Raw genomic sequence first — 110,821 nt, forward strand, 5'->3', positions numbered from 1 at the left:
TATCTGCGGAGATTGACGAGCACCAAGCGGCCGGAGCACCGCGAGGACTGCCCCTTCTTCCGCGACCAGGTCACGCACCGCATCACCGAGATCCGCTCTCGCGAGACGCCTGCTGATCCACCCACCGGCTATTTCGAGGTGCTGCGCCCAGCCCCGGAGAAACTGGCGCAGAGGCCCGAGGAAGATGCCAGCGACGATCGCACCCGCCATGCCTCCGTTCCGCGCCTAGCGCGGCTCCTGTGGCGCCTGATCGACGCTGCCGGCACCAACAAGGTGGCCCCCGTCGCGCACGAATACGAAACCGCCTCGATCAAGCTGGAGTTCGAGGCGCTCGGCAGAGCCTCGACCAAGATCGAGATCGCGCCGGGCATCGAGCTCGGCCGAGCGTTCTGGACCCACGCAAATGCGCTTCACAGCCGTAGAGCCTACGCCATGCTGCGCCAGCTCGCGAAATCGTGGCCGAGCGGACACGCGCCACAGGGCTTCATGGCGCTGTTCTCGCCACACGTCCGGGGCCACGTCGTCGACGTCCCCGGGGCCGAGGCGATCCACGTCGCCAACCGCGTGCAGTCGCCCTCCGTGCGCGGCAACCTCATCAAGGGGCCGTTCTTGGTGATGATCGTCGCGGGCGAGTATCCCGAGGCGCACGGCTACGCACCGCTTCGCGCCTACGCTCAACCAATCTTCTCCGGTCAGCGCTTCATCCCGGTCGACTCCGAGTTCGAACGGTCGGTCCTTCGCGAGCTGTTCAAGGCCCGCCGGCTACTGGACGCCGGGGGAGTGGATCTCGCGATCGAGAAGCCCGTCTTTGACCGCCTCACGACCCAGGGCTCATGCCGACCCGACTTCCTCCTCGAGGCACGCTCGCGCCTGACTGGCGAGATCAAACAGCTCGTGGTCGAAGCGATGGGCTTCAGCGACGACGACTACCTGACGTCCAAGGCGACGACGCATCCGCGTATGCGGCTCCTTGGACCACTCCTGACGATCGAGCCCACGGATGTCGAGAAGGACCGCGTGGGCGATCTGATCGCGAGTGCTCTCGATCTCTGAGGCTCAGTTCCAGCTCAGGCTCATGCCGAACGAGACCACGATCCCGAGCGTCACAGGGGTCGACAGAAGGTAGAGCTTCTGCCAGCGCCACCAGGTCTTCGGCAGGAACAGCACGGCGCCACGCACGGACCGCATCTCCTCCCAGGACCGCTCGCGATACAGACGGATTCCGGCGACCGAGACGGAGAGGACCATCGCGATCGCGCAGCACAGCCCCGTGGCGGTGTAGAGTGCTATCCAGTTGATCAACTCGACTTGGGTCAGGTGCGCCATGATCAGCCTCGTAGCCCGCCTCGGGTGATTAATGTCTCCGACCCTTGGCCGGTTCCGAACGGACCCTATCTGTTTACAACAGCATGGTGAGGATATGCTTAACCCCCCACCGCAACGAAAGTGACGCAAGTTCCTCGCATACCGCAAGCTAATGGTCGATAAACGGCTTCGCACGTCCTGCCGATCGGATCGCCGACCCACGTCCGCACGCCGAGCTGCCGAGGCGGTTTGTTGATGAACCCCGGCGTCGTCGTCCTCGTCATCATCTTCGAGGGCGTTCGGAAGGTCACGCTCCACGCGACCGAAGCGCAGGCGTGGCGGCAGCTGATGGAGTTCGTAGACCGACGCTGGGAACGCCGGTTCGGCCGAGCCCCCTCCCCTATCGAGCCCGAGGCGCGCGCGGACCAGTTCTTCCGCAACAACAGCGACGATCTCTACGCCATCATCGACGCCGACCTTTCCGAGCTGCAGGAGGCGCTCAGCTGACGCCGTTCTTCGCTTGGCCTGACGCACCATCCCGTCGTACAATCTAGGCGAGCGGGAGCCTCCTATGTTCGAGTGCCTTATCTTGGGCGACAGCACCGGCGTCGGTGCCGGTCAGGCGATCAACCGGCGCTATGCCCAGCAATGCGACGTGCAGGCCGTCGAGCGTGCTACAGCGGCGCAGATCCTCACCTGGAGGAAAACGGGCAAAGACTATGGCGCCTGTGTTTTCGCCATGGGATCAAACGACCCGGCCGGCGCCGCCCTCGCGACCAAACTCACGAAGATCCGCACCAGCCTCTGCTTTCGCCGAGTCATTTGGCTGCTGCCTTATGCAAGACCCCAGGCTTATACTGTCAGCTCGGTTGCCGCTCGCTTCGGGGACGAGACGGTCGACTTGAACCGTTTTGAGACGCGGGACCGGATACATCCGCGCAACTATTCGCAAGTAGCATCGGTTCTTCTGCGCTGAGCGCAGAATCATAAAAGAGGTGAGAGGGATCGAGAGGATCGGGCAAGCGGGAGTTGCGTCCCGCGGCCCCTGCCCTCACCCGCCGAGGCTCCGGTCCCGGCGCAGCTCGCAGGAGCTTGCGATGTCGCTACACCTCTTGATGATCACCTTCGGCGACAAAGACGAACTGTCGGTCCACCCGGACCACGGCTCCGCATGGGCGGCGCTGCTGGGGTTCGTGGACGATCGCTGGTCAGCCTTGCTCGGAAGCACAGAGGCACCCGATGACGAGAACGCGCGCGTCGACGCCTTCTTCGCACTTCCGGACGCCTTCTACCTGATCGGCGAAGTGGTGGCGTCGCTGCCCGCCGCCTAGCGTTCCTCTCCCTCAGCCAGGTCCATCAGCTTCTCGATGGCCTGCCAGTAAGGCAGCCGCTCCCGGTCGCAGTATTCGACGAAGCGCCCCATCACGCTCACCGGGCCTTTGACGCTGACCTGGTGGAGCTGCTCGCCCGCATAAGCCGACTTCTGCCGGCGCGGCAATGCCGCAGGCGCGGACGGCTTGGAGAACCCGTGTTCGCGCCCGATGTCATCTACCGCAGCCGCGTCTCGGCGCTGATCCGTTCGGCTGCGTTCAGCCCGGGTGTTCGGCCGGATGTCCGAGAGATCGTCCAGCCCAAGTTTGATGCCGTTGCTCATGCCGTCTGCTCCACGACAGCGTTCTGCCGTCTGATTTCCGTCACGACCTCCTGCACGAAGGCGGTGGCATTGATGCGCGCCTTGTCCAGCCCGGTCGCCTGATCGTCGCCGAGGCTCCAGAGCGAGCGGTAGTGTGTGAACATCGCGCGAAACCCCGCGCGATCGTTCAGAGCGGTCTCGAAGGTCGGGATACCCGCGCCCCGAAACTGCGACCTGATTTCCTTCTCGTCGCGCGTCGCGATCGCAGGGTTCACGCGCGTAAACAGCATGCGATACGGGATCTCGCGGCGAAGCGCCCTCCCCTCATCCACCACCAGCTTGATCGCCCGGCTCGCCTGTCGTGCGTCGACCGGCGACGCCTGCAGCGGGATGATGACCAAGTCGGTCCGCGAAATCGCGCGAGACATGGCCAAGTTCGCGGTTCCTTCCAGATCGACGATGACGAACTGGCTGGAGGCTGCCGCCTCCTCGATCTCGTCGATGATCGCGTTGTCTGACGGGAGTGTCCGGCACTCGAATCCAGGATCAGACGTCTCGCTCGCCCACGTCTCAAGCGTTCGGTTCGGGTCGCCGTCGATGACAGTCACCGAGGCCCCGGCTTGGCTGAGACCGCTGGCGAGCACCAACGCCGACGTGCTCTTACCTACCCCGCCCTTGGGGCTTGCAAAGCTGATTACTGGCATGCTCCAGCCTTCCTCGTCATCGCTGCGCTACACTGGCGCAGCCTTCACACGACAGGCGGGGAGATTGCCCGCCCTGACTACGCCATGCCAGACCACACATCGCTTGGCAACGCTATACATGGCAGGGCATGGATAGGATACGCTACTAAGGCGTACTAAATGCTACGCAGGGCTATGCCACCCCAGCCACCGCATGGCAGCGCTACGCTAGAATATGGTAGCCACCGCTATGCACCGCTCGGGCATGCCGAGCATTCCGAGCGGTTCAGCTGCGATGCTTAGGCCTTCTCTTGGTACCATAGTCTACCACTGGCCGGAGCGAGGGGAGGGGGTGCAGAATAGCGAAGGAGCAGAAAAGATGCCCTATACCGCATTGAAACCAAGCCAGGAACTCGTCGACATCGTCGGCTCGCTCGGTGGAGTTTGGCACGGCTATGTTGCGACATGCCGATGCCCAGCCCACGTCGATCGGACCCCGAGCCTGTCGCTACGCCAGGGAGATCGCGGCATCCTCGTGACGTGCTTTGCGGGCTGCGAGGCAGAGGACGTCCTGCGCGAGATTCGTCGCATCCCGGTGACGAGGCGTTTCGAGCCCCCGAAGGCCGACATACGCCGCGGAACCGGGAACGTCGAACGTCTCTGGGAACAGGCCCGCGACGTCATGCAGACGCTCGGCGAGCGCTACTTGCAGCGACGCCACATCGTCGCAGGACCGGCCGATCTCCGCTTCCATCCGCGATGCCCGCTCGGACCCAAGGGACGTACCGTTTTCAAGCCCGCCCTATTGGTCGGCGTGAGGGAGGGACATCGGCTCGTCGCCTTCCAGCGCATCTTCCTCGACCCGGCAACCGCGGACTACGAGTGCAAGGTCATGCTTGGACAACCGGGGCAGGGGGCGTGGCAGGGACGACCGCTGCAAGGTGACACGCTCGCGATCGCGGAGGGGTTCGAGACGGCCGCGGCCTTCACGATCCTGCATGGCGTGCCCTGCTGGGCGACCCTCGGCGCTCGACGGTTCGATCATCTCGGCCTGCCGTCGGCGCTCGCCAATCTTCTACTCGCACAGGATAACGATCCGGAGGGCGAAGCCGCTGCCGTACGCGCAGAGGCTCACTATGCACGTCCCCGGCTCAACATCCGGCGAGCGCCACCACCAGGGCGCATCAAGGACTGGGCGATCGTCCTCGATCGCGAGCAGGAAAGGGGAGGGGGGTCGAGTGGATGATGCTGCCGTTTGGGCGGCCGATCCAGGAGACCCCCATGACCGACCTATTCTCGACGGCCGAGAACGCCGACCGAAGCGCCGCGCTCCTGCTGCAGGATCGACTCCGCGCCGGCGACAGCATCACGCGGGCCGCCCTCAATGAGGCCATGACGAAGGCCTATGGCGGCACCGACGCGCAGGGATGCTGGACCCAGCGCGAGAGCTTCGAGGTGCTGGAGCACGCGCTCGCCGTCCACCTGCGGACGGTCCCCCACGCGCTCCACGCCTTGCCCGATGTTGCCCACGCCATCCGGCTCATGGCGGCGCTACCCACCCAGACTGTCCGGAGCGAGGAGCAGCTCGAATGGCAGCAGTTCTCGACACCGGCAGACATCGCCGCTCTGGCCGTGCTCCTGGCGAACGCACAGGAAGGCGACGTCGTCCTCGAACCCAGCGCCGGCAACGGCCTGCTCGTCGCGCAGCTGCGCCAGGACGTCACGCTTCAGCTGAACGAACTCGACCCGGCTCGACGGGCACGGCTCGCCCACAGCTTTCCCGGCGCGCCGATCACCGGCTACGACGGCGCAGCGCTGACGTCGCTGATGGCATCGTCCGAGCGTCCCACGCTGGTCCTGATGAACCCGCCGTTCTCGCGCTCGCTCGGCCGCGGCGCCGACGACTTCGCGGCCGTGCGCCACCTACAGGCAGCCTTGCGCCGCCTGCGCACCGGAGGACGGCTTGTCGCGATCATGCCCGACTGGTTCGGCCCCAGCGCGCGTCTGCGTGACCTGTTCGACTCCACGCTGCGCGATGTCGCGGTCCGAACCTCGATCCGCCTCGAAAAGTGCTACACGAAGCACGGCACCTCGATCGCGGTCCGCCTCTACGTCATCGACAAGGCACCGGGCACGACGATCCCCTCGACGATCCAGCGCTCGTCGGTCGCCGAGATCCTCGACGCGGTGACGATCGTCGACCGGCTGAAGCCGAAAACGGACGTGCCAATGGCTCCTGTCCGGAAGACCGGCACGACCTCACTGTTCCGTGCCGTGAAGAGCACGCGCCCTGCCGAACCGCGCGCCTATCATGCCCCCGTCCGCAACGAGGTTCTCCCCGTCGATTTCACGCCGCTGGAAACCCCGGCGCCGCTTCTCGGACAGACGGGCGTCTACCTGCCCTATCGGCCGAGCCGCCTCGTGTTCACCACCGCCGGCGAGCATCCGACCGCACTGGTCGAGTCCGTGGCCATGGGCTCGATCCCCGCGCCAATCCCCCATCATGTCCCGCGCTTGCCCGAGCGGACGGTTGCCGAGCGTCTGCTGTCGGCCTCGCAGCTCGAAACAGTCGTCTACGCCGGCGATGCTTGGACCCAGATGATCCCGGGCCGGTTCCGCCCGAGCAAGGAGGGCGTCGGACTGGACCTGTCCGAGGACGGCCGCGAGTATCGCAAGGGTTTCTTCTTGGGCGACGGGACCGGGGCGGGGAAGGGCCGGCAGATCGCCGCCTGCATCCTCGACAACTGGCTGCAGGGCCGCCGCCGCCACATCTGGATCACCAAGAACGAGCCCCTCCTCGAGGATGCCCGACGGGACTGGACCGCGCTGGGCGGCATGACGGCTGACATCCAGCCCCTTACCAGCTGGAAGATCGACGAGGTGGTCAAGCTCGACCAGGGCGTGATCTTCGTCACCTATCCGGCGCTCCGCTCTGCTCGGGGTGATCACACCCGGCTCAAGCAGCTCATCGATTGGGCACGCGAAGACTTCGACGGTGTCATCGCCTTCGACGAGGCACACGAAATGGGCGGCGTCGCAGGCGGGGAGGGCGCTCTCGGCGCGAAAAAGGGTTCCCAGCAGGGCATCTGCGGGGTGCTGCTCCAGAATAACCTGCCCGGCGCGCGCGTGCTCTACGCCTCGGCGACCGGAGCCTCCGACGTCAACAATCTCGCCTACGCCGTCCGGCTCGGCCTCTGGGGACCGGAGACCGCCTTCGCCGACCGCGAGCAGTTCATCAGCGGCATCCGCAAGGGCGGGATCGCCGCCATGGAGCTCGTCGCTCGCGACCTCAAGGCGACCGGCCTCTACATGGCGCGCGCGCTCAGCTTCGCCGGCGTCGAGTACGACATCCTCAAGCATGCGCTGACACCCGACCAGATCAGGATCTACGACACCTATGCGGATGCCTGGGGCATCATCCACCGCAACATGGAACAGGCGCTGGAGCTGACCGCCGTCGTCGACTCCCTCGAGAACGCGACGCTCAACAGCGGCGCCAAGGCGTCCGCCCGCTCGCGCTTCGAGTCGACCAAGCAGCGCTTCTTCGGCCAGGTCCTTCTCAGCCTGAAGATGCCGACCGTCATCGCCGCGGTCGAGGAACACCTCGCCGATGGCAAATCGGTGGTGCTGCAGCTCGTCACGACCGCGGAATCGATCCTCAACCGTCGCCTCGGGGAGCTCAGCCCCGACGAGCGGGCAGACCTCGAAATCGACCTGTCGCCACGCGAATATGTCTAATGTGGAGCTCCACATTATACTGATTACCGGAACTTCCTCAGGCTATGGGAAGGCGACCGCACAGCTCTTTCTCGATCAAGGTTGGAACGTCGTTGCGACAATGCGGGCGCCTGACGAAAGCGTGTTCGACAAGCCCGGGGACCGGCTGAAAGTCCTGCCGCTGGATGTGACCAGCGCTGAAAGCATTTCTAAGGCTCTCGCCGATGCCGTCGCCGCCTTTGGACGGATTGATGTGCTGGTCAACAACGCGGGCATCGGCTTGCTTTCCGCGTTCGAGTTTACGCCTGACACCGTAATTCGGGAGATGTTTGAAACAAACACTTTCGGGGTGATGGCGGTCTGCCGAGCGGCAATCCCGCATATGCGCCAGCATGCGGGTGGTGTGATAATCAATGTGACCTCCAGCACGGCGATCGCCCCGATGCCGTTCGTTGCCGTGTATACGGCCAGCAAGTGTGCTGTTGAAGGGTTCACTGAGGCGCTTTCGTATGAATTGGGCCTGGTTGGCATCCGGGCGCGGATCGTAGAACCAGGCCTTGCACCAACGACCAATTTCAGAACGAACAGCGCCAATCGCATTGAGGGACTGACACCACCGCCATACGACGCCTTTGCGCAACGCTATTTCGCCAAGTTGCAAGACTATCCAACCGCGTTCACGAGTGTGAGCGAAGTCTCCGAGGCTGTTTTCGCTGCTGCGACGGAGGAGGGCGATCGGCTGCGCTTTCCGGCGGGCCCCGATACCGCGTTGTTCGCACAATTGCGATGGATGACCTCGGAGGAACATTATTTGGCACAGATGCGGGCGATGTTCGGGCCTGATCTTTCTGAGTAGTGTTTTCTCTATGCGAGTGTCGCTTCTCCACGAGCATCGTAGCCGCATAATTGGCGCCGTCCCGCGGTTCGCGGCGGCGGAAATGCGCAGTCATTCCCTGTTGCGCAGGTCGCGGCTGAGCGTCGGCCGGCCACTGCATCGGCGGGCAGGCGGAGGGGGACATGCCTGACTTGGCTCTTGACCTCCGCTTTCTCCGCTACGCGATTCTGGTTGCGGAACACGGAAGTTTCCGCCGTGCGGCCGATGCGATGAATCTCTCGCAGTCGACGGTCAGCCGTCGAATTCAGTTGCTCGAACGCAGGGTGGGCGTGCCGCTCTTCGAACGCAGCAGGAGCGGAGTGCGGCCGACGCCAGCCGGCGAGCGCTTCATACGGGAGGCTGCATTTGGCGCTGAACACATTCGCCAAGCTGTCAGCAGCCTAAGCATGGAGAAACGAGGCCAGATTGGGGAGTTGAAAATCGGGCTGATGGCCTCGCTCGCCAGCGGTTTCTTGGCCGACGTGCTCGAGGCGTTCCATTTCCGGTTTCCGAACATCGATATAAAGATCGAAGAGGCGACGGCGCAGGCGACTGCCGCCGGCGTGCTAAGCGGTCGGCTCGACGCGGCATTCATTCCCGGCGAGCCGCGTCTTCCCGGTTGCCAGGCGATGCATCTCTGGGGTGAACCTCTATACGTCGCAGTTTCAAAGCACCATTCCATGGCGGCACGCGTCGGCGTCAATTGGGAGGATCTCCGCGACGAGACATTCCTTGTCGCAGCGGACGTTCACGGGCCTGAGGTCGAGGCGATCATCGTGCGGCAGCTTTCCGGTTTGGGTTTTCATCCGCGGATCTCGGTGCAGCGGGTTGGCCGCGAGAACCTCCTCAACATGGTGGGCATGGGATTCGGCGTGACCTTGGCTGCGACCTCCACTCAGGGCGCCTCCTATCCCGCGGTCATCTTCGTTCCGCTTGCCGAAGGGGGCGAGGTGTTCAACTCAAGCGTTGTTTGGTCGACAAACAACGTCAATCCCGCGCTTAAGCGTCTGCTGGACCTTAGCGCATCGATCGCAAAAACGCACCAGCGGCGGTCCTCAACGGTCCTAGAGGCCATTCAACGGTTGACATAACGAGATGACTGGTCATTTATTAACGTCATGCCACGTCCACCGAATCCAGAAGTTCGTTCGCGCCTCATCGAAAAAGGCGCAGAAATCATCCATCGCCTTGGCTTCAACGGCTGTGGCGTGCAGGATATTACTGCCGCTGCCGGAGTTCCGAAGGGATCGTTTTACAATTACTTCGAAAGCAAGGATGCGTTCGCGGCAGCGATACTCGATGAATACTGGCGCGCAATCGAATCCAATTACGTGTCCATCCTGGAAGACGATTTCGTTAGCCCGTTAAAGCGCGTCGAGAGACACTTTTCGGAGTTGATTGAGTATCATGAGCGACAGAAATTCACGTTTGGCTGTCTGATCGGCAATCTCGCGCTTGAGCTTGCGGCGCAGAGCTCGATTGCACGATCAAAGCTGAAAGCTCTCCTGAGGACTTGGACAGCCGCCCTTGCAAAGTGCCTGTCGGCCGCGAGCGAAGCGGGAGAGCTTCCCCTCGCGCGCGAACCCCAGGACCTTGCGGCGACGCTCATCGAGGCCTTCGAGGGCGCGGTGATGGTGGCCAAGGTCGAGCAAAGCGGAAGAGCTCTGAGGCGATTTGGCACTGTTGCCCTGCCTCGGCTCCTCGCGTGAAAATCGTGTCGTATTAATAGACGACCAGTCACTTTAATACGTCGCCAGCAGATGGCGCCTTCCTCTTCTGAAAGGAGAAGATCATGACTGAACTCTACGCAGATCCCGAAAATCCGGTGCTTCCAAAAAGCACGTTTCAGCTCGACCTGAAGCGAGCTGCCCTCGTGGTGATCGATCCGCAGAACGACTTCTTACATCCCAGCGGTGTGAGCTGGCCGTTCTTCGGCGAGAGCGTTGTCGAGAACAACACCGTGTCGCACATCGGCCAACTGTTCGAAGCCGCGAAGGCAGCGGATATCACCGTCGCCATCTCGCCCCACTTCTACTATCCATGTGACCATCATTGGCAGTTTGGCGGTCCACTGGAAAAGACCATGCATGCGATCAACATGTTTGGTCGCAAAGGCCAGTTTACCGTGGAGGAATTCGAGGGATCGGGCGCGGATTTCCTCGAAGACTACAAAAAGTACATCCACGACGGCAAAACCATCATTGCCTCGCCGCACAAGGTCTACGGCCCCGAGACGAACGACCTCATTCTCCAACTGCGCAAACAAGGTGTGTCACAAGTCATCCTGGCCGGCATGGCCGCCAATCTGTGCATTGAAGCGCATTTGCGGGAACTGATCGAACAGGGCTTCGAAGTGGTGGTCGTTCGCGATGCGACAGCCGGCCCTCGCGTTCCGGAGGGCGACGGCTACCTCGCCGCCCTGGTGAATTTCCGGTTCCTCGCGCACGGCCTTTGGACGACCGCGGAAACCGTCTCACAACTGAAGGGCTGAGACGCCCGCACCTGCGCACATGTCCCTGTGGTCCCGGCATTGCCGGGACCGCATCCCGTTAGCGATCATCAAAGAAGGAGAACGGATCGATGAGGCGTGAGGAACTGACCGAAAAGATATTGGACATCAAGCGCGAGCGAGGCTGGTCGTGGAAACACATCACCGGAGAGATCGGTGGTGTGTCCGAGGTGCTGATCATCGGCGCTTTGCTCGGGCAGATGAAGCTGATCAAACCGCTCGCGAAGAAGGCTGCGGCGCTGTTCGGCCTGTCGGAGGCAGAAGAGCGTATGCTGAACGAGGTGCCATATCGAGGCATGCCCATGCCGCCGACGGACCCCCTGATATATCGCTTCTATGAAATGGTGATGGTCAACGGCCCCGCGTGGAAGGCACTCATCGAGGACGAGTTCGGCGACGGCATTATGTCCGCAATCGATTTCGACATCACGTTCGAGCGTGAGCCGAATCCAAAAGGTGATCGAGTGAAGATCGGAATGTCGGGCAAGTTTCTTCCCTATCGCTACTACGGAAGCGAGCAAGGCATTCCCGAATATGGCTATAAGGAACCCGAATGATCGTTCGCCGGGGCTCCCTTGGGCCCTGCCGACGATCAAGAGGAAGTAACGTGCCGCGCGCGACGTGCCTTGGCGAAGCCGCGATCGGTCGCGATGAAGCGTTCGATCATAGGCGCAATCAGACGTGTTGGATCGGCGACCGGCTGGCCGGTCTCGCGGCCGTGAACCTCAGCGTAAGCGACAAGATCCCGATAGACCGTCGCCGGTAATTCCGCCGTCACCTTCACGGGCTTGTCGTCGGCTATCATGCCGAGTTTCAACTTGGTCACATCAGCCTCCGTAGGGCTCGAGAATAAGATCACGGGTTACGATCACCCGGACCGGGAATCCGGGTCGGATGGTGAGCGTCGGGGCGATGTTGAGCTGCCGCCGGATGATCTGCTGGCCTGCGTCGTTGATCGTGTCTTGGCCGCCGTTGCGGATCGCCTGGATCAGCCGGTCGTCATCATTGGTGGCCAGTTCGGCGCCGACGCTCAGGAGCGTCGAGAGACCGGCGGCCTTGGCGAGATCCCACCAGTGATAGTCGACGCCGTCCTGCAGGCCGGCATAGCCCTCGGCGTCGGCGCCGGGCTGGCGCTCCAGCACGATGCTGCGGCCGTTCGGAAAGATCAGCCGATTCCACACGAGCAGGACGCGGCTCTGCCCGAACTGGACGTTGTTGTCATACTGGCCGATCACGCGCGTGCCCTGCGGGATCAGGAGGATCCGGCCTGTCGGGCTGTCATAAATGTTCTCGGTGACCTGGGCGGTGATCTGGCCCGGAAGGTCCGATCGAACGCCGGTGATGAGAGCGGCCGAGATGACGGCGCCGGCTTGAAGGATATTCGGAGAGGCCGGCGCGGCGATGCGGTCGGCCGCAACAGTGCGTCGGTCGACCGGCGCGTTGAGAAAGGCCTGCTGCCGATCTTGGGCGCTCGGCGTTGCCGGCGGCGGCGCGAGCCCGAGGCTGGCGAGGTCCGGTGGCGCCTGGTTCGGCGTGTTCGCCGTGACCGGCGCGGCATTGCGCGCCTCCGCCGCCGCGAACAGACGGCTGGTGCGGGCGGTCTCGATCTCCTGGAGCCGGCGCTGCTCCTCGGCGCTGAGGCCGGGCTGCGGAGCGGCGACGCCGGGATTGGGCACGGGCTGGCCGCGGTTCTGGGCGCTGACGATCGGCCGGCCGAGGTCGCCCGGCAGCGGCGGGCCGAGCTGCGGCACGCTGCTATAGTCGCGCGGCAGGCCCTGGAGGCCATCCGCCGTGTTGCGGTTGTCGGTTGAATAAAGCTCCTCCGGCGCCCGGCCGCCGTTGCGAGTCTGGAGCGCATAGACCAGCGCACCGCCGATCCCGAGGCTGGCGACCAGGCCGAGCCCGGCGAGCACCTTGCGCGACAGCCGCGTCACGCGCGGCGCATCCGCGCGCAGCCGCATCGGCGCTGCCGCTTCGGGCGCCGATCCGGTCAGCGGCGCGGCCGCATCCTCTCCCTCGTTCCGGTCTTCGCTCACGACGCCGGCCTCCCGTCGGTGCGGGTGATCCGGACACGCTTCTGATTGTCGCCGGAGCCGAACCGCAGCTCGGCGGCGGCGAACAGCCGGTCGACGATCATGTAGTTGGTGCGGACGCGATAGTTGACCAGCTCCGACGTCTTGCCCTCCGGGCCGACGACGAACAGCGGCGGCATCTCGCCCTGGCCGACGCCGCGTGGGAATTCGATGAAGACTTGCCGGCCGTCGTCATAGGCCCGCAGCGGCCGCCATGCAGCACGGTCGCCGGTCACCTCGTAGCGGAAGTTCAGCCGTGCGAGATCGACGCCGGTGGCCACCGGCTGGGTGGCCTGCGCCTCGGCATTCTGCCTGCGGAGCGCGATGAGCTGGTCCTGCGGATACTGCCACGAGACCGAGGCCATATAGGTCCGCTCGGTCGAGCGCAGCTCCATATGGTAGGTGCGTAGATTGGTGTTGATGACCAGGTTGGTCATCAGATCCGCGCGCGTCGGCTTGACGAGGATATGGACCTGCAGCGTCGCGCCGGCGCCGCTCTGCGTGTCGCCGATAATCCAGCGGACCGTATCGCCGGCCGCGACCGGCCCTGAGCCGACGAGCTGCTCGCCGGGTTGGAGCGCAATGTCGGTGATCTGCCCGACGGCGGTGTAGACCTGATAGAGCGCCCCTTGCGTGAAGGGATAGACCTGCATCGAGTTGATGAAGCCGTCGCGCACCGGCTGAATACGGGCGGCGGCGTTGGCCTGGTTGACGCGCGCGGTGGGATCGGCCGGCTCCGGAGCGCGGCGCGATTCCTCGACCGGCTTCATCTGACCGGGCAGCGGCAGCGGTCGCGGCAGCTCGACGACCCGGACCGGCGCGGGAGGATCGACGGTCTGCACGGCGGCCGGAGCGTCGTCGTAGCTGATTTCCGGCGGCGGCGTCGCGGTGGCGCAGCCGGCGAGCGCCGTCGCCGACAGCAGCAAAGCCGCAAATGTCTGAATGCGCAAAGCCGGCCTTCCGGCTTTACGGAAATACGGCTTTGTCATTGCCCCAGCTCCCGTGACCATGAGATTGCGTTGACGTAGATCCCCAAGGGATTGGCCCGCAGCCGGTCGGCATTGCGGGGAATCTGGACGACGATCGTGAGGATCGCGGTCCAGCGCGTGGTGTCGGCGAGCTGGCCGTTCTCATACCGGCGCTCCGTCCAAGCGACGCGGAACGAGTCCGGCGACGCACGGATGACGCTCGAGACATCGACGGCGATCTGCTGGCGGCCGACCTTGGTGAAGGGATCGTTCGAGCGCGCGTAATCGTTGAGTGCGGCCGCGCCGCGATCTGTCGTGAAGTCGTAGGCGCGTAGCCAGTTCTGGCGGACGATGATCGCGTCGGCTGGGATCGAGCGGACCTGCTCGATGAAGCGCGCCAGGTGGAAGGCGATCTGCGGATCGGTCGGCTGGTAGTCGGCGGTCGCAGGCGCAATCGCTTGCGCCTGGCCGAGCCGGTCTGTCTGCACCACCCATGGCACGACGGTTCCCCGAGCTGACTGCCAGACCAGCGCAGCGGCGAAGCCGGCGCTGAGGAACAGCGATCCGAAGGCCATATAGCGCCAGTTCCTCGCCTGGACGCGGGCCGAGCCGATACGGTCGTCCCAAACCTGGGCGGCGCGCTGATAAGGGGTCTCGGGCTCGGGAGCCTTTCCGTAATGCGTAGAGGGTCTTCGGAACATCAGCGGTCGCTTTCAGAGAGGTTGATGGAAGAGCCGCCGCCATGGCTGTCGCCGCTGCGGACGGCATGGACGGTGGTGGAAACGGCGTGGCTCATCTGCTGGGAGCGTTTCATGCGCTGGGCCCAGGCGGGCGGCGTGTTTGAATTGCCGGCGGCGGGCGCGGCCTCGTCTGAGCCGCCGCCGATGGTGCCCATGGTCGAGGAGCCGCCGGTCGCCTCGAAGGCGGACTTGGCGCCCTCCGAGAAACTGGAGCGCATGCTTTCGGTCGAGCGTTCAGCGGCGCGGCGGAGCGGCGATGTTGCAGCGGAACCGGCGGCCCGGGCGACGCCGCCCAGGCCACTGGCCACACCTGAGGCGCCCGACTGCCCTGCGGCGCCCAGGCTGTAGGCGGTGGAAGCGCCGCCCGCGAGGGCGGCGCCCCCGCGAGCGGCGGCGGCCGCGCCTCCTGCCAGCGCGGCTCCTCCGGACGCCACCGCTCCAACCGTGGCGGCGCCTGCGGCGACCATGCCGCCCGCGGCTAGGCCGGTTCCGATGGCGGCGCCCGCGCCGAGCTGGGGTCCGCCAGAGACGAGACCGTTGGCGATGCCCGGACCGAAGATGCCAAGACCGAGCAGCGTCAGCGCCGCGAGCACGATGGCCATGGCCTGATCGATGGTGGGTGTTGCCCCGCCGAAGCCGGCGGTGAATTCGGAAAACAGGCTCGACCCGATGCCGATGATGACGCCGAGGACGAGCACCTTGATACCTGAGGAGATGACGTTGCCAAGCACACGCTCGGCCATGAAGGCGCTCTTGCCGAACAGCCCGAACGGGATGAGCACGAAGCCCGCCAGCGTGGTGAGCTTGAATTCGATCAACGTCACGAAGAGCTGGATGGCCAAAATGAAGAAGGCCAACAGCACCAGCGCCCAGGCGAGCAGCATCACCGCGATCTGGATGAAGTTCTCGAAGAAACTCCAGTAACCCATGAGATCGGATATGGAATCGAGCAGTGGCCGGCCGGCATCGAGGCCGGTCTGGGCGACGCGGCCGGGCCGCATCATGTCGGCGACGGTGAAACCGGTGCCGGAGGCTTTCAGGCCGAGGCCAGCAAAGCTCTCGAAGATGATGCGGGCCAGGTTGTTCCAATTGCCGATGAGGTAGGCAAAGACGCCGACGAACAGCGTCTTCTTCACCAGGCGCGCCATGATGTCTTCGTCGGCGCCCCAGCTCCAGAACAGCGCGGCGAGCGTGACGTCGATCACGATCAACGTCGTGGCGATGAACGCAACTTCGCCGGAGAGAAGCCCGAAGCCGCCGTCGATGTAGCGGGTGAAAACTTCCAGGAAGTGGTCGATGACGCCGGTGCCGCCCATGATCTCAGCGCGCCTCGTTCGTGTGGGAGTCGACGGCCGGCACGGGCTCCTTGACGATGGGCTCGCGCGTGACCGGCGGATTCTGCGGGATGTCCTGCGGACCGGGCGCCTGCGGCGCCGGCTGCGACGGCGTGAGGAAGCGGTCGCGGTTCTCCGCCCAGGTCTGCAGGCACTCGCTGTCGCTGGTGCCGGCCTCGCCGAGCCGCTGGCAGCGGCGCAGCTTTGCCTTCAGCGGATCGGCCGCCGCTTCCGCGGGCACCGCGATGCTGCGGTAGATCGGCGGCTCGTCCTTGCGGGCGAGTTCGATGGCGGTGGCGGTGACGGCGAAGGTCACGAAGAAGATGGCGCCGATGCGCGCGAGGATCTTTCCGTCCATCGTCGCGCCCTCAGTTGCCGTTCTGGAACATCTGCGCGTTGCCGGGCTGGTAGCCCGAGCCCGGCGTCAGGAAACGGCGGCGCTGCTCGCGGCCCTGTTCGGCGGCCGCCGACCGCTCGGCTTCGGCGAGCGCCTGGGAACGGCCGTTCGCCGAGACGACGGCGGTCAGGTCCGCGAGCTGCTGGGCCTGGAGTGCGAGAAGCTGGTTGCCCGCCTGGGTGGCCTGCAGCGCGCCGGTGGCGCCCTGGCTCTGGCCGACCAGCGCCGACATCTGGGTGCGGTTGGTGTCGATGTTGCCGACCACGCCGGCCTGGACGCGCATGGCGTCCTGAAGGCCGGAAACGGTGTTGTTCCAGCGCTCTTTCGCCTGGGCGATGAGCTGCTGATTGGACGCGCTCATCGAGGCGCTTCCGGCCCCGTAATTGGTGCGGAACGCCTGATCGATGTTCTGGACATCGTAGGCGATGCGCTGCGCCTGCTGCAGAAGCTGTTGGGTGCGCTGGACCGATTGCTGGAGCTGTTGCAGCGAGGAGAACGGCAGGCTCGCGAGGTTGCGGGCCTGGTTGATCAGCGAGGTGGCCTGGTTCTGGAGCGAGGTGATCTGGTTGTTGATCTGCTCCAGCGAACGCGCCGCCGTCAGGACGTTTTGAACGTAGTTCGTCGGGTCGTAGACGATCCATTGCGCCGAGGCCGGCGCGACTAGCACCGGCGACGCAGACAAAGGGATGGCGAGGACGGCGGCGGTGATCGCCGCGCGGGGAATGCGCAGTTTCATGGCAGGCTCTCCAGGTTGGTGAGGTCGGGAATGAGGTCGACCGCCCATGTCGCGCCGCGCAGCCGCAGCCAGGCGGCGAGGAATCCCTTGCGGCCATGCTCGGTGACGATGCGGTCTATGGCGGCCTGGTCGGTCTTCGACGAGGCGGCGCAGAGCGCCAGCGCGACGTCGGACAGGCCCAGCTCGAACAGGCGATTGCCTCGGCGGGACTGGCAGTAGTAGTCGCGCTTGGGCATCGCCCGCGCGAGGATCTCGATCTGGCGCGAATTGAGCCCGAAGCGCTGATATATCGCCGTGATCTGCGGTTCGATCGCGCGCTCGTTCGGCAGTAGCAGCCGGGTCTGGCAGCTTTCGATGATGGCTGGCGCGATCGCCGAGCCGTCGATGTCGGAAAGCGACTGCGTGGCGAAAACGACGCTGGCGTTCTTCTTTCTGAGCGTTTTCAGCCACTCGCGGAGCTGGCCGGCGAAGCCCTCATCGTCGAGCGCGAGCCAGCCTTCGTCGACGATGATGAGCGTCGGCTCGCCGTTCAGCCGGTCCTCGATGCGATGGAAGAGATAAGCGAGGACCGCCGGGGCCGCATCGGTCCCGATGAGGCCTTCGGTCTCGAACGCTTGCACCGTGGCGCTGCCGAGATGTTCGCTCTCGGCGTCGAGCAACCGGCCATAAGGCCCGCCGACGCAATAGGGTCTGAGCGCCTGCTTCAGGTCGTTCGACTGGAGCAGCACCGCCAGCCCGGTGATCGTGCGCTCGGCGACCGGCGCCGAGGCGAGCGACGTGAGCGCCGTCCAGATCAGCTCCTTGACGTCCGGTGTGATCGCGACGCTTTCTCGTGCTAGGATTGCGATGATCCAATCGGCAGCCCATGCCCGTTCCGGGGTCTCGTCGATGCGGGCGAGCGGCTGGAGCGAGACGCTGTCGGCCGAGCCTTCGGTAAGCCCGCCGCCAAGATCGTGCCAGTCGCCGCCCATAGCGATGGCGGCGGCGCGGATCGAACCGCCGAAGTCGAAGGCAAAGACCTGTGCTTGGCGGTAGCGGCGGAACTGCAGCGCCATGAGCGCGAGCAGCACCGACTTGCCGGCGCCGGTCGGGCCGACGACCAGCGTGTGGCCGACGTCGCCGACATGGATGGAAAACCGGAACGGGGTGCTTCCCTCGGTCTTGCCAAACAGCAAGGGGGGCGCACCGAGATGGTCATCCCGTTCCGGACCCGCCCACACCGCTGATAGCGGGATCATGTGGGCAAGGTTCAATGTGCTGATGGGAGGTTGGCGGACGTTGGCGTAGACGTGGCCGGGCAGCGAGCCGAGCCAGGCGTCGGCGGCGTTGATGCCTTCGGGCATCGCGGTGAAGTCGCGGCCTTGGATGACCTTCTCGACGAGCCTGAGTTTTTCCGCCGCGATGCGGGGATCGTTGTCCCAGACGGCGATCGTGGCGGTGACATGGGCCTGGCCTGCGAAATCCGCGCCCAGCTCTTGCAGCGCCAGGTCGGCGTCGGCGGCCTTGTTGGCGGCGTCGGTGTCGACGAGCGTCGAGGCCTCGTTGGTCATCACCTCCTTGAGGATCGCGGCGATCGACTTGCGCTTCGAGAACCACTGCCGTCGGATTTTCGTGACGAGCCTGGTGGCGTCGGTCTTGTCGAGCAGGATCGCCCGGGTCGACCAACGGTATGGGAATGCGAGGCGGTTCAACTCGTCCAGGAGCCCTGGCGTCGTGACGGTCGGGAACCCGACGATGGTCAGGATACGCAGATGCGCTTCGCCGAGCCGCGGTTCGAGCCCGCCGGTCAGCGGCTGATCGGCGACCAGGGCATCGAGATACATCGGCGTCTCGGGCACGCGAACGCGGTGGCGCTTGGTCGATACGGTCGAGTGCAGGTAGGTCAGCGTCTCGACGTCATCGAGCCAGGCGCATTCCGGCATGAAGGCTTCGACGAGCTGCAGGATGCGGTCGGTGCGGTCGACGAAGCCGCGCAGCGCCTCCCACGGGTCGACGCCGCGATCGGCCTTGCCCTCGTAGAGCCAGCTTTCGGCGCGCGCGGCGTCCTCGGCCGGCGGCAGGTAGGCGAAGGTGATGAAATAGCTGGACTCGTAGTGGGCCGCGTCCTCCTCGAAATCCGCCTTGCGCTCGGCATCGACCAGAGCGGATGCGGCATCCGGAAACCGGCTCGCGGGATAGGCGCCGACGGCATGGCGCTGTGCCTCGACGAAGATTGCCCATCCGCTGCCGAGGCGGCGGAAGGCGCTGTTGAGGCGGCCGGCGACGGCGACCAGCTCGGCCTGCACGGCGGAATCGAGGTCGGGACCACGGAAGCGCGCCGAGCGCTGGAACGAACCGTCCTTGTTGAGGACGACGCCGGGGGCGACAAGCGCCGCCCAGGGCAGGAAATCCGCAAGGCGGGTCGAGGTGCGGCGATATTCGGCGAGGTTCATCATGGCGGGCCTCAGACTCCGAGATGGCCGGGGATGCGCAGGTGCCGACGTCCGACGTCGACGAACTGCGGGTCGCGCTTGGCCGCCCACACAGCGGCAAAGTGGCCGACGGCCCAGACCGCAAGGCCGACCAGCCAGAGGCGCAGGCCGAGACCGAGGGCTGCGGCGAGCGTGCCATTGAGGATGGCGATGCTCCGGGGTGCGCCGCCGAGCAGGATGTGCTCGGTCAAGGCGCGGTGAACCGGAACGGTGAAGCCAGGCACGTCGCCGCCGCTCTCGATCGGTCCGGCCATCAGACGAGCGCTCCGCCGCCGAAGCTGAAGAAGCTGAGGAAGAACGAACTGGCCGCGAAGGCGATCGACAGACCGAAGACGATCTGGATCAGGCGCCGGAAACCGCCGGACGTATCGCCGAAGGCCAGCGTCAGGCCGGTGACGATGATGACGATGACGGCGAGGATCTTGGCGACCGGTCCCTCGATGGATTCGAGGATCGATTGCAGTGGGGCCTCCCACGGCATCGAGGAGCCGGACGCGTGGGCGGCGGGCGCCAGCGCGAGGCTGACGAACGCGACGGCCGCGAACGTGCGGATGTGGCGCTGAATGGGGTGACTACACGAAAGTGACGTATCTGCACGGAAAGGGCGAACGGATAGCGAACGTCACGCGGCAAGTAGGGAGTTGACGGCGCGCAGCGGTCGCAAGGCATCCGGATCGGGTTGATCTTCAACATTCCAGCTATAGTCACCGGTCAGCGAGATATGCTCCCAGCCCAATGGCGCGATGTGGCGTGCGATTTCGTCGGCTGTGCCGATGTCCGCCAGCGCCATTTCGAGATAGCGAGTGTTCCACAAGATGATGGCGGCGACGAGCAGGTTGAGGCCGGAGGCGCGATAGGTCTGGTTCTCGAACCGACGATCGCGCAGTTCGCCGAGCTGGTTGAAGAAGAGCGCGCGGGCGAGCGCGTTGCGGGCTTCGCCTTTGTTGAGGCCCGCCTGGGTGCGCCGGCGCAGGTCGATGTCGCGCAGCCAGTCGAGCATGAAAATGGAGCGTTCGAGGCGGCCCAGCTCGCGTAGTGCGAGGGCCAGTCCGTTCTGTCGCGGATAGGCGGACAAGCGGCGCAGCATTGCCGAAGCAGTGACGGTGCCGGTGCGGATCGACGTGGCGAACCGCAGCAGTTCGTCCCAATGCGCCGCGACATGACCCAATGCGATCGGTTCGGCCGTCATGCCGGCAAGCAAGGGGCCGGATTCTTGGCCGGGAAGGAGGTGTAAACGACGCTCCTTGATGTCGCGCAGGCGCGGCGCGAAGCGGTAGCCGAAGAAGGGCATGAGGCCGAACACATGGTCCGATGCCCCGCCCGTATCGGTGTAGTGCTCCTCGATCGTCAGGCCGGTCTGGTGATACAGCAAGCCATCCAGCACATAGGGCGCTTCGCCAGCGGTCGCCGCGATCACCCGACTTGCGAAGGGGTCATATCGATCCGAGACATGGGTGTAGAAGGCAACGCCTGGTTCGTTGCCGCTGCGCGCGTTGATGTCGCCGATCGCGGCCCCACGGCCCCCGGCATGAAATTGCTGTCCGTCGCTCGACGAAGTGGTGCCGTCTCCCCACAGCGCGGCGAGCGGCATGGCGCGATGGGCGTCGATCAGCCTTCCCAACGCTTCGCCATAGGCGGCTTCGCTGATGTGCCAGTCGTGAAGATGGGCGAGCTGACGCAGACTTGCGCCCCGGCAGGTTTCCGCCATGCGTGTGAGGCCGAGATTGATGCCATCGGCGAGGATGACCGTGAGCAGCGCATTGCGATCGTCGGCTTCCCGGCCCGAACGACGATGGATGAAGCATTCGCTGAACCCGGTCCAGGCATCGACCTCCAGCAGAAGATCGGTGATCTTCACGCGCGGCAGTCGATCATAGGCGGCGCGACGGGCAATCTCGGTGGCGGGCGGTGTTGCCGCCTTCAGCGGCGAGATGATGAGACCGTTTTCGTCAAGCTTAACCTGGGGCAGCTCCCCTTGCCGTGCAAGGACCGTTACCTGCTCGATCGCCGTGTCGAGCCTGGTGCGCCGTTCCTCGATATGGCGCTCGAAATCCGTTTCGATGGCGAGCGGCAACGGCCCCTTCTCGCGCAGCGCCGCAAAGGTCGCCGGCGGTATGAGATAGCTGTCGAAATCGCGAAACTGCCGGCTTCCCGCGACCCATATATCCCCGGCTCGCAACCGCTCGCGTAGTTGCGACAAGGCGCATAGTTCATAAGCGGCACGATCAACGATGCCATCCCGCAGGACGAACGGGCGCCATGCGGGCGGCACAAAGCGTAGCGGCACGCGATCAGGCAAGCGCCGTTTGCCGGTCCGATATAGCTCCGCGATGATGGCCAGCGCTGACAGGAGCCCCTGAACCGCGCCGGCGCCGCGAAACTCGAAGGCGTTGAGAAAAGCGCCGACAAAGAGCTTCACCGTCCGATGCCGCTCGATCAATTCGGCGGTGCGATCGACGGTTTCCGGTCGCCCGAGCACTTCGGCCTGCTCGACGGCCACGGCGAAGTGCTGCCAGTCCAGCGCCTCGATCTGCGCCAGAGAATCCACGCCCTTGCTGCGCGCGTCGATGAGGAGGCGGCAAGACCCCGTGAGCGTCCGGAGGTGGCCTTGCAACTCGCGCACCGTCTTGAGGGCTTTGTCGCGGGTCCGGTTCTCGGCGCGGCGCGCCATGCTGCCCAACAGCTTGTCGAACATCGTCAGGGTGGCGTCGGTCAGGCTTTCCTCAAGCCGGATGCCGGTTGCCGCCAGCGTCGCATGGCGGCGCAGGGCATTGAGTTCGCCAAGGTGCTGGGGTGTGATGCGGCTGCCTTCGTCCGCCAGCCTGTCAAAAGTCAAAGCCGGGATCATGTCGGCACGGGCGCGATCGAGGCCCAGCGCGCGGATATAGGCGAGCCGTTCGATCAGGCGCAGGATGTTGCGCGCTGCCGGCGATTGTGGCGCATTGCGCATCCAGGATAGCCATGTCGCGACCTGCCCCGGTCGTCGGGCCAGCAAATCGTCCAGGCCCTGAAGGGTGTCAGGCAGCAGGCCATTCGTGAGCACTTCATAGGTAAGCTGTTCGGCTTGCTGGCGCGCCCGCCGCAGCACCGCTTCGAGAATCGACGGAGAAGGCAGGAGGATCTGCAGGCGCCGGAGTTCATCGACGATGACGTCTGCCATCTGGCCGGGGTGTATGATGGTCTGCGCGATTGGGACCGAGAAGGCGACAACTTCACGGAAAGCGTTGCGGTCAAAAATCCTGAACCCGTGCGATCGTCGGATTTCGACGAGATGCTCGCGACGGGTCTGGTCCCGATGGGCATAATCCGCGAAGGCTGCCGGCGCGACGCCGAGTTGCTGCGCCACATAGGCGAGCACAGGAGCGGGCGGGACTTCGCCCGCTTCCAGCGCACGGCCAGGCCATCTCATATATAGCATGAGCATCGCATAGCCGAGCCGGGTGGCATCGCCGCGACGGCGGCCGACAATTTCCAGGTCGTCGCTGGTCAGCGTATAATGACGCGCGATCTCGCGCTCATCGAGCGGCGCGCCATAATGCCTCGCCCAGATTTCCAGGCTCACCAGTCGCCGTCTCGCCAAGCATCATCTCCTTCGCTTTGCGTGTCCGTCAGACGGTCCTCTGGCGGCCAACAGGAATATGTCCGTTAACTCTGGACCTGTAACGGCGATTCGGACAAGATCGCATAATGACGGGAAAACGGACAGGATCGGGCATCATGTGGCGCTGATCGGCTATGCGCGCGTCTCGACCGCAGACCAGAAGCTGTCGCTCCAGCTTGACGCGCTGAACACTGCCGGGTGCGACCGTATATTCGACGATCACGCATCCGGGGCAAAAGCCGATCGGCCTGGCCTAACCGAAGCGCTCGCCTATTTGCGCCCCGGCGACACGCTGGTGGTCTGGAAACTCGACCGCCTCGGCCGCTCGATGAGCCACCTGATCGAGAAGGTCGGCGAGCTTGCGGCGCGCGGCATCGGGTTCCGCTCACTCACCGAGAATATCGACACCACCACTTCGGGCGGCATGCTGGTGTTCAACATCTTCGGCTCGCTGGCCCAATTCGAGCGTGACCTGATCCGTGAACGCACTCATGCCGGCCTCAAGGCCGCACGCGAGCGGGGCAACAAGGGTGGTCGCCGGCCTGTCGTTACCCCCGACAAACTACGTAAAGCGCGGGCGCATATCGCAGCGGGCCTCACTGTTCGTGAGGCGGCGGCCCGGCTCAAGATCGGCAAAACCGCCCTATACAAGGCTCTGGAAAACGCGTGAAACCGCTGGCGATCAAGAACTCGTGGGTGCTGGTCACAGGGGCTTCGACCGGTTTGGGCAGAGCGTCCGCCCTCCGCTTGGCGGCATCGTACCAGGCCAAGCCCCTGATTGTTGGACGAAGGCTCGACAACTTGCGGGAGCTACAGACCGAAATTGACGAGCGGTTCAATGTGCCGTGCGAGATTATAGTGGCTGATCAACGTGAAATCGATGGCAGGGAGAAGATCGCGGCCAGGGTTACAGAATTGGAAGTAAAAGCAGCTTTGCTCGCTGCCGGACTGACGAGCGCCGGTCCGTTCGATGCTGGCCGCGCCAACGCCTATGCCGAGGTGATTGAAACAAACATACTCGGCTTCACGGATTTGCTGGCCCGCTTGGTCGAAATCTTCAAGCGGCAACAGTCTGAATCCTCAATAATCGCGGTATCGAGCCTGGCAGGCGAAACATCCGTACCGTTCCAGGCGGTTTACGGCGCGTCGAAAGCCTATGTGAGTAATCTCATGCGGGCACTTTCCGTCGAGCTTGCGGGGACGGGAGTGAGCGTCGGATCTTTCGCACCAGGGGGCATCGACACCGACATGGCTGCCCTCAGCGATCTGAAGTGGGGGAAGTTAGGTTTGATGGACGTTGATCGGTGCGCGGCCCATGCGATCCACGCCCTGGTTCATCGGCGATCCTTCGCCATACCGGGGATGGGCAACAGGCTCACATATTTGGCAAGCAGGGCTCTACCTCGATCGTTGGTCAGCCGGCTTGCCGCCCTCCCATACAGGCGCCCGCAATAACGACACATGTTCGCGGACAGGTTGAACACGTCCTTCAGCGCTTACCGAAAGCCTATGCTGGCAGCGGACCCCATTTGTTCGCCCTTAGCGTGCAAATTCGTCACTTTCGTGTAGTCACCCCTGCTACGCGGGCGTAGCCGAGGCGGCGTTAGGATAGAAAGCGGCGGCAAACGGCGGTATTTGGCGCCCCACGCAGGATAAACATAACGAATATGTGTCGCCGTTTGCACTACCCTAGCAACGCCTGAGGCCGCCGCTCTCCGCTAATCATCGCCGCATCTGTGCGTAGACGCTACTGCGGACGGCGAGCTACTACCAACGCCTGCCGGCATGCCCCTTTGCGACATTCGCGGGGCACGGACTTGAAATCGCCGGACGTTATATTGGGGATATTGTGGACCTGAGTGGATCGTACACGGGGGGTGCCTCTACGGAGCGGTAAGGTTCCGCGCGATGGGTGAAATAGGTCTGCCCGGTCACCTTCGCGGCCTCGACGTCGAATTCTCGGGGATAGAAGATCATACGTGGCGGATGTCGACGATGGTCGGGCTCCGTCCCGCCGGCCAAGGATCAAAATGTCTGCAACGACTGCTCATTTGAATTGAGCGCGGCGCGAGCACGTCCCCGGGGATGCGGATCCAGTTCAGCCGAGCCGGGGCAGTCTTTGGGGTCAGCCCGGTTCGCGCTGACGCCGCACAACCGGCGGGAAGCGCCGGAGGAGAGAGATGAGGGCAAGACTGCTTCACGAGGCGGACGGCCAGCGAACCTTTGCGGCGGTCCTTGATCCGCCGCCGCATCGACCGGAACCTGTGACCGGTTCAGCTTTGTTTGACCCGCGGAGGCTCACATGGAATTCGATCTGATCGTCATCGGCACCGGGACCGCCGCGATGGGCGTCGCCATGCGCGTGTGCAAGGACGGCTGGAGCGTGGCCATCGTCGACGAGAAGCCGTTCGGCGGGACCTGCGCGCTGCGCGGCTGCGACCCCAAGAAGATGCTTGTGGCGGGCGCGGAGGTGATCGACGCCGAGCGCCGAATGCGCCCCAACGGCATCGACGGCGAACTGAGGATCGACTGGCCCGAGCTGATCGCGTTCAAGCGCGGCTTCACCGATCCGATCCCCGCCAAGCATGAACAGAAATACGCCGTAGCCGGCATCGCCACCTTCCACGGCACGGCGCGGTTCACCGGCCCGAACAGCCTGACCGTCGACGGCACGGAGCTGCGTGCGCGCCATATCCTGATCGCGTCGGGCGCCGTGCCGATGACGCTCGACATTCCCGGCGAGGAGCATCTGATCGACAGCGAGGGCTTCATGGCGATGGAAAGCCTGCCGCGGAGGGTCGTGCTCGTCGGCGGCGGCTACATCGCGGCCGAATTCTCGCACATCGCCGCCCGCGCGGGAGCAGAGGTGACGGTCCTGGAGATGGCCGATCGCATGCTCGCCCAATTCGAACCGGAGCTGGTCGGATGGCTGATGGAATCGTTCAAGGCGATCGGAGTTGATGTTCAGACGAAGACGGTTGTGAAAGCGATCGAAAAGACAGACGACGGATTCACCGTTCATGTCGAAACCGGGGGCGGGGCAGATCGGATCGATGCCGATGTCGTGGTCCATACGGGGGGCCGCGTTCCGGCCCTCGACCGGCTGGACCCGGCGGCCGCCAACATCGCCATGGACGGGCGCCGGCTGAAGCTCAACGAATATCTCCAGAGCGTCACCATCCGGCGGTCTATGCGGCCGGCGACGCTGCCCATGCGGGCCCGCCGCTCACGCCGGTTTCGAGCCACGATGCCAAGGCGGTCGCAGCCAACCTGACGAAGGGCAATCATGTAAAGCCGGATTATCGCGGCGTTCCCAGCGTCGCCTTCACTCTTCCGCCGATCGCCGCGGTCGGCATGAGCGAGGAGCAGGCCCGGAGCTCCGGCCTCAAATATCGCATAAAGTCCGAGCGCGCCTCGGACTGGTACACGGCGCGCCGGGTCGCCGAGACCGTGTACGGCTTCAAGACCATCGTCGAGGAGGAGAGCGGCCGCATCCTCGGCGCGCACATCGTCGGGCCGCACGCCGACGAGGTAATCAACCTGTTCGGCCTCGCGATCCGGCACGATCTCACAGCCGACGACCTCAAGCAGACGATCTTCGCTTATCCGACCGGCGCGTCGGACATCGGTTACATGCTGTAGCCTTGAAGGAGCGCGCTATGCGCGCGGAAGCGCCCTTCTGGCTCGTGCCAGCCTGGCCGCCTGTGTTCCCGGCTGATCCCGTTCCTGCGATGCTCCCGGGAACAATGGGCCGGCCGGATGGAGATCAACCGGTTTCCACACCATCGGTGCTGCTCATCGGAGCCAGTGATTCATCCTGGATCTTTTCGTCGCCAGATAGTGCTGATTATATGGCGTCTCGCCTCCGGAGAGACGAATTCGCTCCTCTACCGTAATGCCGAAACGATGCAGGGCCCTGACCTTCTCCGGGTTGTTCGTCAGGAGCCTGACTCTGGGCGCTCCGAGATCGTGCAGCACCGCGGCTGCGCCCGCATAGTCCCGAGCATCGACCGCAAGGCCGAGCTCGACATTGGCATCGACCGTATCAAGGCCGCCATCCTGCAGGGCATAGGCTCTGATCTTGTTCGAAAGACCGATGCCGCGACCCTCTTGCGTGCTGAGATAGATCAGTATGCCGTAATCGCTTGCGGCAATGATCGAGAGCGCGGCATTAAGCTGATGCCCGCAGTCGCACCGGAGGGAGCCCAGGGCGTCCCCCGTCGCGCAGGCGCTGTGAAGGCGCACAAGTGGCGATGTACCTTGACAGTCTGGCGCGCGATGGACGAGCGCGATGAGCTCATCACCGGGCTGATCGCGGCGATACGCGTAGGCCGATAAGGATCTCGGCGTCCCGTCAATGTCGAGCGGCAACGTCGTCTGAGCAACCCGAAAATAGCCTTCTACGATCATCCCAATTCGATTCATGTGCCTACTTCTGATTGAGCGTCTGCAAGTTCCAGAGCGCAGAGCCGGCCAACACGAGTGCTGGCGCCTGATGGACGCGGGTGAGACGGGCGTTCTCAGGAGCGACGTTTCTCCTGACCGCTCAGCCTGCCGAAGGAGATTAGAGCGCGAGGGACGGCCGCCCAAAGCCTGGCATCGGGCAAAGATCACGAAGCACCTTGTTCTCCAACTCCGCGTCTCGGAGGAGAAATTTGACCACGTCGCCGATGCTGACGATGCCGCATAAGCAATTAGAGTCGAGCACCGACAGATGACGCGCCCTGCTTACGGTCATTATCTCCATGGCCCGCCTGACGCTGTCATCCGGCGAACAGGTTGGTCCAGGAGGGCTCATCACGTCGCGAACCTTCCGCCCTGCCAGGGCGGCGCCATGTTTCGCGAAGCCAAGCAGAACATCACGTTCCGAAAGCACCCCGAGCAGCTTGCGGCCGTCGCTGCTGACAAGCAGGGCTCCGATCGCGTCAAGTCTCATCCGCTCAACGGCCTCGGTGATGGGCGTGTCCGGCTCGGCCATGACCATCCAGTCACCTTTGGCCTTCAGAATTGCCGCTACAGTCATTTCATCGCTCCTGTCTTCCCAATGAAGGCGAACAGCTTGGCTGATCCTCATCGGAGGGTCTGCGCCGCCCCATTCACCGACTCGCTTTTGCGCCCTGTAGAAACTACAGGGTCAAGCGAAAAGATTGCCGATCGTTGTCATTTGACCTGGAGCAGAGGTGGGCACGTCATGCGTGGACGGACACCGCGCTGGCCACGCGCGGACGGCCGGGCCGCTGGTCGCCATCCGGTCGACCGGCTCGCGCCTGAGCACTTCGGACACGCCCCGCCGCGTGCCCGCTCATCAGGCTCTCCTCTGCGGACTCCAAGCTCCAACATGGGTGTCCGCCGAACCGGGAGAGGATCGCATTTGCCCTTCGGGCCCTGGCGTGCGTTCGTCACGCGGCCGATCGATGGCACAGCGCCTCGTTGGCCTCGGTAGTGAGCTGTCCATCCCGCATGTTCAAGGCCCCCTTTTTGCTTCTGCCGCTGTGGAATCATCCTGGGCTGCTATAAGAAACCGGCTCGACTGGTCAGTCGCGGCTGTTGTGAAAACCGCCCGGCATCACAGGACCCTGACGTCCGTGACGTCTGACATTTTGCGGAGTTGGTCCATGAATTCGCGGTGGCGCGTGGGCGTGTCACAAAACGAGATGTGCATCAGGAATTTTCCCTCCAGCCGCTGGTACGCGATCGGCCCTTCCTGGAATCGGCATTTGCTGAGAGCTTCATAAACGGCTTGGACGACGTCCTCATTTTCAAGTGTCGTGATTTGATATTCGAGGATGCACCACTTTTCGCCCAGTCGTTTCTCGATGAGCGCGAGCACACGCAACGCGGCGAGCGTCAAGCCGACGCCCATTCCCACCAGGACATATTCCTTCATGGCGGCGGCCAGGCCCAGAGCGCCGTTCACCCAGATAAGTGCGGCGGTGGTCAGTCCGCGCACGGTCCCGCGATGCTGCAATATGACTCCCGCCCCGAGAAAGCCGAGGCCAGTCACCACATTTGCCGCAATCCGCCCGGATTCCATCCCCGGGATGGAGCGCCCGGCCAGGACGAATATGGCCGTGCCCACCGTGACCAGAAACTGCGTCCGAAGGCCTGCGGGTTTGCGCGACAGTTCCCGTTCGAGGCCCAGCGTCAGGCCAACCGCCGCGGCGACGGCAAGGGGCAGCAGTATGTCGATAATGAACTCGGGAAACAGCATGGAGGGGCTCCCCAGTGAAGCAGGCTGTGCTGTCGGCACCGCCAGCGGAAATCATGTGCTGCAGCTGCCTGTCCAGCAAGGCAAGGGCGGCGCACCGCGCGGCAATTCGCGCAGGCAGACAGCCTTGGCGCCTGGAGGCCCGGTCCTGCAACACGCGATGCGGGCAATTTCAGCTCATTCCCGGCTCGGCGCGAGCAGCCAATCGGGCGCGGGTCTGCCGATAGGCAGCCTCAATGAGATATTCCGTATGCCGAAAGTCCAGGACGTCCACCTCCTCTCTGAGATCTGGTCGGATGGAATGAACCTCGATATGCCGGTGAAAATGCTTCAATTCGGCGCGATACTTGCTGTCGAGCGCAATGGAAAAGCTCCGCATGACAATGTCAGCCCAGCCTCGCAGCGGAGTGGGGCAGCGTTCCGCGCACATGCATTCGATCATGTAGACCGACCGGGCGCCGAGCTCGTGCGCCTTGTCGAGCGGAGCGTTGTTCGTGATGCCGCCGTCGACATGCAGCCGGCCGTCGAGTTCGACCGGCGGGAATATGCCCGGCAGGCTCATCGAAGCGATCACCGGCTCGACCAGATCCCCCTGCCCATGCCAATAGCAGGCGCGGCCCGCCTCAAGGTCGGTCGTGACGACCGTCAACGGGATGGCGAGATCTTCAAACCGCGTCACCGGCAGCGTACGACGCAGCCAATTCCGCAGCGGCGCGAGGCTCAGGAAGCCGGGGCGACGGCGCGGATGGAAGAGCCAGGCCCAATTGAGGGCGAGTGCGCGGCGCCGCCGAAACGCGCGCCACAGCGCGACGAGTTCGGACGGGGCCATGCCGCCGGCGATATAGGCGCCGTTCAGCGCCCCGATGGAACTGCCGAGAATGAAATCGGGCCGAACTCCGAATTCCGTCAGCGCCCGGTAGAATCCAACTTCCATGGCACCGCGACTGCCACCGCCGCACAAGAGAAGCCCGACCGGCGAAGGATCACGATGTGTTAACACGCTTCGACTCGGCATGGGCTCATTGCTGTTGTCTGTAGTAGCTACAGTGTCAAGGCAAAAATCTAGCGGTCGCTCTCGGGTGACAAATTGTTGATTACTTGACCGAAGCCGCCCGACGTCCGCCGCCCGACGCGCCCCGCCCCGAACCTGACCAGGGTTACCGCTGCCGCACGGTCGCGGTGGCAGCGGCGGTTTGCTCCCAGGCATTCGCGTTCACTCACAAATGTGCCGCTCGGGACATATGGAGCAGCCGACACGTGAAGTTCGTCAGGCACGGCCTCGGGCCCTTCCGCGCTGCTATCGACACCTGAAAACGAGGCGCAGCCCTCTGGCGCGCCGAACGAGCACTCGGTACAATCCGATGCCCCTCGCGGATCCTCGTCTCGGGCCATTATCTCGCGACACGGTCACAAATGACGTCGACGAGCTGTTCCGTCATACCCCACATCCGCAGCAGCTCTAAGCGCGACGCTCAGCATCTTGTTTTGACTGGACGATGGCGGGCATTGATTGGCAGTAATCCCCCTGTGCCCTGGCGCTCTAATAGGCAAGCGCATCGAGGACCGGGCAATCGGGAACGACTTCCCCCGAACATTGCGCGGCGGTCGCGGCCAGCACCGCCTGAATCCGCTTCAAGTCGCGAATTTTGTCGCGGATCTCGACGAGGTGAGCTTCAGCACGATCCTTGACCTCGGCGCAGGTTTGGGTGCCCCTGTCCACAAGCCCCAGCAATCCGCGAATCTCTTCGATGGAAAAACCGAGCTCGCGCGCGCGCAGGATGAAGCGGAGCCGGGAGACATGGCTGTCGTCGTAAACGCGATAGCCGGCGGCAGAGCGCGGCGGGTCGGGCATTAAGCCGATTGTTTCGTAGTAGCGGATGGTCTCGAGATTGCAGCCCGTACGCTTTGCCAGCCTGGCGCGGAGCAGCCCTGTTTCGCGATTCTTTTCGGTCACCGAAAAAATTTCCTTGAGCCTGTAGCACATACAGACCCTATATCGTCGTTGAACGGCTGCCAAGGTGATTCGTGTTGGACAATGTCAATGTGTTTGAAGCGGGCCCGGATCCAGTGTCGTCTCGGCCCGCCATCCCGAAAGGCTGGTTTGCCGCGGGCGGGATTGTAGGTGCAATCATCGCCTCATCCTGCTGTGTCGCTCCGCTGGTGCTTGTCATGCTCGGCGTGTCCGGCGCGTGGATCGGGAATCTCACCGCGCTCGAGCCGTACAAGCTCTATTTCGCAGCCGTGACGCTGGCCTTCATCGGCCTCGGATTCTGGCACGTCTACTTCCGCGCCAGGTCCGAGTGCGAGGAGGATTCCTACTGCGCCCGCCCGCGATCCTCGATCGTCACCAAGACCGTCCTTTGGATCGCGACCGCACTGATTGTTCTGGCCCTGTCGATCGATTGGTGGGCTCCGCTATTCTACTGACCAATGTTCCATTCACCAAAGAGGAAACAACCATGAAACGACCCTTCATCATCGCCGGCGGCGCGTTTGCGCTGGCCACCGCAGGGATCATGTCCACCACCTTCGTCACACCGCTTGCCGCGGAGGCGAAGGCCGCCGTCCCCCGGGCGCAGACGGCAACGTTCGCGGTGGAGAATATGACGTGCGCGACCTGTCCGATCACCGTCAAGAAGGCCATGTCCGGCGTCAAAGGCGTCCAGTCGGTCAAGGTTGATTTCGATGCCAGGAAGGCTGTCGTCGAGTTCGATCCGAAGGTGACCAACCCGGCAGAGATTGCCGCGGCTTCGACCAACGCGGGCTATCCCGCGACGACCGCGCGCTGAGTCGCGTGGTTTGGTCGAGGGAGGCGGCAATGTCCGACTGCTGCAGGCAAGGCTATGACCTCGCCGTCGTAGGGGCCGGCTCCGCCGGCTTCTCCGCCGCCATCACCGCGGCCGAACAGGGCGCCAACGTCGCACTCATCGGTCATGGAACGATCGGTGGCACCTGCGTCAATGTCGGCTGCGTTCCATCGAAGACGATGATTCGCGCGGCCGAGGCGTTGCACGGGGCTGGGTCCGCCGCCCGGTTCCCCGGGCTCACCGGTGAAGCCCACATCAATGACTGGCGGAGCCTGATCCAGGCCAAGGACGATCTCGTCGCGAGCCTCAGGCAGAAGAAATATGTCGATCTGCTGCCTGAATATAACGGCATCGTATATCGCGAAGGGCGCGCCAGCTTCAACGGCGCCGGACTGCTGGTGGACGGCGAGCCGATCCGCGCGGACAAGATCATCGTCGCGACCGGCACCTCGCCAGCAATCCCGCCGATCCCGGGCATCGAGCAAATACCATATCTCACCAGCACGTCGGCGCTCGAGCTGACGGAGCTGCCGCTATCGCTGCTGGTGATCGGCGGCGGCTACATCGGCTGCGAGCTCGCCCAGATGTTCGCGCGCGCCGGCACCAGGGTGACGCTCGTGACCCGTTCGCGGCTGCTGCCCGAGGCCGAGCCCGAGATCTCGGAGGCACTGACCAGCTACTTCCGCGCCGAAGGGATCGATGTCCGCACAGGCCTCAGCTACCGCAGCATCGCGCGGATCGAGCGCGGCGTCCGGCTGTCGATCGACGTCGAAGGCGAAAGCGAGGACCTCCATGCGCAGCATGTGCTGGTGACCACAGGCCGAGTGCCCAACACGGCGGGGATGGGCCTGGCGGAAGCGGGTATCGAGCTCACGCCGGATGGCGCCGTGACGGTCGACGATCGGATGCGCACCAGCAAGACCGGCGTCTATGCCGCCGGCGACGTCACGGGACAGGATCAGTTCGTGTACATGGCAGCATATGGTGCCAGGATCGCGGCATCCAACGCGCTCAATGGCGACAGCCTGGCCTATGACAACAGCGCCATGCCCTGGGTGGTGTTCACCGATCCTCAGCTCGCCGGCGTCGGGCTGACCGAAGCTGAGGCCAGGGCAAGGGGCTTCGCCGTGAAAACGTCTATCGCCCCGCTCGATCAGCTGCCCCGGGCTCTCGCCGCACGCGACACGCGCGGACTGATCAAGCTTGTCGCCGACCAGGAAACGGACCTTCTGCTGGGCGGGCAGATTCTCGCGCCCGAGGGCGCTGACAGCATCCAGACCCTGGTGATGGCCCTGAAGCACGGAATGACCGCGAAGGAATTGGGCGACACAATCTTCCCCTATCTCACGACGGTGGAGGGACTGAAGCTCGCGGCCCAGGGCTTCACCAAGGACGTGGCCAAGCTTTCCTGCTGTGCCGGGTAGAACAGGGGCAGGAAGCCCAACCTCCCGAGCTGGACGGCCGCACAGGTTGCGAGGTTCGCCGTCACCGATACGACCTGCCCGGCTTGCCCGAGCGCAACGGTCCCATTCGACGCCAATCGGACGAACCCGGCCGCGAACGCCGCTGCCTTGACCACCACCGGTCATTTGGCGAAGCCTGCGCGTTGAGGTTGAAATGATCTGGGCCACGTCGACGCTCAATCCAGGAGGCGTGGCTGGAGGGTAAACCCGCGTCCTGCGCGGGTGGGGCCGGCGGTGGCTGACGGATCCTCCGCCAATCGGGCGGGCGAAGCTTGGCTTTGCTGTCGGGAGCATGGTCGCTGCGGCCTTTCCAGATCCGGAGCGCGCTCCATGAACCATGATATCCTGTTGACGGGGCGGCGCCTGCATCGCCAATGGGCGCCGGTGAGGGCGCACGCCTGTTGCAGAGGGCATGCGTAGCTGCCGGCCAGGAGTTCGGGTCAGCGGCGGAACTGAAGGGCGCTTGTCGCGGACAGATATCTTTCGAGCAGATCACGTCCGCTTCGTGTCAGCACGGCCCGGAGCTCGCCATTTCTCTCATCCTGCTCGCCAATGACGAACCGTTGGCGTTCGAGGTTCACGAGGCAGCGCTGCAGGGATGGAGCCGGGACACTGATGAGCCATGCGAGCTGATCCAGGTTGAGCTCGTGCCGCGCGTCGGCATGAAGCGCGAGCAGGCAGTCCCATGCCGGTTCATCGAACATGGCCGGCGGGACGAACTTGGCGTGCGTGAAGCACTCCATGTGCACCTCATTCTGCCAATCGCATTTCATTGCAGGACTCCCGGGAACGGGGTTGGCAAGGGCGGCGATCGGGCAGCCGCTTCTGAGCTGCTGGCAATCAGGCCGATCGCGACCGTCCCGATCATCAGGCTTGCGCAGATGCCGGGGGTCCTTCCTCGGCTCCATTTGCGAAGTGCCGGTATCAGCGCGCAGACCATGGAGAGCATGATGAGCGGGCCCATCAGCCGGTACAGGAGCGACGAACCTCCGTTCCCGGCATCGTGCAGTGACCGGAGAACCATTGCCGCGACAAGGGCCAGGTAAGCCCAGACACCCGCAATGTGCCGCCAGGCGAGCAAGACCCCGGAAGCGATGAGGCCGAAGCCGGCAAGCACGTAGAAGGTCGAGCGGTCCGAGGCGGCGAATGCGCCAGCCGCCGCGAGGATGGCCCCCATCAAGGCGAACTGCGATCCCGCTATGGCCAGGAGCGACCTTGCCCAAAGCGGCGCGTGCCGAGCGGCACCATGCCCGCGGTCTCGGACGATCACCGACATGGACATGGCTGCCATCCTTCATCTTTAACGCTCTGCCCGCACCCGGGAGGCGGGGCACTGACCTGGGGCGCGGGCAGAGCGAACGGAGCTGGAAGGTCGACGGGGGCGATTGACTCTTCCAGCCCCGAAAGAAACTTGAGCAGATCATCCTGGATCATCGGAGTGCAGCCGCGGCGCCGGGCGACATGTTGGAGTATTAGCAGGACGTCGGCGGGCGAATAGCCGGCGTCAACCAGCCTCCCCACGTCGCTCGGCCGAACGAAGCTCCAGCACCAGGCGCGGAGCGAGAAACGGCGGAGCGCCTCAAGGCGCTCGCTGGCAAGTGGCCGTGGGACCGAGACACGGAACAGTGCGCGGGCGAGCCGCTTCCAAATTCCATCGAGATTGGAGCTGCGCGGCCCGTCTGCTTTGGCCATTTCGACCACTCGCCACTCGACGTCGGACAAACGACCACGTCCTGGTTCCTGGATGACTCTTCCCGGCGTTCCGGCAAGCCTGGCGGAATCTGGAGGGCACGATCGGCCGAGAGATTGTCCATTGCGAATCACCTTGTGATCAGACACAGGTCGTATACGGTCTGTAGAAAGTACGGACTCAAGCACTTTTTCGAACGGGCCATAATGCGGCGCGGCAGATGCCCTCCCCGCACAGTTGAGTAGACGCGCGAGCCCTTGTCTCGTGCAGGAAGGAGGCTACCAGGCGGACCGGGTCGCGGAGCGACGCAATATGACGCGCCTGCACCGCGAGCTTGCGATACCGCTGGCCCTTGGAGTGAGGCCGGTTCCAGGCCCGCGGAGCAGCAGGACGACATCCAGACTGGAGATGGTTCCTCATGAACGAGACTGCCATGATCGACGAGTTGTTGCGCCGCCTTCCCACGGTTCCGGCCGAGGATCAGCGAACCGGCATTTTGCTGCTCCATGAACTGGCCAAGGGACAGCCCATAGGCATTGCCCAGCTTGCCGAGCTGCTTGGCACAGGGTCGGTTGCGGCGGAAGCATTCGTAAGAGACTGCGCGCTGAGCCCTTTCGTCCTTGAAGAGGACGGCCGTATTCATGGTTTCTGGGGACTTTCGGTGCGCCCCACGCACCATCGGGTCAGGATCAAAGGGCGCAAGTTGTGGGTCTGGTGCGCGGTCGACACCTTGCTGTACCCGGAACTCTTCGGTGAAACCGTGGAGATCGAAACGCGCGATCCCGAGACGCATCAGATGAACCGCCTCACAGTGTCGCCGACCCGCATCGAGGCCGCCGAACCGGCCGGCATCATCGTCTCGATGGTGCGCCCGCGGACCGCAGACTTCTCATCGAACCCCCGGCTCAGGGCATCGGCCTGCCATTTCATCTTCTTCTTCGGATCGCGCGCCTCGGGAGAACGCTGGCAGGTAAAACACTCCGGGACCGTGCTGCTGTCGCTCGAGGAGGCTTTCGCCTTCGCCAGGGGCGCGAACGCGCGGGTATTCGGAGCGGAAGTAGCGCGCCGCCGGGCCTACGCCTCGTAGACTAACTCGAACGTGCTCGGGCTGTTGACTTGAAAATCGGGCCAAACGGGGCCGAGCAGCAATCCGGGAACTGGGATCCCGGCGACCGCGCTCTTTCAGCGTCGCAGCTAATAAATGGACGAAACGATGCCCCGGTCCGGCTCGCCTTGCGCAGCAGCCCGATTCAGGAGGAGCGCGCTGCTCACGATCCCCAGCGTAAGGCCGAAGCCCGCGTGTCCGATCGCCTCCCAGATGAAATTCGTCATGGAATGAAAGCCCATCCCGAGGACCATGCCGGGATAAATCACCAGCAGAAGGAAGGGGATCGCCCATTTCCAGCCCCGTGCGCCGAACAGCACAACGAATGCCAGGCTGAACATGATCCCGCTCCAGTAATGCCAGGCATAGCCCAGAGCGACCGTTCCTATCCCGGCACCCGACGACGACCGCTCATGCCCTTGCGCGTGTCCCGCCGGCGATTGCTGCACCCCATGCGATTCAGCCATGTTATCCGAGGGCATCGCCGGCGGCGCGGCTTGCGAGCCGGGTTCGCTGGCACGCATGGAGTCGTGGCCTCCACTGGCACTCATCGAGCCATGCATCGACTCATGGCCTCCGGGAGCAACCTGTCCCGAGAGGCGCTTCCCGAAGTCAAGGGCCTCGTCCATAGGAACGATCCCGGCGCTGATTCCGGCCACGCGCGTGGAGTCGTAAGTTGCGGTTGCCATATAGCCTGCCAGCACAGCCACTATGACCGTCGAGACGAAACGCTGATCTCCAGCCCGTCTGGCCAGTGCGACGGAACCGATGACGAGCAGGATTGACGCCAGCCAGAAGATGGGTCCGATCGTCGCCATCGGCACGCCCCACCTGAAGTCGAGGATCAGGGGCAGAGGTCCGATCACGGACGCCGCAAGCGCCAGAATGCGGGGCAGCCGGAGGGCCGTCGATCTTGGCGACTCGATCTTATTCGCTACCACGGCTTCGCTATGCGACCTGGACCAGCTACAGGATCAAGGCCCTTTGTGCAGTTGTCGCAATTCCGGGGCGATCTTCGGTGCTCGATGCTAACTGCTCAAGATCGTGAAGCGGCGCTTGACGGTGTTTTCACCGCCATTCCTGGGAACCTGTAGCAGGTTCAGCTTCGTTCCGCCCAACAAAGGACCAATTGCGATCAAGACCAATGACCCCGCCTGACGAACCGCCCCGCCGCCCAGCCGAAGCCGAAACGCAATTTGCGAAGGGTTCGGGCCTCGCATGGGTGGCCGTTCTTCTCCTCGTGCTTTGCTGCGCACTGCTGCCGCTGCTGCTGCTTTCCGGTGTCTCTATGGCTATTCTGCCAAGGTGGCCGATCATCGGAGCCATTCTGCTCGTGCCGGGAGGAATTGGGCTGGTCTGGTACTGGCGCAGGCGCTGCGCACAGAATGGAACGGGACGTGACTGAACACCTGTCCTTTCGCGATTACGCGAGGCCCAATGAAGGACAAGCCGCTTCTTGACAGGATCGCCGTCGTCACCGGAGGTGAGTCCGGCATTGGTGCGGCCTGTGTCGCCGCACTTGCCGAGAACGGCGCAGACATTGCCGGACAGGGAGCGTAACGCCTTGACTCGCTTCCAGGTGGAGGAGATCGATGCGCTGCGGATCGAAGGGCCGCGCGAACTTTCGTCGTGCGAACTGATGAGCTCCTTCGCGTGGACATCGGCCGATGGTCGGTTCCACCTGCTGATGCGCGCTGTGCCAGCACGATCTCCGCTTCACGCAGCTTGCCTATGATCTCCTCCGGCTTGTGCTTCTTCGATGGCATTCCTCGTCTCCTTCATGGCCCAGACTAAAACAGTCGATGGACCATTCAGAAGGGGGCAGCTCAGGCGCGAAGAAAGGAAACGGCGGGAAACGACGGTATTTGGCGCCCCGCGTTGGATAAAAATAACGAATATGTCTCGCCGTTTGTACTACCCTAGCCGCTCTTATTCGTGACGATGTTGTTCTTGGGGAAGATCAATCGTTGGCGGCAGCGGGCGTTTGAGCAGGCCGAGTGCCTCCGCTGCGTCTATTTCATCGCGTGGGATCGAGAGGCTTGCGGGTTTGATGGAGGGGCTCGGACGTTCAGCGGCACGGCCGCACTGGCTATGTCGGGGCGGGCCTGAGGGCGGCGGCGATGATCCGGAACAGGGCGGCGTCGGGACAGGCGGAAGCGAAGTTAGCGTCCGCGCTCGTGGTGTAATTTCCGGTGTAGGCGATGGTGTATTCCGGGGTGGGGCATGCCCCACCCCGGAATGCGGCGTCGCTGGTGGCCACCGGGTTCATCGTTATGGTGGAGTTTGCACACTTCAACCGTGACGAAGAGGAGTTCCCGATGACCGAGGACAGATTACTGATCGAAGAGCTGGCTGCAAAGGGCGGCCAACCGGATTTTTTGCGCACCATCGCCGAGAACGTGCTGCAGCTGATCATGGAGGCCGACGTTGATGGCCTGATCGGCGCGGGTCGCCACGAACGCAGCAGCGAGCGCGCGACCTGGCGCAACGGCTATCGCGACCGTTCGCTGGATACCCGGGTAGGCACGCTGAACCTGAAAATCCCCAAGCTGCGTGCTGGGTCCTATTTTCCGGGCTTCCTTGAGCCCCGCAAGATGGTCGAGAAAGCGCTGGTTGCGGTGATCCAGGAAGCGTGGATCGGCGGGGTCAGCACCCGGCGGGTCGATGAACTCGTCCAGGCCATGGGCATGACCGGCATCTCCAAGTCCACCGTCTCCAAGCTTTGCAAGGACATTGACGAGCGCGTCCATGCCTTTCTGAAACGCCCGCTCACCGGCGAATGGCCGTATCTCTGGCTCGATGCCACCTATCTCAAGGTACGCGAAGGCGGGCGGATCATCAGCGTTGCCGCAATAATCGCCATGGCCGTCAACACCGAGGGCCGGCGCGAGATCGTCGGCCTGCATATCGGCCCCTCGGAAGCGGAGGTCTTCTGGTCCGACTTCCTGAAGGACCTTGTTCGGCGCGGTCTTACCGGCGTGAAGCTGGTCATCTCCGATGCTCACGAGGGCCTCAAGGGCGCGATCACCCGCGTCATGGGCGCCACCTGGCAGCGCTGCCGGGTGCACTTCATGCGCAATGCCCTGTCCTATGTGCCCAAGGGCCAGAACACTGTCGTCGCCGCCGCGATCCGCCAGGTCTTCCTGCAGCCCGATCAGAAAAGCGCAACGCAGGTCTGGCGACAGGTCGCCGACCAGTTGCGCACCCGTTGGCCCAAGCTCGGCGCCTGCATGGACGAGGCCGAAACCGACGTGCTCGCCTACACCGGCTTCCCCACCCAGCACCGCACGAAGTTACACTCAACCAATCCGCTCGAGCGGCTCAACAAGGAGGTCAAGCGCCGCGCCGACGTCGTCGGAATCTTCCCGAACGAAGACAGCATCATCCGCCTCGTCGGGGCTGTGCTGATGGAGCAGAACGACGAGTGGCAGCTCCAGCACCGATACATGCAGATCGAAGGCATGGCCGAACTCAACCAACCCATGATCGAGGAGGAAAATCAGCCCTTACACATCACCGCCAAAGCCGCCTGACGATGGCCCACGGCCACAGCCGAAATTACACCACCTTGACGGACGCGACCGCATGATAGGCATATTTGGATCGATTTCCGTCGAAACTCACCGAACAGTTCATCTGTTGTTATGGTCCGGCGTTTATGAGTCCAGGGACGCTCGGCTCTCCATCTTGGCGACGGCGCTCAGCCGACATGCCGTATATGTTGATGCAGACTTGTCAGTTGCCGATCTCAATAAAGCCCCTTGCAGACGGGGCAGGCCATACATTTTTGGTCTATTTTCCACCCCTGCCCTCAGACGGATCTACCGGCAGTGCAAGGCCGCAATAAGCGGACAAGTCACGTCCCCATGATGGGCGTTGCAGTCGCGCTCCAGTTGCGAGAGCGCGGCCTCCATGCGGGCCAGATCCGCGAGCCGCGCCCGCACATCCGCCAGCCGCGCACCGGCGATTCCAGCCGCTTCGCTGCAATGCGTGCCATCCTCTAGCCTCAGCAGTTGCACGATTTCGTCGAGGGTGAAGCCCAGGCGCTGGGCGGTCTTCACGAATTTCACACGCGCCACGTCCGCCTCGCCGTAGCGCCGGATGCCGCCATAGGGCCGGTCCGGTTCGACGAGCAGCCCCTTGCGCTGATAGAAGCGGATCGTCTCGACATTGACCCCGGCCGACTTGGCAAAGGCCCCGATGGTCAGATTGTCCAACATGAATTCCTTCTGCTTGACTCCGTACCTAAGTCCGGAGGTAGCCTTAGCTCAACAAGCCGATTCGAGGAAGGGAACTTATGTCGGAAACACCCATGTCGGAGACAGGGAAGGGACGCGGCGCGCTGGCTGCGGGCGGCATTGCCGCCATTCTCGTCTCGGCCTGCTGCCTCGGCCCCCTCGTGCTGATCGCGCTCGGGTTTTCGGGGGCGTGGATCGGCAGTCTGACCGTGCTGGAGCCCTATCGTCCGGTCTTCATCGGCGCGGCGCTGATTGCGCTGCTCTTCGCGTGGCGGAGCATCTTTCGTCCGGCAAAGGCCTGTGATCCAGGCGACGTCTGCGCCGTGCCCCAGGTGAGGACGGCCTACAGGATCATCTTCTGGATCGTGGCGGCGCTGGTGCTGCTCGCCCTCGCTTTCCCTTACATCTTGCCGCTGTTCTACTGAAAGGAAACTTCAATGAAGAAACTCGCCATCCTTGCCGCCCTGGCGGCCACGCTCGCCGCGCCAGCCTGGGCCGCCACGAAGACCGTAAGGCTGTCGGTGCCCGGCATGACCGGCGCCGCCTGCCCGATTACCGTCAAGAACGCGCTCACCAAGGTGGAAGGCGTCGAAAAGGCCGAGGTCGGCTTTGAACGCCGCGAGGCCGTCGTGACCTTCGATGACGCCAAGACCAATGTCCAGGCGCTGACCAAGGCCACCGAAAACGCGGGCTATCCTTCCACGGTCAAAGAAGTGAGGCCATCAGCATGAGCGAGGCTGTCGCACTGCGCATCGAGGGAATGACTTGCACATCGTGCTCCGATCATGTGGAACAGGCATTGAAGAAGGTGCCCGGCGTGCGGGCGGTGGCGGTCTCCTATCCCAATGGCCGGGCAGAGGTCGAAACCGAGCCGGACGTGGGGTCGGAGCCCCTGATCGCTGCGGTGACGGCGCTTGGCTACCGCGCCTTGGCAGCCGGCCCCTCACGCAAGCCGCTCAGGCTATTTGACAAGGCGCGAGGCTGGCTGGATGCCGGGTCTCAGCAGGAGCGTGACGGCGAACATGTGTTGCACGTCGTCGTGATCGGCAGCGGCGGAGCGGCAATGGCCGGAGCGCTCAAAGCCATTGAGCAAGGCGCGCGGGTGACGCTCATCGAGCGCGGCACGATTGGCGGCACCTGCGTCAATGTCGGCTGTGTGCCATCGAAGATCATGATCCGCGCCGCGCACATCGCCCATCTTCGCCAGCAAAGCCCGTTCGACGACGGCATCTCGGCAACACCGCCGGCGATTCTGCGCGAGCGGCTGCTGGCCCAGCAGCAGACACGGGTCGAGGAGCTGCGCCACGCCAAGTATGAGAACATTCTCGACGGAAACCCCGCCATCACCGTGCTGCACGGTGAGGCCAGGTTGAAGAATGGTCAGAGTCTGATCGTGCGCATGTCGGACGGCGGTGAACGGGAAGTGGCGTTCGACCGCTGCCTGATCGCGACCGGTGCGAGCCCTGCGATTCCGCCGATCCCCGGCCTCGTAGACACGCCCTACTGGACGTCCACCGACGCGCTGGCAAGCGACATCATCCCCGAACGCTTGGCGGTGGTCGGCTCGTCCGTCGTAGCGGTGGAGCTGGCGCAGGCCTTCGCGCGACTCGGAAGCCAGGTGACGATCCTGGCGCGCAGCACGCTGTTCTTCCGCGAGGATCCGGCCATCGGCGAAGCGCTCACCGATGCGTTCCGCGCCGAAGGTATCGAGGTCCTGGAACAGACCCAGGCAAGCCAGGTTACACATAGCGACGGTGAATTTGTGCTGACGATCCCGGACGGCGAAGTGCGCGCCGATCGGCTGCTGGTCGTCACCGGTCGCTCGCCCAATACGCGGGGCCTAAACCTCGATGCCGCCGGTGTGGAAGTGAATCAGCAAGGCGCTATCGCTATCGACCAGGCGATGCGCACCAGCGCACCGCACATCTACGCCGCCGGCGACTGCACCGATCAGCCGCAGTTCGTCTATGTCGCAGCGGCGGCGGGCACGCGCGCGGCGATCAACATGACCGGCGGTGATGCTACTCTCGATCTGACCGCCATGCCGGCAGTCGTGTTCACCGACCCGCAGGTCGCCACAGTGGGCTCTTCCGAGGTGGACGCGCACCATGACGGGATCGAGACCGACAGCCGCACGCTCACCCTCGACAATGTGCCGCGTGCGCTCGCCAATTTCGACACGCGCGGCTTCATCAAGCTGGTCATCGAGGAAGGCAGCCGACGGCTGATCGGCGTGCAGGCGGTGGCGCCGGAGGCTGGCGAGTTCATTCAGACGGCGGCGCTGGCGATCCGGGCCGGCATGACCGTTGAGGAGCTGGCCGACCAGCTGTTCCCCTATCTCACGATGGTCGAAGGGCTGAAGCTCGCCGCGCAAACCTTCCGCAAGGACGTGAAGCAACTGTCCTGCTGCGCAGGATAGCGCGAGGGAGAGGCCGGATGGATATCTGCACCATTTCAAAGCTGGCCAATGAAGCCGGTGTCAGTGTCTATGTCGTGCGCGACTATGTGCTGCGCGGGCTGTTGCGCCCCGCACGGCGCACCGAGAGCGGCTACGGTCTTTATGACGATCAGGCACTGGAACGGCTGCGCTTCGTGCGCAGCCTGTTCGAGGCGGGCGTCGGCCTCGATGAGCTGACCAGGCTGTGTCACGCGCTGGACGATGGCGGCAGCGACGCTGTCGAATTTCTGGAGCGCGTGCGCGCCCGAATTGCCGTGCGATGCGCGGCCCTGTCCACGCTGGACGGGCGGCTGGAGCGCATGATTTCGGCTGTTGGGGCCGACGCTGCCAGGGAATGTAGCCATGCATAAGCTTCCAGCTCTCGAAACGTCCCAACGCTGCCGCCCTTGGCCGGGTGGGTCGCCGCAAATGCGCCCGGCCAGCGCCGCATCGCTGACCATAGGCGATCATGTCCGTGTGCCCACCCGGCCCGGACGATCGCCTGTTCGTGACAGTGATGCGGCGCATCGTCCCTCGTGTAGCGCGAACCAGCATGCGGAAATCCGTAGCCTTGGCTCCTCCAGACCCTCGCGGACCCGAGCCTTCATCTGGAGCGCGCTGGCAGCTCTGACCTGCCCCTGCCATCTACCGCTGTTGCTCACCCTGTTCGCCGGATCGAGCTTCGCTGCCATCCTCGGCGAGAATTGGAACATCGCGCTGGTCGTGCTCACGGGGCTGTTTCTCCTGTTTCTGAGCGGCGCGCTGCAGGCATTCCGGGCAAAATCATGATCGCTGCGCGCGACCGTCGAATTGATGACCCGCATGGGTCAAATGTCCAAACGGTCGTCGGTTGGTCTGCGCATTCGACCGACATCAAGCACGCGCGAAGCTTTCCCTGTTGAGCGCCTTCATGCCATCTCCTGAATTCGTCACCGACATGTTGCTGCCGCTTGCTGTCGCCGCAGCGGTCGGGCTGACGCTGGGCCTGGAGCGGGAGCTGTCGCGCAAACCGGCGGGCCTCCGGACGCAGTTTCTGGTGACATTGGGCACGGCCATATTCGTCCTGGCCGGGGGCTCGATTCCAGGAATGGAAACCGGACGGGTCGCGGCAAACGTGGTGACGGGCCTCGGTTTTCTGGGGGCGGGCGTCATATTGCAGCTTCGCGGCACCGTGCGCGGACTGACGACCGCCGCGCTCATCTGGGTGAACGGCGCCCTGGGTCTGGCCGCCGCCACCAAGGAATATATCCTGGCGGGCGTGGGCGTCGGCTTGGCGCTGGCCGCGCTGCGCGTGCTCGCGCTCATCGAGAAACGACTTGGCGAAAAGTGGCGCATCCTGGAGTATCAGATCACGACATATGAGAATGAGAACGTCATCCAGGCCGTTTATGACGCGCTTAGCAAATGTCGATTCCAGGAAGGTCCGCTCGCCTTCCAACGGGCAGAGGGGACAATCCGGATGCACATCTCGTTCTGTGATACCCCGACGCGCCACCGCGAATTCATGGATCGGCTTCGCAGGATGTCAGACGTCACCGAGATTAGGGCGCTCTGATGCCGGGCTGCGCTCGCAATAGCCGCAACCGACCGATCGAACCGGAAGCTACACAACGGCAGAAGCAAAAAAAGCCGTGAACATGCCGAATGACCAAATCGCTATCGAGGCCCAGAACAGGTGCCTGTTCCATCGATCGGCGACTTCCTCTGGGATAGAGCTGCTGCATCCGCTGGCCGTAAGGCCCTAAACCTGCCGCAAGATATCCGCGTCGCCTAAGCGTTCACCGATTGTTCGCCCTTAGCGTTGTCTGGCGTACCATCCACGCTATGCCCTCTAGTTAACATCGAGGCGAAGATTGTACGGCGACGTATAGCGCCTTTAGCTATGGCCACGGGGGCTTCTCGCGGCTTTTGTCCGTGGCTTCGCCGATCTGGCCGTAGGTTCGCGAAACAAGGTCTCGATGAGCGGGCATTCCGGCTGCGTGCCGTCTCCGCATTGAACGACGACGTTTTTGAGCACGCCCTCCATGCGCTTCAAATCGGCGATCTTCGCCCGCACGTCCTGAAGGTGGGCAGCTGCTACGGAGCTAGCTTCGGCGCATGGTCGGTCGCGCTCTTCCGCCAACCGCAGAAGCTCACGGATCTCGTCCAGGGAAAAGCCAAGTTGGCGAGCTCTTAGAGGCCGTTTCGAAAGGGATTGAGCGACCGAGGCACATGTGATTCCGGGAGTTTGCAGACATCTCGGAGATTGGCATGTGGACCCCGGCCACCCGCGCGCAACATACGCGGGTTTCGAAGCGATACCAGACGGATTTGAGCGACGCAGAGTGGCCGTTGATTGCTGATTTGTTGCCTGTGGCCGGCTCCACCGGACGACGGCGGGAATGGCCGATGCGCGAGATTGTGAACGCGATCTTCTACGTTCTGCGCGGCGGGATAACGTGGCGGTTGCTGCCCAAGGATTTCCCGCCGTGGCAGACGGTTTACCGCTGGTTTGCCCGTTTTCGTGACGAGGCGGTGTTTGAGCGGATGAACCACGCGCTTGTCATGGCAGACCGTCAGCGCGCCGGGCGCGAGGCCAGTCCGAGCGCCGCCATCATCGACAGCCAGAGCGTCAAGACCACGGAAAGCGGCGGCCCTCGGGGCTATGATGCGGGCAAGAAGATCAAGGGACGCAAACGGCACGCGCTGGTCGATACCGACGGTAGGGCCTTGCTGGTCGAGCCCCACACCGCCGATGTGCAAGACCGCGACGGTGGCGGCGCGCTGCTACGGGTCTCGCGAAGTCTCTTCCCTTTCATCCGCCTGGTCTGGGCAGACGGCGGATACAATCACGAGCGCGTCACCGACGCCACGAACATCCGCGTCGAGATCGTCAGCAAAATCGCCGGGCAATCCGGCTTCGTCGTGCTGCCCAGGCGCTGGGTGGTCGAGCGCTTCTTCGCATGGATCAACCGAAACCGCCGCCTCGCCAAAGACGTCGAGGCAACCATCAAATCCGCCGCAGCTTTCCTCTACGCCGCAGCATCAACGCTCATGATCCGCCGATTAGCCCGTTCTGCGTGACTTTCGAAACCGACTCTTAGGACGAAGCGAAGGCGCCGTTCATGCGTCGAGCTGTAGGCACGATGGCCACCCGAGGTGCGCGGCGGCTCCGGCAAGAGGCCAATCTTTTCATAGTAGCGCACGGTCTCAATATTGCAGCCCGTCCGTCCGGCAAGCTCTCCCCTCTGGAGGCTTTTTGCTGCTGCGTGACCGCTCATCGAATTTTCCTCTTGAACCTGTAGTTACTACAGCCAGTATCATACGATTCGAATCGAATTTCGGCAACGGGAGTAAGGTCTGACTTGATGAATGCATCGCTCCCCCGACCGGCGGCGACAACGCCTGCCACCGCGGATTTGCACGCGTCGGAACACGTCGCTGGGAAGCGGCGGCGCTTGGTTGCCGTCGGCGGTATTCCTCGGTGCGGTGGCCACCTCGTCCTGCGGTATTGGACCGCAGATTGTCTTCAGCCTCGGCATCGGAGCGGGGCCATGGATCGCCAACCTGATGGCGCTCGCGCCCTACAAGCCGCGGTCAGTGGCAGGAACTGCCCGGTTCCTCGACTACCACTTCTACCTTGGTCTGCTGGAAGCTCAGGGGGTTTGAGTCAAAGAGGCTTGCGCGCGGCCTCTCCCCGACGGCGTCGTGAAGTTTTAGTCGGGCTCAACGCCACTCAAACCCAAGGCGACGGCGCGCTTCAGCCGCGCGGCGCGGCCCGACGGCTGATCATAGGGGAGATTTGAATATGGCCGCCGTTACTGCCAATTTCGACGACTCGATTTTCGATGGCTTGCGACAGGGTCGAATGTCCAGGGACTTCTGGCTGCCGCGCGCCGTCGCGCTTGCGGCGTGCGTGATCGGGCCTCTTCCCCTGATCCTTGACCTGAAATGGGGCGTGCCGATGTCGATCATCGGACCCATCTTCTGGATGGCCTCAATCCTTCTCACCATCGCCTCCGTGGCACTGGCCAGACGGACCGGTGATCAACGCTTCGTCCGAACAGTCATCGTGGCCCTTCTGGCGGGCTATATGGCAACCGCCACCTACGACGCCAGCCGGGTGGCGGGGATGAGCGCCGGCGTAATCGCCATGGACGAGGCGCTCGACTTTGGGCGGCGCCTCACAGGGCAAGTTGCGCCCGGGGGCCATGGGTCCATGCATGCCGACGAACACGGGACCGGTCCCATGCGCGAGGAAGCCACGCCGCCTGTTCCGAGCCAGGCTGATGCGCACGGCTCGGCTGCCCCGCACGAGAAGCAAAAGCCCGAGGCGGGACATCACGAGGAGCAAAAGCCCACGGCGGGACATGACGCAGAGCATGAGCGGGTTTCCTCTCTCAGCCAAGGAACCACTGTCGCTCTGGGTTATGCCTGGCATTATTGGAGCGGGATCATGTTCAGCCTCTCGTTCCTGATGCTGTTTGGTGCGCGGGGATGGAAATGGGCGATACCCTACCTCGTGCTGGTGATTTATCCCGGCATGGTCTTCGCAATGGGGTCCCACACCGTTGCGAATTTCATCTGGGAAGCCGTCGGACACGCGGGCTTCGGTCTTACCTTAGGCATTGTAAGCAGTGCGCTCCTGAGACGGGGATGAAACGTCAGGAAGGCGCCCTCAGGCTGATGATGGAACAAGCCCAGCTCGGAGATGCGACGGCTTACCGAACTCTCCTGGAACAGCTGAGCTCGCTGCTTCGCGCCTATATGAGGAGTAAGCTGACCCAAATGGGACGGAACGTCGCCGATGCTGAGGACGTCGTCCAGGAAGTGCTATTGGCGGTACACACCCGACGAGATACCTATGTTCCCTCCGAGCCCTTCACGCCGTGGCTGTACGCGATCGCGCGCTACAAGCTTATCGACCATCTCCGCCGAAGCAAGATGGCTCATGCCGAGGGGCCGCTCGACGCGGCCGAGGCAATGTCGGACGAGTTCGACCATACGGCGGTGGAGTCCGGAATCGATATGGAAAAACTGCTTGCGAACATCCCCCAACATAGCCAGCGCGTCATTCGCGACGTCAAACTCGACGGACGAAGCGTCGCCGAAGCTGCCGGTCGCGAAGGCATCACTGAGGCGGCCGCGAAAGTCCGGATCCATCGGGGCCTCAAGGCGATGACTGTTGCCATTGGCGGGAGGTTGTGGCGTGAAGACCGCTGATCTGATCAATCAGTTGACGGTCGATCTCAAACCCGTTGACTATCGTCGCGCCTCTCGCGCCTTAGGCTTCGCATTTGCAGCGGGAAGCCTAGCGGCCGTCGCCGCGATCTGCCTGACTCTCGGTCTGCGGCCCGACCTTCGAGAACCCCACGCTCTTGGCTTTCTCATGCTGAAGCTTGTATTTGCGGCTGGGGTGGCGGCCACCGCCTTCGTGTTGCTGCTCAGGCTCGCGAGGCCGGGGCAAGCACGACGGTCGTCGAACCTTGTGGCGGCGCTACCTTTCGTCGGAATCGTGTTGCTGGCGGCGCTGGATCTTTACGCAACACCCGACGCACAATGGGCAGCCTTGATTGCTGGTCATGCGTGGCCGAAGTGCCTGGCGATCATCACGGTCATGGCCGCGGCGCCCTACGCCTTGATGGTGCTGGCGCTGCGCTGGGGGGCGCCCACAGAACTGTGGCGGACAGGCGCACTCGCAGGGTTGCTAGCCGGCGGGGTCAGCGCCAGCGCCTATGCCCTCGCTTGCGGCGACGACTCTCTGCCCTTCGTCGCTTGCTGGTACAGCAGCGCCATCCTGATGTGCGGCTTGATCGGCGGCATGCTCGGACAACGGCTTCTGCGCTGGTAGCTCGTCGCGAGGCCTCTGCCCCAGCGTAGAAATCGCCCGCAGCTTCCGCTCGAAACCGACATTCGATGTAACCGATCGAGCCGCGCTTGCGAACTTATGTTTCATAAGGGTGCCCGTCGGGGGCGCCTGAAGCCATTTGGATTTTGCATGCTCACCAATCCCGTAACCTTGCGTTGCTCTGAGCTGTTTGACAGCCGATCCCATGCTGTCATCGGCATCAGCCCCTTCAACAGCTACTTCTCAGAGATGCGAATTCTTGAACTTGTCGGGTGGGCGAGCCGAAACTTTACCGCTTTTCACCTCTATGTGCCTGACAAACCCGCTGCGCTCACGCTCGAGGCGCTTGGATATTCACCCGCACGCGCAGAGAAGAAGGCGCGACGCCAAGCGAATTACCTCGAGAACAAGATCGCTCGCGCGCTTTCGACGTTGGGATTGGGGGACGAGCTCAGCACCATATTGTTGAACAGTCGCGTTCTGACGGACCATCCCGAATATTCAGTCTTGCACGCTCAGTATCAAAAGCGCTTCGCCTCCGACATAGAATTCCGAGAAGGTTGTCTTGAGAGCGCAGCATGGGTGCTTGAGAAGCATCCAGATCGAAAGGGCCCCTTGACGCCAACGGCGATCGAGACTGGCGCCCGCTACTTTCTCGCCGAAGTGCCGTTCTTTCTGGACACACCGCGGATTGTGGGCGTGCAGCGGTCGGTATTTTGCTACCATCAATGCCCTGCTTTTCTGCGCAAGCTGCTTGAGACACAACGCGGAGCGACAGCTAGCCCTAACCAGGGCTTTATCGAGGTCACTCCCCGTGTTCGGCTAGCGTCCATGGAAGTGTTGGAAAAATTGACTGAGTGAGGCGGGCCGCGGAGAGTCGCCGGCCGAGCTCAGGCGGACCATCTTGGGCAGCGCCATCCCGCTGCGCGGCGGCATTGCGCCATGCTCGGGCGGCGGCTTCGTCGCTGGCCGCCGGGCAGCTCAAGATCTCACGCTCAAGGTCGCGCGAATAAATCGCATTCGATGTAACCGATCGAGCCGCGCTTGCGAACTTATGTTCGTAAGGCAGCTGGAGCGCGAGGCGAAGATCTCGGCTCCCCAACCTTTCCAGCGTATCGGCAAAAAATGACGTCGGTGGAAGTTCCAATGGAAACTTCGAGAGATAAGGAACAATAGATGAGAAAATCCTTCATCGCCTTGGCCTGTGCGGTGGCTAGCGTCCTGTGGACGACGAGCAGCTTTGCCGACGAGGGCAGGGCGAACACTCAACCCGAGTTTGTCAGCTTGTTCCAAGTGCCTTGGCAGTGCCCTGCGGCTCCGAAGATCGCCTGCGGCGGGCTCGCCAAACCAGTTCTCCTCGAACTTGAGCAAAATACGGGAATTGCTGAGGCCTGGGTAAATCGAGCCGGAACCGTGCTCGCTGTCGTGGGATCAGACGGGAACCGCGAGACCCGCACGAACACCGTTCGCACACTCCTGCGGGAGATATTCGAGAAGGATGTCGCGACAGAGCTTCAGGGCGAAGCTCGGACTACGGAGCTGGCCAGCTTCCGTTCCGGCGCCGCTTGGTACCGGGGTGCCCAGGTCGATGCACTCAGCAGGGAAGAAGCTGACATCATCGCGGCGCGTCTGGTGCGTCGAATCCAGGCAAAGGTCGCGTTATCGGAAGACAAGGCACGTTTGATGACAGCGAGCTTCGCCGACATCCTCAAGGCACGTTTCATCCGCAGCTCTGATGCACCGGGCAGGACGGGCGATCAAAAGCCCCGCAATGAACAACTCCGAGACGTGGCGCGAGCGCAACTCGGCGCGCCCGGAGTGTCAGCATTCGAGGAGGCGATTGCGAAGGGAGAACGCCCGGCACCCGGTGAAAAATAGGACGTTGTCGCGCGGCGCGATCAGCCCCCGAGCAATCTGGTCCAGATCGCGGCGGCCGCCGGTCTATCCTCGACGACGTCAAGCAGCTTTCGTACTGCGCAGGATAAGGGAATAGCTATGAAACATACCCGCTACATCACCGAGATTGCAGAAAGTCTAACGCCGGCCAATCAGCCCGAAGGGTTCGGGGAACTGTTTGTCGTGTTGCTGCGTGAACTGGCCAAGGGGCGTCCGGTTTCGCGTACGACGCTTGCCATAACCCTTGACTGGCCCGCTGAGCGAGTGAACGCCGTGCTCGAACGGACCACCAGTACCGAGTACGATAACGATGGGAACATCGTTGGGCATGTCCTCACCTTGCGCGAGACTTCGCATATCTTCGAGATTGACGGCCGCCGTCTATACGCCTGGTGCGCACTGGACACCCTGATGTTCCCGGCGCTGATCGGCCAGACGGCGCGCGTCTCGTCGCATTGCGCCGCGACCGGAGCACCAGTTTCTCTCACGATTTCGCCGAACGAGATACAGAATGTTGTACCGGCCGACGCCGTGGTGTCACTGGTTCTTCCGCAGGCAACGGCCGACATCCGTCAGTCTTTTTGTTGCCATGTGCATTTCTTTGCATCGGTCGTGGCAGCGAAAGATTGGGCCTCCAAGCGTGAAGGAGTGGAGATCGCAAGCGTCCAAGATGCCTTCCGTTTGGGCCAAGAGCTTAATCGGCATCTGCTGCAGACCATTCCATCGAGAAAATCGTGATGTCCTACTGCCCGGTATTCGTTTCGTAGGTGCGGATTGCACTCTGCGAAATCTACCCGGGTAGCCCGCGACGCAATCAAAGCGGGGCCAAATGGTCGCCTACTCGAAATCTCGTCTGGCCCATTATGTCGGCGTGAGCGTCGACGGGCGGGGGGCGAGGGTCTTGCCCGACATGGCACTGGGCTGTTCTCGGGCCTGCGCCATCACGCGCGCGGTGCCCGAATCGATCGGGTCTTTGGCGGTCATCCAGCGTAGCGGCTCGTCCTGTCCCTTGGGAACTGCGGTTGCAGGGCTACCCCGCGACCCTGCCTCGCGGCGAGCAGTGCAGGCAAAGGCGACTTTCGCTTTCCGAGATCAAAGCCACGCTGCGGGTTCTGCTTCCGCTTAGAAAGCGCCTTCAGCTCCGGCTGAAAATCAACATTCGATGTAACCGATCGAGCCGCGCTTGCGAACTTATGGTGGTAGGGTGCGCTTGTCGTCGGCGGCGCCTTCGGCGCGAGGCCGCAGACCTCGCTCCAAAATAGCTCTTGAACCTGTAGGTGCTACAGACCCTATCTTAAAAAGATTGAGGAGAAAAGGAATGAGTGAGTATGTTCGAACGGCCCCGGCGCGGCTGACCGGCAAACCCGAAGCAGGGACGTCGCAGGGCGGGCAAAAACTGTTGATGGCGGGCGGGGTCCTGGCCGCCCTTGGCGCATCGACCTGCTGCATACTGCCGCTTGTTCTGTTCAGCATTGGCGTGGGCGGGGCGTGGATCGGAAACCTGACTGCGCTTGCGCCTTACCAGCCCGTCTTTGTGGCCGCAGCGCTTGTCTTTCTCGCTGTGGGCTTCTGGCGCGTCTACCGCCAGCCGAAGGTGGACTGCGCGGAAGGTAGTGCTTGTGCTCGCCCGGGCGCGAGCCGGATTGCCAAATTCGGGCTGTGGGCAGCGACGGTGCTCGTCTTTGCAGCGGTGGCGTTCCCTTATGCTGCGCCCTTTCTTCTCGACCTCTGATGCAACCTCTCAAACCAGGAGACTTCTTTACCATGAAAAACTTGTTTCGCACTGCAGTGACCGTCGCCGCCTTGACTCTCGCCGGAGGCGCTTACGCCGCCCCTCGGACCGCCACGCTTGCGGTTGAGAATGTCAGCTGCGTGTCCTGTGCACCAATCGTAAAAAGAACGCTCTCGCGCATCTCCGGTGTCAGCCAGGTCGCGGTCGTGGAGCGGGACGGTCGGGCCACGGCGACCGTGACCTTCGACGATGAGAAGGTCACGGCAGAGGCACTGGCCCAGGCGACCACGAATGCAGGCTATCCTTCGACCGTGACGGGCGTGAAGAGCGCGGCTCTCGCGCGCTGACGTGACCGCAATGAACAATCGCGCCCTTTTCCGAACGGGCGTCATCGGGGCGGTTGTGGCGGCGCTCTGCTGCGCGACCCCAATCCTTGGGATTGCGCTGGGAGCGATCGGGCTCTCAGCGCTGGCGACCAAGGCCGATTATGTCCTGATCCCGGTTCTGGTCGCCTCGCTCGGGCTGGTCGGGATCGGGCTCTACCGGCGCAACGCATCTGCCTCGGCCGTCATCGACTGCTGTGAGACGGATAAGAACACAGGAAAGTTCAAGTCATGAGTGATTGCTGCGCTCCGAGCGCAAAGAACGGTACGGCCGCTACGACCTCGTCGGCGCTGGCTCGGCCGGGTTCTCGGCCGCGATTACGGTGGCCGAACAAGGGGCGCAAGTTGCGTTGATCGGTCACGGCACGATCGGAGGGACGTGCGTAAATGTCGGCTGCGTCCCATCGAAGGCCCTTACCCGATGCGATCCGCCTCGCACGCTCGACCCGCAAGACGATAGTGATCAACATCGCCATCGCGGTCGGTTTGAAGCTGGTCTTTCTTGTGCTGGCGGTATTCGGGCTGACCAATTTGTGGACGGCCATCATCGCCGACACGGCGCCACTATACTCGTGACACTGAACGCGCTCCTCCTGTTCTGGACGTTCAAACCGATTCCAGAACCAGCGCGCGCGTCCGAAGTCCGAGGAGCCTGACATGGGAGCAGGCCACAACCACGTTGATGAAGGGCACGCGACACCGGGTCACAGCCATACCGCGGGCGCAAATACACGAAGCCTCGCGATCGCGCTCGGCCTCACCGGCAGTTTCCTGATTGCGGAGGTCATCGGCGCTTTTTGGTTCAACAGCCTGGTTCTGCTTTCCGATGCCGCCCATATGTTCACCGATGCGGCAGCGCTTGCCATCGCGCTGGTCGCCGTGCAGATCAGCCAGCGCTCGGCCGACGCACAGCGCACATGTGGCGGCCGACGATGCGAGTTTGACCGCGCATATTGTTCTGGAATGGCGCGCTCAAGGCCAAGCGACCCGCATCGAGGTCGCAGCGATGCTCGAGCAGCGCTACAAGATCCATCACACCACAATCCAGACCGAAACCGAGCCCTGCAAAGACGCGGCAGCGCTCCATGCCTAGTCCGAGCCATCCCCCGTGGCGCGCGCCGACTTTGCACTGGTCTTTTCCTTTCGGTCCTCGCTCGACGTCTCGCTTGAGGCTTCCGCTTCAGAAGAAGCCCTCGGCGTCGCGCGCACGGACCGCGCCGTGGGCGCTGGCCAGCCCCTGCCACGCCCACGGCGAAACCATGCCGACCAGAGAGGAAGTCCCCCAAAGCCGCTCGCATCCGCCACGAAAGGGCACAGGCGACCGCGTACCCTCGATCGACTGGTGTTTCGGCATCGGCCAGCCTTTGGAAGCCGCGATCGAGCACCTTTACACGGCCGACTTGTTCATCACCTCAGAGACGACAAGCAGCCTCTGCGCTACGGTCAATCGAATCGATCTTGCGGTCCGCTCGAGTGGACCGGTTCTGCGGCTCAAAGCAGGATCGACTGGAGAAGAACTTTCCCGCGTACTGATCGCGTGGAAGGACGAACCCGCGGCGCGCCGAGCAATGCATGCGTCACGCCCATTGCTCGCTCTTGCAAACGAAATTTTCGTCGTGGGTGTCGGGGACGAAGTCGCTTCTGAGCGTTTGGAAGAGCTTGCGATCTTCCTGGGCAATGACGAACGCCCCTGCCGCGCGATCCATCTCGAAAAATCAGGCGCCAATGCAGGTTTCGATATCAGGCGCTTTGCTCAAAGCGAAGGTATCGAGCTACTCGTCTCAGGGGCAAAATCCGACCTATCGCTCCGTGAACGTCTTTTTGGTGATGTGACAGGAAAGCTGAAATCCATGCAGTCTTTTCATAGTTCATGAGCGCGTGACAACATGACATTTTCAAATTCCAAGAGACCATGCAGGCCGCCGTGTTTGTAGTGATGCGTTTCCCGGAACTGATCGGTAATATGCCGGCGACGAGTTCGCGCACGAACACGGGCTCCCGAGTCCTGAAGTTGATTCCTCTCGGCAGCGAAACAACGCGTGCCTATAATTGGCAACCGCGCGATACGGTGCCAGCTGTTGACTCATCCCAGAACATCTGGTTGCTTCCAAGAGCGCTGTCCCACCACGCCAGTACGCCGCAAGGAGGCGTGCGATGCGTGTTCATTGCTCGATTATTGTCCTATCGTTGGCTGCGGCGTGGTCTGCACGTGCGTTGGCGCAAGAGGTCGCATTGCTCGACTTCAAAAGTGTTCCTGGAATAGATGTAAGCACCGACAAGACACCGGTGGCCATGAGCGCAGGCAAGTTTGTCGCGCAATCGATGCAGGCGCACTTCGATGAAGGCCCCTTGGCGGGCGATAGCCAGATTGGCGGGTCGATCGCATTTGATCGTGCAGACCCCCCGACGGTTGGCTTGGCCATTTCCGCCCCAACTCGGGGCCGCCGCAGCACATCGCTCCTGATGCCAGACATCCCGGATGGGTACGGGAGCGGGCGCCAGACCGGCGGCGGCTCTTATTGCGATGGGGCAAGCTATGTTCCCACCTGGTGGCTGTCTCGCGAGGTCGAAGCCCGTCGCGCAATGGGCGTCACCTCAAGGTTTGTTCGCCAGACAACGATTTCTCGGACATAAGCGGAACATGGGCTACGCTACACGCTTCAACCGCGCCATTGGCTCGTTGAGTGGGTGGAATTCACCTGCTGGAAGTCGCCTGGCCTGCTCCCAGAGGTAATCGCCGGTCAGACTGATGTGCGCCCAGCCCATCGGAGAAAGGTGCGCAAGCAGTGCCGCATCGAACGTCGTGCCGACAGCGTTGAGGTGCTGGGCGGCCCGGTCGAGATAGACCGTGTTCCAGTAGGAAATCGCCGCAATCAGCAGGTTCAGCCCAGATGCGCGAAATTCCTGATTTTCCAGCGAGCGATCGGTGAACCGACCCTGCCGGTTGGTATAGATGGCGGCGGCAAGCGTGTGCCTCGCCTCGCCTTTGTTGAGACCGGCCTGACAGGCACGTCGCAGTTCCGGTTGTTCAAGCCAATCGAGCGTGAACAAAGTGCGCTCGATACGGCCCAGTTCAGCCAATGCAAAATCCAGCCTGTTCTGGCGTTTGTAGGCGGCAAGTTTTCGCAAGATTACTGACGGCGCCACCGTGCCATCCTTGATTGAGGCGACAATCCTGACGATGTCATCCCAATCGGCCTCGATCGCTGCCGTTTTGATGGTGCGGCCCATCAGATTTTCGATGCCCTTGTATGTCGATGGCGCAGCGATCGAACCCAGCTTGCGGTCGCCAATATCGCGCAGCCGGGGCGCGAAGCGGAACCCGAGTAGGTGGCAGAGTGCGAAAACATGATCGGTGGCGCCGCCGGTATCGGTATAGTGCTCATGCAACGGAAGGTTGCCGGCGCCCAGGACAAGCCCGTCGAGCACGTAAGGCGCTTCACCTGCCGTCGCGGACATGATCCGTGATCCGAATGATGCGAAGTGATCGGAAAGGTGAGAATAGATTTTCACGCCAGGTTCGGCGCCATATTTGGCATTGACGTCCGCCGCCCCTGAACGGCTCCGCCCCGACCGGAAGAACTGGCCATCGGACGACGAACTGGTGCCAGCGCCCCAATGCCGCGCGAAGGGTAATTCGTGATGGGCTGAGATGATCATGGCCAGCGCGGCCTGATAGTTCTCGGGTGAAAGATACCAGTTGTGGGTCCATGCGAGTTGGGCATAGCTGACGCCTTCGCTGGCATTGGCCATCCGCTCCAGCCCGAGGTTGGTGCCATCAGCCAGAATTGCGGCGAGTACCGTGCTGGGGTTGTCGTGCTCCTTGCCTGAGCGCAGGTCACGGAATGCGTTCAAAAAACCAGTGCGTTCGGCGACTTCAAGCAGCAGCTCGGTGATGCGCACGCGGGGAAGCAGGGTATCGAGCTTGCGATCGAGGGCTTCAGCTTCCGGTGGGGTGACAGGCGGCATTTGCTGAAGCTTGAGCCGGTCTCGTTCGAGCGACACTCCCTCAAGCTTGTTTGTTTTCAACTGCTTGGCAAATCGGCGCAGCCGCCAGTCAAGATTTCGTGCCCGGTCAGCGAGGTAGGATGCAGCATTTGAATCGAACGGAAGCACATCCGCCACTTTGGCGGCGTCGCGCCGACCCAGCAAATAGGCATCGAAGCGCTGATAGTTGCGGGTTCCCTCGATCCATACATCACCGGCGCGCAAACGATCACGCAAGGTTGCCATGATCGCAATTTCATAACGTCGGCGGTCGATACGGCCGCTTTCGGTGATGAGACGCTTCCACTGCCGATTGGGGAATGGCAGTGGAACGCCATCGGGAAGGTCGCGCGACTTTCGTGTGTTCGCATCGCGAATGACATCGATGGCTTTGATCAGTGCCGTCCCTGTTCCAGACGCCTTGAAGGTGAAGGCGTCCAGAAATGCCGGGCTGAAACGCCGTAGCGTGGCGTAACGCTCGGTTGCCGTTACCAGTGCGTCCTCGCCGGCAAGATCAGCAAGGGCATCTACTTGGGCCTTTGCCGCAACAAGCCGGTGCCAGCCCACCGCTTCGTCAATCAATTCGAGCGGATCGCCGCCATTCTGGACAGCCTCATCAAGTGCTGTAATCGTGGCGCCAAACAGCCGCATGAGTTGCCCCACCGACTGAATACTATCTTGGTAGCGACGCTCGCGCCCACGCCGCGCGCGCGTGAACATGCCGCCGATAAGTCGGTCAAACATTTGGATCGCGGCATCGGCAAGTCTGGCCTCAAGGTCGATCACTGCGGCCGTCAACGTCGCCCGCCTGCGATTGACGCTGTAATCCGAAAGCAGGAATGCCGGTGCCACGCCGCCCTCGCGGACAAATTGGGCAAAGCGGAATTCCGGAATGGCGCCCCCAACTACCGGGTGGATACCTATGCCGCGAACATAGCGCAGGCGCTCAAGCAAGCCATTGATATTGGCCGCAGTCGGGGCTTCTTCGAAATTACGCAACCACGCCAGCGGTGTCATGCCGAAATCCGGGTTGTTGATTACGAGTTCGTCTAGCCGTGTCAGTTCAGCAGAGCTGAGGCCTTCGACGATTGCGGCTGCGGCAGCTTTGCGTGCGCGTGCCCGGCCAGCAAGACCGGCGCGTTCCAGTGTGTCGCCTGACGGAAGAATGAACCGCTCACCCTTCAGGCCAACCATGAGGGCGCGAACAATCGGTTCACCTCTGTCTGTATACTCGGCGGCTTGCGCGGCAAGATTCAGGGCAAGTGCCAGGTCGCCACGTCGAAACGGGCGTATGCCAAGATAACGCGCCACGAGATCGGCATGATCGGTACGGGTTTGCGCGCGCTGACCATATGCAGAGAAGGAGGAAGGATCGACGAATAACTGTGCCGCGAGGTACTGAAGAATGACGTCGGGAAGCCCGATCTCGGGTTGCAGACCAAAGCCGGGATGTCGCATCAAAGCGATTTGTGCAGCCAGACCGAGGCGATTTGCTGGACCATAGCGGCGCCCAACCAATTCAACATCTTCCGCAGAAAGGGTATAATGCCCAATGATCGCGGTTTCTTGGACAGGAGGATCGAACAGGCGCCGGCGCTCGTCTCCGGTCAGAAGTCGGCGTCGTGCCATTTTGCTCTCCCGCTGAGGCGAATTACAAAATTGACACCAAAGCGGCTTGCACTGGAGGGAGGCCATTCGTTGCCGGTTGATCCCCGAGCAATCACCCGGCGCAGCAAGACAGTTTGGCGACATCCTTATCAAACGTTTGGGCCGCCAGTTTGAGGCCTTCCACAGTGGTCAGGTAAGGAAATATCGTTGCACCCAATTCCAGGGTGGTCATGCCGTGTTTGATCGCCAGCACCAGTGTCTGGATCGAATCCGCGCCTTCGGGTGCCATGATCTGGCCGCCCAGCAAACGGTCGTTCGCCTTGTCGGCAATCAGTTTGATGAGACCCCGCGTATCGCGTGCTGCCAGTGCCCTTGGCACAGCATCGAGCGGGAGCAGCGAAACCTTGATGTCCAGGCCTTGCGCCCGTGCTGTCGTTTCAGTGAGGCCGGCGCTGGCGACTTGCGGGTCGGTGAAGACGACGGATGGCATGGAGGAATTGTCGTAGCGGTATTGGTTGCCCGTCACCGCGTTGCGCGCGGCCAGTTTTGCGCCATAGGCGGCCATGTAGACGAACTGGTCCCGTCCCGTTACATCGCCCGCCGCGTAAATGCCTGGAACCGACGTTTCGAGGTGGTCATCGACGACGATTCCACCATTACGGGCAAGCACTATGCCGCGCTCCTCCAGCCCAAGCCCGTCGCTATTGGGTCGGCGTCCGGTGGCGATGAGCACCTGTTCCGCCGCGACGGTGTCACAATGCCCCTCGCAGGTCAATTCGACCCCGCTCTGTGTTTGGGCGATACGCTGATAGCCGACACCTGCGCAAACCCGCACGCCCTCGGCTTCCAAATAGTTTTTCAGCGCGGCACTCACTTCCGGGTCCATTTCGGGGAGCAGGCGGCTTCGGCAGCAGATGGTGACATCAACGCCCAGACGCGAAAACATCTGTCCCAGTTCTACCCCGATCACCCCGCCACCGATCACCAGCAGCGATTTGGGCAAGCGATCCAGCGCCAGCGCCGATGTGCTGGTTAGGTAGGGCACGCTGTCCATCCCCGGAATCGGCGGCACGGCGGCGTGCGCACCCATCGCCAATATGACCTTGCCGACCTTCATGGGCGCATCGCCGACAATCAGCGCACCATCGGCAAAGCGTGCCTTGCCCTCGATATAGCTCACACCGTCATAGGCGGGCAGCAGATCGACATATTTTTTTTGGCGCAGCGTCGTGACAAGATCGTCCTTCGACGCCGCCAATACGGACCAGTCATCCATCTGGACAGCGCCCCCAAGGCCGGGAAAGCGCGCGGCGGCAAGCCCACCATGCACCGCTTCGGCGGCGCGGATCAGCGTCTTGGAAGGAACGCAGCCAACATTGACACAGGTGCCGCCAATCGTGCCGTGACCGACGAGCGCCACTTTCGCGCCCAGATCGGCAGCGGCGATCGCGGCGGAGAACCCGGCAGAACCCGCGCCGATGACGGCCACGTCAAATCCTTCCCGCCCAGGGCGGTTGCAACAGTCGTTCATTGCTTATCGCTTTCTTGAGGCGCTGGCGGCGCCCCGCTCAGTTTTGAATAGCGCGCGCCGGATAACCCGCGTTGGTTGATGCAGCGGCAATCGCAGCAGCATTGGTGCGGCGCGGGTTATAGGTTGCGCGCGCGGTCTTGGCTGCGAAATCGACCGTGACCGCCGTTACCCCGGCGACGCCTTCCATCGCCTTCTTCACGGTGATCGGGCAGGTGGCGCAGGTCATGTTCTCTATGGCAAAGGTGGTTTGCTTCTGAGCGGTTGCGGTAGCCGCGGGGCGATCTTGCGCCGTGCCACTAACTGCATAGGCGACCCCGCCGCCAGCCATAGCCAGCACGGCCATAGCGATACATACTGTCTTTTTCATGGGTATTTCCTTTCAATAGAACCAGGGTGCCCACCAGTCGATGGTGAGCGCCAGGATGGCGACGGCAAGGCCCAGCCACAGCACCGCCTTGGTGGTCCAAGCCGATTGTGGACGAGCGCAGTAGGAACCGTCTTCACAGGGCGGTTTCGGCTTGAAATAGACATGCCAGAAGCCGTAGCCGAGCAGAGCCAGCGTCACCGCCGCGACATAAGGCTTGTAAGGTTCGAGCGCGGTCAGGTTGGCGATCCACGCGCCGGATATGCCAAGCGTAACGAACAGGAGCGGCACGACGCAGCAGGCGGAGGCCAGCCCCGCGCCGATCAGCGCGCCCGTGGCGACCCAGTTCGCCCGCTTCGGCTCGTCGTTTTCAGTGAGGGCTGACTGTCCTGATTCAGGCGCTGAGGCCATGCCGCAAATCCTTTCTTCCGCCTTCGTGATTCGCAGTGTAGCCTCTGTAGTAGGTACAGACTCAAGAGGTTTTTCATGCAGCCACAATCTGGCATTTTACGCGCTCAGCTTGCCCGGAGGACCGGCTGCAATCTCGAAACCGTCCGCTATTACGAGAAGGTCGGATTGCTGCCAGCACCGGCGCGCAACGCCAATGGCTACCGGGTCTATTCGCCGGAACTGGTGCAAAGGTTGCAGTTCATCCTGCGCGCCCGCGATCTGAGCTTTGCGATGGATGAGATTCGGTCTTTGTTGTCGCTGACCGACGTTGGAGCGCAAACGTGCGCAGAGGTGATGGGGAGAACCCAAGCACACCTTGACGATGTCCGTCGCCGTATTGCCGATTTGCAGAAGATAGAGGCGGCGCTGGCGACAACATTAGACAAATGCACCGGCGACGACGTTGCCGAATGTCCTATTTTGGACGCACTTCAGTTTTCGTCCGTATAGGACAAGTGAGGCCGCTATTTTTGCGGGATTTGATCTTCTGTCGTCAATCTGGAGTATAGCCTAACCGGACGTCAGGATGCAGCGGCGGTTTCTGTCAGGATAGGGTTATGGCAAGCATTTATTGACGCATGTTCCGCCGTGTCATAGAATTCAACCTGACATTTTGACCGGAGGCGGCGATGAAAGGCCAGAGGATCGGTTACGTCCGGGTGAGCACATTCGATCAGAATGTCGATCGCCAGTTGGACGGGCAGTCGCTCGACCGGATTTTCACCGACAAGGCATCGGGCAAGGACATCAACCGCCCCGAACTCGATGCCATGCTCGCCTTCGCCCGCGAGGGTGACACCGTCGTGGTCCACAGCATGGATCGATTGGCGCGTAATCTCGACGATCTGCGCAAACTGGTTCAGTCCCTCACCAAAAGAGGCGTCCGGATCGAGTTCGTGAAGGAAAGCCTGGCCTTCTCGGGCGAGGATTCCCCGATGGCCAACCTGATGCTCTCGGTCATGGGTGCGTTCGCCGAATTCGAGCGCGCCCTGATCCGGGAGCGGCAGCGCGAAGGCATTGCGGTCGCCAGACAACGCGGTGCTTATCGCGGGCGGAAACGTTCCCTCTCCGACGAAATGGTCGCCGAGCTGCACCGCCGTGTTGATGACGGCGAGCGCAAGGCCGTCATCGCCCGTGACCTGGGGATCAGTCGCGAAACCCTCTACCAGTATCTCCGCGCTGCCACCTGAGCCGGTTTCACCCAGCCTCGCTCACCCTTAGGCTTGTCTGATTGATACGACCAATGTCACGTCTCTTGAATTGCTTGAATCATATCAATGAGGATTGGAGGTCTCCTTCGTCAAACGAATGGCAAGAGCGCGACCGATTGCCGCTGCGGCGACTGGCTGGACGGCGCTTGGCGGAAATGGTGCAACCGAACTAGCATTGATCTCGCAAAGCGCATAGGAGCCATCGCTGATGGCTTCACCAGGGCGAAATAGGAAGTCGGCGTCCCAAAGAAGCGGAAGATCGTGGTCGGCGATCGACAGCAACCTTTGCATCTCTGGAATCCAGCGATCCTCCATCGCTTTCCGTAAGGCTGCGAAGCGCGTCACCTCCGGTCCGAACATGGCGCGGCCCATCGGCTGTGGGGTTGACGACGTTGTATCAATGGCCGTTGGCGTCATCAGCGCAGTGATCAGGTTGTGCCCAAAGCCAACCACTCGGTGCCCGCACACGTAGCAGCGGACCATGCCCTCGGACGACTGCGGCTGATAAGCCTGATCGATCAGCACGCCGCCGTCGTTTAGAAACGGCACCCACCTTTCCAAGCACTCGGCTAGGCTGATGCGCTCCGATTTGCTTCCTTGGCGGGCCTCTTGAACTTTCACCGACGTTTTCAAAGCCGGAGCGTTTCCCGCTTCGTCTAGTTGGACACGCCATACATTCCTGCCGCCGTTGCCGTAGTTCGGCTTCAGCACGCGCGGGCCTGCGGCAAGATGTTCGGGGAAACGAGCGCGAAGGCCTTCAGCGTCCACGTATCGATCGACATCGCTGCCCCATTCCATGGATCGCGTTGTGTAGAGCACTTCCTTGACGCCGATTTTGGCGATCACGTCAGGATGCGCGCTGACGACAACGCCGCACGCCGCGACTTCGCGCAGCATCGGGTCGAGCACCGAGCGGTCGCCTGAAATGTCCAACGGATTCACCCAGACCAGCACCGCGTCGAACGACAGCAACTCGTCACGAATGTCGCGAACCGCTTCGTCTCTGTACAGTACAGGCCTTGTGGTCGCCCCGAACGACCGCAAGGCTTGAACGATCGGCCACTGCCGAGCTTCATGAAAGCGATGCGTCCACTCGGCCGCTTGTCCGCGCCAAAGAAGAGCGATGTTCGGGCCGGATGTCACTGTTGCATCTCCCATCGGACCTGCCCCCTTTGTGGTCGCCAACTCAGGTGTCGCGCAGAAGTGGGTGTTGATCCTCGGCGGACGGGTCAGCCGCCGCCGCGCAAAGCCGCGGCATAGCGGCGGTCGACCACTTCCCAGTCGATGTTGCGGAAGAAGGCGTCGACGTATTTGGCGGCGGCGGTGCCGTAATCCATGTGAAAACTATGCTCGTACATATCGAGCGCCAGCAGCGGCACGCCGGCGATTGCGCCGTGCATATGATCCCACGCCCAATGGTTGTGCAGCGAGCGGGTGTGGAGATTGTAGACGAGCACGCACCAACCTGATCCGCCGGCAAGACTCATGCCGGTGCGGCGGAAGTCGGTCTCCCAGCGGTCGAACGAGCCGAACGCCGCGCCCAGCGCGTCGCGGATCGAGCCGGCTGCTTGACCGTTGCCGCCCAGCCCGTCGAAATAGATTTCATGGAGCACGACCGAGCCGGTGCGGTGCAGCTCCTCGCGCTTGAGGCCGCCATAGACCACCGGCGGTAGGTCCGGGTCAGCGAGCGCGGCGGCAAGGCGTGTTTCGATCATATTCAACGCCTTGACCGAGCCGGCATAATTGTTCTCGTGGTGCGATGTGATCAGCCTTTCGGAGAGGCCGTGGAGCCTGGCGGGATCGAACCTGAGCGGCTTGATCTGATGATTGCCGGCGAATGCGAGGACATTCGTCGGCGCTGCGGTCGGCGTCTGCGCCGAGGCTTCGTTCATAGTCATGGCTGCGGCTCCAATGCCAAGAGTTGCGATTGCACTGCGTCGGGAAAATTGGTCGATCGTCACACGTCACTCCCTTCAGATGATCATTACATATGCGGCCCCGAGGACGGAGCAGACGCCGAGCACCGGCAGCATGCCGGCCTTGAACCGGAACATGGCGAGGATCGCACCCACCGCCAGCGCTAACGCGGGCCAGTCGACGGACGTCAGGACTGGGAGATCGATGGCGCCGGCCGCGAACGGCACTTCGCGGACTTGCCCGAACAAGGTGTGAATCCCGAACCAGACTGCCAGATTGAGAATGACACCCACCACTGCGGCGGTGATCGCCGAAAGCGCGGCCGACAATGCGCGGTTGCCGCGCAGGCGTTCGATGAACGGCGCGCCGGCGAAGATCCACAGGAAGCAGGGCAGGAAAGTGACCCAGGTGGTGAGAATCGCGCCCAACGTCGCGGCGATGAGCGGCGGCAGTCCGGTGGCCTCGCGGAAGGCTGCCAGAAAGCCGACGAACTGCGTCACCATGATCAGCGGCCCGGGCGTGGTCTCGGCCATGCCGAGCCCGTCGAGCATCTCGCCGGGCTGGAGCCAGCCATAGGTCTCGACTGCCTCCTGCGCGACATAGGCGAGCACCGCATAGGCGCCGCCGAAGGTCACCACCGCCATCTGGCTGAAGAAGGTGGCGATGCGGCTGAACACGTCGTCGGGGCCGAACGCGAACAGCAGCGCTGCGACCGGCCCGAGCCAGAGCAGCAGCAGGACGCCGGAGATGCGCAGCGACCAAGAGAGGTTCGGCCGGGCATGGTCGGGAAGGCCCTCGCCAAGAGCGGTGTCGCGGTCGTGGACTATCTCAGCGCCGGCGGGACCATGTCCGCCGCCGCCCTTGAATGCGGCGTAACCAGCGCGGCCACCGAAGAAGCCGATCAGCGCGGCGGCAAGCACGATCAGCGGGAAGGGCACGTCGAGCACGAAGATCGCGACGAACGCCAGCGCGGCAAAACCGCGCATGACGTTGTTCTTCAAGGCACGCGAACCCACCCGGACCACCGCCTGTAGCACCACCGCCAGCACGGCGGCCTTCAATCCGAAGAACAATCCCTCGACCAGCGGCACTTCGCCGAGCAGCACATAGACATAGCTGAGCCCTAAAATCGCGAGGAAGCCGGGCAGCACGAATAGCGCGCCCGCGACCAGGCCGCCCTTGGTCTTATGGAGCAACCAGCCAATATAGACAGCTAGCTGTTGCGCTTCAGGGCCGGGCAGCAGCATGCAATAGTTGAGCGCGTGGAGGAACCGCTCCTCGCCGATCCAGCGCTTCTCCTCGACCAGGATGCGATGCATCACCGCTATCTGGCCCGCCGGTCCGCCGAAGCTGAGCAGCGCGACCCTGATCCAGACGCGCACCGCCTCGCCAAAGCTGATGCCGTGCTCGTGCAGCGTCTCGACTGCGATTTCAGCGCGTGCGCTGGCCTCCATCTTTAGTCCTCTTTTCGCCGGGTGAAGTGAGCATAGAATCCGTCGAGCGCGGTCGATCCGCGCGCGATCCGCTCCTCGTCGTCGTCGGTGCCGGCACAGATGCCGGCGATAAGCGCGCTCACTCCCGGAGTTTCCGGGCGCTCGAACCGAGCATCGGCAATATCAAGGTCGTGAACAATTTCGCCGAGCGCCCGCAGCGCGGGGTCGGTCTCGAGACCGGTGCGGAACACCAAGGTCTCGAAGGAGCAGCGGTCGCCTTCGTGGGTGAACTCAGCGTCCGCCATGTCGAACCTCAGTTCGTCAGGCTCCGGCACATATCCTTTGCCCTCGACGAACTTGAAGCTCGCCTCGGGGTCGATGAAGCGGCGAATGAGCCAGGCGGACGCGATGCGATCGACATGGACATGGCGGCGCGTCACCCAAACGCGGCGCTTTAGCTCCGCCGGGGTCAGCTCGGGCGCACTGGGGCCGCTCACATCGGGATGTTGGTGAGAGCGGCGGTCCGCCTCGGTGATGGCGGCCTGTGCCGCCTGCCGACCATGCGCACCGAAAAAGTCGATCGCGGCGACCTCGTTCAGGCGTTTGCGCAGGCGGCCCACATCCGCCGCCGCGACATACTCGCCCTCACACAGCGCGCGCGCCTCGCGTGCCAACTCCTCATAGTCGGCGTCACGCGCAGCGTCGAACACTCCGCGCAGCTCCGCATCGCCCATGCCGCCGACAAGGCGCGCTTCGAGGATCAGCGCCTCGCCGCCATTTTCGGTGATCTCGCGATGCAGTTCTTCGAACAGCGCGCGCGTGTCCTCGCGATTGGGGAGCGCATGGACGGCGTTCTTGAGCGGCGCGGCCCCGATCGCCTGCAAACGCCGCCAGACCTTCACCCGCAAATAGGCAGGCTTAGCCGGAAGCTGCGGGATCAGGAGCAACCAAGGGGAAGCTTGTGTGTTTGTCATAGTTGTATCGTCACTAGCCTACAAGTGTAAGGGTTGCATCACAAGCCTCATGAGCATAGGACTGCTTATCCCGAAGAAAGAAACCGGAGCGCAATGTCGCGGCTCGCCGGCGGCGCGCTCGCATGACGTGAGGCTTTCCGTGTCGAGTGCGCTGATGAAGGATCAATTATGCTGAAAAAGACCATCGCCTTGGGATTCGCCAGCCTCCTGCTGGCAAGCCCGGCATGGGCAGCGCCGGACTGGTCGGCTGTCGACCGGGCGATAGGACGAGCGGGGGCCGAACAGCCGGGGGGCGTTTACCGCTACAGCTTCCCGCGTTCGGACCTGAGCGTCACGCTGGATGGGGTGACGATCAAGCCCTCCCTCGCGCTCGGTTCCTGGGCGGCGTTTCAGCCGATGGGCGACGAGGCGATGGTGATGGGCGATCTCGTGCTGACCCACGACGAGGTGAACCCCGTTTTGAGCCGCCTGCTCGCAAGCGGTTTTACGATCACCGCGCTCCACAATCACCTGCTCCGCTCTTCGCCTGCGACCATGTACATGCACATTGCCGGCCACGGCGACCCGGTGAAGCTCGCGGCCGCGCTCCGGCAAGCGCTATCAGCCAGTCGGACCCCGCTCGCCGCGCCGCAATCGCCTTCGGCCAGCGCAGCCGCATCGCGGCTCGACCTCGATGTGGCCGCGCTCAACCGGTTGATGGGCGGTGAGGGCAAGACGGCCGGTGGCATCCTCCAATACAGCTTTCCGCGCGCCGAGCGGCTGATGGACGGCGATATGGAGACTCCGCCGACGATGGGCACGGCGACCGCGATCAACTTTCAGCCAACCGGGGACGGCCGAGCCGCCATCACCGGCGATTTCGTACTTGTCGCAAACGAGGTCGATCCGGTCCTGCGCGTGCTGCGGACGAACGGGATCGAGGTCACGGCGCTGCATAATCATATGCTAAACGACGAGCCGCGGCTGTTCTTCATGCACTTCTGGGCCAACGACGACGCAGCCAAGCTCGCCCGTGGGCTGCGCGCGGCGCTCGACAGGATGAACAATCAGAGGAGTTGAACTCGGACGACGGCTCATTGGGCCGTAACCGCCGCCCGCCCGACCCCACGGCCCTTATGCAGGAAGTGGAATGGAACATGGCTAGCAAACGAACTCTCACTGTTGTCGCAGGCGTGGGCGCGGCCGCGCTGGCGATCGCGGGCGTGGCGATCGCGCAAAACCACGAGGCGAACGAAAACCGGATAATCGGCAAGCACAGCGAACGAGACATCCCGCTTGCTCAGGTGCCCGAGGCCGCGATGAACGCGGCACGCGCGCAACTCGCGTCAATAAGCAAAGCGGAGCAAGTCACCCGAAAGGCGGACGGAAGCACGCTCTATGAAATCAAGGGCAAGAACAGCGACGGAAAGACGATCGAACTGTTCGTCACGCCCGAAGGCCAGGTGCTCGGCCGCGAATGATGGATCAGCACGGGGCGCCGGCCGTCGAGGGCCGTGCGCCCCTTCCGAAATGATACTGCGGAATAGGAGACGAAAATGCGGCCAAGACGATGGATATTGTTATGCGCCGCTTTGGCCGCCCTGCCTGATAGTGCGATCGGCCAAACCGAACCCGCGTCGGCGACGGGCTCGGCGTTGTTCGTAAGCTGTCAAGCGAATGAGCCGCGATGCGGCGCTTACCTCCAAGGCGTGCTCGACATGATGATCGTCGCGCGAAAAGCGGAATGCCGCGCTCCACGCTATGACCGATCGGCGCTGCGCGCGGCATATTTACGCTGGGCGGAGCAGAATAGCTATTTTATGAGTGTTCATATGGTGGCCGGAGCTGAACGCTCGTTAGCGAAGGCTTGGCCATGTCAGTAGCATCGTACCCCGCGGCGTAGCCTGCCCGGCGGCTGCCTTTGAGGGCAGGCGGAGCGTCCGCCTGGCGGTGAATTCCGCCAGCTCAACGATCCCATGTCGCGCCTCAAGCTCGCTAATTAGCCGATGTTCGCATTATGTCTGCCAAATCGTTGTCTGGCGCACAAACCTTGAGGTGACGCCAGGTGGCGGCGACCCGACTGTTGAGGTCGATGGCCATGGCCGCCAACAGATGCCCGAGGCATGCGAAGAGCACGATCGCAGCCAATGTGGTGGTTGAGCCTTGCCGGTCGGGCATGGGGCTCAGGAGGTCATCGGTTGAACCGGCTCGAACGCATACCCACCCGACGATGCCGGGCAGGAGAAGCAACAGAGCAATAAATAGCTGGTAGCCGAGCGTCATGCCGGCTGCGGGCGTCGACCGCCAGCCTCGGGCTGTCGCTCGGCGATCGGGCGTGCCTCGCGCAGGCACGGGAGCTGGAGCGCCCTGCCCTCACCGCCGATAAGTCGTGGCGGGCTGTGAAGGTGAAAGGGCTGAAGGTCGAGGTGTTGCGATAGCCGGCGACGACCGCTTTGCGCCCCAATGCTGGTCGCTCAGCGAGCGCCCGGGCCTGCCCGGAAGCGGACATTCTGACCTACGATTGTGGTACCGACGGAGGGGCAGGCTACCGTGCATCGGGATCGCGTGTCAGAACCGACCGGTTGTGACACAAAGCTCACGGCGAAAAGCGCCGTTGCTTCAGCGCCCTGCTTTCCTGCAAGCGGTCGGGAAGCGGGGACTGAAGAAGGCTTCTCAAACCATTACAGTGAGAAGGTAGGCTGATCCGAGCGGCACCGACACGATCTAATCAGAGCTTGACTATAAAGCTATCTAGGTAGACTTAATGGCGCATGTCTCGAACACGCGCGCTCTCACCCCAAGCCCGGATGATCCTCGCCGTCCTGCTCGACGCACGTGACGGATGGTCTCACGGCTATGAACTGGCGCGGCTCGCCGGTGTGAAATCCGGCACGCTCTACCCCCTCCTGATCCGTCTGGAAGCGCAGGGCTATCTTGAAGCGGAATGGCAACAGCCTCTGGAGAGGGGACGACCGCCGCGGCACGCCTACCGACTGACGGCCAGCGGGGTGCAGCTCGCCCACGCCAATCCTCCGGGTCAATCGGCGTCACCGGCTTCAGGCCAGCGGGAGGCGACAATATGAGCGTTGGACGTCGGCGCGGCCTTGCCGATCTTGCCTGTCGCGCTCTGCAAGCCACGCTACCTCCCTCCTTGCAATCATGGGGAAGGGCCATCCGTTGCGAAACGGCGGAGATTTCCAACGATACCAAGGCGCTGCTGTTCGCGCTCGACAGTGTGTTCGGCCTCATACCACGCGTGCTCGCGTCGTATCTGCTCCGCCCCTTCGCCTCGCTGATCGGCGAAGGCGCCCTTTCCTCCGAAGGACTAACGACCATGGACTTTCACGAAAGCGCGGCGCGTCGCCCCCGCGCCATAGGTATCGCGTGCGCAACCGCCGCGGTCGCGCTGGGCCTCGCCTACATGGGGGTCGCCGGCGCTCCCGCGCGCTACCTGGGCATCAACCTCGTCGCGCTGGCGATCGGCATGACGCTGCTGGGTCTCGTCGGCCGCGTTATGCTCGCGGGCCCGCGGTGGGCGGGCGGGACGATCGCGGCGATGGCGGGTGCGCTGCTGGCTACCGCCCTGCTCGGCGACGACGTCGACGGCGCGGTGCGGTGGGTACGCCTCGGTGGGCTGTCCATCCAGCCGAGCCTGATCCTGCTGCCCCTGATGGTCGTAGCGTTCGCGCGATGCCGCGACGCGCTCGCGACGGCGGGCATGATCGTCGCCGCCGCCGCGATGGCGATCCAGCCCGACCGTGCGATGGCCGGAATGCTTGCGGCGGGTCTGGGCGTCCTCGCGGTCATGCGCCCCGAAAGGCACCTCATCGCGGCGCTCGGCGCGAGCGTCGCCAGCTTCGCCGCGACGTTGGTCCGTGCCGACACGTTGGCGGCGGTCCCCTATGTCGACCAGATCCTCTACTCGTCCTTCGACGTCCACGCAGCCGCCGGCGCGGCGGTACTGGGTGGCTCGGCCCTGCTCCTCGTTCCTGCGATCGTCGGCTGGCGCCGCGATCCGGCGAATCGCGACTCCTATGCCGCCTTCGGGTTCGTCTGGCTTGCCGGGATCATGGCTGCCGCCCTCGGCAACTACCCGACCCCGATAGTGGGTTACGGCGGAAGCGCGATCATCGGCTATGCCCTGAGCCTTCTGGCGCTGCCGAAGCTGACGGGAGCAGGAGTCGGCGTGGACGCGCAGGCGGCCGGCGAGGCCGAAACGACGCCGCTCGATCGCCATCTGCTCGTCGGCGCGGCCTGATCCGAATGGCCGACGCCCACACGGGCGGCCGCCCTCGCCGCGCGGCCAGCTCGATACTCAAGCGCCCATACCGGTCTTGGCTGCTCGCGATCCTCGTCGCCGCTTCGATCTACTACGCATGGACGGAGATCACGAAGACGCGAGGTGCCCAGAAGGTGTCCTTCGTCCCGGCGGAACAGGCGTGCGGGACGGCGGGCCCGTTCCGCTACTGCGTCAACCGGGACCGGCGGGGCTCCAACGGCGACATCGTCTATCATCTGCACGGTCGGAACCTGGACGAACGCATCTGGAACGACGACACCTACTTGACCGCGATGCTGCAGGGCGAATGGCAGCGTAGCCGGGCGCTGCCGCCCACCGTCGTCACCCTGTCCTACGGATCGACCTGGATTCTGACGCCCAAGGGCGAAAAGGCTGACAGCGGCTTGCTGGACGATCTGATGACGCGCCTGCCGGCGATCGAGGCCAAGGTCGGGCGCCCGCACCGCCGCCTGCTGATGGGCGAGTCGATGGGCGGGCTCAACGTCCTGGTCGCGGGCCTCTCCTACCCATCGCGGTTCGCCAAGGTGGCGGCGTTATGCCCCGGCGTATATGCATCCTCGCCGTTCGCATCGCTGTCTACGATCCGCACGACGGCGGAGCGTACGGGTGCGAACCCCAAGATCGTGTTCGGCGTTTTGCTTATGGCACGGAAGTATTTGGCTAGCGATGCGGAGTGGCGGCGCGTCTCGCCGCTCGATCTGATCGAACGGGCGGGGCCTCACTATCCGGCGCTCTACCTCTCCAACGGTCTGTACGACACCTACGGCAACTTCGAGGGTACTCAGCGACTTGCCGACATGGCTCGCCAGCGCGGGGTCAGAACGGAGTGGCATCCGATTTATGGCGGGCACTGCGCGACCGATACGTCTTCCTTGGCCGCGTTCCTTCTTTCCTAAGCACACCTGCTCTCTCTCAATAGGAGACTTTATCTTGCCAAGAATCCGGGTGGTCATTCCCACGCTCCTTGCAATCGGCATCGCTGGAGCGGCCTGTGGGCAGGCAATGAAGAATGACAGCTCACCCGCGAGAGTCGAGGTTCCGAAGGTAGAACGGGAGGGCGTCTGGCAATCTACCCCTGGCGGCACGCAGGTGCCGCTCTGGCCTGCGAACGTCCCTCTCGCCAAACCCGACAGCGGCGATCGTCCCGAGACGACCGGCAACGGCTCACCCCTTGTGGGGGGAAGAAAATGGCATTGGGCGACCTATGTCACCCGGCCGACCATGACGGTCTATCGGCCGAAGGGGCGCAATACCGGTGTTACGATGCTGGTCCTGCCGGGCGGAGGTTTTTACGCCGTAGCTATGGACCTGGAAGGCACCGAAGTCTGCGATTGGGTGACCCGGCAGGGTATGACCTGCGTCGTGCTCAAGTACCGGACGCCGCAAGTGTGGCCGAAGGAGAACGGAGAGCAGCAGCGACCGAAGGTGCTACTGGGTTTGGAGGACGCCCAGCGCGCGATTGGGTTGCTGCGGCAACGCGCCTCGACCTACGGGATCGACCCGCGCAAGATTGGCGTAATCGGTTTCTCGGCCGGCGCGTATCTCGTGGCGAATATGAGCAACACGGAAGAGCGCACTTATCCGCTTACCGACGCGGCCGACCGACAATCCCCGCGGCCCGACTTCGCGATCGTGGCCTATACGGCCCGCATGTTGGATAACAGCAAGGGGAAGAACAGCCTCGAACTAAAGCCTTGGGTGAAGATCAGCGCGAAGGCGCCGCCCACGCTCATCATTCACGCGATGAACGACTCCGTCGATGATATCCGACAGCCGATGGCTTATGCGCTGGCGCTGAACGACGCCGGCGTGCCGGTCGATATGCGTGTCTACGCGAAGGGTGGTCATGCATTCGGGATGCGGCCGACGGCCGATCCGATAACAACGCAGTGGCCTGGGCAGGTCGAACAATGGCTGCTTAATATAGGCATGCTGTGACGCGGACGACACGACCACGTTCTTAGAGACTCTAAATCGTCTCACATGCTCTGCCGTCTCCTTCAGCGTCTGCGGCAACTCTTAGGGCTTGTACTATGATTCGTTCCTGGCTTTGCGCTGCGCTCCCCTTTATCCTACTCGTTCCGGGCGCGACGGCTTGCGCCGAACAGGTCGCTCCAGAGCCGCCCAAGGTCACTGACGCGCTCCCGCCCATCACCTTTCCCACTAGCGCCGCGCACGACGCGCCCTCGGCACTCGGCCGCCGTTATCAGGTGTGGGTCGACCTACCGCCGTCCTACGCACGTTCTAAGAAGTCGTTGCCGGTCGTCTTCGTCCTCGATCCACACTGGGCGCTCCCGGTGACGCGCTCGGTGCGCTCGCTCGTCGGACAAAGGGGTCGCAATATCGAGGACTTCATCCTGGTCGGTCTTTCCCATGACCAGGACAGGGGCTTGGAGGGGCAACGGCGCGACTACACTCCTACCGATCCCCGACGCGACCCCGCGCACTCTCCGGGGTCATACTCGGCTCCGAGCTACGGTGAGGCGGAAGCATATCGACAGTATATTGAGACGGTCGTGTTCCCCTTGGTCGCTCGGAATTATCGCGTCGACATGAACCGCAAAATCTTGGTGGGGCACTCCTATGGCACGCTGTTCGGCTTCCACGTGCTGTTTACGCGGCCGGAGATGTTCAACGGCTACGTCTTCGGCAGCCCCTCTCTCTGGTTCGATCTCGGGGTGATGTTCCGTACGGAAGAAGCGTGGGCGCGCTCCGGCCGGAAGCTGTCCGCGCGCATACACATGGTGACCGGCAGCTTCGAGGCGATCGCTCCAGGAGCCCGCTACAACACCACCAACGACCTCGTCGCGGATATGGAGCGGATGCGCCGCACGCTGGCCTCACGGGGGCATCCCGGCCTTTTGATCACAAGCGAAATCGCGCAAGGCGAGGACCACCTGACGGTATTCCCCGACGTGGTCACGCGCGGTCTCCTGGCAGTGCTGCCCGGCCATGGGCCATATACGGGCAGCTGAGCAGCAGGGTCACAACCGAACGGTTGTGACACCTTGCGCCTTGGTCCGCTTACCACGCCGATGCGTCCGTAAGCCGACGTTCCGCTTCCGTTGAGAGTTTCAGACGCCGCTAGGCGTCAGAAAGTCTTCGATGCCCGAACCGCGGGGAGCATGGACTGAGCTATGGGGAAAGCGGTTTTGCGCAGGTCGTGGTGCTGGCCGTTGCTGCCCAAAATCGGACGCATCTGAGATCGGACCGTCTGAATTTAGATCGCAAAAGCGGACGCCGAAAAGCGGACGGGCCGATTTTGATATAGCGGCGTCTGCTTTTGGGCAGGGCGAGCGCAAGTGTGTCCGCTTCCGGACGCAGGGCTGCGCCGGTTACGGCAGTGGATGAGCCGTGCCGGGTCACGGCGCCTGCGTCCCGGATGCAAGTGATGGCGGTGGCGGCGCTCTGGGTTGATAGCGACGTTCGAAGACCTCGATGATCACCATGGTGCCACCGCAGCACGGGCACAGCGGCTGAGCTTCGAGCTCGGCGGGCGGATCGTCGGCCGGCGCGGGGGCGACATTGAGCAAACGGCGCGCGCGTTCGAGATGATCCTTGCGCCTGGCGCTGGCGAGGAGGCCATAGTGGCGGATGCGGTGGAACCCACGCGGCAGGGCGTGGAGCAGGAAGCGGCGGATGAACTCGTCAGCGGCGATGGTCATGACTTGCTGGCGGTTCGCGCCGCCCTGGCGATAATCCTTGTAACGGAAGGTGACCCCGGCATCGTCGAAGCGGACAAGGCGACTGTTCGATATGGCAACGCGGTGGGTGTAGCGCGACAGATAGGCGAGGACCGCTTCGGGGCCGGCGAACGGCGGCTTGGCGTAGACGACCCAGCGCTTCTTCCGAACGGGTGACAGGTGGCGAAGGAATGCGCGCCGGTCAGCGAGCTGCGCCATGCTGCCAAAGAAAGCGAGCTGCCCGCGGTCATGGAGGGCGACCAGCCGGGTGAGGAACAGGCGGCGGAAGAGCGCGCCGAGCACGCGAACGGGGAGCAGGAAGGCCGGGCGTGCGGATATCCAGCGCGTTCCATCGCGGGAGATGCCGCCACCGGGCACGATCATATGGATATGGGGATGATGGGTGAGCGCTGAGCCCCAGGTATGGAGGACGGCGGTGATGCCGATCCGGGCGCCGAGGTGCTTCGGGTCGGCGGCGATGGTCAGCATCGTATCGGCCGCCGCCTTGAACAGCAGATCATAGACCAGCGCCTTGTTGTAATAGGCAATGGCTGCGACCTCGGCAGGGAGGGTGAAGACGACATGGAAATAGCCGACCGGGAGCAGGTCGGCCTCGCGAGCCTCGAGCCAGGTGCGCGCGGCGGCGCCCTGGCATCTGGGGCAATGCCGGTTGCGGCAACTGTTATAGGCGATGCGCCAGTGGCCACAGTCGGTGCAAGCCTCGACGTGGCCACCTAGGGCGGCGGTGCGGCAATGCTCGATCGCCGACATGATCTTGAGCTGGTGCAGGCTCAGATGCCCGGCATGCGCGGTGCGATACGCAGGGCCTGCAGCACGGAAGATATCGGCGACCTCGAGCGAGGCGCGCACCGCCTTAGCCGTCAGGCGCCTCTTCGTCCGGCGCGGCCAGCGCAAGCCTGTCGAGCGGACTGACGACCGACCGAACGGTCTTCGTTGCGACCTGCGCGTAGAAGGCGGTGGTGTTTAGCTTGGCGTGACCGAGCAGCGCCTGAATGACGCGGATATCGACGCCATCCTCGAGCAGGTGGGTGGCGAAGCTGTGGCGTAAGGTATGCGGTCCGACGCGCTTGTCGATATCCGCGGCCTCCGCGGCTTCGACGACGACGCGGTAGAGCTGGCGCGTGCTGATCGGGGCTGAGGCGCTCTGTCCGGGGAACAGCCAGCCCTCCGGCAGGAGCACGCCCTGCTGTCGCCCGGCGCGCCACCAGTCGCGCAGCAGCAGGAGCAGGCCCTCGGGCAGCATGGCATTGCGGTAGCGGCCGCCCTTACCGCGCTCGATCCGGAGCAGCATGCGCTTGCTGTCGATATCACTCACCTTCAGCGCCGACACCTCGGCGACGCGCAGCCCCGCGCCATAGGCGACCGACAGTGCGGCCTGGTGCTTGAGGGAGCGGGTCGCATCGAGCAGCCGCCTCACCTCGGCCATGGTCAGGACGACGGGGATCTTGCGAACCTGCCTGGTGCGGATCAGCTTACGTGCAAGATCGGGGCGGTCGAGCGTGTGCGTGAAGAAGAACCTCAGCGCGCCAACGATGCTGTTCATCGTTGGCGCCGGTACGCCCGCCTCGAGCTGCTCGATCTGGAACCGCCGGATATCCTCGGCGGTCGCGGTGTGGGGAGAGCGCTGCAGCCAGGTTGCGAACCGCCCGACGTCGCGCAAATATTTACGCTGCGTCTCCGGTCCGAACCTGCGCATCGCCATGTCGTCCAGCAGGCGCTGGCGCAGCGGGCTGATCGGACCAATCTGTACAAGCTCGTTCATCGTTCGACTCCTTAGGTTGAAGGAGTCGAAAGGGTCTGCCTGCGGCAGCCCACGTTCAATCAGGCGCGGCGCTCACTGGACGACTTTACATCGAGGCTAGCGCCAATCCGCGCAGCGGTTCGTGCGTCGGCCCAAAAGCCTCCTCTTTCAGCGTTCCCCGCTTGGCCAATGACGGCCGAGGAGATGAACCATGGGATACTCTCGATTTGACCCCGCAATACAAGCCCGTGCAGCCTGGAACGCCGGCAAGACCGTTGGCACCAAGCGACCTCTGACGCAGAAGCAAATCTGGGCGATACGCTTCCACCTAGATCGCGAAGGCCGTCTCCGGGACAAGGCTCTCTTCGATCTCGCGATCGACAGCAAACTGCGTGGCTGTGATCTCGTCAAGGTCAAGATTGGCGATGTCGTTGCTGGCGCGGACATTCGCAATCGCGCCATTGTCATCCAGCAAAAGACCAACCGTCCCGTCCAATTCGAACTGACAGCGGATGTTCGCGCGACTCTGATCGCCTGGCTAGAGCGACGCGGCGGTTCGGCTCACGATTATCTATTTCCGAGCCGCGTCGATCTCCATGGCCATATGAGCACACGCCAGTATGCCCGCCTCGTCGATGAGTGGGTGACCGCCATCGGTTTGCGTAAGGCTGAGTACGGCACTCACTCGCTGCGGCGAACGAAAGCTGCGATGATCTACCGTGCCACCGGCAATATCCGAGCTATCCAAATTCTGCTCGGCCACACCAAGATCGAAAACACGGTTCGGTACCTTGGTGTCGACCTCGAGGATGCCTTACTGTTGGCGGAGCGCACCGAAATCTGACACAGCAAGCGGTCGACCGACCTATTCGGTCGGCCGCTTTGAGGCGGCGTTAGAATGGCGTGATCGACCGAAATTGGGTGGAAAGCTGACATTCACGACAACGCTCGTTCTGTCCATCGTCGTGGCGACTGGAACGCAAGTCGGAGTCAACTTATGGAGCGAGAACGCCCCATGCGGGCCAATGAGAGAACGCAGTAAATGGCCTGGCTTCTTGAGCGTGAGAACACGACGGTAGCGACCGTCAAGTTCGACATGGAGCCATCATGCTCCGAAATAATGATACCTTACGAACTTCTGGAACAGCGCGGTCTTGCTCATGTTTCGGCTCGTCCCACCCGCGCGGCCATCGATATCGACGATCAGTTTTGGCCGAAACGCGCACGACTGAAAACGCCACGAAAATCGCTTCCCGATTGGGTTGGGTTCTGCTCCTTCTGGGGGGTTAGCCAGCCATTCCGTGATTGCATTGATGGCCTGGAGCCCGGGCTTCACGAATTCAGGGCGGTAGAGGTGCTTCGCTCCGACGGGGCACCCTTTGAAGTTTCATATTATGCCATCAACGTTCGCCGGGCAATATCCGATGCCGTCGATTGGCAGAAAACCGATGTCCCGTCGAAAGAATACAAACATGGGCGCAAGATGCTGGGACTAAAGACTCTGGCAGAGACGCGCAATATTGTCATGAAAAGATCAGCAATAGGGGGCTCCCATTTGTGGGTTCCAGACGAGTTAATCACGTCGGCTATCGCTGTATCTAATGAACTCTACACATTGCTGGGACAGAGGAAACTTCTAACTGGCGTTGCCTGTTTTCGTGTTATCGAAGAATGATGAGGCCAGAGGCATGGGCAATAATCATCAGGGATTTATGCTGGTTTTCGGGAACGGCCGCAATGGGGTCGTTAGGGGCTGGTCCGCTTCTGGGTCGCCTCGCACTTGGCCTCTGTGCATTGTAGGGACACGGATTCACGGTAGGCATCGACGTCAGGGGTAGCGAACTATTTGCGCAGGTTCTCGATGCCAAGTTCGCGCCACATCCAAGTGAAGTCGTAGGTGGCCATCGGGTCGTTCGCGTCGAGTTGGCTGCTGCTGCGGTTTTCGAGATGCTTGAGCCACCCGGCTACTCGGTGCCGGCCTGCGGCAGTTTGAACGGCTGCGCGCGGGGTGATGTCGCCGAGCATGCCGACGGGTTCATCGAGCGTCGCGCGGTACTGACGGTCGAGCATGGCATGGATGAGCGGGGTTGCAACCTCTGGCGCAATGGCGGGTGCCGGTTCGGATGATGTCAGCCCCTCGGCCCGCGCCGCCATGGCCTGTTCGACCGTCTCAATCGTGGTCAGCGGCGAGCCGACCAACCCGGCGAGCGCATCGTTGATAAGCGTGGTGCCGCGTTTCGCTCGCTCGGCCGAGGTGACGGCGAGCATCAGGGCGCGGCCTTTCAATTCGACATTGCCGAGCACCGGGGTGCCGTCCGCCATCGTCACACCCCACGCCATGCGCCCGGTGCTTTTCGCTTTTCCGTTCGGTTTCTCGCCCAGCCAGTTCCAAAAGTGCGTGGTTTCCCGCTGAAGCGCAGGGAGAGTATCAAGCCGCTCGCCGACCAGCGCCTGGGTCACGCCGCGTGCGAAGGGAAAGCGCACGCGGTGGAACATCACCTCCTCGCCATCACTGTTGTGCAGCGTGGGGATGGACGCCGGTCCCATGGTCCTGGGAACGACATCGAACAGCCATGCCGTGCTGATGAGGGCCGGAAGTGCAGCCAGATCGTCGGCGTCTAGGTTCAACGCGGTTTGCGGGCTGCGCTTGCCCTTCGAGCGCCGTAGATCGGCGACGATCGCCTCGGCCGCCTCCATAGTGAACGACAGCACGCCCCCCGACAGGAGGTGCTTGCCTCCGACCTGCACGACGCGGGCACCGATCCTGTCCCATTGCTTCAGCGTCTGCGAGGCGCTGCGCTCGGATACTCGAAGCGGCTCGCTGCCCTGGATCAGGTCACGCACAAGGAAGCCGCTCCCGGGCTCGACCTCGCTCACCTCGTGGAGGCTCATCACCGACGATCGGAGGGCACGCAGGTAGATTTTGGTCGGGCCGCTCTCGTTCCAGCCCCGGCGCCGAATATAGTCATCAACGATGTTCCGGTCCCCGGGTTCGATGGTGCGCGTGAGCAGATCCTCGAACGCGCATCCCCACAACACGCCGGCCCAATGATCGCCGACGATGTCCGCCAGCTCGTCCGCTTCGAAGTCGAACTCCTCCATCGCCAGCCCGAGATGATCGCCGAGCGCCTCGCCCAGATGCTCGCCCCAGGCCGGCGAGGTGGCGAACTTCATGACGCCGGACAGATCGTGACCACGCTTCATGCCTGTTCCCTCTGCTGCTGACTGAATTGCTGGCGGTGCGCGGCGACGATGCGCGAGACGGTGGGTTCGCTGACGCCGTAGAGCCGCGCCATCTCGGCACCGGACTTGCGGCCGGACGTGACGGACTCGGCGATTTCGCGGCGCTGCTTGTCGCCGAGCTTGGGCCGACGCCCGCCGATCCGTCCTTCTGCGCGAGCCTGGGCAAGGCCGGCGCTGGTACGCTCGCGGATCATGGCCCGCTCAAACTCGGCGAAGCTTCCCACCATCTGCATCATCATCCGCCCTGCCGCGGTGGTGGTGTCGATCGCCTCGGTCAGCGAACGAAAGCCCGCTCCCGCGTGCTCGATCCGCTCCATGATGTGCAGCATGTCCTTCAAGCTGCGCGACAGTCGGTCGAGCTTCCAGACGACGACGACATCTCCCTCGCGCAACTGGCCGATCATCTCCAGAAGCTTGGGTCGGTCCCACCGCCCACCGCTGGCGGTCTCCTCGAACATCCGCTTGCAGCCGGCGGCATCGAGCGCGCGCCGCTGCGCGGCGTTCGACTGGTCGTCGCCCTTCGATACGCGGGCATAGCCGATCAGATAGGGTTCGCGCGTCATCTGCGTCTCTTTCACAAACGGCCGTATCCGGAGGTGGAAACAGGATGCACCAATTTCCGCAGCCTTGGGCCTTTCACAATCCTCTTTCATTAAGCGGGCAAAAGGCAAGAGGTTTTTGAAGGATGAAACATGCCCGCACGTATTCCGATGACCCAGCGGCAGCGCGCCGCATTGCTTGCTTTGCCCGACAGCGAGGCGGCGGTGGTGCGACACTATGGCCTCGATGCCGAGGACCTTGCTGCAATCGGCACCGCGCGCACTCCGGCAACCCGGTTGAGCTACGCCCTGCAACTCTGTTGCCTCCGCTTTCCGGGGCGGCATCTGCGCGCAGGCGAGCTGTTGCCTGCGATCATGCTCGACCATATCGCCGAGCAGGTCGGGGTGGATGCAGGCGCCATCGCCGACTTCGCGCGGCGAGCGCCGACCCGCTACGATCAGCTTGCCGCCATCAAGGCGCGCTTCGGCTTCACCGATCTGAGCCGGCCAGCGCGCGGTATCATGATGACCTGGCTGGAAATCGAAGCCATGCCCATCGTGGACGGGCGTATTCTGCTCGATCGACTGCTCGACGAGCTGCGCACGCGGCGCATCGTTATCCCCGGCATCAGCGTAGTCGAGCGGATGGCGGCCGAGGCGATGCTGCGGGTGGAAACCGATCTGGTCGCTGCAATCCATGATAAACTCGATGCGGATATGCGTCAGCGCCTCGATACGCTGGTCGATGAGAAGGTGCATGATCGACAGAGCCGCTTGTCGTGGCTGCGCGAACCACAGCCCCGCGTCGCGTCAGCCTCGCTCGCCGAAATCCTTGAGAAGATCGCTCTGATCCGCAGGACCGGAATTTCCTGTGTTCCGGTCGATCCCCTGCACGAGCCACGCATGACGCAGTTCGCCCGCGAAGGCGTGCGCTATACCGCCCAGGCCTTCCAACAGATGCGCGCCTCCCGCAGGCGGGCCATCCTGCTTGCTACGCTGCGCGAGATGGAAGCCACGCTTACCGACGCGGCGATCGCCATGTTCGGCGCCTTGATGGGACGCGCTCACCTTCGTGCCCGCAAACGCCTGGAACAGGGAATCGCGATTTCGGGACGCGAAGGCCGTGACCGACTGATGCGCATCGCCACCGTGCTGGAAACAGTTAGCCGGGTAGCACGCACCGGTGAAGATATCGGCGCGGCCCTCAGGGATATCGTGCCTCTCGACATGCTCGATGCCGATGCCGCGATCATCCGTCGTACCGCGGCACCTCACAGGGACGATGTGTTGAGCGAGATCGCAGCCGAATACCGGACCTTCAAACGAATAGGACCTCTATTCCTGCAAACGCTCGATTTCCACGGCCGGGTCGGCACCGCGGCGTTGCGCAATGCGATGACGGTCCTGTCGGATCTTGATGGCGACTGGCGCAAGCCGCTCCCTGCCGACGTTCCGCTCGGTCATGTCGAGCGGCGCTGGCACCGCCATGTCGTGGTCGCCGGCAAGATCGACCGGACGCATTGGGAGATGGCCACCTACGGGGCGCTCGCCAATGCACTGGCATCGGGTGATATCTGGGTGCCGAGGTCACGGCTGCACAGGTCGCTGGACGTGCTGCTCGCGCCATCAAGTGGCGCAGCGCTGCAACCGGTGTTCTCGCTCGGTGATCCACACGCATGGCTCGATCAGCGCGCCGCGCAACTCGACAAAGCCTTGTGCGACGTCGCCCAGAATCTGGCCGGACGTGATGCTGCCCTGTTCGCTGGCGAGCGATTGCGCTTCCCCAAGGAACTGAAGGACGATGATGCCGGGCACGACGAAGGACGGCATCTGACGCTTGCCTGCTACGGTATGCTGCCTGCCACGCGTATCACCGACGTGCTGTCGCAGGTCGAACGATGGACCGGCTTCACCCAGCACTTCGGGCACGTCTCGACCGGGTTGCCGCCTGGCGATGAGCAGGCCTTCCTCGCCACTCTGATTGCCGAAGCGACCAATCTTGGGCTGTCGCGCATGGCCGAGGTATGCGGCGCAGGGTCACGCCGCGCGCTGCTGCGCATGCAGACATGGCACATGCGCGAGGAAACCTTTCGGGCGGCGCTCGCCTGTCTGACCGACGCCATCCACGCCGAGCCGATCGCCGCCTGGTTTGGGCAAGGACACCGGGCTTCCGCGGATGGCCAGGCCTTCTACCTGGGCGGGCCGGGCGAAGCCGGCGGAGCGGTCAACGCCCATTATGGTCGCGACCCAGTGGTCAAGATCTACACCACCATCACCGACCGCTACGCGCCGCTGCACCAGACGGTGATCGCCGGCACGGCAGGAGAAGCCATCCATGCGCTCGATGGGCTCCTCGGCCATGACAGCAACGCCGATCTGACCGCACTGCACGTCGATGGAGGCGGCGTTTCCGACATCGTGTTCGCAACGATGCATCTCCTCGGGCTCGATTTCGAGCCGCGCATTCCTCGCCTGTCCGACCGGCGCCTCTACGCATTCGAACCTTCGAAGCGCTATGGCAGGCTTGCGCCACTGTTCGGTCACAGGCTCAACCGGGATCTGATCGTCAGCCACTGGCCGGATATCGAACGCGTCATCGGCGCGATGCGTGATCGCACCGTTACGCCCTCGCTGATCCTCAAAAAGCTATCCGCCTACCGCCAGCAGAACAGCCTCGCCGCGGCGCTCCGCGAGGTAGGACGGATCGAGCGCACGCTGTTCACGTTGCGCTGGTTCGACGATCCGGCGCTACGCCGCACGGTCACCGCCGAGTTGAACAAGGGCGAGGCGCGCAACAGCCTGGCGCGAGCGGTCGCCTTCCATCGGCTCGGTCGCTTTCGCGACCGTGGCTTGGAGAACCAGCAAACCCGCGCGGCTGCCCTCAACCTCGTCACCGCAGCGATCATCCTGTTCAACTGTCGCTATCTTGGGCACGCCGTCGAAGAAATGCGCCGCCGCGGAAGCCAGATCGATCCGGCTATGCTGTCTCGGCTCTCACCATTGGGCTGGGATCGCATCAATCTCACCGGCGATTATGTCTGGTCCGATCACCTCGATCTCGACGCCAATGGCCTCATGCCGCTGCTCATCAAACCGCTACCGTGAATCTGTGTCCGCATAATGCACAGGGGCCATGCTGGTCGAGGCGGGATGGACCTATCGACTTCCTGCCCGCGAAGAGCGACGTTACCGGGATCGCGTTGCGGATCTTCCCGAAGATATTCAGGCGATCGGTTGGAAGGCTCAGGTGCGGCTATGCCAGCGGTTCCGCCGCCTCTCGGCGACAGGCAAGCCGCAACCCAAGGTCAACACGGCGATCGCCCGTGAACTTGTGGGTTTCGCCTGGGACATCGCCCGTCGCGTGCAACCGGTGGTGGCGGTCTGACCCGCCAGGGGTAGAGCTTGGGCTCTGGCCTTTGGCGACATAGGCATGGCCGGTGTGTCGCGGGCGCCCGACTGTGATGGGCAATCCTCGGTGTACGTTGGGGCAGGCAAGTCCGATGCCCGTGCTTAGAGTGAGGAAGGTCCAGCGACGGAAACGGGTATTGCGGTAATCAATCCGCGGATGAGAGCGTGATCAATCGTCGTCGATCAGGAGCCCGCGGCACTCCGGCCATGCCAAATTCACCGCTAGCCCAAAGGCCAGCGGACGCGTAAACTCGCCTTGTAACGCAGATGGCAGTCATGAGAGCGTGCAGATACGTCACTTTCGTGTAGTCACCCCAAGAAGCCGGAAACGAAGAAGCCCGCAGCGATCGCCGCGTTCAGCAGCAGGACGATCCACAGTGTGCGGCGCTCCTGCCCGCCATTGTTGTCGTTGCCCGGGATCATCCCATCATCTCCTCAAGTGTCAGCAGGGCCAGGAAGCCGACGAAAAACATCGAGCTGATGAGCGGGGTGTCGGGTTTCTCGTGCGCCTCGACCAGCAACTCCTCCGTGACGAGGTAGAGCAGCGCCATCAGCCCGAAGCTGAGGAAGCCGGCGATCATCACCGGCGACAGCGCGGCGACCGGCACGGCAGCGAGCGCGCCGATCGGCAGCAGCAGGGCCAATGCCGAGACGATCACGATGATGCGCAAGCGCGAGCGATAGGTTTCCGCCAGCTCGTCGGTCAGCGTCAGTCCCAGAAATAACACTTCCAGAGTGAGCGCGATCGTCAGCAGGAGACCTGCCTTCTCGCCCGCCACGAAAGCGAGGCCGAGCACCAGGCCGTCGACCAGAATGTCGATGCCGATCGCGGCGAGTAGCGCCATCGGCCCCTTGAAGCGGGCCTCAAGAGCCTTGAGCCCCAGCATGGTCGCGACGCCCGCCGCCCCGCCGATCAACGTCGCGCTGGGCGATGCCTCATGCTTGACCTGCGGCAGGATTTCGGTCGCTGCCGCCGCGAACACGACGCCGGCAGCGAGATGCTGTAGGCCCGCCACGAGGCCAGGTTTCAACTTGGTGCGGCTCGCGACAATCGCGCCGAGCACGACCGCCAGCACAGGCGCAAGCGTATAGAGCAGTGCCTGCATTTCCTAGGACTCCTCCGGGGTTCGGTGGCAGACGCGGATCTTCCCGCGTCGCGTGAACGCGATCGATCCGCCCGCCACGACAGCCCGCGAATGGTCGCCGCGAAACTCGTCACCGGTTCGCTGCGCGCGCAGGATCTCGGTCCTGCCCTTCGGCAGCCAGGTGACGGCCATTTTCAAGCCGTCATCGATGAAGTCGACATCGGCGCGTGTGCCGTCGTCGCAGTACATGATGCGCTGCGCGATTAGTTTCGACGTCAGATGCTTTTCATGCGCCGGCTCGGTAGGCTGGGTCGGCGCTGGATTACACGCCCCTATAACCGCCCCGGAGACGAGAACGACGCCGAGGCGCGCGATCGCCAGACCGGCCCGATTCAGGCCGCACAAGGTTGTCACATTTGAAATCGACGTGTCAGACATCGGTCTCTTCCGACGAAGCGCCCTGTGGCGTTCGAAGGCAGGGCAGTTCATCGCGTGCCTTCCTGCTCGCAGATCCGGGTACGGCCATCGCCTTCCACGATGGTGAGCTGCGACCCCTTGAAGGTCGCGGTGGCTGTTTCGCCGACATATTGCAGGCCCTGCGCTGGCGCGGTCAGCATCATCGGCGGTCCCCCGTTGGAGCGCCGCAAATCGATCTGCAGGCCGTTGTCCTTGTAATCGACGAACAGCGGTTCCCCGTCGGAACAGCGATATCTATGCCGCCCCATTTCCCCGGTCGCCACGGCGCTGTCGGACGAATGGATCTGCTGCTCCGTTGGCGGGGCTGGCGGCTTTCTTTCCGAGCACGCCGCGAGCCCGACAACGAGGATGACGGCGGGCAGCACCCGCTTACAGTGCATCATCATCGCGCCTTCCTCCTGTAGCGGAAGGGGACGCGCTGACGATTGATAGCCCGGGCAGGCTGACCTACCCGCCAGCGGAGATAGGTTGCGAGGCGATCGTCAGATTCGACCATCAGGGATCGCAGGCGGCGCAACATCATCGCCGCGAACGGCAGGGAGAGCGCCCCGCGCAGCGTGCAGCTATGCGTTAGCCTGGTGCCGCCATCGTCCCCCGCCAGCTCGTACCGCTCTTCGAGCGTGAACAGATAGGGGATGCCGCAGGACCAAGCGAAGGCGTGCGGTTTATCGAATCGATCAATCCGTGCTGGCGTCCGAATTGGCCGGGTGATGCCCTGGATCGCAAAGGTGCATTCTGTGTCGCCGAGCCGGGACGGATCATCGAGAAATACGAGCGGACTCCACGCCCGGCGATGATCCGGATCGGTGAGTGCCGACCAGATGCGCAGTGGCCCGCCGTGAAGCATCGAGCTGGTTATGGTGCGAGGCATATCCCCATCTCCCAGAGATGGGCGGGGCGATCGCGGATCGCCCTGCCCATCCATCAGGCCAAGTTGTTCACGAAGGTCTGACCGTGGTCGTCCCCTTCATGCTCCTCATTGTAGTGCTCGGGTTTCTCGATCACTTTCTGCCCGAACCGGGCATAGAGTGTCGGCAGCACGAACAGCGTAAGAAGCGTCGCCGAGATCAGACCGCCGATGACGACCGTCGCCAAAGGCTTTTGAACCTCTGCGCCGGCGCCTTCGCCCAGCGCCATCGGCACGAAGCCGAGGCTGGCGACTAGCGCGGTCATGATGACGGGTCGCAGACGCTGCATCGCGCCAACATGCGCGGCTTCCTCGCGGCTCATCCCTGATCGGATCAGATCTTGGATCGAGCTGACCATGACGAGGCCGTTGAGGACCGCGATGCCCGAGAGGGCGATGAAGCCCACTGCCGCCGAGATCGAGAAGTCCATGCCCCGCAGGAACAGCAACAGGACGCCGCCCACCAGCGCGAAAGGCACGCCGGTGAACACGATCGCGGCGTCGCGGACCGATCCCAACGCCCCGTAGAGGAGCAGCAGGATCAAGATGAAGCAAGCCGGAATGACCAGCTTCAGCCGTTCGCTTGCCGATTGGAGGTTCTCGAACTGGCCGCCCCATTCGAGATAGGTGCCGGCAGGCAGCCGGAGTTGGCTGCCGATCGCCGCCTGCGCATCCGCCACGACGGATCCGACGTCGCGGCCACGCACGTTGGCTTGCACCACCACGCGCCGCTTGCCGTTCTCGCGGCTGATCTGGTTCGGACCATCGACCACCTTGATCTCGGCGACGCTGGACAGCGGTACATAGCCGCCGCCTGCCACCGGCACCTGCACCTGTTGGAGCAGGCCGATGTCGGCACGCTGCGCCTCCGACAGGCGGATCACCACGGGGAAGCGACGGTCGCCCTCGAAGATCTGGCCCGATGTTCGCCCGCCGATCGTCGCAGTCACGGTGTCCTGCACATCCTGAGCCGTAACGCCCAACCGCGCCATCGCGTCGCGGTTGACGCGAATGTCGAGCATGGGAAGACCGGTCGTCTGCTCCACCTTCACGTCCGCTGCGCCTTGCGTTCTGCGCAGCACCGCCGCGATTTGCTCGGCCGTCCGGTTCATCTGGTTGAAGTCGTCCCCGAACACCTTCACCGCGATGTCGCCGCGCACGCCGGCGATCAGCTCGTTGAAGCGCATCTGGATGGGCTGGGTGATCTCGTAGGCATTTCCCGGAATCTTCGCGAGATTACCCTCGATCCGGCTGACCAGCTCCTCCTTGGGAAGCTCAGGATCCGGCCAATCCTTGCGCGGCTTCAGGATGACGAACATGTCGGTCGCGTTCGGCGGCATCGGGTCGGCCGCCAGCTCGGCGGTGCCCGTCTTGGAATAGACGAATTGCACCTCCGGCTGCTTCGACATCATCCGCTCGATCGGCACCTGCATCGCCTGGCTCTGCTGGACCGACGTTGCCGGAATGCGGAGCGACTGGATCAGCAAATCGCCTTCGTCGAGCTGCGGCAGGAACACCGAGCCGAGCGTAGTGAAAGCAAGCGCCGCCACCACAAGGCTTCCCACACCCGCACCGATCGTCAGCGTCGGGCGCTTCATGGCCCGGTCGAGACCGGGTTCGTAGCGCTTCTTCAGCCACGTGATGATGCGGCCGTCCTTCTCCTCGACCTTCTTCGACAGCCAGATCGCAATCATCGCCGGCACGAAGGTGAGAGAGAGGATGAAGGCGAAGGCGAGCGCGATGATGACGGTCAGCGCCATCGGTCCGAACGTTTTACCCTCCACGCCGGTCAGCGTGAGCAGCGGTACGTAGACGAGGATGATGATTGCCTGCCCGTACACAGAGGGACGGATCATCTCACGCGCAGCGGCTGCCACGGTCGCGAGCCGTTCCTTGACGCTGAGCAATCGGCCTTCATGATGCTGTTGCTCGGCAAGCCGGCGCAGCGCGTTTTCGACAATGATGACGGCGCCGTCGACGATCAGACCGAAGTCCAAAGCCCCAAGGCTCATCAGATTGGCCGAGACCCCAGCGCGCAGCATACCAAAGCCTGTCAGCATCATGGTGATCGGGATGACCAACGCCGCGATCAGGGCCGCACGGAAGTTGCCGAGCAGCAGGAAGAGCACGACGATGACCAGCACCGCGCCTTCGGACAGGTTTTTCGCGACCGTCTTGATCGTCGAATTGACCAGCTCGGTGCGGTTCAGCACCGGCTGAATTACGACGTCAGGAGGCAGCGAAGCGTTGATCGTCTTCAGTTTCTCAGCGACCGCGGTCGACACGATGCGGCTGTTCTCGCCGATCCGCATGATCGCCGTGCCGACGACGACTTCGGTACCGTTCTCCGATGCCGAACCCATGCGGATCGCCTGACCCGTCTTCACAGTCGCAACTTGTTCGACCGTGATCGGCACGCCGTTACGTGTCGCGATCACGGTCCTGGCCAACTCGCTGGCATTGCGAACGAGCGCATCCGAGCGAACAGCCAGACCTTCGCCATTGCGATTGACGAAGCCACCGCCGACGCTGGTGTTATTGCGCTCCAGCGCATTTCCCAGGTCCGTCAGCGTGATGCCGAGCGAGGCCAGCTTCTGCACGTCGGGCACGACGAGGAACTGCTTGGCGTAACCGCCAATCGAGTCGACACCGGCGAGGCCCGGTGTGGTCTTCAGAAGCGGCGTCACGATCCAGTCCTGCGCGGTGCGCAGGTAGGTCGCCTTGTCCTCTTCGGTCGTCAGTCGCTCGCCCTCTGGCGTGATGTAGCTGCCATCGGGCTGTTGGCCCGGTTCACCGGGCTTGTGCTTGTCGTCCTCGCGATGATCGAGACGAACGGTGTACATGTACACCTCGCCCAGGCCTGTCGCGATCGGACCCATTTCAGGGTTCACGCCGTCGGGCAGATTCTCTTGCACGCCCCGCAGACGCTCGCCCACCTGCTGGCGGGCGAAATAGATGTCCGTCGCGTCCGAAAAGACCGCCGTGATCTGCGCGAAGCCGTTGCGGCTCAACGAGCGCGTATATTCCAGGCCGGGGGTGCCGGCGAGCGCGGTTTCGATTGGAAACGACACCTGCTTCTCGACCAGCTCGGGCGAGAGGGCAGGCGCGCGGACGTTGATCTGGACCTGATTGTTGGTGATGTCCGGCACCGCGTCGATCGGTAGCCGGTAGAGGGAAAAGGCGCCGATGGCGGCGACGATGACGGTGAGGAGCAGGACTAGCCAGCGCTTCTCGACCGCCCAGGTTACGATACGGGCGATCATGGCTTAATCCTCGTGGCTCGCTTCGCCCTTGCCGATCTCGGCCTTGAGCGTGAAACTTCCGGTGGTGGCGATCTGTTCGTTGCCGGTCAGGCCCGACCGGACGATCACCGTGTCGCCCGACGCATCGCCGAGCTGGACCGGGGTCGCCTTGAAGCCGGTGGGCGTGCGCACGAACACGACCGACTTGCCCTCGAAACTCTGGACCGCCGTCGTCGGCACGCGGACCGCCCCGCTCCCGCCGCTGCCCGTGAGCTGCACGGCTGCCGTCACAGGCTCGCCGACCCGCCATTCGCCACCGCGATTGTCGAGGGTGGCGAGCGCAGGCACGAGCCGCGTCTGCGGATCAAGCGCCGGCGACACGAAGGTCACGCGGGCGGTCGCCTGACGGCCTGCCGCCTTCACCAGCACCGTATTGCCGGGACGCACCCGGCCCGCATCCTCGGGCTTGAGATTAAGCGCGATCGACACCTGGCTCAGGTTGGCGATGCGATAGAGTTCGGCATCCGCCGCGACCGTTTGTCCCAGCGTCACGGGGCGCGCAATGATCTGGCCCGAGATCGGCGCGGCAATGCCGAGCCGGTTGAGCCCGCCGCCGCCGACACCCGCCGCCGAAACCATGCTCTGCGCCTGCGTCAGGGCGATCCGCGCCTCCGTCGCCGCTGTGCGGGCGGCGATCAGATCCTGTTCAGGGGAGACTCTCTGCGCGAACAGCCGCTGTTCGCGCGCGAGGTTCGAATTAGCGAGCTGAAGCCGCGCCCGCGCCGCCTCGACCTCGCCCTTGATCTGCGCCGCCTCGCGGCTTTCGATGACCGCAATGGTCTGGCCGCGTCCGACCGATTGGCCGAGGTTACGGGTGAGCGCGACCACGCGTCCCGCAATTGCGGCCGAGACGACCTGCGTTCCCTGTGGGTCGCCCTCGATGATCGCGGGCAGCTCGATCGTCCCGGCCCCGCCGATGATCGGCCGTCCGACCTGGACGCCCGCTGTGGCGATCTGGTCGGCACCCAATGTGACGACGCCTTCACCGGCATGACCGCCTTCAGCACCGCCCTTTTCCGTGCCCGCTGCCGTCTCATTGGCAGCTGCGCCTTCGGCAGTTGCCTCGTTTCCGCCATCCTTGCCGCCGCAGGCAGCCAAGAGCAGGGCGAGCGACGCCGCGCCCGCGAGATAAAAGCTCTTCATCACTGATTCCCCCCATTGGGCGCACGAGCGGTCAGTCGCTCCACTTGCGCGCGGGCATTCTGGTAATTGGCAAGCGCGTCGATCGCGGCGACCCGCGTTTCGGCGAGCGTGCGTTCAGCATCGAGCAATTCGAGCTGGCCGAACTTGCCCTCGCGATAGCCGATCCGCGCGATGCGGGCGGCCTCCTGTGCAGCCGCCAGCGCCGGCCCCGACGCCGCACGAGCCGTCGTTGCGGCATTGGCCGCCTGCGCCTGCGCGTCCGTGATCGCCTGTTCGATGTCGAGCGCGGTCACGCGGCGCTGCGCATCCGCCTGGGTCCGCTGCGCGGTCGCCTGCGCAATCGCGGCGCGACCATTGTTGAACACCGGGATCGGGATCGACACGCTGAACACCGCCGCCATGTCGTTGGTCGCTTCCAGGCGGCGGATCGACGGCCCGACGTTCAGGTCAGGCACGCGATTGGCGCGCGCGAGCCGCACGCCGGCTTCGGCAATGGAGAAATCCGCGTTGGCTGCCGCCAGCGCGAGTGTGCCGGTCGTGTTGACCGGTGCCAACGGCCCATAGACGTTCACATCGGGAAGGCGATCGAGCAGCGTGTCATCGAGCAGGCCGTCGATCGGCCGTCCGATCCGACGCGCCAGATTGGCGCGGGCCGCCTCGGCCAAGCGAAGCTGCCGCTCCACATTGGCGTCGGCATTGATACGCGCGACATCCGCGCGCTGTTGCTCGAGTGGCGATGCCCGCCCTGCCTGCACGCGAACGCTCGCGGCCCGCAGCGCATCGCTGGCGATCCGGGCCTGATCGCGGGCTGTCATTACCCGGCGATCGGCCGCGACCGCTTCGACATAGAGCTGCGTTACCTGAAGCCGGACATCCGCCGCGATGATCGCGGCCTGGATCTCGGCCCGGGACAATTGCGCATTGGCGACCGCGACGCGGGCGCCGCGCTTGCCGCCTAGCTCGATCGGGATCGCAAAGCCGACCGTGGTTTCCGCGCTGCGGCCCCCCCGATACGGCCCGGAGCCGATGACATTCTCGACTTGGCCTTGAACCACCGGATTGGGCCGCAAGCCGGCGACTGTGCGACCTGCACGGGCCGCGTCGATTCCAGCTGTCGCCGCTTCCGCAGCAGGGGCCGAACCGCCCGCTGCACTGACCGCTTGGTCAAGCGTGTAGACCGGCGCATCCTGCGCAACAGGCGCGGACGGTCCGACCTGCGCCTGCGCCATCGTGGCGCAAGACGCTGCGGCCAGCATGGCCGCGAGGATACGATTCATGAAAATAGGACTCCTGACGATGATCGACAGGGGCGCGCCAACGCACGCCCAAATCGGACGTCAGGCTTGGGGGGGCCTCAAATGGACCATGCCGGTGCGGCCGTCGAGCGACGCAGAGGCGGAGATTGTCGGCTTGGGCACTGTGAGGACGGGGGTATATTCCATCGTCGTGCGCGCAGGCGCGCCGACGTCGTGTCCGTGACAATAATTGTGATGATGCGGGACATTCTTGTCCGAGTCCGATGGCACCTGATCGATGTCACCGGCGGTATGGACCGTGAACTCAACGCCCGCGATGCTTCCCCCCGCCAGATCGGCGGCATGGGCCATGCCGGAGAAGCTGGTCAGGACCAGCATCAGGCATGTCAGGAAAGGCAAAAAGGCTCGCACTAGCTTGCCTCTATCACGGAAGGGTTTTCATGTCATTGCACTAATTCGAACCAAGGGTCACTGAGCCGGAACCCGAGCGGGATCGGTCGCGCCCGTTCCAGGCGAACCCGACCGCAATGGCGACCGCCATCAGGAGTTGCGCCAGCACCGATTGCCAAGTGGGAAACACGCCGAGCATCGACAGCCGTGGCACGTCCGCGAGCGGTGCGATGTTGATAAGGCCGGCTTCCTGGAGCGCGGCGACGCCTTTACCCGCCAGCACGACGGTCAGGACCGCCATGAGCCAGGAGCTATAGCGGAAGAACTGCGCGATCGGCAGCTTGCGACTGTAGCGAAGCATGGCCCAAGCGATCAGGCTGAGCAGTCCAATCGCCGACCCGGCCCCCGCGAGAAGCATCCCGTTGTCACCTTGCGCCGAAAGCGCGGCATAGAACAGGATCGTCTCGAAGACCTCGCGATAAACTACGACGAACGCCAGCCCGAACAGGAACCAGCCCGACCCGCCCGAGAGCGCCCGCGACATCTTCTCGCGAATATAGCGCTGCCACTGATCGGCCTGCGCCTTGCCGTGCATCCAAATCCCGACCGAGAGCAGCACGACCGCGGCGAACAGCGAGCCAAACCCTTCCGTCAGCTCCCGGCTCGCACCGCTGATCCCGATCGCATAGGTGGCGACCGCCCAGGTGATCCCGCCCGCGATGATCGCGCTGACCCAGCCGCCATGCACGTACCGCAGCGCCTCGCCGCGCTCGGCTTTACGCAGGAACGCGATCATGGCGACAACGATGAGCAGGGCTTCGAGCCCTTCACGCAGCAGGATCGTGAACGCGCCCAGGAACGTGGACGCTTCGGTGGCGGCATCAGGCGCGAGCGCCGCTTCCGCATCGTCGAAAAGGCCGCCCAGTACTGCGACCTTCTCCGCGAGATCATCGGGCGACGCGCCCCGGTCGATCGAGGCGCGGAACTCCCCCATCGCGCCCTCGATTCGACCCATCAGCGTCGCGTCGCGCGCGGTGAGTGTTGGCTCGATCGGCTCGAACCCATCGAGATAGGCCGACAGCGCCAGCTCTTTCGCCATGCGCGCATCGCCGCGCCGCGCAGCCGCCACGCTTTCGGCGAGTTTGGCGCGGGCGACCGCGAGCGAGCCGGGAGCCTGTTGTATCACCTGTTCGGGATGACGACGCAGGAACGCGAGCACTGGGTCAGCCTTGGCGTCGCCGATCGCCGCGCCGAGCGCGGCCGGGGTGAGCGCGACCAGGGTTTTCAGGTCCGGAATGCGCCGGCGAAGGGTCGGGTCGGATTTCCAAAGCCGCTCGCCTTCGCGCGCCTGCGCATCCGTGAAGGCGAAGCTCCCGGCTCGGAATGCTAACGCCCAGCGCTGATCGTTGGGCAGATCGGCGAAGCTCTGCATCGCGGTCCCGTCGATGCCTTGCGTCACCACCTGATAGAGCGCGAACACGCTGCGCTGGCGCGCGCGCTCGGCATCGGTGAAAGCAATCGGGGGCGTAGCGAGCTTGGCGGCGTCAGGGCCACGGCCGTTGCCCGTCATCCCGTGGCAGGACGCGCAGGATTGTCGGAACAGTGCATCGCTGGAGACGAGGTTCGGAGCCTTATCGGGCGCGAGCGGCACCGGGTAGGCGCGCAACAGATCGGCCGCGAGCCCGTGCGCCAATGTTGCCACCTGTTCAGTCGGTCCCTTTTCCGCGATCACCGCCTGGAGGTTGGCAGCCCGCTGGATGAGGGCTTGACGCTCCGGCTTCGCCGGCAGGCCCTGAAGCCGTGTCGAGACCGACGCGGCGAACTCCGTCATCTCGGCATATTCCGACGTGCTCTTGATCCGACCGTTGGCGACCGCGCCGCCATAATCGACGGCCATATAGTCGAGCAGCCGCCATGCGGTTTGCACGTCGCCGGGTTCGGCGATTGCCGCAGCAGGGATCAGCAGCGCCGCGAGCGCGGAGAGCAGCCGCAACGAGAGCATTGCCCGGATCAACGCGAGCAGACGCACTACCGCTCTCCCAATTCGCGCCGAGCGCCAGTGACGATTTCATAAGCGGAGTGGAGGAACAGGAGGGCGATGAGGCCGGCGACGGCGAGGTCCGGCCAGGCGCTTCCTGTCCACGCCACCAGACCGGCCGCGGCGATCACCGCCACGTTGGCGAGCGCGTCGTTGCGGCTGAACAGCCAGATCGCGCGAACATTGGCGTCCCCTTCCCGGAAACGCGCAAGCACCAAGGCGGACACGACATTGATCGCGAGCGCGACAACGCCGATTGTGCCCATCAGTTCGGCATCGGGCGCGGTTGCGTTCAGGGCGCGCCAAATCGCGAAACCGATTACGCCCACGCCAAGCGCACCGAGAAACAACCCCTGCGTCAGCGCGACCTTTGCCCTCGCCCGTGCGGACCAGGCAAGCGCGAGAAGACCGATAAGGCTGATCGACCCGTCCCCGAGAAAATCGAGGGAATCCGCTTTCAGCGCTTGGCTATCGGCGATGAACCCGCCGAACAGCTCGGCGACTCCGAAGCCGAGGTTGAGCACCACGACGGTCAGCAGCGCACGGCGATAGGCCGGATCGGTTTGCGCGCGCGCGGGCTCCCCGTGGCACCCGCAGCTTTCGGTAGAAGCATTCATGCGGCCTTCCTTACCACCTCCAGTCGCTGTAGAAGCAAGCGAAATGTGCGACACGTTCGCATAAGCAAGGATGGCATGATGAAGCCGGTGATGATTGGGCAGCTCGCCAGCGAGACCTCGACGAAGGTGACGACGATCCGCTTTTATGAGTCGATCGGGTTGCTCCGATCCGCCCCTCGCACGGCGTCGGGTCGCAGAACCTACGATGCCAGTGACATTGAGCGTTTGCACTTCATCCGCAACGGTCGCCGGCTTGGCTTCTCCGTCGACGAGATCCGTTCGTTGATGGGGCTGGCGCAGAACCCGGACCAGGATTGTGGTGCCGCCTCAGCTATCGCTGCTCAGCACCTCAAGGATGTGGAGGAGAGACTGGCGCAACTCGCGGTGTTGCGGGATGAGTTGGCAATGCTCAGCCAGAGCTGCACCAAGGCGCGCATGGCCGATTGTCGGATCATGAAGGCGATCGGCAAAGGCCACCCTCAAGCCGATCAATAATAATCGGCCAGCCTGAGCTCGCGCACATCACCCGAGGCCATCGTCAGCTTTACGAGGGTGCCAGCAGGCCGGGAGCGCACTTGCCAGAGCTCCCCACGCGTATAGTTCGCATCGATCGAATGGCCGTTCACCGCCACGATCCGGTCGCCGACCGCCCAGCCAGCCTTTTCCGCGGGACTGTTCGCCGCCACATGAACAACGGTGAGCGCCGTTGGTGAGGCTGCGAGGCCAAGGCCGCTACGGTCCTTCAGCATCGGCAGGCGACGACGAGGACCGAGTGGCCGGAGCCACACGAATCCGGCGGTCACGTCGAACACCACGTCGAATTGAGCGATCAGCGGTAGGCCGACATTGCCAACCGTGCTGGTGGAGAGCCAAGCTCTCATCCCGAGTGTGGGGACGTTCGAGACGCCAAGCCCTTCGATGTTGATGTTCTGGATCGTGAAAGCATCGTTGATACGCACACCATCGACGCCGCCGATCGCCGCGGTCGAGACGAGCTTCCCGTTCAACAGCCCTTGATCGCGGGCATAGGCCGACGAGAGCATCAGCGCGGCCGAGCTGCCAAGATCGATCATCAAGGGCACGGGAGGCAAACCCGAGACGGAAGCTCGAATGAACAGCTCCTGCTTGGCACCGCGCCCGAGCGCGACAGCGCGCCAGTCGGGACCGGCGAGAAACGTGCCTGACTTGACGACCGCCATACGCCTTTTCGCGAAATCGAGCGCGATGCAGCTACCCGTGAACATATCGGCACCGAGGAGGATATCGATCGGTCGTCCGAAGGCCGCCGACACTGAACTCAGATCACCAACGACGGCAAAGGGTAAGCGACGGGTTTCGCGGGCGAGCTGTACGTCGATGTCGCGGACCAGCAGCACCGGGGCCTTGGCGCTCAGCCCGCTAATCATGCGCCGCTCACCATCGTTCAAGCCGAGCTTCGCCGCGAGCGCCGTGCTCATGATCGACGCGCCGCTGCCACTGTCGAGCACCGCCCGCACCGGCACTCCGCGCACTTGTGCCGAAACAAGGAGGGTATCACCCGTGCCGACTTCCAGCGGCTCCCATTCGAGGTGAGCCGCACCGAAGTTCCACGAGCCCGCAGACCGGGAAGTCTGTCGCGCGAGCGTTGGAGAACCGAGCACCAAGCCGGTTCCACAGGCCACCAGCCGCGCCACTAATGAGCGTCGAGACATACCGATTGCTTCAACACGGGCCGTCAAAAAGCCACCTCCAGCCCCCCGTCCGCAGGAGAGCAAATTGCGGTTACATGCTCCAGCCACTGGAGGAGCAAGTGCTTTTGGTGCGCCCGAAAATCCTCAGAAGCGCTTGGAGAACTTTAGATGAAGGATGGTGCAGACCGCTTAGATGCCTTCCCGATAACGAACGGTTCCGGGGGACGCTGGGCCGATCGGGACCGCGAACGGTGTAAACGCTCGCGCTAAGTGGCGGCATTCTGATCGCGCTATTTGTCGGCGAGCGTCGCTACGCGGCTACCGGCTTGGTCTCGGCCGATCGCACATAGGCGTAGAGTTTTGGCTTGGAGATGCCGAGCATCGAGCAAATCTTGGCGATCGGCATCGTGTTCTCGTGGTAGAGCCTGACGGGCAGGTCGCGCTTGTCCTTGCCGAGTGCGGCCGGCCGGCCACCCTTCTTGCCGCGAGCGCGGGCTGCGGTGAGACCGGCCTGGGTCCGCTCGCGGATCAGGTTGCGCTCGAACTCCGCCAATGCCCCGAACAGGTGGAAGGTAAGCTTGCCCGACGTGGTGGTCGTGTCGATCGCCTCGTGCAGGCTCAGCAGCCCGACCTTTTCCTCGTCGAGGTAGGTCATCCATCCGATCAGATCACGGAGCGAGCGGCCGAGCCTGTCGAGGCGCCAGACCACCAGTGTGTCGCCGGCGCGAAGCAGCTCCTTCACCTTTTCCAATCCAGGGCGAGCGGCAGTCGCCCCGGAGGCCTTGTCGGTGATGACCTTCTCGCAGCCGGCAGCCTTCAGCGCATCACGCTGGAGGTCCAGGTTCTGCTCGGCGGTCGATACGCGGGCGTAACCGATTTTCATGCGTAGGGCCGGTGGCGCCCCGATCGGGCGCGGTTTGGGAAGAAAGTCGTCATCGGCAGGTCTATGTTGCCCTAGTTTTCTTTACCGGGTAGATTTACGTCGAACAGGCCGGTTTGGCAACGCGAGCGGACTCGCATGGCGATGGGCAGGCAAATCTCCGTTTTCCTTACCTGCGACACGGACCGTCGGCGGTGACGCATCCGGCGCTTGTCCCGCCGCTGGCGATCGAGCGCTACCGCGTCCTTGAACCGCACCTCGCCGATGGCATCCCGCTCGCGGACCTCGCCCGCACCGGCACGCTGAGCGAGCGGACGTTGCAGCGCTGGCTCGGGCGCTACCGTGCCGAAGGACTTGCCGGTCTCGCGCGTCTGCCGCGCAACGATCGGGGCAGGCTGCACCTGCCGGAACATCTGGTCGAACTGACCCGCACTCTCGCCACCAAGCGCCCGCGACCCCCGGTCGCCGCCATTCACCGAAAGGTGCAGGAACTCGCCATCGCGCATGGACACCGAACCCCCAGCTATGCGGCCGTCGCGCGTGTCGTCAGGGCGATACCGGCAAGCCAGATCGCCGCAGCCTCCGATCCGGCCGTCTACCGCGACCAGCACGAGCTAGTGCATCGGCGCGAAGCCGCGACCTCGAACGAGATGTGGCAGGCCGATCATACCGTTCTCGACATTCTCGTGCTCGATGATGCCGGAACCCCGGTGCGTCCTTGGCTGACCGTCATCGTTGACGATCACAGCCGAGCCATCGCCGGTTACTTCCTCAGCCTCGATGCCCCCAGTGCCCTCAACACGGCGCTCGCCTTGCGGCAGGCGATCTGGCGCAAGCCCAATCCCGAATGGATCGTCAGCGGCATTCCCGAACAGCTTTACGTCGACAACGGCTCGGATTTCATCTCCGAGCATATCGAGCAGGCGTGCATCGCCCTCAAAATCCGCCTCATCCATTCGCTGCCGGGGCGTCCTCGCGGGCGCGGCAAGATCGAGCGGCTGTTCCGCACCATCAACGACATGTTCCTGCCCGACCTGCCCGGCCACCTGATCGCGGGCAAGCCGCTGTCGGCGCCAGTGCTCACGCTCGACGAGCTGCGCGCCCGCTTCGAGGCGTTCGTGTGCGGCGTCTATCATCGTCGCCCGCATGGCAGCACCGGCGAACCGCCGATCACGCGCTGGCAGAAGGGCGGGTTCCTGCCCACAATGCCCGACAGCCTTGAACAGCTCGACATGCTGCTCGTGCACGTGCCCAAGCCCCGTAAAGTGCTGCGCGACGGCATCCGTCTGATGGGCAGGCGCTATGTCGAACCCACGCTCGCGGCCTTCGTCGGCGAGCAGGTCGAGGCGGTCTATGACCCCCGCGACCTGACCGAGATCCACGTCTACCACCAGGGCCGGTTCGTCTGCCGTGCGCTCAGCTCCGAGCACGCTGGGCACCCGTCGTTGCGCGCGATCCAGCGCGCCCGGCGCGGCGCGAAGGAGCGCGACAAGCAGGTGCCTGCCCCCACGGAGACCTTCGATGGCGACCAAGAGGATACGGCTTCCCGGCCCACCACCTACCGAGGGCTCCGGCTCTACGCCGCTGACGATTGAGTTCCTGGTCGAGCAGCCGTTCCTGGCGACCCGCGAACATGCCCGGTTCGTCGAGTTTGCCGAAGCCTGCGCGCACTACCGCTATATCGGCGTGTGTCATGGCCGGCCGGGCGTCGGAAAGACGCGATCGGCGCGCGAGTTTTCCAGCTTCCCCGACCTGGGGGAATATGCCGCGCTCCGTCCCATTGCCGCGCTCCTTGGCGAAAAGGTCGCTCGCTGCCGCGCCGTCTTCTACACCGTGTCGGTCAGCAACACGCCCAAGACGATCGACGCGGTGTTGGGCCTCAACCTCATTAAGCTGGGCTATGCCCGGCTGACGGTCGCGGGCGGCTCGCAGGACGAAATCACCCATGACGCCGCCCGCATCGCCTGCCCCCTCGTCATCGTCGACGAGGCCGACCGCCTGACCATAAAGTCGCTCGAACATCTCCGCGACATGGCCGATCGCCACGGCTTCGGGCTGATCCTGATGGGTATGCCGGGCTTGGAGAAGCGCCTCGCCCGCTATGCCCAGCTCTACTCGCGGATCGGCTTCGTCCACGAGTTCAAACCGCTTACCGAGACCGAAATGCGGCTGCTGCTCGCGACCCACGCCGGCGATTTCGGGATCAGCTTCGACCCGGCCCAACTCGACGCGATCGAAGCGCAGGCAGCCGTGATCCGCATCACGCGCGGCAACTTCCGGCTCATGGAGCGCCTGTTCGCGCAGATGCGGCGGATCATGACCCTCAACCGCGTCGAGGAGGTCACCGCTGACATCGTTCAGGCCGCGCGCGATTGCCTCGTCATCGGACCCGGCAACTGACAAATAGCGCGATCAGAACGCCGCCATTTAGCGCGAGCGTTTACACAGGATAAGATCCATACCGTTTCCGGAACCACTTTCTTGTTTCCTCTTCGAAATTGGACTGTGCTGATGAGTTTGAGCGATGGTGGCTTCGCTCATACACTACGCGCTACCAGGCCCCTGCCCGTTTCTTAGGCTTAACGTTGTAGCTCAAGACCCCGGGGGCTCAGCCTCCCTTCTCCGGTTCTTGCCGCTGCGCAAATCCCTCGATCTACCTGCCGCCGTCGTGTGGTCGCACGGCATCATCCAAAGACCTATTTAGGCCGTCATGACTAGCCAATCTTCGCCATAAGGCGCCCCGCCGCCCCCTGCTCTGCCGCGAGATTGCGATTATAAGCGAGCGGCATCCGCGGCGACTTCCACCGCAGCGCGTCCATGATGCCGGCCAAATCCTCCCCGCTGGCGAACAGGTCCTGATTGAGCCCGATCCGCGTCGAGTGCGCACTGATCCCCTTCAGCAACCGCGCCAGATCGTCCGCCGTCAAATCGGGCAGCGCGCCACGGTCGAACGCGCGGCCGATGATCGACCGAAAGATTGGTCCGATCGAGCCCGGGTGCAGCGCCACGGTGCCGATGTCATATTCGACGCGCGCCTTCACCGCCGGCTTGGACAGCGTCTTGCGCAGATCCCACGTCTCCCGGCCCGAGATGCTGTCGATCGGCCGACCGCGCACGGCTGCCCGCGCCTTGTAGCGCCGCACCTGCACCCGCCGGAACAGCGGCCCTGTCGTGATCCCCGCCGCTTCGGTCCACGCCGCGATCGCCGCGACGGTGCGCGGGCTGAGGTAGGCGGTCGCCCCCTCCCCGTCTTGATCGCCCTTATGACGCAGAATCTGCAGCAGCCGCGCTTCGGGATCGATCGCCTCCTCAATATGCTCAATGGCGACCGCCACCAGTTCGGAGGCGCGCAGCCCGGTGTCATAAGCGGCCGATAGCAGCGCCCGATCACGCAGCCCCGGCAGATCCTCGCCACAACTCTCGAGCAGCGCGCGGATGTTGAGCCCCCGCGCCTTGTCGCGCTCGACGTCGCGCACCGGGCCCTTGAACCGCAGCGGCCGCGCCTGCTTCTGCGCAGCCCCCTTCTCGCGGCGCACCGTCTGGAGCCGCAGCTTCACCAGCGGCGCCGGCGTCGGATCCTTGAGCTCGAGCAGCTGGTGGATCTTGGCGATCGACGCCTTGTAGCGGGATAGCGAGGCCGGCCGGCTCCCCTTCCCGGCCCGCGCGTCGAGATAATCGGCCACGGTCTCGGGCGTGGCCGGCAGCGCGATCCGGTTGTTGCGCCTACACCACGCATCGAACGCCTCGACGTCGGACTTGAGCGCACGGATGCTATGGGGCGATGAAGCGGCCTGATAGGCGGCGATCAGGCCCTCGTTGACGGTGATGCGCTCGCCGGCGCGCATCTGCACGATCGTCCACGCAAGGTCGGCCGGCGCCCTGACGGCCGGCAGGACAGCCTCAGGCGGCGCTACGGGGATTTCTGGCCCTTCCCGGGCGGTTTCGGTGCTCACGACGCGCCTCGCTCCTCAGCCGCGCTTGTTGTCAGTTTGAGTAAACCGGCGGACCGGAAAAACTAGAGATTTCAATCTTCACCTTGCTACAATACCTCCGGACTCTCGCCTGCCTGTCCAATTTCTGATACAATACCGGCGGACCCGGCAACACGAGTCCCTGGCACGATCGGGGATAGGCTATGGCCGAAACGGGCACGGCTCTTACGAGAGCGGATTCTACAGCCTGGAGCATCGCTTGCAATCGCGAGCCGACTATTCGTGCGCTCGCCAACCTACCTAAAATTACCCGCGCCGCCATGTTGGATGCGAGCGCGGAACTGAGTCTGAGCAGGTCGCGCCTTTTTGAGTTGGTGGCGCGCTACCGGGAAGATCCCGTTACCAGTTCCCTTGTCGATCGGCCCGAAGGCTTTCCCAAAGGACGCCGCCGCCTGCCGCCAGAGGTCGACCAGCTCGTCGCCTCCGAAATCGAGCAGTTCTACCTAACCCGCCCCAAGCCAACCCTCGCGCGACTGGTACGCGACATCCGGCACGCCTGTTATGAGCGCGGCCTACGCTCTCCAACGCGTAAGACGATCGCCGCACGCGTTGCCACGATCGACCGGGAGCGGCTCATCAGGAAGCGCGACGGGGCGAAAGCAGCGTCTGATCGATATAGACCAGTGATCGGATCTTACACAGCCGACCATCCTCTTCAGATCGTCCAGATGGATCACACGCCTGCCGACATCATCATCGTCGACGAACATTTCCGCAAACCTCTCGGTCGCCCGACGTTGACCCTGCAGATCGACATCGCGACGCGCGTGATCCCAGGCTTCTATATCTCGCTCGAAAGCCCGTCGGCCACGTCAGTCGGCATGGCGATCCGTCACGCGGTCCTGCCAAAGATGGCTTGGCTTGAGGAGCGGGAGATCAAGATTGATTATCCCATCTTCGGCATTCCCAAGACACTGCATCTCGACAATGCCCCAGAGTTCCGGTCCCGGGCGCTGAAGCGCGGCTGCCAGCAGCATGGCATCAATCTCAAGTACCGGCCCCGACGTACGCCCCACTACGGCGGCCACATTGAGCGCCTGATCGGAACAACGATCGGCGCCGTGCACCTCCTACCGGGTACGACCTTCTCAAATATCCAAGCCAAAGGCGATTACGACGCGGAAGGCCAAGCCTGCATGACACTGCGCGAGTTCGAGCAATGGTTTACGATTGAAGTTGGCGTCTATCATGGTTCGATTCATAGCGAGCTTGGCATTCCTCCCCTCACGGCCTGGGCCGACGGGCTCGGTGTTCGCCCCGATCCGCTCCGGCTCCCGGCCGATCCCGATCGCTTCCTGCTGAATTTTCTCCCTTTCGAAATGCGGAAGATCAGGCGTGAGGGTATCGAGCTGTTCCACGCCTTCTACTGGCACGGCGGTTTAGCCAGCCTCATCGCAAACTGCGGCCAAAAGCTCCCGATCAAATACAATCCCCTCAACCTCTCGGCAGTCTACGTCGAGCTGTCCGATAACGAGCATCTGACGGTCCCGCTTAGTGATCGGCGGCGGCCTGCCATCACTAAGTTCGAGCACGACCTGGCAGTCCGAACGCTGCGCGAGCGCGGGCGCCAGGCTGTCGATGAACAGTCGCTGTTTGACATGGTCAACGAGCAGCGGCGCATCGTCCTTGACGCGATCCACAAGACTAAGGCGGCCCGAAAATCCGCGCAGCGTGTTGCCTATGCCCTCGAAGCAGGTTTTCCGCCGTCCCCGCACTCTCTGCCGCCGCCGCCCACATCGCCCGAGCCGGATGATACGGAGCCTATTGTCCCGTTCCAGATCGAGGAACGATTATGACCGACCTCTACGATCATTTGTTTCCCGCATATCGCGAGCAGGCGGTGTTATCCGATGAAGAGCGCATCGACTGGCTGCGACGCGACCGATGGGTTTCGCTTCCGCAAGCCGAAGCGGCACTCGGCAGGCTTGAGGATCTGCTGACCTATCCGCAGCGCGGGCGCATGCCCTGCCTGCTGCTGTTCGGATCGACCGGGATGGGTAAGAGTGAAATCCTCAACCGCTTCGCTGAACTACACGCGAGCAGGTACGACAAGCGCGCCGGTCTCACGACCATGCCGATCGTGATGGTGCAGATGCCGCCGCAACCGACTGAGGACGAATTCTACACTGAGCTTATGCTGGCGATGAACTATGCCGAGTTCGATCATATCAGCCTGCGATCGCTGCGCTCACTCGCACGACGGACCCTTGGCGAGTTCGGAACCAAGGTGCTTGTGCTCGACGAAATCGATAAGATGCTGGCGGGCTCGCCGCGCCAGCAACGGATATTCCTCAACACTATCCGTTTTCTGACCAACGATTTGCGCATCCCGATCGTATGCGCGGGCACGGAAGATGCGCGCATCGCGATCCTCACCGATCCCAATCTCGCCGACCGCTTTGCCGCTTTCGAGCTTGCCCCATGGCGTAACGATCACAGCCTGCGCCAGCTTATGGCGAGTTTCGCGGGATTGCTGCCCTTACGCCGTTCTTCCCGGCTCGATGACCATGAGGTCCGTCAACGCGTCATTGCGCTAACCGAGGGCGTGACAGGCCGGATATTCCGAATCATGGAGGCTGTCGCCATTGAGGCGATCCGCAACGGCCGCGAGATGATCGACGCCGACAGCTTCGAAGACGACCAGCTATTGCTCCCGCTCGTGTCGATGCAAGTAATTGCCAGCGCCAAGCGGGCGATGCGCCGGCGCGCGGCATGATTGCACCCAATGTACCGCTCGCTGACGAACTGCTCACGTCCTGGCATGCGCGCCAGCGCCGATCGCGCCGCGGACGAACGCTTTCCAAGCCCAAAGCGGTTCGAGATCGCAAAGGCAACTGGCGACACCCCGATATTCGGCCGATGCAGGCTTGGCTGAAAGCCGCCGCCGATCGCCTGGACGTGTCGGCAATTCGCTTGGCCGAGCAAAGCCTTGCACGGCGATACCCTGCTCTCGCGCTCGACTTTCTGGTCTGGGAGCACCTACCCCGCCCGGTCGACTATCCCGAAGTCAGCGCCGTTCCGAGGCTCGGCATCTCCTGGTGTAGCCGGTGCCTCGCAGAGGGCTTTGCCAATGACGAACCTGCCTACGTCCGGCAGCAATGGGTATTGGCCGCTTCAGGGTTCTGCCACCGGCACCGCTGGCCTTTGGAGGACCGGTGCAACGCGTGCGGATCGCTGAACTGGCGCTTTGCGACGCCGGCCCGCGGGCCGCTACGAATGATCTGCGGGGCATGCTGGCGACCACTGGAAAGAGCTTCCGTGTCGACACTCGACGCTGAAAAGGCCGCCCGGGCCTGCTGGGACCACGCCATTACATTCGAGTTGCAGTTGATGGGTGCCATGGCAGGCAAAACCCCCGACCAGTTCCGCTTCAACTTCACATCGGCCAGCCAGCTCCTCGATCAGGTGCGCGACATTTGCAGCCTCCTGACCCGATCCCCGCCGGGCCACGACCATTGGGGAGGCAGGACCAGGGCCATCGCGCTCAACGATTTCGCATGCGACGCGATAACGCCCGGCATGCGCGACTACCGATTTCTTTCATACGATGAACCGAACCCACTCGCCACGGCAACACCACTGCTGCGCCGGTGCCTCCTTGCGGCCGCCCACGCAATCATCGACTCCGATCCAGGGACGACCACCGCGCTGTTCGGCCCTGACGCACCGCCGGCAATCGACACCTTCGTCGCCGGGATGAATCGCGAGCTGCTTGACAGCTATCCCGCCGCCACGGGCCACTGGTCTCCCACGTTCACTCGACAAATTGAGGCTGCAAAGCAGCGGAGGCGGCGGCGCTCGACCCTCGCAAAGTTCAAACTACGCCGTTTCGCCGGCAACACAGCCTTCGCGGAGGTGTAGCGGTCATCTCGCGGGACTTCCTTCCAAGCCCCGCTCAGGTGTCCATCAAATGCAGCTTCTCGGCTTGGTCAATCACCCGCCGGACCCCTTCAGGCGACCACGCCAGCCCACCCCGCGGAGTTGGTTCACGCAGATCCCGTGTCAGCCACGCGGCGATTTCTCGCAGCGAAGAATCCGGATGCGTCTTTCGTCGATCGGCGACAAGCCGCGCGACCCGCGTATCAGGCGGCAAGCGCGGCGCCGGATCGAGGATCGTCGGGTCCGCATACCCTGCCTTGACCAGCGTTCGGCACGCTTTCACGAGCGTCCGCTCACTGAACGAACGAACCGGCGGTGTGATCGCGCGGATTTGTCGCAGCACGATCCCCCAGGGGAGGTGTGGCCGCAGTCGCGCGACCGTGGGTAACCATCGGTGCCGATCATCGACCAGTTCATGGAGATAGCGCTCCTTGAGGGCGTACCGGATGTCTGCGATCGCCGCTGGATCGCGCGAGCGCATCTTCGGGTTCCCGGGCTTCGCCCCGCGCGCGACAGCGGCCTTGAGGCCGGCCCTGGTCCGTTCGCGGATCAATGCTCGCTCGAATTCGGCGAAGGCGCCGAGCATCTGGGTCATCAGCATGCCTTGCGCGCTCGACGTGTCGATGGGATCGTGGATCGAGCGGAAATAGGCCCCCTTCCCCCGCAAGGTCTCGACGATCTCGAGCAGATGCGAGAGCGACCGGGCCAAGCGGTCGATCCGGACCACCAGCAGCGTGTCGCCGTGCCGCACGCGCTCGAGCGCTCGTGCAAGGTTCGGCCGATCGCGGCTGCCACCGCTCGCCTTGTCCTCGAGGATCACCGTGCAACCCTCAGCGCGCAAGGCACTGAGCTGCCCGGCGGTGTCCTGTTCGTCGGTCGAGACGCGCGCGTAGCCGATCAGGGCCATTTGTCACATTCCATATAATGGGGTCAAACGACCGGTTGTCCCCGTATGGTAATCGCTTGAGCCCCGGTTGACCATCGTCCGAGGCGGATCAGATGCCTGGCACCCATCCCGTTTGAACCGAGTGTGCGGACGTTGAGAGAAGCCCCCTGCCCCGCCTGTCCTAGCCTGTGAATGCGCTAAGAAAGTGTCGCCGAAAAACGCTGGAGATCAGCCACGCAGCATCCAGGCGTCCGGCGGTATTCTTCCCTGAATCCAGCCGTATTCTTTCAACGCAGGATCCAGAAATTGGGCGGCGCCGGAGCGTCCAGTCGTATCCTGAAAACGACACACCTTATAAAGAACGGTCAAATCTGCTTATGTGATAACTGCAATTATCGAATGTCCACTTTCGGGAGGTCACGGATGTAGAAACGAACTGCTGACTTTGGTTTCCCGCCATGGCATTGTCGCCATCCTATGACGCGGACAGACAACCTGCGCGCCGACGACAGCCTGCTCCTGCTCGGGCGCCTCGATGGCCGATTGCACGGTAGTCCATGCGCCGACATCTTTCTCGCGCGCTCGCGCCTGGAAGGCGCCACCGTCCTGGCCGGCCTCGCCGGCGTGCCGATCGCGGTGCGCGACCTGCAGGACTGGATCGCCGGCCGCACACCCCCTCCCCGCGCTTCCGAAGGCCTCAACGATCCGATCTCGGTTGCCGCCGTCTTCCACCTTGCGCTCAGCCGCGACGAGGATCTCAAGGATTCGCTCGGCCGCGCCACGCTCAACGTGCTCCGTACGGTACTCGATGACCGCACCGAGGCGAAGGTTTATGCGGCCGAAGACTTGGCGCACTTCGGGCCGATGTGGCGACAGCTGCGAACCGTGGCGGACGCCCCCTTCCCTTCCGGTGACCTCCTCTCTGTCGCCAACCGCATTTTCCAGCTGTTCGCGCTGACCGAACCAGCGGCACCAGGCAGCTGGGATGTCGTCAGCGTCGATGGTCGCGCTCTCGAGCTGCCTCCCCGTGGACGCGATCGAAACTGGCTGATCGCCGCCGCCGTACCGCGGATGCTGTGCCGCGCTGGCTTCACGACCCGCGTGATCCCCTCGTTCATCCTGATGTCCAAGTTTCTGCCCCCCTCCCCCGCCGATCTGGCAGAGACCTTGGCCCAGGCGATCGGTCGGACGGCGCATGCTGGCTTGCGCGACCTCGACGCGATCGAGCGTGCGGCGTCGCGCATCCAGACCGATCTGGCCGTCACGAAGCGGAGCAAGGCCCCTCTCCTTGCCCGCCTGCAGCTTGCCTATCCGGGCCTTCAGCCGGCCGCTGTCGCGCGCCTGTTGAAGGTCACCCCGCAAGGCGCGCGCAAGCTACTCGCCTCACTTGCTCATCCCTCTTGAACCACAGACACCGTGCAATCCAAGCCACAGAACCCTCCGTCCCGGCATCACTTCATCCCGCAGTTCCTCCTCGACCAGTGGAAGGATGGCGACACCCTGCTGCGCTATCGGCGCAATCGGATCGGGGAGATCGAGAGCAGTCCTGCATCACCCAAGAGCGTCTGCTTCGAGCGGGACCTGTACAAGACGATCGGGTTCCCGCCCGAGCATGCCCAGCAGATGGAAACCCTGTTCATGCAGGTGATCGATGACGCTGCGGCCAAGGTTCACGCGCTGCTCCTCGACGGCAAGGTCAACTCGCTCAGCGACGCGCAATGCTCGGATTGGGGCCGGTTCGTCATGTCGCTGTGGTTCCGGACACCGCTGGATATGCGCGGCATGAAGGACGCCGTCGGCGCTCTCGCAAGCGCAGAGGCCGCGAAGTCCGTGCTGCGCGGCGAAGATGGGGCGCTGCCGCCCGAGGCCGTGAGCGCGCTTCAGATGGAAGTCCTGCGCTTGGTCATCGACGACGCGGATCGCGGACGAGCGTTCATCAACATGGACTGGCGCATAATCAAGACGAACAATCGCCGGGAATTGTTCGTCTCCGATTGGCCGCTCGACGTGCCGGTCAGCTTCGCCTGGCTTGGTAGTGCCTCATCCTATGTCACTCTTCCGATCGGACCGGAGACCCTCTTCGTTGCTGCCGGGTCCACTACGCTGGCAAATCGGATCGTGAGCCTACCCGAGCGAGAACTGATCACGCGGCAGAACCGGTCGACCGTGGGACATGCCCAGGCGTTCGTAGGCGCGAGGACGCGTCAAGCCGGCGACTTCATCCGCGCGAACTTCGGCCTGCGAAGCCGCCACTCCGTGACGCAGAGCATCGCCGACAAATATAAGCGGGACGCCATATAAGGCGGCGACCTCGCCAGACGCCGCGCTCCATCACCCTACGACAGCAGCCCCTCGATCGCCTTCAAAAGCTCGGCGGGCGACGCCTCAGCCTTCGGCGGCACCTTGATCGTCAGCCCCCCTCCCCGCGCTTTCGTGTAGCGCAGGATGACCTTGCCCCCCTTGCCGGTGATCTCCTTCTCGGCGGCAGCCTTCACGGCTGGCGCGACAGTCGCCTTCACGAGCCGCTTCGCGACTTCCGGCCCGCTCAGCTTCAAGCCTTTCTGGCTGCGCTCTTCCTCGATGCGTTCAGCCTCTTCGCGCATCTTCGCCAGCGCCTTCGGATCTCCGGTAAGCGGCTTGATGTCACGCGCGACGCGTACCGTGATGTCGTGCGTATCGGAGAACGCCGCGACAACTGGTTCGGGCAAGCGCGCAACGTCGAGAAGCCGGCTCAGCCACGACTTGGAAAGGTTTAAATGCTCGGCCATCTGCGACTGCGAGCCCTCGTAGAACTCCGCGAGCGCCACCGTATATTCCTTGGCCCGCTCCCAATCCGAGATGTCCTTACGCGAGCGGTTCTCGACATCTGAAACCCGGAACGCCTCCTCGTCCGTGACACTCTGGATCGTCACCAGATACTCGAACTCCGGGTGGTGATGCGCTCGCAGCCATTTCACCGTCCACCAACGGCGGACGCCGGCGATGATCTCGAAGTCGAAGTTCGGGTCATCTTTCAGACGCCGAACGATAGCGGGGATCCGTTGCTTCTTGGCGGAGAGGAAGGAGTCGATGAGATCGCGGCAGCTATCTTCGTTCAAATGATCCAGATCGCGATTGTGCATCCGCCATGGGCGGCACCGCTCCGGATCGACCCACTCCGTCCGGTCGGCGACCGTTTTCCCCGTCGCGATGCGCGCGAGCGTCTGGCTGCGACTTGCCATGATGCCGTCCGCAGGGGTCGCCTTATCGAGGTTCTCCTCGTCGTCGAGCCCCTCTGTGAACATCGAGCCGAAGCCCTTGTTGCCCTTGCTCATCGGCCCGTTTCTCCTTCTCTCTTGCCCTCGCCGACGGGTGCCAACAGGCCAGAGTTGCCACGTGGCAACTGCGCCGCCCCCAGGCGCTTGCACTGACGTTCCTGCCGTGTGCGATCTGACATGGTATTCCTACCTAACATATTGCTTCTATTGGGTTCTTCCACTTTGTTGTCACGTGGCAACTCGGTGATCCGGCTTCGTCTCACTCCCCGATTGCCCGTGCTCGCCGACGTGAGAAATATCGGAGTTGCCACGTGGCAACTCTCCCTAAATTCGGCCCCCTGCCCTGCTCGCCCAGGTGCGCAGAACGTCCTGCTCAATATCCTGGCAAACGTCGCTGAGATGCTTCATGCAGCGGTTGTAGACCTCGTGCGACGTGACGGGCTTGTCGAGTTCGAAAACGGTTTTCATCCTGGAGCTGGCATTGTCGATTTCGGCGCTGGTGACCATCACCGACTGCGTCATTGAGCCACCGAAGACCTGCCGCATCATCGACAGTATCTCCCGGTGCATCGACTTGCTCTCGTCCACGCGGCTGCCGACCAGCCGGATGAAGTTGTAGGCCGGCCTTCCCCGCCCCGCGAGTTGCTCGAGCTGCTTCATCGTCGTTCGCGTCATGTCGATGAAAGATACCGTCGAGGCGAAGTCGACAAGGCTCGGCGGCACCGGAATGACCATGCAGTTAGCGGCCTGGAGCACAGCCATCGACACCATGCCCAATGCCGGCGGCGGGTCCATGATCACGACGTCATAGTCATCGACCACCTCATCAATGGCCTGCGCGATCAGGTCGATGATCTCCATGTTCTGATTTCGCGCCATGTGCCCGGCGATCTCATACTCGAGATTATAAAGTCGCAGGTTCGACGGGATCAGGTGGAGGTTGTGAAAGTGCGTCTTGCGGATAATCTTGCGAACGCCAAGCAGCTCCGGATTGTGAAAATGCCCGTAAAGCGTGTCTTCCTCGTCGAGGTCCACGTCGGGGCGATAGCCGAACATCATGGTTGAAGACGCCTGGCTGTCGCAGTCGATGAACAGGACCCGGTAGCCCTTGATGGCAAAATGCTGGGCGAGATGCAGCGCGATCGTCGACTTGCCGACGCCCCCCTTGAAGTTGCAGACCGAGATGATCGCCGGGGTATCGGTTGGCTCGCGCCAGGGACGCGTTCCAAACACCTCGCGCATATGATCAAGCTCTTCGAGCGTATACTGCAGCCTATGCCCGGAGCCCGTCCGCCCTCGAGCGGGGAGGCGGCCGTCGCGCTCCGCTTCCCGGACAGCAGATGCCGTCCGCCCGACCAGTGCAGCAGCTTTCGAAATCGGGAAGGTCGGACCCTTCTTCTGACCGGTTTCGGGATCAACCGCGCTGTCACGAATGCGCTTGAGGATCGTCAACGACTTTCTGTGGAGCACGTCCAGACCACCTTCGATGAGGTCGTCCGGCTGTGCTAGGGAGGGGTCGGTAGCCATCTCAGTCCGCTTCTGTGGGTTTGATGCGCCATGATAGCCACGTTGGCGGTTTCGAGCAAGAAAATGGCCACCAGACTTAGAGCCTGATTCATAATTATCCGATGAAATTTCATAATCTTGCGATGCGACGCGCGAATAGCTGGATGGAAGCTATAAACAGCCACGCAGTTGCCGATGCGATGGTCTGTTCAAAGTCCTTGGCGAGCCGGCGGTTGCGGTTCAGCCAAGCCAGTGTTCGCTCGACGACCCAGCGGCGCGGAAGAACCACGAAGCCTTTTGCAACATCGGATCGCTTGACGA

Annotated in this window: 120 protein-coding genes and 3 pseudogenes (1 of these 123 cut by a window edge); 66 read left to right on the forward strand and 57 right to left on the reverse strand. The window is 63.4% G+C overall.

Annotated elements, in window-relative coordinates:
- On the forward strand, positions 1–1,053 hold a 1,053-nt coding region (locus OVY29_RS22450), incomplete at its 5' end, for a hypothetical protein (RefSeq protein ID WP_313912322.1).
- 3 nt (positions 1,054–1,056) lie between these two features.
- Here the strand turns inward: OVY29_RS22450 and OVY29_RS22455 are convergent.
- On the reverse strand, positions 1,057–1,326 hold the full coding sequence (locus tag OVY29_RS22455; protein ID WP_054362420.1) for a hypothetical protein: 270 nt from the start codon (positions 1,324–1,326) through the stop codon (positions 1,057–1,059).
- Positions 1,327–1,560: 234 nt separating this feature from the next.
- Here OVY29_RS22455 and OVY29_RS22460 point away from each other — a divergent pair, with 234 nt between their 5' ends.
- The 3 genes from OVY29_RS22460 to OVY29_RS22470 all read left to right on the forward strand — a co-directional run bounded on the left by OVY29_RS22460 (position 1,561) and on the right by OVY29_RS22470 (position 2,636).
- Positions 1,561–1,812 (forward strand): hypothetical protein, encoded by a 252-nt coding sequence (locus OVY29_RS22460; RefSeq protein WP_058539788.1) that lies wholly within the window; start codon positions 1,561–1,563, stop codon positions 1,810–1,812.
- A 64-nt stretch (positions 1,813–1,876) separates the two neighbouring features.
- The gene (locus tag OVY29_RS22465; protein WP_054362422.1) at positions 1,877–2,281 is read left to right on the forward strand and encodes a hypothetical protein; all 405 of its coding nucleotides are present in this window, start codon (positions 1,877–1,879) and stop codon (positions 2,279–2,281) included.
- A gap of 121 nt (positions 2,282–2,402) precedes the next feature.
- Complete coding sequence (locus OVY29_RS22470) at positions 2,403–2,636, forward strand: hypothetical protein (protein ID WP_054362423.1); 234 nt, start codon at positions 2,403–2,405, stop codon at positions 2,634–2,636.
- Here OVY29_RS22470 and OVY29_RS22475 read toward each other — a convergent pair.
- Together OVY29_RS22475 and OVY29_RS22480 are read right to left on the reverse strand one after the other, a co-directional pair.
- Entirely contained in the window at positions 2,633–2,959 is a 327-nt protein-coding gene (locus tag OVY29_RS22475) for a hypothetical protein (RefSeq protein WP_054362424.1), read from the reverse strand. The genes OVY29_RS22470 and OVY29_RS22475 overlap by 4 nt on opposite strands.
- Positions 2,956–3,642: a ParA family protein gene (locus OVY29_RS22480; RefSeq protein WP_054362425.1), complete on the reverse strand. Its 687-nt coding sequence runs from the start codon at positions 3,640–3,642 to the stop codon at positions 2,956–2,958. Before OVY29_RS22480 ends, OVY29_RS22475 begins: the two co-directional genes overlap by 4 nt.
- Before the next feature lie 358 nt (positions 3,643–4,000).
- On the opposite strand from OVY29_RS22480, the gene OVY29_RS22485 reads away from it, so the two are divergent.
- The 7 genes from OVY29_RS22485 to cynS all read left to right on the forward strand — a co-directional run bounded on the left by OVY29_RS22485 (position 4,001) and on the right by cynS (position 11,278).
- The gene (locus tag OVY29_RS22485) at positions 4,001–4,867 is read left to right on the forward strand and encodes a toprim domain-containing protein (RefSeq protein ID WP_058803405.1); all 867 of its coding nucleotides are present in this window, start codon (positions 4,001–4,003) and stop codon (positions 4,865–4,867) included.
- Between the two features lie 35 nt (positions 4,868–4,902).
- Positions 4,903–7,359, forward strand: coding sequence for a strawberry notch-like NTP hydrolase domain-containing protein (locus OVY29_RS22490; protein ID WP_058803406.1), 2,457 nt, complete (start codon positions 4,903–4,905; stop codon positions 7,357–7,359).
- Positions 7,352–8,194, forward strand: a complete 843-nt coding sequence (locus OVY29_RS22495) for an SDR family oxidoreductase (protein ID WP_054362427.1) — start codon at positions 7,352–7,354, stop codon at positions 8,192–8,194. Before OVY29_RS22490 ends, OVY29_RS22495 begins: the two co-directional genes overlap by 8 nt.
- Positions 8,195–8,355: 161 nt before the next feature.
- Positions 8,356–9,303 carry a LysR family transcriptional regulator gene (locus OVY29_RS22500; protein WP_054362428.1) on the forward strand — a complete coding sequence of 316 codons (948 nt, stop codon included), beginning with the start codon at positions 8,356–8,358 and terminating at the stop codon, positions 9,301–9,303.
- 27 nt (positions 9,304–9,330) lie between these two features.
- Positions 9,331–9,921 (forward strand): TetR/AcrR family transcriptional regulator, encoded by a 591-nt coding sequence (locus tag OVY29_RS22505; RefSeq protein ID WP_054362429.1) that lies wholly within the window; start codon positions 9,331–9,333, stop codon positions 9,919–9,921.
- A gap of 83 nt (positions 9,922–10,004) precedes the next feature.
- On the forward strand, positions 10,005–10,703 hold the full coding sequence (locus OVY29_RS22510) for a cysteine hydrolase family protein (protein ID WP_054362430.1): 699 nt from the start codon (positions 10,005–10,007) through the stop codon (positions 10,701–10,703).
- Positions 10,704–10,792: 89 nt separating this feature from the next.
- A complete protein-coding gene (cynS, locus tag OVY29_RS22515; protein WP_054362431.1) occupies positions 10,793–11,278 on the forward strand; it encodes a cyanase in 486 nt (161 codons plus the stop codon).
- Between the two features lie 35 nt (positions 11,279–11,313).
- Here cynS and OVY29_RS22520 read toward each other — a convergent pair whose 3' ends face one another.
- The 11 genes from OVY29_RS22520 to OVY29_RS22570 all read right to left on the reverse strand — a co-directional run bounded on the left by OVY29_RS22520 (position 11,314) and on the right by OVY29_RS22570 (position 23,019).
- Entirely contained in the window at positions 11,314–11,547 is a 234-nt protein-coding gene (locus OVY29_RS22520) for a DUF2274 domain-containing protein (protein WP_054362432.1), read from the reverse strand.
- A 1-nt stretch (position 11,548) separates the two neighbouring features.
- Complete coding sequence (locus OVY29_RS22525) at positions 11,549–12,682, reverse strand: TrbI/VirB10 family protein (RefSeq protein WP_196490234.1); 1,134 nt, start codon at positions 12,680–12,682, stop codon at positions 11,549–11,551.
- Between the two features lie 71 nt (positions 12,683–12,753).
- Positions 12,754–13,782: a P-type conjugative transfer protein TrbG gene (trbG, locus tag OVY29_RS22530; RefSeq protein WP_196490233.1), complete on the reverse strand. Its 1,029-nt coding sequence runs from the start codon at positions 13,780–13,782 to the stop codon at positions 12,754–12,756.
- Positions 13,779–14,462: a conjugal transfer protein TrbF gene (trbF, locus tag OVY29_RS22535; protein ID WP_054362435.1), complete on the reverse strand. Its 684-nt coding sequence runs from the start codon at positions 14,460–14,462 to the stop codon at positions 13,779–13,781. The genes trbG and trbF overlap by 4 nt, the downstream gene beginning before the upstream one ends.
- Complete coding sequence (gene trbL / locus OVY29_RS22540) at positions 14,462–15,817, reverse strand: P-type conjugative transfer protein TrbL (protein WP_054362436.1); 1,356 nt, start codon at positions 15,815–15,817, stop codon at positions 14,462–14,464. Before trbL ends, trbF begins: the two co-directional genes overlap by 1 nt.
- Positions 15,818–15,821: 4 nt before the next feature.
- Positions 15,822–16,193, reverse strand: coding sequence for a putative entry exclusion protein TrbK-alt (trbK-alt, locus tag OVY29_RS22545; RefSeq protein WP_054362437.1), 372 nt, complete (start codon positions 16,191–16,193; stop codon positions 15,822–15,824).
- A gap of 10 nt (positions 16,194–16,203) precedes the next feature.
- On the reverse strand, positions 16,204–16,968 hold the full coding sequence (trbJ, locus tag OVY29_RS22550; RefSeq protein ID WP_054362438.1) for a P-type conjugative transfer protein TrbJ: 765 nt from the start codon (positions 16,966–16,968) through the stop codon (positions 16,204–16,206).
- Positions 16,965–19,403, reverse strand: a complete 2,439-nt coding sequence (gene trbE / locus OVY29_RS22555; protein ID WP_058457577.1) for a conjugal transfer protein TrbE — start codon at positions 19,401–19,403, stop codon at positions 16,965–16,967. Before trbE ends, trbJ begins: the two co-directional genes overlap by 4 nt.
- An 8-nt stretch (positions 19,404–19,411) precedes the next feature.
- Positions 19,412–19,693, reverse strand: a complete 282-nt coding sequence (locus OVY29_RS22560) for a VirB3 family type IV secretion system protein (RefSeq protein WP_058457578.1) — start codon at positions 19,691–19,693, stop codon at positions 19,412–19,414.
- Positions 19,693–20,004 (reverse strand): TrbC/VirB2 family protein, encoded by a 312-nt coding sequence (locus tag OVY29_RS22565; protein ID WP_409581507.1) that lies wholly within the window; start codon positions 20,002–20,004, stop codon positions 19,693–19,695. The genes OVY29_RS22560 and OVY29_RS22565 overlap by 1 nt, the downstream gene beginning before the upstream one ends.
- Positions 20,005–20,061: 57 nt before the next feature.
- Positions 20,062–23,019 carry a Tn3 family transposase gene (locus OVY29_RS22570; RefSeq protein WP_031286087.1) on the reverse strand — a complete coding sequence of 986 codons (2,958 nt, stop codon included), beginning with the start codon at positions 23,017–23,019 and terminating at the stop codon, positions 20,062–20,064.
- Positions 23,020–23,158: 139 nt separating this feature from the next.
- Here OVY29_RS22570 and OVY29_RS22575 point away from each other — a divergent pair, with 139 nt between their 5' ends.
- From OVY29_RS22575 to OVY29_RS22590, 4 genes are all read left to right on the forward strand, one after another.
- The gene (locus OVY29_RS22575) at positions 23,159–23,710 is read left to right on the forward strand and encodes a recombinase family protein (protein WP_004213210.1); all 552 of its coding nucleotides are present in this window, start codon (positions 23,159–23,161) and stop codon (positions 23,708–23,710) included.
- A complete protein-coding gene (locus OVY29_RS22580) occupies positions 23,707–24,495 on the forward strand; it encodes an SDR family NAD(P)-dependent oxidoreductase (RefSeq protein ID WP_228221290.1) in 789 nt (262 codons plus the stop codon). The genes OVY29_RS22575 and OVY29_RS22580 overlap by 4 nt, the downstream gene beginning before the upstream one ends.
- Positions 24,496–25,384: 889 nt before the next feature.
- A complete protein-coding gene (locus OVY29_RS22585) occupies positions 25,385–26,314 on the forward strand; it encodes an FAD-dependent oxidoreductase (RefSeq protein WP_313912326.1) in 930 nt (309 codons plus the stop codon).
- Between the two features lie 80 nt (positions 26,315–26,394).
- On the forward strand, positions 26,395–26,682 hold the full coding sequence (locus OVY29_RS22590) for a hypothetical protein (RefSeq protein WP_313912327.1): 288 nt from the start codon (positions 26,395–26,397) through the stop codon (positions 26,680–26,682).
- Between the two features lie 153 nt (positions 26,683–26,835).
- Here OVY29_RS22590 and OVY29_RS22595 read toward each other — a convergent pair whose 3' ends face one another.
- The 5 genes from OVY29_RS22595 to OVY29_RS22615 form a co-directional block, all read right to left on the reverse strand.
- Positions 26,836–27,450, reverse strand: coding sequence for a GTP cyclohydrolase II (locus OVY29_RS22595; protein WP_313912328.1), 615 nt, complete (start codon positions 27,448–27,450; stop codon positions 26,836–26,838).
- A gap of 154 nt (positions 27,451–27,604) precedes the next feature.
- Positions 27,605–28,063, reverse strand: coding sequence for a CBS domain-containing protein (locus OVY29_RS22600; RefSeq protein ID WP_313912329.1), 459 nt, complete (start codon positions 28,061–28,063; stop codon positions 27,605–27,607).
- 543 nt (positions 28,064–28,606) lie between these two features.
- Positions 28,607–29,251, reverse strand: coding sequence for an MgtC/SapB family protein (locus tag OVY29_RS22605; RefSeq protein WP_313912330.1), 645 nt, complete (start codon positions 29,249–29,251; stop codon positions 28,607–28,609).
- A gap of 169 nt (positions 29,252–29,420) precedes the next feature.
- A complete protein-coding gene (locus tag OVY29_RS22610) occupies positions 29,421–30,455 on the reverse strand; it encodes a patatin-like phospholipase family protein (RefSeq protein WP_313912331.1) in 1,035 nt (344 codons plus the stop codon).
- 333 nt (positions 30,456–30,788) lie between these two features.
- A complete protein-coding gene (locus tag OVY29_RS22615; RefSeq protein ID WP_313912332.1) occupies positions 30,789–31,202 on the reverse strand; it encodes a helix-turn-helix domain-containing protein in 414 nt (137 codons plus the stop codon).
- 71 nt (positions 31,203–31,273) lie between these two features.
- Here OVY29_RS22615 and OVY29_RS22620 point away from each other — a divergent pair, with 71 nt between their 5' ends.
- The 3 genes from OVY29_RS22620 to merA (OVY29_RS22630) are packed head-to-tail and all read left to right on the forward strand — an operon-like array spanning position 31,274 to position 33,479.
- Positions 31,274–31,675, forward strand: a complete 402-nt coding sequence (locus OVY29_RS22620; protein WP_409581501.1) for a mercuric transporter MerT family protein — start codon at positions 31,274–31,276, stop codon at positions 31,673–31,675.
- A 32-nt stretch (positions 31,676–31,707) separates the two neighbouring features.
- Positions 31,708–32,037, forward strand: coding sequence for a heavy metal-associated domain-containing protein (locus OVY29_RS22625; protein WP_313912334.1), 330 nt, complete (start codon positions 31,708–31,710; stop codon positions 32,035–32,037).
- Between the two features lie 29 nt (positions 32,038–32,066).
- Positions 32,067–33,479, forward strand: a complete 1,413-nt coding sequence (gene merA, locus OVY29_RS22630; protein WP_313912335.1) for a mercury(II) reductase — start codon at positions 32,067–32,069, stop codon at positions 33,477–33,479.
- Between the two features lie 479 nt (positions 33,480–33,958).
- On the opposite strand, the gene OVY29_RS22635 is transcribed toward merA (OVY29_RS22630), so the two are convergent.
- Entirely contained in the window at positions 33,959–34,291 is a 333-nt protein-coding gene (locus tag OVY29_RS22635; protein WP_313912336.1) for a hypothetical protein, read from the reverse strand.
- On the reverse strand, positions 34,288–34,800 hold the full coding sequence (locus tag OVY29_RS22640) for a hypothetical protein (protein ID WP_313912337.1): 513 nt from the start codon (positions 34,798–34,800) through the stop codon (positions 34,288–34,290). Before OVY29_RS22640 ends, OVY29_RS22635 begins: the two co-directional genes overlap by 4 nt.
- Before the next feature lie 841 nt (positions 34,801–35,641).
- Between OVY29_RS22640 and merB (OVY29_RS22645) the strand changes: the two genes are divergently transcribed.
- Complete coding sequence (gene merB, locus OVY29_RS22645; protein WP_313912338.1) at positions 35,642–36,295, forward strand: organomercurial lyase; 654 nt, start codon at positions 35,642–35,644, stop codon at positions 36,293–36,295.
- Positions 36,296–36,402: 107 nt separating this feature from the next.
- Here merB (OVY29_RS22645) and OVY29_RS22650 read toward each other — a convergent pair whose 3' ends face one another.
- Positions 36,403–37,131 carry a hypothetical protein gene (locus OVY29_RS22650; protein ID WP_313912339.1) on the reverse strand — a complete coding sequence of 243 codons (729 nt, stop codon included), beginning with the start codon at positions 37,129–37,131 and terminating at the stop codon, positions 36,403–36,405.
- Positions 37,132–37,750: 619 nt separating this feature from the next.
- On the opposite strand from OVY29_RS22650, the gene OVY29_RS22655 reads away from it, so the two are divergent.
- Positions 37,751–37,873 carry a hypothetical protein gene (locus OVY29_RS22655; protein ID WP_313912477.1) on the forward strand — a complete coding sequence of 41 codons (123 nt, stop codon included), beginning with the start codon at positions 37,751–37,753 and terminating at the stop codon, positions 37,871–37,873.
- 758 nt (positions 37,874–38,631) lie between these two features.
- A complete protein-coding gene (locus OVY29_RS22660) occupies positions 38,632–39,846 on the forward strand; it encodes an IS256-like element ISSpma2 family transposase (protein WP_006954973.1) in 1,215 nt (404 codons plus the stop codon).
- 288 nt (positions 39,847–40,134) lie between these two features.
- On the opposite strand, the gene merR is transcribed toward OVY29_RS22660, so the two are convergent.
- Entirely contained in the window at positions 40,135–40,533 is a 399-nt protein-coding gene (gene merR / locus OVY29_RS22665; protein WP_313912340.1) for an Hg(II)-responsive transcriptional regulator, read from the reverse strand.
- Between the two features lie 92 nt (positions 40,534–40,625).
- On the opposite strand from merR, the gene merT reads away from it, so the two are divergent.
- The 6 genes from merT to OVY29_RS22695 all read left to right on the forward strand — a co-directional run bounded on the left by merT (position 40,626) and on the right by OVY29_RS22695 (position 44,543).
- Entirely contained in the window at positions 40,626–40,976 is a 351-nt protein-coding gene (gene merT / locus OVY29_RS22670; RefSeq protein WP_313912341.1) for a mercuric ion transporter MerT, read from the forward strand.
- 12 nt (positions 40,977–40,988) lie between these two features.
- A complete protein-coding gene (merP, locus tag OVY29_RS22675; RefSeq protein WP_313912342.1) occupies positions 40,989–41,282 on the forward strand; it encodes a mercury resistance system periplasmic binding protein MerP in 294 nt (97 codons plus the stop codon).
- A complete protein-coding gene (gene merA, locus OVY29_RS22680) occupies positions 41,279–42,970 on the forward strand; it encodes a mercury(II) reductase (protein ID WP_313912343.1) in 1,692 nt (563 codons plus the stop codon). Before merP ends, merA (OVY29_RS22680) begins: the two co-directional genes overlap by 4 nt.
- Positions 42,971–42,987: 17 nt before the next feature.
- The gene (gene merD / locus OVY29_RS22685; RefSeq protein WP_313912344.1) at positions 42,988–43,359 is read left to right on the forward strand and encodes a mercuric resistance transcriptional repressor MerD; all 372 of its coding nucleotides are present in this window, start codon (positions 42,988–42,990) and stop codon (positions 43,357–43,359) included.
- Positions 43,360–43,417: 58 nt separating this feature from the next.
- Entirely contained in the window at positions 43,418–43,777 is a 360-nt protein-coding gene (gene merE, locus OVY29_RS24760; RefSeq protein WP_409581502.1) for a broad-spectrum mercury transporter MerE, read from the forward strand.
- Positions 43,778–43,886: 109 nt separating this feature from the next.
- Positions 43,887–44,543, forward strand: a complete 657-nt coding sequence (locus tag OVY29_RS22695; protein ID WP_313912345.1) for an MgtC/SapB family protein — start codon at positions 43,887–43,889, stop codon at positions 44,541–44,543.
- Positions 44,544–44,864: 321 nt separating this feature from the next.
- Here the strand turns inward: OVY29_RS22695 and OVY29_RS22700 are convergent, their stop codons facing one another.
- Positions 44,865–45,311: a MerR family DNA-binding protein gene (locus OVY29_RS22700; RefSeq protein ID WP_313912468.1), complete on the reverse strand. Its 447-nt coding sequence runs from the start codon at positions 45,309–45,311 to the stop codon at positions 44,865–44,867.
- On the opposite strand from OVY29_RS22700, the gene OVY29_RS22705 reads away from it, so the two are divergent.
- Entirely contained in the window at positions 45,239–46,051 is an 813-nt protein-coding gene (locus OVY29_RS22705; RefSeq protein WP_313912346.1) for an IS5 family transposase, read from the forward strand. The genes OVY29_RS22700 and OVY29_RS22705 overlap by 73 nt on opposite strands.
- On the opposite strand, the gene OVY29_RS22710 is transcribed toward OVY29_RS22705, so the two are convergent.
- A complete protein-coding gene (locus OVY29_RS22710) occupies positions 46,000–46,248 on the reverse strand; it encodes a MerR family DNA-binding transcriptional regulator (RefSeq protein ID WP_313912347.1) in 249 nt (82 codons plus the stop codon). The two genes, OVY29_RS22705 and OVY29_RS22710, sit on opposite strands and share 52 nt — an antisense overlap.
- Before the next feature lie 527 nt (positions 46,249–46,775).
- Between OVY29_RS22710 and OVY29_RS22715 the strand changes: the two genes are divergently transcribed.
- The 7 genes from OVY29_RS22715 to merB (OVY29_RS22745) all read left to right on the forward strand — a co-directional run bounded on the left by OVY29_RS22715 (position 46,776) and on the right by merB (OVY29_RS22745) (position 51,449).
- Positions 46,776–47,627, forward strand: coding sequence for a hypothetical protein (locus OVY29_RS22715; RefSeq protein ID WP_313912348.1), 852 nt, complete (start codon positions 46,776–46,778; stop codon positions 47,625–47,627).
- Positions 47,624–48,190 (forward strand): sigma-70 family RNA polymerase sigma factor, encoded by a 567-nt coding sequence (locus tag OVY29_RS22720; RefSeq protein ID WP_313912349.1) that lies wholly within the window; start codon positions 47,624–47,626, stop codon positions 48,188–48,190. Before OVY29_RS22715 ends, OVY29_RS22720 begins: the two co-directional genes overlap by 4 nt.
- Positions 48,177–48,818, forward strand: a complete 642-nt coding sequence (locus OVY29_RS22725) for a DUF1109 domain-containing protein (protein WP_313912350.1) — start codon at positions 48,177–48,179, stop codon at positions 48,816–48,818. The genes OVY29_RS22720 and OVY29_RS22725 overlap by 14 nt, the downstream gene beginning before the upstream one ends.
- Positions 48,819–48,965: 147 nt before the next feature.
- Positions 48,966–49,676 carry a tRNA-dependent cyclodipeptide synthase gene (locus tag OVY29_RS22730; protein WP_313912218.1) on the forward strand — a complete coding sequence of 237 codons (711 nt, stop codon included), beginning with the start codon at positions 48,966–48,968 and terminating at the stop codon, positions 49,674–49,676.
- A 43-nt stretch (positions 49,677–49,719) separates the two neighbouring features.
- Entirely contained in the window at positions 49,720–49,944 is a 225-nt protein-coding gene (locus OVY29_RS22735) for a hypothetical protein (protein ID WP_313912219.1), read from the forward strand.
- Between the two features lie 47 nt (positions 49,945–49,991).
- On the forward strand, positions 49,992–50,693 hold the full coding sequence (locus OVY29_RS22740) for a hypothetical protein (protein WP_313912351.1): 702 nt from the start codon (positions 49,992–49,994) through the stop codon (positions 50,691–50,693).
- Positions 50,694–50,810: 117 nt separating this feature from the next.
- On the forward strand, positions 50,811–51,449 hold the full coding sequence (gene merB, locus OVY29_RS22745; protein ID WP_313912352.1) for an organomercurial lyase MerB: 639 nt from the start codon (positions 50,811–50,813) through the stop codon (positions 51,447–51,449).
- Between the two features lie 123 nt (positions 51,450–51,572).
- Here the strand turns inward: merB (OVY29_RS22745) and OVY29_RS22750 are convergent, their stop codons facing one another.
- Positions 51,573–51,695: a hypothetical protein gene (locus OVY29_RS22750; RefSeq protein WP_313912353.1), complete on the reverse strand. Its 123-nt coding sequence runs from the start codon at positions 51,693–51,695 to the stop codon at positions 51,573–51,575.
- 334 nt (positions 51,696–52,029) lie between these two features.
- On the opposite strand from OVY29_RS22750, the gene OVY29_RS22755 reads away from it, so the two are divergent.
- The 9 genes and pseudogenes from OVY29_RS22755 (at position 52,030) to OVY29_RS22795 (ending at position 55,460) form a co-directional block, all read left to right on the forward strand.
- A complete protein-coding gene (locus OVY29_RS22755; RefSeq protein ID WP_409581503.1) occupies positions 52,030–52,443 on the forward strand; it encodes a mercuric transporter MerT family protein in 414 nt (137 codons plus the stop codon).
- A gap of 32 nt (positions 52,444–52,475) precedes the next feature.
- Positions 52,476–52,790, forward strand: a complete 315-nt coding sequence (locus OVY29_RS22760; protein ID WP_313912354.1) for a cation transporter — start codon at positions 52,476–52,478, stop codon at positions 52,788–52,790.
- Positions 52,791–52,800: 10 nt separating this feature from the next.
- A complete protein-coding gene (merF, locus tag OVY29_RS22765; RefSeq protein ID WP_313912355.1) occupies positions 52,801–53,061 on the forward strand; it encodes a mercury resistance system transport protein MerF in 261 nt (86 codons plus the stop codon).
- A 34-nt stretch (positions 53,062–53,095) separates the two neighbouring features.
- A pseudogene (locus OVY29_RS22770) lies at positions 53,096–53,248 on the forward strand (FAD-dependent oxidoreductase); the annotation flags it as partial.
- The gene (locus OVY29_RS22775) at positions 53,214–53,402 is read left to right on the forward strand and encodes a hypothetical protein (RefSeq protein ID WP_313912478.1); all 189 of its coding nucleotides are present in this window, start codon (positions 53,214–53,216) and stop codon (positions 53,400–53,402) included. The pseudogene OVY29_RS22770 and the gene OVY29_RS22775, both read left to right, overlap by 35 nt.
- A gap of 81 nt (positions 53,403–53,483) precedes the next feature.
- Positions 53,484–53,708, forward strand: a pseudogene (locus OVY29_RS22780) (cation transporter); the annotation flags it as partial.
- Between the two features lie 37 nt (positions 53,709–53,745).
- A complete protein-coding gene (locus tag OVY29_RS22785) occupies positions 53,746–53,919 on the forward strand; it encodes a hypothetical protein (RefSeq protein WP_313912479.1) in 174 nt (57 codons plus the stop codon).
- A gap of 166 nt (positions 53,920–54,085) precedes the next feature.
- Positions 54,086–54,700: a universal stress protein gene (locus OVY29_RS22790; protein WP_313912356.1), complete on the forward strand. Its 615-nt coding sequence runs from the start codon at positions 54,086–54,088 to the stop codon at positions 54,698–54,700.
- 280 nt (positions 54,701–54,980) lie between these two features.
- Entirely contained in the window at positions 54,981–55,460 is a 480-nt protein-coding gene (locus OVY29_RS22795) for a hypothetical protein (protein ID WP_313912357.1), read from the forward strand.
- A 12-nt stretch (positions 55,461–55,472) separates the two neighbouring features.
- Here the strand turns inward: OVY29_RS22795 and OVY29_RS22800 are convergent, their stop codons facing one another.
- The 4 genes from OVY29_RS22800 to OVY29_RS22815 all read right to left on the reverse strand — a co-directional run bounded on the left by OVY29_RS22800 (position 55,473) and on the right by OVY29_RS22815 (position 60,727).
- The gene (locus OVY29_RS22800; RefSeq protein WP_014072601.1) at positions 55,473–58,442 is read right to left on the reverse strand and encodes a Tn3 family transposase; all 2,970 of its coding nucleotides are present in this window, start codon (positions 58,440–58,442) and stop codon (positions 55,473–55,475) included.
- 91 nt (positions 58,443–58,533) lie between these two features.
- A complete protein-coding gene (gene merA / locus OVY29_RS22805) occupies positions 58,534–59,952 on the reverse strand; it encodes a mercury(II) reductase (protein ID WP_313912358.1) in 1,419 nt (472 codons plus the stop codon).
- Between the two features lie 37 nt (positions 59,953–59,989).
- Positions 59,990–60,319, reverse strand: a complete 330-nt coding sequence (locus OVY29_RS22810; protein WP_004213249.1) for a heavy-metal-associated domain-containing protein — start codon at positions 60,317–60,319, stop codon at positions 59,990–59,992.
- 12 nt (positions 60,320–60,331) lie between these two features.
- On the reverse strand, positions 60,332–60,727 hold the full coding sequence (locus OVY29_RS22815; RefSeq protein WP_313912359.1) for a mercuric transporter MerT family protein: 396 nt from the start codon (positions 60,725–60,727) through the stop codon (positions 60,332–60,334).
- A 75-nt stretch (positions 60,728–60,802) separates the two neighbouring features.
- Between OVY29_RS22815 and OVY29_RS22820 the strand changes: the two genes are divergently transcribed.
- Positions 60,803–61,216 (forward strand): MerR family transcriptional regulator, encoded by a 414-nt coding sequence (locus OVY29_RS22820; protein ID WP_007015439.1) that lies wholly within the window; start codon positions 60,803–60,805, stop codon positions 61,214–61,216.
- Positions 61,217–61,395: 179 nt separating this feature from the next.
- Positions 61,396–61,956: a recombinase family protein gene (locus OVY29_RS22825; protein ID WP_017184234.1), complete on the forward strand. Its 561-nt coding sequence runs from the start codon at positions 61,396–61,398 to the stop codon at positions 61,954–61,956.
- A gap of 84 nt (positions 61,957–62,040) precedes the next feature.
- On the opposite strand, the gene OVY29_RS22830 is transcribed toward OVY29_RS22825, so the two are convergent.
- The 4 genes from OVY29_RS22830 to OVY29_RS22845 form a co-directional block, all read right to left on the reverse strand.
- A complete protein-coding gene (locus tag OVY29_RS22830) occupies positions 62,041–63,120 on the reverse strand; it encodes a Cj0069 family protein (protein ID WP_171008567.1) in 1,080 nt (359 codons plus the stop codon).
- An 86-nt stretch (positions 63,121–63,206) separates the two neighbouring features.
- A complete protein-coding gene (locus OVY29_RS22835) occupies positions 63,207–63,875 on the reverse strand; it encodes a superoxide dismutase (RefSeq protein WP_171007877.1) in 669 nt (222 codons plus the stop codon).
- Positions 63,876–63,950: 75 nt separating this feature from the next.
- Positions 63,951–65,348 (reverse strand): chromate efflux transporter, encoded by a 1,398-nt coding sequence (gene chrA / locus OVY29_RS22840; RefSeq protein WP_062342956.1) that lies wholly within the window; start codon positions 65,346–65,348, stop codon positions 63,951–63,953.
- 2 nt (positions 65,349–65,350) lie between these two features.
- A complete protein-coding gene (locus OVY29_RS22845; RefSeq protein ID WP_171008566.1) occupies positions 65,351–66,301 on the reverse strand; it encodes a chromate resistance protein ChrB domain-containing protein in 951 nt (316 codons plus the stop codon).
- A 168-nt stretch (positions 66,302–66,469) separates the two neighbouring features.
- Between OVY29_RS22845 and OVY29_RS22850 the strand changes: the two genes are divergently transcribed.
- From OVY29_RS22850 to OVY29_RS24765, 3 genes are all read left to right on the forward strand, one after another.
- Positions 66,470–67,360, forward strand: a complete 891-nt coding sequence (locus OVY29_RS22850; RefSeq protein WP_066659794.1) for a DUF1259 domain-containing protein — start codon at positions 66,470–66,472, stop codon at positions 67,358–67,360.
- Positions 67,357–67,761 carry a PepSY domain-containing protein gene (locus OVY29_RS22855; protein ID WP_228165648.1) on the forward strand — a complete coding sequence of 135 codons (405 nt, stop codon included), beginning with the start codon at positions 67,357–67,359 and terminating at the stop codon, positions 67,759–67,761. The genes OVY29_RS22850 and OVY29_RS22855 overlap by 4 nt, the downstream gene beginning before the upstream one ends.
- 75 nt (positions 67,762–67,836) lie before the next feature.
- Positions 67,837–68,163 carry a Rap1a/Tai family immunity protein gene (locus tag OVY29_RS24765; RefSeq protein ID WP_223178489.1) on the forward strand — a complete coding sequence of 109 codons (327 nt, stop codon included), beginning with the start codon at positions 67,837–67,839 and terminating at the stop codon, positions 68,161–68,163.
- 112 nt (positions 68,164–68,275) lie between these two features.
- Here OVY29_RS24765 and OVY29_RS22860 read toward each other — a convergent pair whose 3' ends face one another.
- Positions 68,276–68,563 carry a hypothetical protein gene (locus tag OVY29_RS22860; protein WP_062342959.1) on the reverse strand — a complete coding sequence of 96 codons (288 nt, stop codon included), beginning with the start codon at positions 68,561–68,563 and terminating at the stop codon, positions 68,276–68,278.
- A 524-nt stretch (positions 68,564–69,087) separates the two neighbouring features.
- Here OVY29_RS22860 and OVY29_RS22865 point away from each other — a divergent pair.
- The 5 genes from OVY29_RS22865 (at position 69,088) to OVY29_RS22885 (ending at position 73,555) form a co-directional block, all read left to right on the forward strand.
- A complete protein-coding gene (locus OVY29_RS22865) occupies positions 69,088–69,363 on the forward strand; it encodes a PadR family transcriptional regulator (RefSeq protein WP_230959640.1) in 276 nt (91 codons plus the stop codon).
- Positions 69,360–70,538, forward strand: coding sequence for a hypothetical protein (locus tag OVY29_RS22870; RefSeq protein WP_196490289.1), 1,179 nt, complete (start codon positions 69,360–69,362; stop codon positions 70,536–70,538). Before OVY29_RS22865 ends, OVY29_RS22870 begins: the two co-directional genes overlap by 4 nt.
- A 5-nt stretch (positions 70,539–70,543) precedes the next feature.
- A complete protein-coding gene (locus tag OVY29_RS22875) occupies positions 70,544–71,476 on the forward strand; it encodes an alpha/beta hydrolase-fold protein (RefSeq protein ID WP_062342963.1) in 933 nt (310 codons plus the stop codon).
- 34 nt (positions 71,477–71,510) lie between these two features.
- Positions 71,511–72,518, forward strand: a complete 1,008-nt coding sequence (locus OVY29_RS22880) for an alpha/beta hydrolase (RefSeq protein ID WP_062342965.1) — start codon at positions 71,511–71,513, stop codon at positions 72,516–72,518.
- 95 nt (positions 72,519–72,613) lie between these two features.
- On the forward strand, positions 72,614–73,555 hold the full coding sequence (locus OVY29_RS22885) for an alpha/beta hydrolase (RefSeq protein ID WP_062342967.1): 942 nt from the start codon (positions 72,614–72,616) through the stop codon (positions 73,553–73,555).
- A gap of 387 nt (positions 73,556–73,942) precedes the next feature.
- On the opposite strand, the gene OVY29_RS22890 is transcribed toward OVY29_RS22885, so the two are convergent.
- Positions 73,943–75,133 (reverse strand): IS91 family transposase, encoded by a 1,191-nt coding sequence (locus tag OVY29_RS22890; RefSeq protein ID WP_088474608.1) that lies wholly within the window; start codon positions 75,131–75,133, stop codon positions 73,943–73,945.
- A 4-nt stretch (positions 75,134–75,137) separates the two neighbouring features.
- The gene (locus OVY29_RS22895) at positions 75,138–76,046 is read right to left on the reverse strand and encodes a tyrosine-type recombinase/integrase (protein WP_313912360.1); all 909 of its coding nucleotides are present in this window, start codon (positions 76,044–76,046) and stop codon (positions 75,138–75,140) included.
- A 190-nt stretch (positions 76,047–76,236) separates the two neighbouring features.
- Between OVY29_RS22895 and OVY29_RS22900 the strand changes: the two genes are divergently transcribed.
- Together OVY29_RS22900 and OVY29_RS22905 are read left to right on the forward strand one after the other, a co-directional pair.
- On the forward strand, positions 76,237–76,869 hold the full coding sequence (locus tag OVY29_RS22900) for a tyrosine-type recombinase/integrase (protein ID WP_053556534.1): 633 nt from the start codon (positions 76,237–76,239) through the stop codon (positions 76,867–76,869).
- 198 nt (positions 76,870–77,067) lie between these two features.
- Positions 77,068–77,700, forward strand: coding sequence for an imm11 family protein (locus OVY29_RS22905; protein WP_067399893.1), 633 nt, complete (start codon positions 77,068–77,070; stop codon positions 77,698–77,700).
- Positions 77,701–77,867: 167 nt separating this feature from the next.
- On the opposite strand, the gene OVY29_RS22910 is transcribed toward OVY29_RS22905, so the two are convergent.
- Both OVY29_RS22910 and OVY29_RS22915 read right to left on the reverse strand, forming a co-directional pair.
- On the reverse strand, positions 77,868–79,229 hold the full coding sequence (locus OVY29_RS22910; protein WP_313911833.1) for a hypothetical protein: 1,362 nt from the start codon (positions 79,227–79,229) through the stop codon (positions 77,868–77,870).
- The gene (locus tag OVY29_RS22915) at positions 79,226–79,831 is read right to left on the reverse strand and encodes a recombinase family protein (protein ID WP_099185149.1); all 606 of its coding nucleotides are present in this window, start codon (positions 79,829–79,831) and stop codon (positions 79,226–79,228) included. Before OVY29_RS22915 ends, OVY29_RS22910 begins: the two co-directional genes overlap by 4 nt.
- Before the next feature lie 147 nt (positions 79,832–79,978).
- Between OVY29_RS22915 and OVY29_RS22920 the strand changes: the two genes are divergently transcribed.
- Complete coding sequence (locus tag OVY29_RS22920) at positions 79,979–82,912, forward strand: Tn3 family transposase (RefSeq protein ID WP_058804985.1); 2,934 nt, start codon at positions 79,979–79,981, stop codon at positions 82,910–82,912.
- A 28-nt stretch (positions 82,913–82,940) separates the two neighbouring features.
- The gene (locus OVY29_RS22925; protein WP_313912361.1) at positions 82,941–83,192 is read left to right on the forward strand and encodes a hypothetical protein; all 252 of its coding nucleotides are present in this window, start codon (positions 82,941–82,943) and stop codon (positions 83,190–83,192) included.
- A 341-nt stretch (positions 83,193–83,533) separates the two neighbouring features.
- Here OVY29_RS22925 and OVY29_RS22930 read toward each other — a convergent pair.
- The 11 genes and pseudogenes from OVY29_RS22930 to OVY29_RS22980 all read right to left on the reverse strand — a co-directional run.
- Positions 83,534–83,638 (reverse strand): annotated as a pseudogene (locus OVY29_RS22930) (cation transporter); the annotation flags it as partial.
- On the reverse strand, positions 83,635–84,321 hold the full coding sequence (locus OVY29_RS22935) for a ZIP family metal transporter (protein ID WP_004212882.1): 687 nt from the start codon (positions 84,319–84,321) through the stop codon (positions 83,635–83,637). The gene OVY29_RS22935 and the pseudogene OVY29_RS22930, both read right to left, overlap by 4 nt.
- A 3-nt stretch (positions 84,322–84,324) precedes the next feature.
- Entirely contained in the window at positions 84,325–84,738 is a 414-nt protein-coding gene (locus tag OVY29_RS22940) for a hypothetical protein (RefSeq protein ID WP_004212881.1), read from the reverse strand.
- 47 nt (positions 84,739–84,785) lie between these two features.
- Positions 84,786–85,163 (reverse strand): hypothetical protein, encoded by a 378-nt coding sequence (locus OVY29_RS22945; RefSeq protein WP_009824022.1) that lies wholly within the window; start codon positions 85,161–85,163, stop codon positions 84,786–84,788.
- Positions 85,160–85,648, reverse strand: a complete 489-nt coding sequence (locus OVY29_RS22950) for an SRPBCC domain-containing protein (RefSeq protein WP_004212879.1) — start codon at positions 85,646–85,648, stop codon at positions 85,160–85,162. The genes OVY29_RS22945 and OVY29_RS22950 overlap by 4 nt, the downstream gene beginning before the upstream one ends.
- 53 nt (positions 85,649–85,701) lie before the next feature.
- Positions 85,702–88,947: an efflux RND transporter permease subunit gene (locus tag OVY29_RS22955; RefSeq protein WP_004212878.1), complete on the reverse strand. Its 3,246-nt coding sequence runs from the start codon at positions 88,945–88,947 to the stop codon at positions 85,702–85,704.
- A gap of 3 nt (positions 88,948–88,950) precedes the next feature.
- Positions 88,951–90,129, reverse strand: coding sequence for an efflux RND transporter periplasmic adaptor subunit (locus OVY29_RS22960; RefSeq protein ID WP_004212877.1), 1,179 nt, complete (start codon positions 90,127–90,129; stop codon positions 88,951–88,953).
- Complete coding sequence (locus OVY29_RS22965) at positions 90,129–91,406, reverse strand: TolC family protein (protein WP_037486870.1); 1,278 nt, start codon at positions 91,404–91,406, stop codon at positions 90,129–90,131. The genes OVY29_RS22960 and OVY29_RS22965 overlap by 1 nt, the downstream gene beginning before the upstream one ends.
- Positions 91,407–91,466: 60 nt before the next feature.
- Entirely contained in the window at positions 91,467–91,763 is a 297-nt protein-coding gene (locus OVY29_RS22970; RefSeq protein ID WP_007406840.1) for a hypothetical protein, read from the reverse strand.
- Between the two features lie 73 nt (positions 91,764–91,836).
- Positions 91,837–93,804: a cytochrome c/FTR1 family iron permease gene (locus OVY29_RS22975; protein ID WP_004212871.1), complete on the reverse strand. Its 1,968-nt coding sequence runs from the start codon at positions 93,802–93,804 to the stop codon at positions 91,837–91,839.
- Positions 93,804–94,430, reverse strand: a complete 627-nt coding sequence (locus OVY29_RS22980; protein ID WP_004212870.1) for a cation transporter — start codon at positions 94,428–94,430, stop codon at positions 93,804–93,806. Before OVY29_RS22980 ends, OVY29_RS22975 begins: the two co-directional genes overlap by 1 nt.
- Before the next feature lie 75 nt (positions 94,431–94,505).
- On the opposite strand from OVY29_RS22980, the gene OVY29_RS22985 reads away from it, so the two are divergent.
- Entirely contained in the window at positions 94,506–94,925 is a 420-nt protein-coding gene (locus tag OVY29_RS22985; RefSeq protein WP_007406847.1) for a MerR family transcriptional regulator, read from the forward strand.
- Here the strand turns inward: OVY29_RS22985 and OVY29_RS22990 are convergent.
- A complete protein-coding gene (locus OVY29_RS22990; RefSeq protein WP_013039112.1) occupies positions 94,919–96,121 on the reverse strand; it encodes an aspartyl protease family protein in 1,203 nt (400 codons plus the stop codon). The genes OVY29_RS22985 and OVY29_RS22990 overlap by 7 nt on opposite strands.
- Positions 96,122–96,410: 289 nt before the next feature.
- Positions 96,411–96,983: a recombinase family protein gene (locus OVY29_RS22995; protein WP_009824027.1), complete on the reverse strand. Its 573-nt coding sequence runs from the start codon at positions 96,981–96,983 to the stop codon at positions 96,411–96,413.
- A 191-nt stretch (positions 96,984–97,174) separates the two neighbouring features.
- Between OVY29_RS22995 and OVY29_RS23000 the strand changes: the two genes are divergently transcribed.
- Both OVY29_RS23000 and OVY29_RS23005 read left to right on the forward strand, forming a co-directional pair.
- Positions 97,175–98,575, forward strand: coding sequence for a Mu transposase C-terminal domain-containing protein (locus OVY29_RS23000; protein ID WP_313912362.1), 1,401 nt, complete (start codon positions 97,175–97,177; stop codon positions 98,573–98,575).
- Positions 98,502–99,380: an AAA family ATPase gene (locus OVY29_RS23005; RefSeq protein WP_009824028.1), complete on the forward strand. Its 879-nt coding sequence runs from the start codon at positions 98,502–98,504 to the stop codon at positions 99,378–99,380. The genes OVY29_RS23000 and OVY29_RS23005 overlap by 74 nt, the downstream gene beginning before the upstream one ends.
- Positions 99,381–99,694: 314 nt before the next feature.
- Here OVY29_RS23005 and OVY29_RS23010 read toward each other — a convergent pair whose 3' ends face one another.
- Positions 99,695–100,933 carry a site-specific integrase gene (locus OVY29_RS23010; protein ID WP_013039113.1) on the reverse strand — a complete coding sequence of 413 codons (1,239 nt, stop codon included), beginning with the start codon at positions 100,931–100,933 and terminating at the stop codon, positions 99,695–99,697.
- 182 nt (positions 100,934–101,115) lie between these two features.
- Between OVY29_RS23010 and OVY29_RS23015 the strand changes: the two genes are divergently transcribed.
- Genes OVY29_RS23015 through OVY29_RS23025 form a run of 3 tightly spaced genes read left to right on the forward strand, consistent with a single transcriptional unit; the run spans position 101,116 to position 104,833 of the window.
- Complete coding sequence (locus OVY29_RS23015) at positions 101,116–102,768, forward strand: Mu transposase C-terminal domain-containing protein (RefSeq protein ID WP_170112583.1); 1,653 nt, start codon at positions 101,116–101,118, stop codon at positions 102,766–102,768.
- The gene (locus OVY29_RS23020; protein ID WP_107394497.1) at positions 102,765–103,688 is read left to right on the forward strand and encodes a TniB family NTP-binding protein; all 924 of its coding nucleotides are present in this window, start codon (positions 102,765–102,767) and stop codon (positions 103,686–103,688) included. The genes OVY29_RS23015 and OVY29_RS23020 overlap by 4 nt, the downstream gene beginning before the upstream one ends.
- Positions 103,685–104,833 carry a TniQ family protein gene (locus tag OVY29_RS23025; protein WP_185210328.1) on the forward strand — a complete coding sequence of 383 codons (1,149 nt, stop codon included), beginning with the start codon at positions 103,685–103,687 and terminating at the stop codon, positions 104,831–104,833. The genes OVY29_RS23020 and OVY29_RS23025 overlap by 4 nt, the downstream gene beginning before the upstream one ends.
- A 34-nt stretch (positions 104,834–104,867) precedes the next feature.
- Here the strand turns inward: OVY29_RS23025 and OVY29_RS23030 are convergent, their stop codons facing one another.
- On the reverse strand, positions 104,868–105,758 hold the full coding sequence (locus OVY29_RS23030) for a recombinase family protein (RefSeq protein ID WP_313912363.1): 891 nt from the start codon (positions 105,756–105,758) through the stop codon (positions 104,868–104,870).
- Between the two features lie 456 nt (positions 105,759–106,214).
- On the opposite strand from OVY29_RS23030, the gene OVY29_RS23035 reads away from it, so the two are divergent.
- Positions 106,215–107,141 (forward strand): hypothetical protein, encoded by a 927-nt coding sequence (locus OVY29_RS23035; RefSeq protein WP_007406383.1) that lies wholly within the window; start codon positions 106,215–106,217, stop codon positions 107,139–107,141.
- Positions 107,142–107,153: 12 nt separating this feature from the next.
- Positions 107,154–108,038, forward strand: coding sequence for a DUF4238 domain-containing protein (locus OVY29_RS23040; protein ID WP_066521739.1), 885 nt, complete (start codon positions 107,154–107,156; stop codon positions 108,036–108,038).
- A 35-nt stretch (positions 108,039–108,073) separates the two neighbouring features.
- Here OVY29_RS23040 and OVY29_RS23045 read toward each other — a convergent pair whose 3' ends face one another.
- The 3 genes from OVY29_RS23045 to OVY29_RS23055 form a co-directional block, all read right to left on the reverse strand.
- Positions 108,074–109,051: a ParB/RepB/Spo0J family partition protein gene (locus OVY29_RS23045; RefSeq protein WP_007406427.1), complete on the reverse strand. Its 978-nt coding sequence runs from the start codon at positions 109,049–109,051 to the stop codon at positions 108,074–108,076.
- A gap of 267 nt (positions 109,052–109,318) precedes the next feature.
- Positions 109,319–110,521, reverse strand: coding sequence for an AAA family ATPase (locus OVY29_RS23050; RefSeq protein ID WP_037456192.1), 1,203 nt, complete (start codon positions 110,519–110,521; stop codon positions 109,319–109,321).
- A gap of 109 nt (positions 110,522–110,630) precedes the next feature.
- On the reverse strand, positions 110,631–110,821 hold the 3' end of the coding sequence (locus tag OVY29_RS23055) for an IS5 family transposase (protein WP_313912364.1). Its footprint extends 631 nt past the window's final position; 191 of the gene's 822 nt are visible here — the last part of the coding sequence; the start codon falls outside the window, past its right edge; the stop codon is at positions 110,631–110,633.

The organism is Sphingopyxis sp. SE2, from assembly GCF_032227185.1.
GTDB lineage: Bacteria > Pseudomonadota > Alphaproteobacteria > Sphingomonadales > Sphingomonadaceae > Sphingopyxis.

Excerpts from the sequence above, each read along its gene's own strand:
- OVY29_RS22455 (WP_054362420.1), bottom strand. The coding sequence starts at position 1,326 with ATGGCGCACCTGACCCAAGTCGAGTTGATCAACTGGATAGCACTCTAC.
- OVY29_RS22460 (WP_058539788.1), top strand. The coding sequence starts at position 1,561 with ATGAACCCCGGCGTCGTCGTCCTCGTCATCATCTTCGAGGGCGTTCGG.
- OVY29_RS22465 (WP_054362422.1), top strand. The coding sequence starts at position 1,877 with ATGTTCGAGTGCCTTATCTTGGGCGACAGCACCGGCGTCGGTGCCGGT.
- OVY29_RS22470 (WP_054362423.1), top strand. The coding sequence starts at position 2,403 with ATGTCGCTACACCTCTTGATGATCACCTTCGGCGACAAAGACGAACTG.
- OVY29_RS22475 (WP_054362424.1), bottom strand. The coding sequence starts at position 2,959 with ATGAGCAACGGCATCAAACTTGGGCTGGACGATCTCTCGGACATCCGG.
- OVY29_RS22480 (WP_054362425.1), bottom strand. The coding sequence starts at position 3,642 with ATGCCAGTAATCAGCTTTGCAAGCCCCAAGGGCGGGGTAGGTAAGAGC.
- OVY29_RS22485 (WP_058803405.1), top strand. The coding sequence starts at position 4,001 with ATGCCCTATACCGCATTGAAACCAAGCCAGGAACTCGTCGACATCGTC.
- OVY29_RS22490 (WP_058803406.1), top strand. The coding sequence starts at position 4,903 with ATGACCGACCTATTCTCGACGGCCGAGAACGCCGACCGAAGCGCCGCG.
- OVY29_RS22495 (WP_054362427.1), top strand. The coding sequence starts at position 7,352 with ATGTCTAATGTGGAGCTCCACATTATACTGATTACCGGAACTTCCTCA.
- OVY29_RS22500 (WP_054362428.1), top strand. The coding sequence starts at position 8,356 with ATGCCTGACTTGGCTCTTGACCTCCGCTTTCTCCGCTACGCGATTCTG.
- OVY29_RS22505 (WP_054362429.1), top strand. The coding sequence starts at position 9,331 with ATGCCACGTCCACCGAATCCAGAAGTTCGTTCGCGCCTCATCGAAAAA.
- OVY29_RS22510 (WP_054362430.1), top strand. The coding sequence starts at position 10,005 with ATGACTGAACTCTACGCAGATCCCGAAAATCCGGTGCTTCCAAAAAGC.
- cynS (WP_054362431.1), top strand. The coding sequence starts at position 10,793 with ATGAGGCGTGAGGAACTGACCGAAAAGATATTGGACATCAAGCGCGAG.
- OVY29_RS22525 (WP_196490234.1), bottom strand. The coding sequence starts at position 12,682 with ATGCGGCTGCGCGCGGATGCGCCGCGCGTGACGCGGCTGTCGCGCAAG.
- trbG (WP_196490233.1), bottom strand. The coding sequence starts at position 13,782 with ATGACAAAGCCGTATTTCCGTAAAGCCGGAAGGCCGGCTTTGCGCATT.
- trbF (WP_054362435.1), bottom strand. The coding sequence starts at position 14,462 with ATGTTCCGAAGACCCTCTACGCATTACGGAAAGGCTCCCGAGCCCGAG.
- trbL (WP_054362436.1), bottom strand. The coding sequence starts at position 15,817 with ATGGGCGGCACCGGCGTCATCGACCACTTCCTGGAAGTTTTCACCCGC.
- trbK-alt (WP_054362437.1), bottom strand. The coding sequence starts at position 16,193 with ATGGACGGAAAGATCCTCGCGCGCATCGGCGCCATCTTCTTCGTGACC.
- trbJ (WP_054362438.1), bottom strand. The coding sequence starts at position 16,968 with ATGAAACTGCGCATTCCCCGCGCGGCGATCACCGCCGCCGTCCTCGCC.
- trbE (WP_058457577.1), bottom strand. The coding sequence starts at position 19,403 with ATGATGAACCTCGCCGAATATCGCCGCACCTCGACCCGCCTTGCGGAT.
- OVY29_RS22560 (WP_058457578.1), bottom strand. The coding sequence starts at position 19,693 with ATGGCCGGACCGATCGAGAGCGGCGGCGACGTGCCTGGCTTCACCGTT.
- OVY29_RS22585 (WP_313912326.1), top strand. The coding sequence starts at position 25,385 with ATGGGCGTCGCCATGCGCGTGTGCAAGGACGGCTGGAGCGTGGCCATC.
- OVY29_RS22590 (WP_313912327.1), top strand. The coding sequence starts at position 26,395 with ATGAGCGAGGAGCAGGCCCGGAGCTCCGGCCTCAAATATCGCATAAAG.
- OVY29_RS22595 (WP_313912328.1), bottom strand. The coding sequence starts at position 27,450 with ATGATCGTAGAAGGCTATTTTCGGGTTGCTCAGACGACGTTGCCGCTC.
- OVY29_RS22600 (WP_313912329.1), bottom strand. The coding sequence starts at position 28,063 with ATGACTGTAGCGGCAATTCTGAAGGCCAAAGGTGACTGGATGGTCATG.
- OVY29_RS22605 (WP_313912330.1), bottom strand. The coding sequence starts at position 29,251 with ATGCTGTTTCCCGAGTTCATTATCGACATACTGCTGCCCCTTGCCGTC.
- OVY29_RS22610 (WP_313912331.1), bottom strand. The coding sequence starts at position 30,455 with ATGCCTGGGAGCAAACCGCCGCTGCCACCGCGACCGTGCGGCAGCGGT.
- OVY29_RS22625 (WP_313912334.1), top strand. The coding sequence starts at position 31,708 with ATGAAACGACCCTTCATCATCGCCGGCGGCGCGTTTGCGCTGGCCACC.
- merA (WP_313912335.1), top strand. The coding sequence starts at position 32,067 with ATGTCCGACTGCTGCAGGCAAGGCTATGACCTCGCCGTCGTAGGGGCC.
- OVY29_RS22635 (WP_313912336.1), bottom strand. The coding sequence starts at position 34,291 with ATGAAATGCGATTGGCAGAATGAGGTGCACATGGAGTGCTTCACGCAC.
- OVY29_RS22640 (WP_313912337.1), bottom strand. The coding sequence starts at position 34,800 with ATGTCCATGTCGGTGATCGTCCGAGACCGCGGGCATGGTGCCGCTCGG.
- merB (WP_313912338.1), top strand. The coding sequence starts at position 35,642 with ATGATCGACGAGTTGTTGCGCCGCCTTCCCACGGTTCCGGCCGAGGAT.
- OVY29_RS22650 (WP_313912339.1), bottom strand. The coding sequence starts at position 37,131 with ATGGCGACGATCGGACCCATCTTCTGGCTGGCGTCAATCCTGCTCGTC.
- OVY29_RS22655 (WP_313912477.1), top strand. The coding sequence starts at position 37,751 with ATGAAGGACAAGCCGCTTCTTGACAGGATCGCCGTCGTCACCGGAGGT.
- OVY29_RS22660 (WP_006954973.1), top strand. The coding sequence starts at position 38,632 with ATGACCGAGGACAGATTACTGATCGAAGAGCTGGCTGCAAAGGGCGGC.
- merR (WP_313912340.1), bottom strand. The coding sequence starts at position 40,533 with ATGTTGGACAATCTGACCATCGGGGCCTTTGCCAAGTCGGCCGGGGTC.
- merT (WP_313912341.1), top strand. The coding sequence starts at position 40,626 with ATGTCGGAGACAGGGAAGGGACGCGGCGCGCTGGCTGCGGGCGGCATT.
- merP (WP_313912342.1), top strand. The coding sequence starts at position 40,989 with ATGAAGAAACTCGCCATCCTTGCCGCCCTGGCGGCCACGCTCGCCGCG.
- merA (WP_313912343.1), top strand. The coding sequence starts at position 41,279 with ATGAGCGAGGCTGTCGCACTGCGCATCGAGGGAATGACTTGCACATCG.
- merD (WP_313912344.1), top strand. The coding sequence starts at position 42,988 with ATGGATATCTGCACCATTTCAAAGCTGGCCAATGAAGCCGGTGTCAGT.
- merE (WP_409581502.1), top strand. The coding sequence starts at position 43,418 with ATGCGCCCGGCCAGCGCCGCATCGCTGACCATAGGCGATCATGTCCGT.
- OVY29_RS22705 (WP_313912346.1), top strand. The coding sequence starts at position 45,239 with ATGTGGACCCCGGCCACCCGCGCGCAACATACGCGGGTTTCGAAGCGA.
- OVY29_RS22710 (WP_313912347.1), bottom strand. The coding sequence starts at position 46,248 with ATGAGCGGTCACGCAGCAGCAAAAAGCCTCCAGAGGGGAGAGCTTGCC.
- OVY29_RS22715 (WP_313912348.1), top strand. The coding sequence starts at position 46,776 with ATGGCCGCCGTTACTGCCAATTTCGACGACTCGATTTTCGATGGCTTG.
- OVY29_RS22720 (WP_313912349.1), top strand. The coding sequence starts at position 47,624 with ATGAAACGTCAGGAAGGCGCCCTCAGGCTGATGATGGAACAAGCCCAG.
- OVY29_RS22730 (WP_313912218.1), top strand. The coding sequence starts at position 48,966 with ATGCTCACCAATCCCGTAACCTTGCGTTGCTCTGAGCTGTTTGACAGC.
- OVY29_RS22740 (WP_313912351.1), top strand. The coding sequence starts at position 49,992 with ATGAGAAAATCCTTCATCGCCTTGGCCTGTGCGGTGGCTAGCGTCCTG.
- merB (WP_313912352.1), top strand. The coding sequence starts at position 50,811 with ATGAAACATACCCGCTACATCACCGAGATTGCAGAAAGTCTAACGCCG.
- OVY29_RS22750 (WP_313912353.1), bottom strand. The coding sequence starts at position 51,695 with ATGACCGCCAAAGACCCGATCGATTCGGGCACCGCGCGCGTGATGGCG.
- OVY29_RS22755 (WP_409581503.1), top strand. The coding sequence starts at position 52,030 with ATGAGTGAGTATGTTCGAACGGCCCCGGCGCGGCTGACCGGCAAACCC.
- OVY29_RS22760 (WP_313912354.1), top strand. The coding sequence starts at position 52,476 with ATGAAAAACTTGTTTCGCACTGCAGTGACCGTCGCCGCCTTGACTCTC.
- merF (WP_313912355.1), top strand. The coding sequence starts at position 52,801 with ATGAACAATCGCGCCCTTTTCCGAACGGGCGTCATCGGGGCGGTTGTG.
- OVY29_RS22775 (WP_313912478.1), top strand. The coding sequence starts at position 53,214 with ATGTCGGCTGCGTCCCATCGAAGGCCCTTACCCGATGCGATCCGCCTC.
- OVY29_RS22790 (WP_313912356.1), top strand. The coding sequence starts at position 54,086 with ATGCCGACCAGAGAGGAAGTCCCCCAAAGCCGCTCGCATCCGCCACGA.
- OVY29_RS22795 (WP_313912357.1), top strand. The coding sequence starts at position 54,981 with ATGCGTGTTCATTGCTCGATTATTGTCCTATCGTTGGCTGCGGCGTGG.
- OVY29_RS22800 (WP_014072601.1), bottom strand. The coding sequence starts at position 58,442 with ATGGCACGACGCCGACTTCTGACCGGAGACGAGCGCCGGCGCCTGTTC.
- merA (WP_313912358.1), bottom strand. The coding sequence starts at position 59,952 with ATGAACGACTGTTGCAACCGCCCTGGGCGGGAAGGATTTGACGTGGCC.
- OVY29_RS22810 (WP_004213249.1), bottom strand. The coding sequence starts at position 60,319 with ATGAAAAAGACAGTATGTATCGCTATGGCCGTGCTGGCTATGGCTGGC.
- OVY29_RS22815 (WP_313912359.1), bottom strand. The coding sequence starts at position 60,727 with ATGGCCTCAGCGCCTGAATCAGGACAGTCAGCCCTCACTGAAAACGAC.
- OVY29_RS22820 (WP_007015439.1), top strand. The coding sequence starts at position 60,803 with ATGCAGCCACAATCTGGCATTTTACGCGCTCAGCTTGCCCGGAGGACC.
- OVY29_RS22825 (WP_017184234.1), top strand. The coding sequence starts at position 61,396 with ATGAAAGGCCAGAGGATCGGTTACGTCCGGGTGAGCACATTCGATCAG.
- OVY29_RS22835 (WP_171007877.1), bottom strand. The coding sequence starts at position 63,875 with ATGACTATGAACGAAGCCTCGGCGCAGACGCCGACCGCAGCGCCGACG.
- chrA (WP_062342956.1), bottom strand. The coding sequence starts at position 65,348 with ATGGAGGCCAGCGCACGCGCTGAAATCGCAGTCGAGACGCTGCACGAG.
- OVY29_RS22845 (WP_171008566.1), bottom strand. The coding sequence starts at position 66,301 with ATGACAAACACACAAGCTTCCCCTTGGTTGCTCCTGATCCCGCAGCTT.
- OVY29_RS22850 (WP_066659794.1), top strand. The coding sequence starts at position 66,470 with ATGCTGAAAAAGACCATCGCCTTGGGATTCGCCAGCCTCCTGCTGGCA.
- OVY29_RS24765 (WP_223178489.1), top strand. The coding sequence starts at position 67,837 with ATGCGGCCAAGACGATGGATATTGTTATGCGCCGCTTTGGCCGCCCTG.
- OVY29_RS22860 (WP_062342959.1), bottom strand. The coding sequence starts at position 68,563 with ATGACGCTCGGCTACCAGCTATTTATTGCTCTGTTGCTTCTCCTGCCC.
- OVY29_RS22865 (WP_230959640.1), top strand. The coding sequence starts at position 69,088 with ATGATCCTCGCCGTCCTGCTCGACGCACGTGACGGATGGTCTCACGGC.
- OVY29_RS22870 (WP_196490289.1), top strand. The coding sequence starts at position 69,360 with ATGAGCGTTGGACGTCGGCGCGGCCTTGCCGATCTTGCCTGTCGCGCT.
- OVY29_RS22875 (WP_062342963.1), top strand. The coding sequence starts at position 70,544 with ATGGCCGACGCCCACACGGGCGGCCGCCCTCGCCGCGCGGCCAGCTCG.
- OVY29_RS22885 (WP_062342967.1), top strand. The coding sequence starts at position 72,614 with ATGATTCGTTCCTGGCTTTGCGCTGCGCTCCCCTTTATCCTACTCGTT.
- OVY29_RS22895 (WP_313912360.1), bottom strand. The coding sequence starts at position 76,046 with ATGAACGAGCTTGTACAGATTGGTCCGATCAGCCCGCTGCGCCAGCGC.
- OVY29_RS22900 (WP_053556534.1), top strand. The coding sequence starts at position 76,237 with ATGGGATACTCTCGATTTGACCCCGCAATACAAGCCCGTGCAGCCTGG.
- OVY29_RS22905 (WP_067399893.1), top strand. The coding sequence starts at position 77,068 with ATGGCCTGGCTTCTTGAGCGTGAGAACACGACGGTAGCGACCGTCAAG.
- OVY29_RS22910 (WP_313911833.1), bottom strand. The coding sequence starts at position 79,229 with ATGAAGCGTGGTCACGATCTGTCCGGCGTCATGAAGTTCGCCACCTCG.
- OVY29_RS22915 (WP_099185149.1), bottom strand. The coding sequence starts at position 79,831 with ATGACGCGCGAACCCTATCTGATCGGCTATGCCCGCGTATCGAAGGGC.
- OVY29_RS22920 (WP_058804985.1), top strand. The coding sequence starts at position 79,979 with ATGACCCAGCGGCAGCGCGCCGCATTGCTTGCTTTGCCCGACAGCGAG.
- OVY29_RS22925 (WP_313912361.1), top strand. The coding sequence starts at position 82,941 with ATGCTGGTCGAGGCGGGATGGACCTATCGACTTCCTGCCCGCGAAGAG.
- OVY29_RS22935 (WP_004212882.1), bottom strand. The coding sequence starts at position 84,321 with ATGCAGGCACTGCTCTATACGCTTGCGCCTGTGCTGGCGGTCGTGCTC.
- OVY29_RS22940 (WP_004212881.1), bottom strand. The coding sequence starts at position 84,738 with ATGTCTGACACGTCGATTTCAAATGTGACAACCTTGTGCGGCCTGAAT.
- OVY29_RS22945 (WP_009824022.1), bottom strand. The coding sequence starts at position 85,163 with ATGATGATGCACTGTAAGCGGGTGCTGCCCGCCGTCATCCTCGTTGTC.
- OVY29_RS22950 (WP_004212879.1), bottom strand. The coding sequence starts at position 85,648 with ATGCCTCGCACCATAACCAGCTCGATGCTTCACGGCGGGCCACTGCGC.
- OVY29_RS22955 (WP_004212878.1), bottom strand. The coding sequence starts at position 88,947 with ATGATCGCCCGTATCGTAACCTGGGCGGTCGAGAAGCGCTGGCTAGTC.
- OVY29_RS22960 (WP_004212877.1), bottom strand. The coding sequence starts at position 90,129 with ATGAAGAGCTTTTATCTCGCGGGCGCGGCGTCGCTCGCCCTGCTCTTG.
- OVY29_RS22965 (WP_037486870.1), bottom strand. The coding sequence starts at position 91,406 with ATGAATCGTATCCTCGCGGCCATGCTGGCCGCAGCGTCTTGCGCCACG.
- OVY29_RS22970 (WP_007406840.1), bottom strand. The coding sequence starts at position 91,763 with ATGCTGGTCCTGACCAGCTTCTCCGGCATGGCCCATGCCGCCGATCTG.
- OVY29_RS22980 (WP_004212870.1), bottom strand. The coding sequence starts at position 94,430 with ATGAATGCTTCTACCGAAAGCTGCGGGTGCCACGGGGAGCCCGCGCGC.
- OVY29_RS22985 (WP_007406847.1), top strand. The coding sequence starts at position 94,506 with ATGATGAAGCCGGTGATGATTGGGCAGCTCGCCAGCGAGACCTCGACG.
- OVY29_RS22990 (WP_013039112.1), bottom strand. The coding sequence starts at position 96,121 with ATGTCTCGACGCTCATTAGTGGCGCGGCTGGTGGCCTGTGGAACCGGC.
- OVY29_RS22995 (WP_009824027.1), bottom strand. The coding sequence starts at position 96,983 with ATGAAAATCGGTTACGCCCGCGTATCGACCGCCGAGCAGAACCTGGAC.
- OVY29_RS23005 (WP_009824028.1), top strand. The coding sequence starts at position 98,502 with ATGGCGACCAAGAGGATACGGCTTCCCGGCCCACCACCTACCGAGGGC.
- OVY29_RS23015 (WP_170112583.1), top strand. The coding sequence starts at position 101,116 with ATGGCCGAAACGGGCACGGCTCTTACGAGAGCGGATTCTACAGCCTGG.
- OVY29_RS23020 (WP_107394497.1), top strand. The coding sequence starts at position 102,765 with ATGACCGACCTCTACGATCATTTGTTTCCCGCATATCGCGAGCAGGCG.
- OVY29_RS23025 (WP_185210328.1), top strand. The coding sequence starts at position 103,685 with ATGATTGCACCCAATGTACCGCTCGCTGACGAACTGCTCACGTCCTGG.
- OVY29_RS23030 (WP_313912363.1), bottom strand. The coding sequence starts at position 105,758 with ATGGCCCTGATCGGCTACGCGCGCGTCTCGACCGACGAACAGGACACC.
- OVY29_RS23035 (WP_007406383.1), top strand. The coding sequence starts at position 106,215 with ATGACGCGGACAGACAACCTGCGCGCCGACGACAGCCTGCTCCTGCTC.
- OVY29_RS23045 (WP_007406427.1), bottom strand. The coding sequence starts at position 109,051 with ATGAGCAAGGGCAACAAGGGCTTCGGCTCGATGTTCACAGAGGGGCTC.
- OVY29_RS23050 (WP_037456192.1), bottom strand. The coding sequence starts at position 110,521 with ATGGCTACCGACCCCTCCCTAGCACAGCCGGACGACCTCATCGAAGGT.